The sequence below is a fragment of the Pseudomonas sp. TE6288 genome, assembly GCF_054062095.1.
The window spans coordinates 114,325-217,065 of record NZ_JBSSEW010000012.1; the positions used below are offsets into that span (position 1 = coordinate 114,325).

Annotated in this window: 100 protein-coding genes, 3 pseudogenes and 1 riboswitch (1 of these 104 only partly in view); of the genes and pseudogenes, 45 read left to right on the forward strand and 58 right to left on the reverse strand. The window is 65.0% G+C overall.

Annotated elements, in window-relative coordinates; all coding sequences use genetic code 11:
- Together ACVWY1_RS14325 and ACVWY1_RS14330 are read right to left on the reverse strand one after the other, a co-directional pair.
- A protein-coding gene (locus ACVWY1_RS14325) for a methyl-accepting chemotaxis protein (protein WP_373682090.1) crosses the window boundary here: on the reverse strand, positions 1 to 369 show its start. The gene continues 738 nt to the left of window position 1, outside the view; the window shows 369 of its 1,107 coding nt (coding positions 1–369); its start codon is at positions 367 to 369; its stop codon lies beyond the left edge, outside the window.
- 195 nt (positions 370 to 564) lie between these two features.
- A pseudogene (locus ACVWY1_RS14330) lies at positions 565 to 846 on the reverse strand (PAS domain-containing protein); the annotation flags it as partial.
- A 222-nt stretch (positions 847 to 1,068) separates the two neighbouring features.
- On the opposite strand from ACVWY1_RS14330, the gene ACVWY1_RS14335 reads away from it, so the two are divergent.
- The 6 genes from ACVWY1_RS14335 to ACVWY1_RS14360 all read left to right on the forward strand — a co-directional run bounded on the left by ACVWY1_RS14335 (position 1,069) and on the right by ACVWY1_RS14360 (position 9,325).
- Positions 1,069 to 2,232, forward strand: a complete 1,164-nt coding sequence (locus tag ACVWY1_RS14335; protein WP_457378424.1) for an efflux RND transporter periplasmic adaptor subunit — start codon at positions 1,069 to 1,071, stop codon at positions 2,230 to 2,232.
- Positions 2,229 to 5,321: a multidrug efflux RND transporter permease subunit gene (locus ACVWY1_RS14340; protein ID WP_457378425.1), complete on the forward strand. Its 3,093-nt coding sequence runs from the start codon at positions 2,229 to 2,231 to the stop codon at positions 5,319 to 5,321. The genes ACVWY1_RS14335 and ACVWY1_RS14340 overlap by 4 nt, the downstream gene beginning before the upstream one ends.
- 9 nt (positions 5,322 to 5,330) lie before the next feature.
- Positions 5,331 to 6,002: a heavy metal response regulator transcription factor gene (locus tag ACVWY1_RS14345; RefSeq protein ID WP_139668704.1), complete on the forward strand. Its 672-nt coding sequence runs from the start codon at positions 5,331 to 5,333 to the stop codon at positions 6,000 to 6,002.
- A 48-nt stretch (positions 6,003 to 6,050) separates the two neighbouring features.
- Entirely contained in the window at positions 6,051 to 7,454 is a 1,404-nt protein-coding gene (locus ACVWY1_RS14350; protein ID WP_457378426.1) for a heavy metal sensor histidine kinase, read from the forward strand.
- 130 nt (positions 7,455 to 7,584) lie between these two features.
- On the forward strand, positions 7,585 to 7,809 hold the full coding sequence (locus ACVWY1_RS14355; protein ID WP_023631633.1) for a hypothetical protein: 225 nt from the start codon (positions 7,585 to 7,587) through the stop codon (positions 7,807 to 7,809).
- 205 nt (positions 7,810 to 8,014) lie between these two features.
- The gene (locus ACVWY1_RS14360; protein ID WP_457378427.1) at positions 8,015 to 9,325 is read left to right on the forward strand and encodes an OprD family porin; all 1,311 of its coding nucleotides are present in this window, start codon (positions 8,015 to 8,017) and stop codon (positions 9,323 to 9,325) included.
- A gap of 103 nt (positions 9,326 to 9,428) precedes the next feature.
- Here the strand turns inward: ACVWY1_RS14360 and ACVWY1_RS14365 are convergent, their stop codons facing one another.
- Complete coding sequence (locus ACVWY1_RS14365) at positions 9,429 to 9,632, reverse strand: DUF3077 domain-containing protein (RefSeq protein ID WP_457378447.1); 204 nt, start codon at positions 9,630 to 9,632, stop codon at positions 9,429 to 9,431.
- A 44-nt stretch (positions 9,633 to 9,676) separates the two neighbouring features.
- Complete coding sequence (locus tag ACVWY1_RS14370) at positions 9,677 to 9,916, reverse strand: hypothetical protein (protein ID WP_102682502.1); 240 nt, start codon at positions 9,914 to 9,916, stop codon at positions 9,677 to 9,679.
- A 461-nt stretch (positions 9,917 to 10,377) separates the two neighbouring features.
- Here ACVWY1_RS14370 and ACVWY1_RS14375 point away from each other — a divergent pair, with 461 nt between their 5' ends.
- Complete coding sequence (locus tag ACVWY1_RS14375; RefSeq protein ID WP_110700680.1) at positions 10,378 to 11,874, forward strand: GGDEF domain-containing protein; 1,497 nt, start codon at positions 10,378 to 10,380, stop codon at positions 11,872 to 11,874.
- A gap of 31 nt (positions 11,875 to 11,905) precedes the next feature.
- Here the strand turns inward: ACVWY1_RS14375 and ACVWY1_RS14380 are convergent, their stop codons facing one another.
- Positions 11,906 to 12,382: a ferritin-like domain-containing protein gene (locus tag ACVWY1_RS14380; RefSeq protein WP_094010256.1), complete on the reverse strand. Its 477-nt coding sequence runs from the start codon at positions 12,380 to 12,382 to the stop codon at positions 11,906 to 11,908.
- Between the two features lie 203 nt (positions 12,383 to 12,585).
- On the opposite strand from ACVWY1_RS14380, the gene ACVWY1_RS14385 reads away from it, so the two are divergent.
- Together ACVWY1_RS14385 and lepB are read left to right on the forward strand one after the other, a co-directional pair.
- Complete coding sequence (locus tag ACVWY1_RS14385) at positions 12,586 to 12,810, forward strand: DUF3820 family protein (protein WP_110700583.1); 225 nt, start codon at positions 12,586 to 12,588, stop codon at positions 12,808 to 12,810.
- A 66-nt stretch (positions 12,811 to 12,876) separates the two neighbouring features.
- Positions 12,877 to 13,653, forward strand: a complete 777-nt coding sequence (gene lepB, locus ACVWY1_RS14390) for a signal peptidase I (protein WP_457378428.1) — start codon at positions 12,877 to 12,879, stop codon at positions 13,651 to 13,653.
- Between the two features lie 36 nt (positions 13,654 to 13,689).
- Here lepB and ACVWY1_RS14395 read toward each other — a convergent pair whose 3' ends face one another.
- Genes ACVWY1_RS14395 through ptsP form a run of 3 tightly spaced genes read right to left on the reverse strand, consistent with a single transcriptional unit; the run spans position 13,690 to position 19,201 of the window.
- Positions 13,690 to 15,405 carry a PTS fructose-like transporter subunit IIB gene (locus ACVWY1_RS14395; RefSeq protein WP_277502943.1) on the reverse strand — a complete coding sequence of 572 codons (1,716 nt, stop codon included), beginning with the start codon at positions 15,403 to 15,405 and terminating at the stop codon, positions 13,690 to 13,692.
- Complete coding sequence (gene pfkB / locus ACVWY1_RS14400) at positions 15,405 to 16,352, reverse strand: 1-phosphofructokinase (protein ID WP_457378429.1); 948 nt, start codon at positions 16,350 to 16,352, stop codon at positions 15,405 to 15,407. Before pfkB ends, ACVWY1_RS14395 begins: the two co-directional genes overlap by 1 nt.
- On the reverse strand, positions 16,352 to 19,201 hold the full coding sequence (gene ptsP, locus ACVWY1_RS14405; RefSeq protein WP_457378430.1) for a phosphoenolpyruvate--protein phosphotransferase: 2,850 nt from the start codon (positions 19,199 to 19,201) through the stop codon (positions 16,352 to 16,354). Before ptsP ends, pfkB begins: the two co-directional genes overlap by 1 nt.
- Before the next feature lie 296 nt (positions 19,202 to 19,497).
- Here ptsP and cra point away from each other — a divergent pair, with 296 nt between their 5' ends.
- Together cra and ACVWY1_RS14415 are read left to right on the forward strand one after the other, a co-directional pair.
- Entirely contained in the window at positions 19,498 to 20,493 is a 996-nt protein-coding gene (gene cra / locus ACVWY1_RS14410; protein WP_102682508.1) for a catabolite repressor/activator, read from the forward strand.
- A gap of 2 nt (positions 20,494 to 20,495) precedes the next feature.
- On the forward strand, positions 20,496 to 21,311 hold the full coding sequence (locus ACVWY1_RS14415; protein WP_277502940.1) for a TatD family hydrolase: 816 nt from the start codon (positions 20,496 to 20,498) through the stop codon (positions 21,309 to 21,311).
- Here the strand turns inward: ACVWY1_RS14415 and ACVWY1_RS14420 are convergent.
- The 4 genes from ACVWY1_RS14420 to ACVWY1_RS14435 all read right to left on the reverse strand — a co-directional run bounded on the left by ACVWY1_RS14420 (position 21,301) and on the right by ACVWY1_RS14435 (position 27,167).
- The gene (locus ACVWY1_RS14420; RefSeq protein WP_111531691.1) at positions 21,301 to 23,313 is read right to left on the reverse strand and encodes a methyl-accepting chemotaxis protein; all 2,013 of its coding nucleotides are present in this window, start codon (positions 23,311 to 23,313) and stop codon (positions 21,301 to 21,303) included. The two genes, ACVWY1_RS14415 and ACVWY1_RS14420, sit on opposite strands and share 11 nt — an antisense overlap.
- Before the next feature lie 221 nt (positions 23,314 to 23,534).
- Positions 23,535 to 24,365: a regulatory signaling modulator protein AmpE gene (gene ampE / locus ACVWY1_RS14425; RefSeq protein ID WP_198755211.1), complete on the reverse strand. Its 831-nt coding sequence runs from the start codon at positions 24,363 to 24,365 to the stop codon at positions 23,535 to 23,537.
- Positions 24,362 to 24,928, reverse strand: a complete 567-nt coding sequence (ampD, locus tag ACVWY1_RS14430) for a 1,6-anhydro-N-acetylmuramyl-L-alanine amidase AmpD (RefSeq protein WP_102682512.1) — start codon at positions 24,926 to 24,928, stop codon at positions 24,362 to 24,364. The genes ampE and ampD overlap by 4 nt, the downstream gene beginning before the upstream one ends.
- 88 nt (positions 24,929 to 25,016) lie before the next feature.
- Positions 25,017 to 27,167 carry a DUF1631 domain-containing protein gene (locus ACVWY1_RS14435; protein ID WP_457378431.1) on the reverse strand — a complete coding sequence of 717 codons (2,151 nt, stop codon included), beginning with the start codon at positions 27,165 to 27,167 and terminating at the stop codon, positions 25,017 to 25,019.
- Positions 27,168 to 27,412: 245 nt separating this feature from the next.
- Between ACVWY1_RS14435 and nadC the strand changes: the two genes are divergently transcribed.
- Positions 27,413 to 28,261, forward strand: a complete 849-nt coding sequence (gene nadC / locus ACVWY1_RS14440) for a carboxylating nicotinate-nucleotide diphosphorylase (RefSeq protein WP_277502938.1) — start codon at positions 27,413 to 27,415, stop codon at positions 28,259 to 28,261.
- Positions 28,262 to 28,335: 74 nt separating this feature from the next.
- On the opposite strand, the gene trxB is transcribed toward nadC, so the two are convergent.
- On the reverse strand, positions 28,336 to 29,298 hold the full coding sequence (gene trxB / locus ACVWY1_RS14445; protein WP_028689829.1) for a thioredoxin-disulfide reductase: 963 nt from the start codon (positions 29,296 to 29,298) through the stop codon (positions 28,336 to 28,338).
- 327 nt (positions 29,299 to 29,625) lie between these two features.
- Between trxB and cysZ the strand changes: the two genes are divergently transcribed.
- Entirely contained in the window at positions 29,626 to 30,354 is a 729-nt protein-coding gene (gene cysZ / locus ACVWY1_RS14450; RefSeq protein ID WP_111531689.1) for a sulfate transporter CysZ, read from the forward strand.
- A gap of 113 nt (positions 30,355 to 30,467) precedes the next feature.
- Here cysZ and ACVWY1_RS14455 read toward each other — a convergent pair whose 3' ends face one another.
- A complete protein-coding gene (locus ACVWY1_RS14455; protein ID WP_371918132.1) occupies positions 30,468 to 30,899 on the reverse strand; it encodes a methyl-accepting chemotaxis protein in 432 nt (143 codons plus the stop codon).
- A 162-nt stretch (positions 30,900 to 31,061) separates the two neighbouring features.
- Positions 31,062 to 31,907, reverse strand: a pseudogene (locus ACVWY1_RS14460) (PAS domain-containing protein); the annotation flags it as partial.
- A 56-nt stretch (positions 31,908 to 31,963) separates the two neighbouring features.
- Between ACVWY1_RS14460 and ACVWY1_RS14465 the strand changes: the two are divergent.
- Positions 31,964 to 33,175, forward strand: a complete 1,212-nt coding sequence (locus tag ACVWY1_RS14465; RefSeq protein ID WP_277502937.1) for a glycosyltransferase family 4 protein — start codon at positions 31,964 to 31,966, stop codon at positions 33,173 to 33,175.
- Here ACVWY1_RS14465 and ACVWY1_RS14470 read toward each other — a convergent pair.
- The gene (locus ACVWY1_RS14470) at positions 33,144 to 34,247 is read right to left on the reverse strand and encodes an NADH:flavin oxidoreductase (RefSeq protein ID WP_139668673.1); all 1,104 of its coding nucleotides are present in this window, start codon (positions 34,245 to 34,247) and stop codon (positions 33,144 to 33,146) included. The genes ACVWY1_RS14465 and ACVWY1_RS14470 overlap by 32 nt on opposite strands.
- Before the next feature lie 251 nt (positions 34,248 to 34,498).
- Here ACVWY1_RS14470 and ACVWY1_RS14475 point away from each other — a divergent pair, with 251 nt between their 5' ends.
- Both ACVWY1_RS14475 and ACVWY1_RS14480 read left to right on the forward strand, forming a co-directional pair.
- The gene (locus ACVWY1_RS14475; protein WP_023630676.1) at positions 34,499 to 34,846 is read left to right on the forward strand and encodes an HPF/RaiA family ribosome-associated protein; all 348 of its coding nucleotides are present in this window, start codon (positions 34,499 to 34,501) and stop codon (positions 34,844 to 34,846) included.
- 129 nt (positions 34,847 to 34,975) lie between these two features.
- Entirely contained in the window at positions 34,976 to 35,275 is a 300-nt protein-coding gene (locus ACVWY1_RS14480) for a DUF3509 domain-containing protein (protein WP_110700611.1), read from the forward strand.
- Positions 35,276 to 35,278: 3 nt separating this feature from the next.
- Here ACVWY1_RS14480 and ACVWY1_RS14485 read toward each other — a convergent pair whose 3' ends face one another.
- On the reverse strand, positions 35,279 to 35,749 hold the full coding sequence (locus ACVWY1_RS14485; protein ID WP_031315617.1) for a phosphate-starvation-inducible protein PsiE: 471 nt from the start codon (positions 35,747 to 35,749) through the stop codon (positions 35,279 to 35,281).
- Positions 35,750 to 35,969: 220 nt separating this feature from the next.
- On the opposite strand from ACVWY1_RS14485, the gene ACVWY1_RS14490 reads away from it, so the two are divergent.
- Positions 35,970 to 36,233: a YebG family protein gene (locus ACVWY1_RS14490; RefSeq protein ID WP_023631474.1), complete on the forward strand. Its 264-nt coding sequence runs from the start codon at positions 35,970 to 35,972 to the stop codon at positions 36,231 to 36,233.
- 78 nt (positions 36,234 to 36,311) lie between these two features.
- On the opposite strand, the gene ACVWY1_RS14495 is transcribed toward ACVWY1_RS14490, so the two are convergent.
- Positions 36,312 to 37,331 (reverse strand): Leu/Phe/Val dehydrogenase, encoded by a 1,020-nt coding sequence (locus ACVWY1_RS14495; protein ID WP_139668671.1) that lies wholly within the window; start codon positions 37,329 to 37,331, stop codon positions 36,312 to 36,314.
- 123 nt (positions 37,332 to 37,454) lie between these two features.
- Here ACVWY1_RS14495 and ACVWY1_RS14500 point away from each other — a divergent pair, with 123 nt between their 5' ends.
- A complete protein-coding gene (locus ACVWY1_RS14500) occupies positions 37,455 to 38,261 on the forward strand; it encodes a SirB1 family protein (protein WP_277502936.1) in 807 nt (268 codons plus the stop codon).
- Here the strand turns inward: ACVWY1_RS14500 and ACVWY1_RS14505 are convergent.
- From ACVWY1_RS14505 to hmgA, 4 genes are read right to left on the reverse strand one after another with little or no spacing between them, the layout of a single operon-like run.
- On the reverse strand, positions 38,250 to 39,599 hold the full coding sequence (locus ACVWY1_RS14505) for an MFS transporter (RefSeq protein WP_198755207.1): 1,350 nt from the start codon (positions 39,597 to 39,599) through the stop codon (positions 38,250 to 38,252). The two genes, ACVWY1_RS14500 and ACVWY1_RS14505, sit on opposite strands and share 12 nt — an antisense overlap.
- A 51-nt stretch (positions 39,600 to 39,650) precedes the next feature.
- Positions 39,651 to 40,280 (reverse strand): maleylacetoacetate isomerase, encoded by a 630-nt coding sequence (maiA, locus tag ACVWY1_RS14510; protein WP_139668664.1) that lies wholly within the window; start codon positions 40,278 to 40,280, stop codon positions 39,651 to 39,653.
- 13 nt (positions 40,281 to 40,293) lie between these two features.
- Positions 40,294 to 41,586 carry a fumarylacetoacetase gene (gene fahA, locus ACVWY1_RS14515; RefSeq protein ID WP_277502935.1) on the reverse strand — a complete coding sequence of 431 codons (1,293 nt, stop codon included), beginning with the start codon at positions 41,584 to 41,586 and terminating at the stop codon, positions 40,294 to 40,296.
- A gap of 3 nt (positions 41,587 to 41,589) precedes the next feature.
- Positions 41,590 to 42,891 carry a homogentisate 1,2-dioxygenase gene (gene hmgA, locus ACVWY1_RS14520; RefSeq protein WP_457378432.1) on the reverse strand — a complete coding sequence of 434 codons (1,302 nt, stop codon included), beginning with the start codon at positions 42,889 to 42,891 and terminating at the stop codon, positions 41,590 to 41,592.
- 190 nt (positions 42,892 to 43,081) lie between these two features.
- Here hmgA and ACVWY1_RS14525 point away from each other — a divergent pair, with 190 nt between their 5' ends.
- The gene (locus tag ACVWY1_RS14525; protein WP_094010273.1) at positions 43,082 to 43,861 is read left to right on the forward strand and encodes an IclR family transcriptional regulator; all 780 of its coding nucleotides are present in this window, start codon (positions 43,082 to 43,084) and stop codon (positions 43,859 to 43,861) included.
- A gap of 287 nt (positions 43,862 to 44,148) precedes the next feature.
- On the opposite strand, the gene ACVWY1_RS14530 is transcribed toward ACVWY1_RS14525, so the two are convergent.
- The 4 genes from ACVWY1_RS14530 to ACVWY1_RS14545 all read right to left on the reverse strand — a co-directional run bounded on the left by ACVWY1_RS14530 (position 44,149) and on the right by ACVWY1_RS14545 (position 47,321).
- Positions 44,149 to 45,063 (reverse strand): SDR family oxidoreductase, encoded by a 915-nt coding sequence (locus ACVWY1_RS14530; protein WP_457378433.1) that lies wholly within the window; start codon positions 45,061 to 45,063, stop codon positions 44,149 to 44,151.
- Positions 45,064 to 45,179: 116 nt separating this feature from the next.
- Positions 45,180 to 46,085, reverse strand: coding sequence for an alpha/beta fold hydrolase (locus ACVWY1_RS14535; RefSeq protein WP_102682529.1), 906 nt, complete (start codon positions 46,083 to 46,085; stop codon positions 45,180 to 45,182).
- A 173-nt stretch (positions 46,086 to 46,258) separates the two neighbouring features.
- A complete protein-coding gene (locus tag ACVWY1_RS14540) occupies positions 46,259 to 46,945 on the reverse strand; it encodes an LrgB family protein (RefSeq protein WP_102682530.1) in 687 nt (228 codons plus the stop codon).
- The gene (locus ACVWY1_RS14545; protein ID WP_102682531.1) at positions 46,935 to 47,321 is read right to left on the reverse strand and encodes a CidA/LrgA family protein; all 387 of its coding nucleotides are present in this window, start codon (positions 47,319 to 47,321) and stop codon (positions 46,935 to 46,937) included. Before ACVWY1_RS14545 ends, ACVWY1_RS14540 begins: the two co-directional genes overlap by 11 nt.
- 102 nt (positions 47,322 to 47,423) lie before the next feature.
- On the opposite strand from ACVWY1_RS14545, the gene ACVWY1_RS14550 reads away from it, so the two are divergent.
- Positions 47,424 to 48,311: a LysR substrate-binding domain-containing protein gene (locus tag ACVWY1_RS14550; RefSeq protein WP_457378434.1), complete on the forward strand. Its 888-nt coding sequence runs from the start codon at positions 47,424 to 47,426 to the stop codon at positions 48,309 to 48,311.
- Between the two features lie 113 nt (positions 48,312 to 48,424).
- Here ACVWY1_RS14550 and ACVWY1_RS14555 read toward each other — a convergent pair whose 3' ends face one another.
- The gene (locus ACVWY1_RS14555; protein WP_102682533.1) at positions 48,425 to 48,880 is read right to left on the reverse strand and encodes a flavodoxin; all 456 of its coding nucleotides are present in this window, start codon (positions 48,878 to 48,880) and stop codon (positions 48,425 to 48,427) included.
- Between the two features lie 184 nt (positions 48,881 to 49,064).
- On the opposite strand from ACVWY1_RS14555, the gene ACVWY1_RS14560 reads away from it, so the two are divergent.
- From ACVWY1_RS14560 to ACVWY1_RS14580, 5 genes are all read left to right on the forward strand, one after another.
- Positions 49,065 to 49,688 carry a hypothetical protein gene (locus tag ACVWY1_RS14560; RefSeq protein ID WP_102682534.1) on the forward strand — a complete coding sequence of 208 codons (624 nt, stop codon included), beginning with the start codon at positions 49,065 to 49,067 and terminating at the stop codon, positions 49,686 to 49,688.
- A 147-nt stretch (positions 49,689 to 49,835) separates the two neighbouring features.
- Positions 49,836 to 50,408, forward strand: coding sequence for an antibiotic biosynthesis monooxygenase (locus ACVWY1_RS14565; protein ID WP_102682535.1), 573 nt, complete (start codon positions 49,836 to 49,838; stop codon positions 50,406 to 50,408).
- 76 nt (positions 50,409 to 50,484) lie between these two features.
- Positions 50,485 to 51,177, forward strand: a complete 693-nt coding sequence (gene folM, locus ACVWY1_RS14570; protein WP_139668650.1) for a dihydromonapterin reductase — start codon at positions 50,485 to 50,487, stop codon at positions 51,175 to 51,177.
- 11 nt (positions 51,178 to 51,188) lie between these two features.
- The gene (locus ACVWY1_RS14575) at positions 51,189 to 51,485 is read left to right on the forward strand and encodes a DUF1244 domain-containing protein (protein ID WP_102682537.1); all 297 of its coding nucleotides are present in this window, start codon (positions 51,189 to 51,191) and stop codon (positions 51,483 to 51,485) included.
- Positions 51,478 to 51,819, forward strand: coding sequence for a HopJ type III effector protein (locus ACVWY1_RS14580; RefSeq protein WP_457378435.1), 342 nt, complete (start codon positions 51,478 to 51,480; stop codon positions 51,817 to 51,819). Before ACVWY1_RS14575 ends, ACVWY1_RS14580 begins: the two co-directional genes overlap by 8 nt.
- Positions 51,820 to 51,857: 38 nt before the next feature.
- Here the strand turns inward: ACVWY1_RS14580 and ACVWY1_RS14585 are convergent, their stop codons facing one another.
- From ACVWY1_RS14585 to ACVWY1_RS14600, 4 genes are all read right to left on the reverse strand, one after another.
- Complete coding sequence (locus ACVWY1_RS14585; protein ID WP_457378436.1) at positions 51,858 to 52,766, reverse strand: alpha/beta hydrolase family protein; 909 nt, start codon at positions 52,764 to 52,766, stop codon at positions 51,858 to 51,860.
- Positions 52,767 to 52,956: 190 nt separating this feature from the next.
- Positions 52,957 to 53,643, reverse strand: coding sequence for an N-acetyltransferase family protein (locus ACVWY1_RS14590; protein WP_457378437.1), 687 nt, complete (start codon positions 53,641 to 53,643; stop codon positions 52,957 to 52,959).
- 167 nt (positions 53,644 to 53,810) lie between these two features.
- On the reverse strand, positions 53,811 to 55,010 hold the full coding sequence (fabV, locus tag ACVWY1_RS14595; RefSeq protein ID WP_457378438.1) for an enoyl-ACP reductase FabV: 1,200 nt from the start codon (positions 55,008 to 55,010) through the stop codon (positions 53,811 to 53,813).
- Positions 55,011 to 55,160: 150 nt separating this feature from the next.
- Positions 55,161 to 56,012 (reverse strand): LysR substrate-binding domain-containing protein, encoded by an 852-nt coding sequence (locus tag ACVWY1_RS14600; RefSeq protein ID WP_258599336.1) that lies wholly within the window; start codon positions 56,010 to 56,012, stop codon positions 55,161 to 55,163.
- Positions 56,013 to 56,146: 134 nt separating this feature from the next.
- On the opposite strand from ACVWY1_RS14600, the gene ACVWY1_RS14605 reads away from it, so the two are divergent.
- Genes ACVWY1_RS14605 through ACVWY1_RS14620 form a run of 4 tightly spaced genes read left to right on the forward strand, consistent with a single transcriptional unit; the run spans position 56,147 to position 60,316 of the window.
- Positions 56,147 to 57,196, forward strand: a complete 1,050-nt coding sequence (locus tag ACVWY1_RS14605) for an agmatine deiminase family protein (protein ID WP_457378439.1) — start codon at positions 56,147 to 56,149, stop codon at positions 57,194 to 57,196.
- A complete protein-coding gene (gene aguB / locus ACVWY1_RS14610; protein ID WP_457378440.1) occupies positions 57,193 to 58,089 on the forward strand; it encodes an N-carbamoylputrescine amidase in 897 nt (298 codons plus the stop codon). The genes ACVWY1_RS14605 and aguB overlap by 4 nt, the downstream gene beginning before the upstream one ends.
- Positions 58,090 to 58,092: 3 nt before the next feature.
- On the forward strand, positions 58,093 to 59,187 hold the full coding sequence (locus ACVWY1_RS14615) for an extracellular solute-binding protein (protein ID WP_457378441.1): 1,095 nt from the start codon (positions 58,093 to 58,095) through the stop codon (positions 59,185 to 59,187).
- A gap of 4 nt (positions 59,188 to 59,191) precedes the next feature.
- Positions 59,192 to 60,316, forward strand: coding sequence for an agmatine deiminase family protein (locus ACVWY1_RS14620; protein ID WP_457378442.1), 1,125 nt, complete (start codon positions 59,192 to 59,194; stop codon positions 60,314 to 60,316).
- 48 nt (positions 60,317 to 60,364) lie between these two features.
- Here the strand turns inward: ACVWY1_RS14620 and ACVWY1_RS14625 are convergent, their stop codons facing one another.
- The 10 genes from ACVWY1_RS14625 to ACVWY1_RS14670 all read right to left on the reverse strand — a co-directional run bounded on the left by ACVWY1_RS14625 (position 60,365) and on the right by ACVWY1_RS14670 (position 73,337).
- Positions 60,365 to 61,084, reverse strand: a complete 720-nt coding sequence (locus ACVWY1_RS14625) for an OmpA family protein (RefSeq protein WP_102682547.1) — start codon at positions 61,082 to 61,084, stop codon at positions 60,365 to 60,367.
- Positions 61,085 to 61,179: 95 nt separating this feature from the next.
- Entirely contained in the window at positions 61,180 to 61,824 is a 645-nt protein-coding gene (locus tag ACVWY1_RS14630; protein WP_457378443.1) for an MBL fold metallo-hydrolase, read from the reverse strand.
- 12 nt (positions 61,825 to 61,836) lie between these two features.
- Positions 61,837 to 62,184 (reverse strand): type II toxin-antitoxin system ChpB family toxin, encoded by a 348-nt coding sequence (locus ACVWY1_RS14635; protein ID WP_023631283.1) that lies wholly within the window; start codon positions 62,182 to 62,184, stop codon positions 61,837 to 61,839.
- The gene (locus tag ACVWY1_RS14640; protein ID WP_457378444.1) at positions 62,181 to 62,459 is read right to left on the reverse strand and encodes an AbrB/MazE/SpoVT family DNA-binding domain-containing protein; all 279 of its coding nucleotides are present in this window, start codon (positions 62,457 to 62,459) and stop codon (positions 62,181 to 62,183) included. The genes ACVWY1_RS14635 and ACVWY1_RS14640 overlap by 4 nt, the downstream gene beginning before the upstream one ends.
- Positions 62,460 to 62,615: 156 nt before the next feature.
- The gene (locus tag ACVWY1_RS14645; RefSeq protein ID WP_023631285.1) at positions 62,616 to 63,308 is read right to left on the reverse strand and encodes a sensor histidine kinase; all 693 of its coding nucleotides are present in this window, start codon (positions 63,306 to 63,308) and stop codon (positions 62,616 to 62,618) included.
- Positions 63,305 to 64,912, reverse strand: coding sequence for a tetratricopeptide repeat-containing response regulator (locus ACVWY1_RS14650; protein ID WP_139668632.1), 1,608 nt, complete (start codon positions 64,910 to 64,912; stop codon positions 63,305 to 63,307). The genes ACVWY1_RS14645 and ACVWY1_RS14650 overlap by 4 nt, the downstream gene beginning before the upstream one ends.
- 145 nt (positions 64,913 to 65,057) lie before the next feature.
- A complete protein-coding gene (locus ACVWY1_RS14655) occupies positions 65,058 to 67,775 on the reverse strand; it encodes a LuxR C-terminal-related transcriptional regulator (protein WP_277502921.1) in 2,718 nt (905 codons plus the stop codon).
- A 220-nt stretch (positions 67,776 to 67,995) separates the two neighbouring features.
- Entirely contained in the window at positions 67,996 to 69,360 is a 1,365-nt protein-coding gene (locus tag ACVWY1_RS14660) for a DUF1329 domain-containing protein (RefSeq protein ID WP_277502920.1), read from the reverse strand.
- Positions 69,361 to 69,385: 25 nt separating this feature from the next.
- A complete protein-coding gene (locus ACVWY1_RS14665; protein WP_277502919.1) occupies positions 69,386 to 71,323 on the reverse strand; it encodes a DUF1302 domain-containing protein in 1,938 nt (645 codons plus the stop codon).
- Positions 71,324 to 71,654: 331 nt separating this feature from the next.
- Complete coding sequence (locus ACVWY1_RS14670) at positions 71,655 to 73,337, reverse strand: fatty acid--CoA ligase (RefSeq protein WP_110700664.1); 1,683 nt, start codon at positions 73,335 to 73,337, stop codon at positions 71,655 to 71,657.
- 191 nt (positions 73,338 to 73,528) lie between these two features.
- On the opposite strand from ACVWY1_RS14670, the gene ACVWY1_RS14675 reads away from it, so the two are divergent.
- From ACVWY1_RS14675 to ACVWY1_RS14685, 3 genes are all read left to right on the forward strand, one after another.
- Positions 73,529 to 74,494: a 2-hydroxyacid dehydrogenase gene (locus ACVWY1_RS14675; protein WP_277502917.1), complete on the forward strand. Its 966-nt coding sequence runs from the start codon at positions 73,529 to 73,531 to the stop codon at positions 74,492 to 74,494.
- A gap of 44 nt (positions 74,495 to 74,538) precedes the next feature.
- Complete coding sequence (locus tag ACVWY1_RS14680; protein ID WP_277502916.1) at positions 74,539 to 75,537, forward strand: class I SAM-dependent methyltransferase; 999 nt, start codon at positions 74,539 to 74,541, stop codon at positions 75,535 to 75,537.
- A gap of 38 nt (positions 75,538 to 75,575) precedes the next feature.
- Positions 75,576 to 75,697: riboswitch (yybP-ykoY riboswitch) on the forward strand.
- 90 nt (positions 75,698 to 75,787) lie between these two features.
- Complete coding sequence (locus ACVWY1_RS14685) at positions 75,788 to 76,372, forward strand: TMEM165/GDT1 family protein (protein WP_277505548.1); 585 nt, start codon at positions 75,788 to 75,790, stop codon at positions 76,370 to 76,372.
- A gap of 87 nt (positions 76,373 to 76,459) precedes the next feature.
- Here ACVWY1_RS14685 and ACVWY1_RS14690 read toward each other — a convergent pair whose 3' ends face one another.
- Positions 76,460 to 77,275 carry a M48 family metallopeptidase gene (locus ACVWY1_RS14690; protein WP_023631454.1) on the reverse strand — a complete coding sequence of 272 codons (816 nt, stop codon included), beginning with the start codon at positions 77,273 to 77,275 and terminating at the stop codon, positions 76,460 to 76,462.
- 1,235 nt (positions 77,276 to 78,510) lie between these two features.
- Between ACVWY1_RS14690 and ACVWY1_RS14695 the strand changes: the two are divergent.
- Positions 78,511 to 78,714 (forward strand): annotated as a pseudogene (locus ACVWY1_RS14695) (HAMP domain-containing protein); the annotation flags it as partial.
- A 111-nt stretch (positions 78,715 to 78,825) separates the two neighbouring features.
- The gene (locus ACVWY1_RS14700) at positions 78,826 to 79,569 is read left to right on the forward strand and encodes a methyl-accepting chemotaxis protein (RefSeq protein WP_371041509.1); all 744 of its coding nucleotides are present in this window, start codon (positions 78,826 to 78,828) and stop codon (positions 79,567 to 79,569) included.
- Between the two features lie 107 nt (positions 79,570 to 79,676).
- Here the strand turns inward: ACVWY1_RS14700 and ACVWY1_RS14705 are convergent, their stop codons facing one another.
- Genes ACVWY1_RS14705 through ACVWY1_RS14715 form a run of 3 tightly spaced genes read right to left on the reverse strand, consistent with a single transcriptional unit; the run spans position 79,677 to position 80,755 of the window.
- Complete coding sequence (locus ACVWY1_RS14705) at positions 79,677 to 80,297, reverse strand: SOS response-associated peptidase (RefSeq protein WP_110703091.1); 621 nt, start codon at positions 80,295 to 80,297, stop codon at positions 79,677 to 79,679.
- 15 nt (positions 80,298 to 80,312) lie between these two features.
- On the reverse strand, positions 80,313 to 80,573 hold the full coding sequence (locus ACVWY1_RS14710; protein WP_023630964.1) for a putative signal transducing protein: 261 nt from the start codon (positions 80,571 to 80,573) through the stop codon (positions 80,313 to 80,315).
- Positions 80,573 to 80,755 carry a CPXCG motif-containing cysteine-rich protein gene (locus ACVWY1_RS14715; protein ID WP_102682562.1) on the reverse strand — a complete coding sequence of 61 codons (183 nt, stop codon included), beginning with the start codon at positions 80,753 to 80,755 and terminating at the stop codon, positions 80,573 to 80,575. The genes ACVWY1_RS14710 and ACVWY1_RS14715 overlap by 1 nt, the downstream gene beginning before the upstream one ends.
- 125 nt (positions 80,756 to 80,880) lie before the next feature.
- Here ACVWY1_RS14715 and ACVWY1_RS14720 point away from each other — a divergent pair, with 125 nt between their 5' ends.
- Positions 80,881 to 82,047 (forward strand): 1-acyl-sn-glycerol-3-phosphate acyltransferase, encoded by a 1,167-nt coding sequence (locus ACVWY1_RS14720; RefSeq protein ID WP_102682563.1) that lies wholly within the window; start codon positions 80,881 to 80,883, stop codon positions 82,045 to 82,047.
- A gap of 111 nt (positions 82,048 to 82,158) precedes the next feature.
- Here ACVWY1_RS14720 and ACVWY1_RS14725 read toward each other — a convergent pair whose 3' ends face one another.
- Positions 82,159 to 82,419, reverse strand: a complete 261-nt coding sequence (locus ACVWY1_RS14725) for a hypothetical protein (RefSeq protein ID WP_139668615.1) — start codon at positions 82,417 to 82,419, stop codon at positions 82,159 to 82,161.
- Between the two features lie 314 nt (positions 82,420 to 82,733).
- Here ACVWY1_RS14725 and ACVWY1_RS14730 point away from each other — a divergent pair, with 314 nt between their 5' ends.
- Entirely contained in the window at positions 82,734 to 82,940 is a 207-nt protein-coding gene (locus ACVWY1_RS14730; protein ID WP_046857121.1) for a hypothetical protein, read from the forward strand.
- A 240-nt stretch (positions 82,941 to 83,180) separates the two neighbouring features.
- On the opposite strand, the gene ACVWY1_RS14735 is transcribed toward ACVWY1_RS14730, so the two are convergent.
- On the reverse strand, positions 83,181 to 83,765 hold the full coding sequence (locus ACVWY1_RS14735) for a YajG family lipoprotein (protein WP_023630961.1): 585 nt from the start codon (positions 83,763 to 83,765) through the stop codon (positions 83,181 to 83,183).
- A gap of 143 nt (positions 83,766 to 83,908) precedes the next feature.
- Here ACVWY1_RS14735 and ACVWY1_RS14740 point away from each other — a divergent pair, with 143 nt between their 5' ends.
- Complete coding sequence (locus ACVWY1_RS14740; protein ID WP_102685298.1) at positions 83,909 to 84,142, forward strand: hypothetical protein; 234 nt, start codon at positions 83,909 to 83,911, stop codon at positions 84,140 to 84,142.
- Positions 84,143 to 84,747: 605 nt separating this feature from the next.
- On the forward strand, positions 84,748 to 86,253 hold the full coding sequence (gene mqo, locus ACVWY1_RS14745; protein ID WP_102685299.1) for a malate dehydrogenase (quinone): 1,506 nt from the start codon (positions 84,748 to 84,750) through the stop codon (positions 86,251 to 86,253).
- Positions 86,254 to 86,351: 98 nt separating this feature from the next.
- Here the strand turns inward: mqo and ACVWY1_RS14750 are convergent, their stop codons facing one another.
- The 4 genes from ACVWY1_RS14750 to ACVWY1_RS14765 all read right to left on the reverse strand — a co-directional run bounded on the left by ACVWY1_RS14750 (position 86,352) and on the right by ACVWY1_RS14765 (position 88,317).
- Entirely contained in the window at positions 86,352 to 86,642 is a 291-nt protein-coding gene (locus ACVWY1_RS14750; RefSeq protein ID WP_110703080.1) for a PA4642 family protein, read from the reverse strand.
- Positions 86,643 to 86,712: 70 nt separating this feature from the next.
- Positions 86,713 to 87,183, reverse strand: coding sequence for a hypothetical protein (locus ACVWY1_RS14755; RefSeq protein ID WP_102685301.1), 471 nt, complete (start codon positions 87,181 to 87,183; stop codon positions 86,713 to 86,715).
- Positions 87,184 to 87,283: 100 nt separating this feature from the next.
- Positions 87,284 to 87,757, reverse strand: a complete 474-nt coding sequence (locus ACVWY1_RS14760; protein ID WP_102685302.1) for a WbuC family cupin fold metalloprotein — start codon at positions 87,755 to 87,757, stop codon at positions 87,284 to 87,286.
- Between the two features lie 2 nt (positions 87,758 to 87,759).
- Positions 87,760 to 88,317 carry a hypoxanthine-guanine phosphoribosyltransferase gene (locus ACVWY1_RS14765; protein ID WP_277502904.1) on the reverse strand — a complete coding sequence of 186 codons (558 nt, stop codon included), beginning with the start codon at positions 88,315 to 88,317 and terminating at the stop codon, positions 87,760 to 87,762.
- Positions 88,318 to 88,482: 165 nt separating this feature from the next.
- Here ACVWY1_RS14765 and upp point away from each other — a divergent pair, with 165 nt between their 5' ends.
- Both upp and ACVWY1_RS14775 read left to right on the forward strand, forming a co-directional pair.
- Positions 88,483 to 89,121 (forward strand): uracil phosphoribosyltransferase, encoded by a 639-nt coding sequence (gene upp, locus ACVWY1_RS14770; RefSeq protein ID WP_023630748.1) that lies wholly within the window; start codon positions 88,483 to 88,485, stop codon positions 89,119 to 89,121.
- Between the two features lie 2 nt (positions 89,122 to 89,123).
- The gene (locus tag ACVWY1_RS14775) at positions 89,124 to 90,398 is read left to right on the forward strand and encodes a uracil-xanthine permease family protein (RefSeq protein WP_038707351.1); all 1,275 of its coding nucleotides are present in this window, start codon (positions 89,124 to 89,126) and stop codon (positions 90,396 to 90,398) included.
- Between the two features lie 112 nt (positions 90,399 to 90,510).
- Here ACVWY1_RS14775 and hemH read toward each other — a convergent pair whose 3' ends face one another.
- Positions 90,511 to 91,524 (reverse strand): ferrochelatase, encoded by a 1,014-nt coding sequence (hemH, locus tag ACVWY1_RS14780; RefSeq protein ID WP_258701133.1) that lies wholly within the window; start codon positions 91,522 to 91,524, stop codon positions 90,511 to 90,513.
- Between the two features lie 13 nt (positions 91,525 to 91,537).
- A complete protein-coding gene (locus ACVWY1_RS14785) occupies positions 91,538 to 92,443 on the reverse strand; it encodes a TIGR01777 family oxidoreductase (RefSeq protein ID WP_277502894.1) in 906 nt (301 codons plus the stop codon).
- A 185-nt stretch (positions 92,444 to 92,628) separates the two neighbouring features.
- On the opposite strand from ACVWY1_RS14785, the gene ACVWY1_RS14790 reads away from it, so the two are divergent.
- The 5 genes from ACVWY1_RS14790 (at position 92,629) to ACVWY1_RS14810 (ending at position 97,686) form a co-directional block, all read left to right on the forward strand.
- Positions 92,629 to 93,615 (forward strand): NAD(P)/FAD-dependent oxidoreductase, encoded by a 987-nt coding sequence (locus tag ACVWY1_RS14790; RefSeq protein WP_457378445.1) that lies wholly within the window; start codon positions 92,629 to 92,631, stop codon positions 93,613 to 93,615.
- Between the two features lie 105 nt (positions 93,616 to 93,720).
- Positions 93,721 to 94,686, forward strand: a complete 966-nt coding sequence (locus tag ACVWY1_RS14795) for a YbgA family protein (protein WP_277502890.1) — start codon at positions 93,721 to 93,723, stop codon at positions 94,684 to 94,686.
- On the forward strand, positions 94,676 to 95,545 hold the full coding sequence (locus ACVWY1_RS14800; RefSeq protein ID WP_277502888.1) for a MerR family transcriptional regulator: 870 nt from the start codon (positions 94,676 to 94,678) through the stop codon (positions 95,543 to 95,545). Before ACVWY1_RS14795 ends, ACVWY1_RS14800 begins: the two co-directional genes overlap by 11 nt.
- 20 nt (positions 95,546 to 95,565) lie before the next feature.
- Entirely contained in the window at positions 95,566 to 97,002 is a 1,437-nt protein-coding gene (gene phrB / locus ACVWY1_RS14805; protein WP_277502886.1) for a deoxyribodipyrimidine photo-lyase, read from the forward strand.
- A 3-nt stretch (positions 97,003 to 97,005) separates the two neighbouring features.
- Entirely contained in the window at positions 97,006 to 97,686 is a 681-nt protein-coding gene (locus tag ACVWY1_RS14810; protein WP_198755709.1) for an SDR family NAD(P)-dependent oxidoreductase, read from the forward strand.
- Between the two features lie 41 nt (positions 97,687 to 97,727).
- On the opposite strand, the gene murI is transcribed toward ACVWY1_RS14810, so the two are convergent.
- The 5 genes from murI to hemA are packed head-to-tail and all read right to left on the reverse strand — an operon-like array spanning position 97,728 to position 102,455.
- Positions 97,728 to 98,525: a glutamate racemase gene (gene murI / locus ACVWY1_RS14815; protein WP_139668598.1), complete on the reverse strand. Its 798-nt coding sequence runs from the start codon at positions 98,523 to 98,525 to the stop codon at positions 97,728 to 97,730.
- Positions 98,518 to 99,273, reverse strand: a complete 756-nt coding sequence (locus ACVWY1_RS14820) for a molybdopterin-synthase adenylyltransferase MoeB (protein ID WP_139668596.1) — start codon at positions 99,271 to 99,273, stop codon at positions 98,518 to 98,520. Before ACVWY1_RS14820 ends, murI begins: the two co-directional genes overlap by 8 nt.
- Positions 99,267 to 100,097, reverse strand: a complete 831-nt coding sequence (gene prmC, locus ACVWY1_RS14825) for a peptide chain release factor N(5)-glutamine methyltransferase (protein ID WP_139668595.1) — start codon at positions 100,095 to 100,097, stop codon at positions 99,267 to 99,269. Before prmC ends, ACVWY1_RS14820 begins: the two co-directional genes overlap by 7 nt.
- 1 nt (position 100,098) lies before the next feature.
- Positions 100,099 to 101,181, reverse strand: coding sequence for a peptide chain release factor 1 (gene prfA, locus ACVWY1_RS14830; protein WP_110703042.1), 1,083 nt, complete (start codon positions 101,179 to 101,181; stop codon positions 100,099 to 100,101).
- Entirely contained in the window at positions 101,178 to 102,455 is a 1,278-nt protein-coding gene (gene hemA / locus ACVWY1_RS14835; RefSeq protein ID WP_102685314.1) for a glutamyl-tRNA reductase, read from the reverse strand. Before hemA ends, prfA begins: the two co-directional genes overlap by 4 nt.
- Positions 102,456 to 102,741: the final 286 nt, after the last annotated feature.

The window sequence follows — 102,741 nt, forward strand, 5'->3', positions numbered from 1 at the left end:
GTCGGCCTCGTTCTGCTGCTCCAGGCTGTTGGCGTGGCTGCTGTGCAGTGCCTCGGCCAGGGAGCCCGAATGCCCGGCCAGGCGCGACGAGGTGTCGCCGATACGTCCGACCACCGCGCCCAGCTGCGCCTTGAGCATGCGCATGGCGAACTCGATCTGCCCCAGGCCGTCGCGCCGGCCGGTATACAGCCGCTGGCTGAGTGGGTTGTCGGCAATCGCCTGGGCCTGTCGGCGCAGCCGCTCGTACGGGCGTAACAGCAACCGGATCGCCAGGCTGCTCAAGCCGACCGCCGCCGCCACCTCCAACACGGATTCCAGCAACGGTGCCCCCAGCCACCACTGCCCGGCGCCCAGCACCAGCGCCAGCACGGCGCCGACCGCCAGCGACAAGCGGGCGCCCAACCCGATCACCGGCAGGCGCTCGCGCCAGCCACGCCGGCCCTCGCGCAAGCGCGCATAGGCACGCTCGGCCGCCGCCACCTGTTCAGTGCCAGGCTTGGTCCGCACCGACTGGTACTCCAGCACCTGCCCGCCGCTGCTGATCGGCGAGACAAAAGCGCTCACCCAGTAGTGATCGCCATTCTTGCAGCGGTTCTTCACCAGCCCCATCCACGAGCGCCCGGCCTTGAGCGACTGCCACATCTGGGCGAAGGCCTGGGGCGGCATGTCCGGGTGGCGGACGATGTGGTGGGGATTGCCCAGCAGCTCCTCGCGCAGGAAACCGCTGACCCGCCGGAAATCGTCGTTAGCATAGGTGATGCGGCTGTCCAGGTCGGTGGTGGACAGGATGTTGGCGTCGCCGGGGTAATCCACTTCGCGACCGGTAACAGGCATATTGCACTTCATCGGAGGCACTCGTTGTTGTACGGGAGATCGGCAGGGCGTACGACTCTAGGGGCAAACGCCGACGTAACATTGATCCATGGCAGGATATTGGCACTTGGCCATCAACCCACCGAAACTGACAGCCGTGACAGCCTGGCGTCACGCTGCCGACCCGGTCGGCGCGCTATAACCCTGTAATAGCCGAATCCATTTCCCAGCCCCTTGGCCAAGGTGCCCACCCCGATGCGACGTCCGTCCCGCCTCCTCGTACTCGCCGCCCTGGCCCTGGTCCTGCTGGTCGCCATCGGCGCCTGGCTGGGGCCGCGCCGCGAAGCTCCGGCCAACCGCGCCGCCAGCACGATACCGGTGCGAGTGATAGCCGTGGCCCAGCAGGACGTGCCGCGCTACCTCAGCGCCATCGGCTCGGTGCTGTCGCTGCACAGCGTCGAGGTGCGCCCGCAGGTCGAGGGCGTGCTGACCCAGGTGCTGGTCAAGGAAGGCCAGTGGGTCAAGCAGGGCGACCTGCTGGCCACCCTCGATGACCGGGCGATCCGTGCCAACCTCGACCAGGCCCGTGCCCAGCTCGGCCAGACCCAGGCGCAGTTGCAGGTGGGCAAGGTCAACCTCAAGCGCTACCAGTTGCTGAGCAGCGACGACGGCGTGTCCAAGCAGACCCTCGACCAGCAGCAGGCGCTGGTGAACCAGTTGCAGGCGACGATCAAGGGCAACCAGGCGGCCATCGACAATGCCGCGGTGCAGCTCAGCTACACGCAGATCCGCTCGCCGGTGAGCGGTCGCGTCGGCATTCGCAACGTCGACCCTGGCAACCTGGTCCGCACCAGCGACACCCAGAGCCTGTTCAACGTCACCCAGATCGACCCGATCGCCGTGGAATTCGCCCTGCCCCAACAGCAGCTCCCAGTCCTGCAGGGCCTGTTGAACTCAACCACGCCCGCCGAAGTGGAGACCTACCTGGACGCCGACGGCGAACGCAGCCTGCTCGCCAAGGGGCACTTGATGCTGATCGACAACCAGGTCTCGGCCACCACCGGCACGGTGCGGGTCAAGGCCGAGTTCGCCAACCAGGACGGACGTCTGTGGCCGGGCCAGCTGGTCACCGTGCGCCTGCGCACAGCGGTGGACGAGGACGCCCTGGTGGTGCCGCCACCGGTGGTACAGCGCAGCATCGACGGCCACTTCGTCTACCGTCTGGACGGCGACAAGGTCAGCGCCGTACCGGTCAAGGTGGTGTACCAGGACAGCACGCTGAATGTCATTGCCGGGGTCAAGGCCGGCGATCGCCTGGTGCTGGACGGTCAGTCGCGACTCAAGCCCGGCAGCATCGTGGAGGTCACCCCCGACACCCCTGCCCCGGCGGAAATGGCCGAAAGCAGGAGCCAGCCATGAACACCCGCAACGGGGTCTCGGCCTGGTGCATCGACCACCCCATCGCCACCTTGCTGCTGACCTTCGCCCTGGTCCTGCTCGGTGCCATCGCCTTCCCGCGCCTGCCGGTGGCGCCGCTGCCCGAGGCCGACTTCCCGACCATCCAGGTCACCGCCCAGTTGCCCGGCGCCAGCCCCGAGACCATGGCCTCGTCGGTCGCGACGCCCCTGGAGGTGCAGTTCAGCGCCATCCCCGGCATGACCCAGATGACCAGCAGCAGCGCCCTGGGCTCGACCAACCTGATCCTGCAATTCACCCTGGACAAGAACATCGACACCGCCGCCCAGGAGGTCCAGGCGGCGATCAACACCGCCACCGCGCGCCTCCCCCAGGACCTGCCCAGCCCGCCCACCTGGCGCAAGGTCAACCCCGCCGACAGCCCGGTGCTGATCCTCACCGTCAGCTCGGCGCAGATGCCCGGCAACCAACTGAGCGACTACGCCGAGACCCTGCTGGCCCGCCAGCTCAGCCAGATCGACGGCGTCGGCCTGATCAACATCACCGGGCAACTGCGCCCGGCCATCCGCGTGCAGGCCCAGCCCGAGAAGCTCGCCGCCATCGGCCTGACCCTGGCCGACATCCGCCAGGCCATCCAGCAGACCAGCCTCAACCTGGCCAAGGGCGCGCTGTACGGCGAACACAGCGTGTCGACCCTCGCCGCCAACGACCAGCTGTTCCACCCCGAGGACTACGCGAAGCTGATCGTCAGCTACCGCAATGGCGCCCCGGTGCACCTGGCCGACGTCGCCAAGGTGATCGACGGCGCCGAGAACGCCTACGTCAGGGCCTGGTCCGGCGAACAGCCGGGGTTGAACCTGGTGATCTTCCGCCAACCCGGGGCGAACATCGTCGACACCGTGGACCGGGTGATGGCTGCCCTGCCCCGCCTGCAAGAGATGTTGCCGGCAGCGGTCGAGGTGTCGGTGCTGCAGGACCGCACGCAGACCATTCGCGCCTCGCTGCACGAGGTGGAGCTGACCCTGCTGATCGCCGTGGCCCTGGTGATCGGGGTGATGGCGCTGTTCCTGCGCCAGTGGTCGGCGACCTTCATCGTTTCCAGCGTGCTCGGCGTGTCGCTGATCGCCAGTTGCGCATTGATGTACGTGTTTGGCTTCAGCCTCAACAACCTCACCCTGGTGGCCATCGTCATCGCCGTGGGTTTCGTGGTGGACGATGCCATCGTCGTGGTGGAAAACATCCACCGCCACCTGGAGGCCGGCGACGACAGCCGCACGGCCGCGCTCAAGGGCGCCGGCGAGATCGGCTTCACCGTGGTGTCGATCAGCTTCTCGCTGATCGCCGCGTTCATTCCGCTGCTGTTCATGGGCGGCGTGGTCGGCCGGCTGTTCAAGGAGTTCGCCCTGACTGCCACCGCGACCATCCTGATTTCGGTGGTGGTCTCGCTGACCCTGGCGCCGACCCTCGCCGCGCTGTGCATGCGCCGCCCCGAGGCACAGCATGACGGTTTCGGCCAGCGCCTGGTGCGCTGGTACGAGAAGGGCCTGGACCGGGCCCTGGCGCACCAGCGTGTCACCCTCGGCGTGTTCGGCCTGACCCTGGCACTGGCGGTGGTCGGCTACGTGGCCATCCCCAAGGGCTTCTTCCCGTTGCAGGACACCGGTTTCATCCTCGGCACCAGCGAGGCGGCGGCCGATGTGTCCTACCCCGCGATGATCGAGAAGCACAAGGCCCTGGCGAAGATCATCGAAGCCGACCCGGCGGTGCGCGCCTTCTCCCATTCGGTCGGTGTCACCGGCAGCAACCAGACCATCGCCAACGGGCGCTTCTGGATCTCCCTCAAGCCCCGTGGCGAACGCGATGTGTCGGCCAGCGAATGGATCGACCGCATGCGCCCGAAACTGGCGCAGGTTCCCGGCATCGTCCTGTACCTGCGCGCAGGGCAAGACATCAACCTCAGCTCCGGGCCGTCGCGCACCCAGTACCAGTACGTGCTCAAGAGCAATGACGGCGTCGCGCTGAACCTGTGGACCCAGCGCCTGACCGAACGCCTGCGCGAGAATCCGGCGTTCCGTGACCTGTCCAACGACCTGCAGTTGGGCGCCAGCGTCACCCGCATCGATATCGACCGCCAGGCCGCGGCGCGCTTCGGCCTGACCACCACCGACGTCGACCAGGCGCTGTACGATGCCTTCGGCCAGCGGCAGATCAGCGAGTTCCAGACCGAGACCAACCAGTACAAGGTGATCCTCGAACTGGACGCCCGCCAGCGCGGCAAGGCCGAGAGCCTCAACTTTTTCTACCTGCGCTCGCCGCTGTCGGGCGAGATGGTGCCGCTGTCGGCCCTGGCCCATGTCGCGCCGCCCAGCACCGGGCCGCTGTCGATCAGCCACGACGGCCTGTTCCCGGCGGCCAACCTCTCGTTCAACCTGGCCCCCGGCGTGGCCCTGGGCGATGCGGTACAGATCCTCGAACGCACCCAGCGCGAACTGGGCATGCCCGACGCCATCGCCGGCAACTTCCAGGGCGCCGCCCAGGCCTTCCAGAGTTCACTGTCGAGCCAGCCCTACCTGATCCTCGCCGCGCTGGTGGCGGTGTACATCATCCTTGGCGTGCTCTACGAGAGCTTCGTGCACCCGCTGACCATCATCTCCACCCTGCCCTCGGCGGGCCTGGGCGCGCTGATCCTGCTCTGGGCGATGCGCCAGGACTTCACCATCATGGGGCTGATCGGCGTGGTGCTGCTGATCGGCATCGTCAAGAAAAACGGCATCCTGCTCATCGACTTCGCCCTCGAAGCCCAGCGCAACCACGGCATTACGCCGGAGCAGGCGATCCACCAGGCGTGCCTGGTGCGCTTCCGCCCGATCATCATGACCACCCTGGCCGCGCTGCTCGGCGCACTGCCGCTGATGTTCGGCTTCGGCGCCGGCGCCGAACTGCGCCAGCCACTGGGCATCGCCGTGGTCGGCGGCCTGCTGGTGAGCCAGGCCCTGACGCTGTTCACCACCCCGGTCATATACTTGGCCCTGGAGCGTCTGTTCCACCGCCGCCGCCGGGCCACCGTCGCCCCCGCGCCGACCGCCAGTTGAGACAAGACCATGCGTGTGCTGATCATCGAAGACGAAGAAAAAACCGCCGACTACCTGCATCGCGGCCTCACCGAGCAGGGCTTTACCGTCGACCTGGCACGCGACGGCATCGACGGCCTGCACCTGGCCCTCGAAGGTGACTACGCGGTAATCGTGCTCGACGTGATGCTGCCTGGCCTCGATGGTTACGGGGTGCTGCGTGCGTTGCGGGCGCGCAAGCAGACGCCGGTGATCATGCTCACCGCCCGCGAGCGGGTCGAGGACCGCATCCACGGCCTGCGCGAAGGCGCCGACGACTACCTGGGCAAGCCGTTCTCGTTCCTCGAGTTGGTGGCCAGGTTGCAGGCCCTGACCCGACGTAGCGCGGTTCATGAACCGTTGCAGATCCAGGTCGCCGACCTGTGGATCGACCTGATGGCGCGCAAGGCCAGCCGCGCCGGCCAGCGCCTGGACCTGACCGCCAAGGAGTTTTCGTTGCTCAGCGTGCTGGCCCGGCGCCAGGGCGAGATCCTGTCCAAGACAGCCATCGCCGAACTGGTCTGGGACATCAATTTCGACAGTGACGCCAATGTCGTCGAGGTAGCGATCAAGCGCCTGCGCGCCAAGCTCGACGGGCCGTTCGACAACAAGCTGCTGCATACCATCCGAGGCATGGGCTATGTCCTGGAAAACCGTGGCTGAAGCCTGCGGCAGTACCCGCTCCCACGCGTCGGCCACAGGTGCCGCCCCATGAATCCTTTACGCAACTCCATCGCCCTGCGCCTGTCGGCGCTGTTCGCCATGGTCGCCCTGGCCGTGTTCGTGCTGATCGGCAGCGCGCTGTACCGCCAGGTCGATCGCAGCCTCGACCTGTTGCCTGAAGCCGAGCTCGATGCGCGCTTCAGCGTGCTCGAATCGACCCTCAACCGCTACGGCACCCCCGAGCACTGGGCCAAGATCAACAACAAGCTCAACCTGCTCGGCGAAGAAGACCGGCGCATCCGCTTCTGGGTGGTGAGCGGCAATCCGGCCTTCGAGTATGGCCAGCCCAGCGAACAGGTCCGCGCTTTCGCCGACGGCCCGGAGGGCATGCGCGACCTGCGCCTGAGCGACAGCCCCTATCCCTACAAGGTGCTGGTCAGCGCTCTGCCCGCCCTGGGCGAGCGCCCGCCGCTGCGCTTTCTGATCGGCATCGATACCGAGACGTTCTGGCAGGCCCAGCACAGTCTGCTGGTGGCTATCGTCGGCCTGGCGGCCTTCGGCGTGGTGCTGGCCTCGCTGCTTGGTTACTGGGTCGCGCGCATTGGCCTGCGCCCACTGCTGGCCCTCTCCGACGAGGCCCAGGCCCTGGCGCCGCCACGCCTGGACGGCCGCCTGCAGACCCGCGACCTGCCGCCTGAACTGGCACGCTTCGCCGGCACCTTCAATGCCGCCCTCGACCGCGTCAGCCAGGCCTATTCGCAACTGGAAGCCTTCAACGCCGACGTCGCCCACGAACTGCGTTCGCCGCTGACCAACCTGATCGGCCAGACCCAGGTCGCCCTCACCCGCGGGCGCAGCGCCGAGCACTACTTCGAGGTGCTGCAATCGAACCTCGAAGAACTCGAGCGCCTGCGCAGCATCATCAACGACATGCTGTTCCTGGCCAGCGCCGACCAGGGCAGCAAGGCCACCGCCCTTACCCAGGCCTCACTGGCCGAGGAAGTGGCCACCACCCTCGACTACCTCGACTACATCCTCGAAGACGCCCACGTCAGCGTCACCGTCAGCGGCGATGCCCAGGCCTGCATCGAAAAGGCCCAGTTGCGCCGGGCGCTGATCAACCTGCTGAACAACGCCGTGCAGCACACCGCGCCGCACCAGGCGATCCAGGTACGCATCGAGGCTACTGAGGAGCAGGTCAGCATCGCCGTGAGCAACCCGGGGCCGGCGATCGACGATGAACACCTGCCGATGCTGTTCGAGCGCTTCTATCGGGTGGATGCGGCCCGCGCCAACAGCGGCGGCGGCAACCACGGACTGGGCCTGGCCATCGTCAAGGCAATCGCCCTGATGCACGGCGGCAGTGTTTTCGTGCACAGCGAGGCCGGGGCCAATACCTTCGGTATCAACTTGCCGAGCGCTCAACTACGCGGGTTTGCGGTAAAAGTCTGAGTGTTTTTGCCGCGATCATTACTTTTTGCGCAACAGTGCTTATCTGAACAGCCTCTGTTTCCCCGCTGTTTACAGGACTAACTTTAGCCCTGTCTCCATTAGCACTTGCCCCGCAAGAAGGTTGTTCCAAATGTCCAACAGTATGGGTATTGCCAGCGTCTTCGTCCTGTCTTCCCTGTTGTTGTCGCCCCTGGCCATGGCGGAAGAATCCCCGGCCTTCGTCGCCCGCAACGCCGAACTCGCCGCGGTTCACCAAGAGGCGCGTGACGCCTACGCCGCGCAGCAGTCCGCTGCGGCTAAAGACGCACAGCAGACCGCTTCCAAGGTATCTGTCGATACCGATGCCGATAGTTGACCGACCACGCCAACTGTTTCCAGTTTTCCCTGGGCTACACCATGGGCACTGCCTGTGACGATATGTTAGCCTTTCAAAGCCGCTGCCTTTCAGCGGCTTTTTTTATGCGTCGGAAATCTCAGCCTGGCTGTTACGTCTCTAATAAGAACTTGCAGACACGACAATAAAAAACTGCCCCATCGCTTGACCAAAGGAGTTTGTACCGGTGTCTTTCGCGTTTCGTTTCACCCCGTTGTTCGTTGCATTGGCCGCAACGATGCCCGTGGCCGCACAGGCCGATGAAGACAAGGCTGATGGCTTCATCGAGGGTTCCACGCTGAACCTGCATTTGCGTAATGCCTACTTCAACCGCAACGAGAAAAATGCTTCGATCAAGGACAAGCGCGAGTGGGGCCAGGGCGCCGTGGCGCGCTTCGAGTCCGGCTACACGCCTGGCGTGATCGGCTTCGGCCTCGACGCCCACGCCATGGTCGGCCTGAAGCTCGACGGCGGTGATGGCCGCGCCGGCACCTCGATCCTGCCGAGCGCGCCGGAGGACAAGGCGCGCCATGCCTTCTCCACCGCCGGCGGCGCGATCAAGCTCAAGGGCTTCGACACCGAGTTCAAGGCCGGTGACCTGTTCCTCACCAACCCGGTGATCGCCGGTGGCGAAAGCCGCATGCTGCCGCAGACCTTCCGCGGCGTCGCGCTGACCAACAACAGCATAGACGGGCTGATGCTCGAAGGCGGCAAGGTCAGCTTCACCAAGCCGTACAACCAGAGCGGCCACCGCCGCATCAACACCTACTACAGCAACCAGACGCCCGAGCAGGACAGCCAGAACCTGAGCTGGGCCGGTGCGTCGTGGAGCGGCACCGAGGGCGTCACCGCCAACCTCTACGCCGCCGAGCTGAAGGACATCTGGAACCAGTACTACGCCGACTTCGACTACACCTACCAGGTCAACGACCTGGTCAGCCTGAACCCGGGCGTGCACTTCTACCACACCCAGGACACCGGCCAGTCGAAGCTGGGCAGCATCGACAACAACACCTGGAGCGTGCACTTCACCGTCGCCGCCGGGTACCACAGCGTCACCGCCGCCTACCAGCGGGTCAATGGCGACACGCCGTTCGACTACATCAACCTGGGCGACAGCATCTTCCTCGACAACTCGCGCATGTACTCGGACTTCAACGCGCCGAACGAGCGCTCGTGGAAGCTGCAGTACGACTATGACTTCGCCGGCCTCGGCATGCCGGGCCTGAGCACCTCGCTGTCGTACTCGCGCGGCAAGGCCGACCTGACCAAGGCCAGCCAGGACACCCAGTACTACGCCTTCTATAACGCCGACGGCGAGAATGCCCGGCACTGGGAGCGCGACTTCGACGTGAAGTACGTGTTCCAGCAAGGCCAACTGAAGGACCTGTCGGTGCTGCTGCGCTATGCCACGCACCGGGCCAACGCGGCGTACTCGAACATCCAGGACAACGACGAATTCCGCGTGATCGTGGATTATCCGTTGAACGTGTTCTGATCCATCATCGCGGGCGAGGGCTACGCCCTCGTTTCGCCGGCAAGCCGGCTCCCACAGGTACAGCGCTATTTTGTGGGAGCCGGCTTGCCGGCGATGCTCTGCTTCAACTGTTTCTTTTCAGCCCTGTTTCCAGGTCATTGATCAGCGCCTTGGCCATGGCGCTGAGCATCCGCGCCGCACTCCCCGCTTTCAGGTCCCCTTCCATTTCCGCCTCGGTGGTCAGGTGCAGGATGCAATCCTGCAATACCGACAGCTCATCGAATGCCCGGCTCAAGGGCACACCCGGCAGCACGCGATAACATTCCAGGAAAGTCTAGTCGCCAGCGGTGACGGGCATATCGGGCTGCTCGCTCATGGCTGCTCCTCCAGCGAGCTGGCGTGGGCCATCAGGCAGCTCAGCAGCCGGCTGAGGATGGAAATGTTCTCCACCAGGATCTCCGGACGCTCATCCACGGGAAAGGCCATGTAGACATCGCAGGTGCGGGTCATCATGGTCATCAGGACTGCGGCATGCTCCCAGACTTCGGCGAGGGGCAGATGGTCGATGATGGAGATGTAGGGGATGGGTGGGTCAGGTACTAGCTTTTTCATTCAAAATCGCTCATGTCGATTGAAGAAATTCGCCACTTGAACCTTTCTCACGGGATTAGGTGGCAACCGTGTACGGGGTGAGAAACCGAGGACATGAAACCCGGCCAGACCAGAGGTCTGCCCGAACACGGCTGCCATTGAAATGGCCGAAAGACATATCGTCAGGTTCTCACACCCGGTCACCAAATTTGGCGACCCGACGACGTTAGCCCTGATGCATTTCCCGGCCTATCCAGACCCTTCCGGCAAGCGCGTAGGATAGGTCCCAAGCACAGCCCAACTGAAGCATTTGGTTTCAGATTCGGAAATGTCGTACATCCCATCGCAGGCCCACTGAATCAATTCCGTCGGGCAAAACACCTTTGATCTTGTCCGACAATCGCGCCTTGCCTAAAATACCGCCGCCGCTTTCCGGCCCACTCCCCATGGATCCCGGGGCTTATGCAGTTGCGAGCATGACGTTGCCCACCCGATCACCACGATCCGCCCTGTACAAGTCACACCCCGAGCTGGTCCTCAACCTGGGCAGCTGCCTCGCCGTGCTCGCCATAGTGGCCATCGTCGGCTACCTGCTGGCCCGCGAGCGCGACAGCGTCGAGCAATCGGAAATGCGCTCGTCGAGCAACATCGTGCAGTTGATCGAAAGCGATATCCTGCGCAACGTCGAACTCTACGACCAGTCGCTCAAGGGCCTGATCTGGGCCGTGCAGCACCCCGAGCTGCTCAACGTGCCGACCAAGCTGCGCCAGCAGATCCTGTTCAACCAGGCCTTCTCCGCGCCGGTGCGCGGCGACATTCTCTGGCTCGACGCCAAGGGCGACGTGCTCGGCGACTCCACCAGCGCGGTGCCGCGCCAGGCCAACTTCGCCGACACCGTGGCCTTCCAGGCGCACCGCGACCGCCCGGGCCTGGGCCTGCTGATCAGCCCGCCGTTCAAGGCACGGCTGGGCAACCTGGACTGGTGCATCAGTTTCAGCCGGCGCATCTCCGGCGCCAACGGCGAGTTCCAGGGCCTGGCCGCCGGGGCCTTGCGCCTGTCCTATTTCAACGAACTGTTCCAGCGCCTGGACATCGGCGTGGACAGCAGCATCAACCTGCTCAATACCGATGGCCAGCTGCTGGCGCGCCAGCCGACCCGGCCGCAGGATCCACTGATCGGCACCAGCTTCAGCGAGCGCCCCAACTTCAAGCGCATCCTCAGCGAACGCAGCGGCAGCTTCACCGCCCGCTCGACGGCCTATGAGGGCCAGCGCCTCTACACCTTCGCCCGGGTCGCCGACCTGCCGTTGATCGTGCTGGTGGCCCACTCGGCCGATGAAGTGTTCCAGTCGTGGCGGCGTACCGCGATCGTGGTCAGCGTGGCCACTGGCGTGTTGTGCATTGGCATCCTCTGGCTGACCTTGCTGCTGGGCCGCGAGCTACGTCGGCGCCACGATGCCGAACTGGGCCTGGCCACCCTCGCCGCCACCGACAGCCTCACCGGCCTTGCCAACCGCCGCCGCCTCGACCAGGTGCTGCGCCAGGAATGGGCGCGCGCCCAGCGCAACCGCAAGCCGCTGGCGGTGTTGATGGTGGATGTGGACCACTTCAAGGCCTTCAACCAGCGCCATGGCCATGCCGGTGGCGACCATGTGCTGCGCGAGGTGGCCACCACCATCGAGCTGTGCATCCGCCGCCCTGCGGACCTGGCGGCGCGTTACGGCGGAGAGGAGTTCCAGGTGGTGCTGCCGGAAACCGAGTTGGCCGGCGCCCGGTTGCTGGCCGAGCGGATTCGCGCCAGTGTCGAGGCGATGCCGCCATTCGGCGATGACGAGCGGTCGGTGACGGTCAGTGTGGGGATTGGCCTGCATATCCCCGGTACCCATCAGGACCTGGCGGCGCTGCTGGGCGATGCGGACGAGGCGTTGTATCGAGCCAAGGCCAATGGGCGGAATCGGGTGGAAGGACCCGAGGGGTGAGTCATGGGGCCGTTACACGGCCCCATGCTGATCAGGACCGAGCTCGGGCTGCGTTACGCAGAGCCTTCACCTGGTCATGATTGCGCTGCACGCCCTGCAGTTGTTTCTCTACCAAGGCATACGAAGTGTCATTGGCCGAGCGCCCCAGTTTGACCAGCTTCTCGCGGGCTTCCTTGTAGGCCTTCAGCGCATGGTCTTCACCACGCTCCACTTCATTGAGCACCGCCTCTTCATCCTTGCCGGTGACCATCGACTTGAGGTTGACCCAGCCACGGTGCAGGTCGCCGCTGATGCTGGTGCTGGTTTCCGGATCGCCGCCCAGGCGGCGCACTTCGCCTTGTAGCTCGGCTGCGGCGCTGGCGCACTCGCTGGCGCGTTGCACGAAGAACGCTTTCAGTTCAGGGTTCTTCACATCCTCGGCGGAGGTCTTGAAGCCTTTCTCACCATCCTTGCTGTACTCGATCAGGTCGTTGAGTACGTCGATCGTGTCTTTGTTGGGGTTACTCATGGCAACAACTCCTTGGCAGGTGATAGTCACCTTGATCGGAGCAGGCTTCGTGCCAGGCCCAGCAAATAAAAATAAATCATATAAATCAGTAACTTGAAGATTTCATAAACACACCGTTAAACGGCGTTCTGCATGATCGCCGCTTGGGTCGTCGTGCAGTTTGCAGTAAGGTCGCGCTTCAACCGCCACAGGCCACCGCCCCGATGAGACCCGAAACCCTGCAACTGCTGGTCACCCGCACCATGCCTTTTGGCAAGTACCAGGGGCGGATCATCGCCGACCTGCCCGGGGACTACCTGGCATGGTTTGCCCGTAAAGGTTTCCCACCCGGAGAGCTGGGCGGGTTGCTGGCGCTGATGCACGAGATCGACCACAACGGCCTGGGCGACCTGCTGGTGCCGCTGCGGGCAAAGATGCCGCGCCGCTGAACGATCAAGAGCCCACGCCACCTGCCGAAACAATTACATCGTTAACTCAAGGACGAACCACCGCTCATGCAAGCTCGCCAATCCGCCTCCTCGGCTTTCGTCATCTCGCTGCTCGTCGCCGGGTGGGGGCTTTTCTACGTGGGCCGGCTGCGCTGGGCATTGATACTGCTGGGCCTGATCCTCGCCGACTTTTTGCTGATCGGCCTGTTCGCCACGCCCAGGGCATTGATCGTCGGCCTGGGTGTCGCTCTGGCGCTGAAGTTCGGCTCGGCGTGCCTGGCCGCAGGCCTTGTGTGGCGCGGCCGCGCTAGGGCTGAACCCGTCGGCGCACGCCTGGTTGCCTACGCTGCGGCGGTGATAGGCGTGGCCGCCCTGCTGCTGGTGCTGCGCGGGCCACTGTTTGGTTACCAACTCAGCCAGATCCCTTCAGGTTCGATGGAGCCGACGCTGCAGATCGGCGACCACATCATCAGCGACACGCGCTTGAGCGCAGCGCCCAAGGTGGGGGATATCGTGCTGTACCGCTATCGCAATGGCGAGGCATTCAAGCGTGTGGCGGGGGTTGCCGGCGACCGGCTGGAGATCGTCAATGGCGAAGTGATCGTCAATGGGCGCAACCTGGGGCTGTTTCATGCAGCGCCCGAGCATGTACGCCGTCCCGAGTCGCTGAGCCTGGCACCGACGGTGATTGAGACCGGGCACATCTACCTGCTGGGTGACCGCCGCGACAACAGCAACGACAGTCGCTATGACGGCCAGGTTGCGGTAGCGGACGTGACGGCAAAAATCACCGGGATCTGGTACTCGAAGAACCGCCAGCGTATCGGCACCACCTTCGAATAACCAGCACGGGCCTGCCCCGCGATGGAGTCTGCCGGCCTAGCCCTTGGCCGGCGCCACGACCATCTCCACCTGCTCGCTCTTCTTGATCAGCGCGTACACCACCGCCGTCAGCAGGCTGCCGGCGACGATGGCCAGCAGGTACAACAGCGCATGGTTGATCGCGTTGGGGATCAGCAGCACGAACAGCCCGCCATGGGGCGCCATCAGCTTGCAGCCGAAATACATCGACAAGGCCCCGGTCAGCGCGCCGCCGGCGATGCTCGCCGGAATCACCCGCAGCGGGTCCTTGGCGGCGAACGGGATCGCGCCCTCGGAGATGAAGCACAGGCCCAGCGCCAGCGCCGCCTTGCCGGCCTCGCGCTCACTCTGGGCGAACTTGCGCCGGGCCAGGAAGGTGGCGATGCCCAGGCCGATCGGCGGCACCATGCCGGCGGCCATGGTCGCGGCCATCGGCGCGTAGCTCGACGAAGCCAACAACCCCACCGAGAAGGCATAGGCGGCCTTGTTGATCGGCCCGCCGAGGTCCACGCACATCATGCCGCCGAGCAGCAACCCGAGCAGCACGGCGTTGGTGGTGCCCATGCTGTCGAGGAAGTGGGTCAGTCCCGCGAGCATGGCCGCCACGGGCTGGCCAACCACGTAGATCATCACCAGGCCGGTGAACAGGCTGGCCAGCAGCGGGATGATGAGGATCGGCTTGAGCGCGTCGAGGCTGCTGGGCAGGCGCACCCAGCGGGCAATGGCCTTGGCGCTGTAGCCGGCCAGGAAGCCGGCGACGATGCCGCCGATGAACCCCGCCCCGAGCGTGCTCGCCAACAGGCCGCCGATCATCCCGGGCGCCAGGCCCGGGCGGTCGGCAATGGACCAGGCGATGTAGCCGGCGAGCAGCGGCACCATCAACTTGAACGCCGCCTCGCCGCCGATCTGCATCAAGGCGGCGGGCAGCGTGCCGGGCTCCTTGTAGGCCTCGATGCCGAACACGAACGACAAGGCGATCAGCAAACCGCCAGCCACCACCATCGGCAGCATGAACGAGACTCCGGTCAGCAGGTGCTTGTAGACGCCGGTCTTCTCGGCCGGCGGCATCGCGCCGGTCGCCCCCGCTGCCTCCACCTTGCCCTCGGCCAGTGCCTTGTCCAGCGTGGCGCGGGCCTGCTTGAGGGCGATGCCGGTGCCGCAGCGGTAGATGCGCTTGCCGGCGAAGCGCGCGGCCGGTACTTCGATATCGGCGGCCAGCAACACCACATCGGCTGCGGCGATGGCCTCGGCCGGCAGCGGATTGCGTGCGCCGACCGAGCCCTGGGTTTCCACGGTGAGCTGGTAGCCCATGGCCTGCGCCGCCTGTTGCAGGGCTTCGGCGGCCATGAAGGTGTGGGCCACGCCGGTCGGGCAGGCGGTCACAGCGACAATCTTCGGCGCACCCTGCACCGGGGTTTGCGCCACCTGCACCTGGGCGCCGGCAGCGGCCTCGTCGAGGAAGCCTTCACGGTCGGCCAGGGCCTGGGCCGGCGTGCTCTGGTACAGGCGCTTGCCGGCAAAGCGCGTCAGGTCCACCGGCCCGGTGCTGACCACCAGCACCCAGTCGGCCTCGGCGATCTGCGTTGGCGTCAGGCGCAGCTCCGGGTGTTCGGCGTCGTGCACCTCGACGCAGGTTTTCCAGCCCCGACGCTGGGCCGCGGCGGCCAACAAGCGGGCGCTGAGCACGCTGGACACCTGGCCGTTGGGGCAGGCGGTGACAATGGCAATGTTCATCAGCAGCCCTCTTCTTGTTGTTCTGTAAGGCGCACGGCGGCTTCCAGGCGCTCCAGTTGCTCACGGTCGTGAATGCCGAAGCCGACCTGGGTGACTGCCTGGGCGGCGATGGCGGTGGCGCGACGCAAGGTAGCGGCGGGCGCTTCGGCCTGGAGCAGGCCATGGACCATGCCCGCGACCAGCGAATCACCGGCGCCGACGGTACTGGCGATGCGCACTTTCGACGGTTGCGCATGCAGCGCCAGGCCAGCGGCGAACCAGTTCACGCCCTGCTCGCCCTGGGACACCACCACATGCTCGACGCCAGTGGCGAGCAGCTGTCGTGCGGCCGCGCGTTGCTCGTCCGCGCCCTGCACCGGCAGCCCGAGGACTTCACCCAGCTCCTCGGTGTTGGGCTTGACCAGCCAGGGCGCGGCCTGCAGGCCTGCGCGCAAGGCTTCGCCGCTGGTGTCCAGGGCCACCTTCAGACCCTGCGCCTTGAGCATCAGCAGCAGCTCGCGCAACCACTCGGGGCTGATCCCCCGTGGCAGGCTCCCGGCCACCACCACGGCGTCATGCCCCGGGGCTACGTGGGCCAGACGTTGCAGCAAGGCGTTGCGGGCGGCCTCGTCGACCTGCGGCCCTGGCCCGTTGATATCGGTGACCTGGCCATCGGCCTCGACCAGCTTGATGTTGCTGCGGGTCTCGCCCGGCACGCGGACGAAGCAGTCGGCGAACCCACGCCAGGCAATCAGCGCCTCGAACGGCGCCAGGTTGTCCTGCCCCAGGAAACCGCCGACGGTGACGCTGTGGCCCAGGTCGGCCAGCACCTGGGCGACGTTCAGCCCCTTGCCGGCGGCATGGCTGTGCTGCGCCTGGCTGCGGTTGACCGCGCCGGGTCGCAGGCGGTCGAGGCTGATGGTGATATCCAGCGCCGGGTTGAGGGTGAGGGTGAGGATCTTGGCCATCAATAACGCTCCACCAGCGCCCGGACTGCCTCGGCGCTGTCTTGTTGCAGGGCCTCGCGCGCCAGGGCGCGGGCCGTCGAAAGGTCGGCCTGGCGCACCAGGGCCTTGACTTCAGGAATGCTGCGGGCGGCGACGCTCAGCTCGTCCACCTCCAGGCCCAGCAGCACGGCGACCGCCTGCGGGTCGGCCGCCAGCTCGCCGCACACGCCCACCCACTTGCCCTGGGCATGGGCGGCGCGCACGGTCATGTCGATCAGGTTGAGCACTGCCGGGTGCAGGCCGTCGGCCTGTGCCGACAGGCTCGGGTGACCGCGGTCGATGGCCAGGGTGTACTGGGTCAGGTCGTTGGTGCCGATGCTGAAGAAATCCACTACACGGGCCAGTTGCGGCGCCAGCAAGGCGGCCGACGGCACCTCGACCATGATGCCCACCTGCAGGTCGGCCACCGGGATCTCCTGGCGCAGGCGCTCGACCATGGCCTTGGCGGCGCGCCATTCATGGAGCTGGCCGACCATCGGGAACATGATACGCAGCGGACGGTTGTCCGCAGCACGTAGCAAAGCGCGCAGCTGGTCTTCCATCACCTGCGGGCGTTGCAGGGTCAGGCGCACGCCGCGCACGCCGAGGAAGGGGTTTTCCTCTGCCGCGATCGGCCAGTACGGCAAGGGCTTGTCGCCCCCGACGTCGAGCGTGCGCACCACCAGTGGCCGTCCGTCCAGGCCATCGAGCACCCGGCGGTACTCGGCTTCCTGGGTCGCCACATCGGGCAGTTGCGGGTGGGCCATGAAGATCAGTTCGGTGCGCAACAGGCCGATGCCTTCGGCACCTTGCTCCACCACCTTGTCGATGCCGTTGCTCTGGCCGATGTTGGCGAACACTTCGACCGCATGGCCGTCGCGTGTCCGCGCGGGCTCATGGCGGTTGGCCCAGGCGATCTGCAGCCGACGCTCGCGGGCATCACGCTCTGCCAGGGCTCGTTGCAACTCGGACTCGGCTGGCGCAACCACGACCTGCCCGCGCTGGCCATCAAGCAGCAGCGGCGTGCCGCTCTCCAGCAACAGCACGGCCGCCCCGGCCCCGACCACCGCCGGGATGCCCAGGGCCCGGGCGACGATGGCGCTGTGGGCGGTGGCGCCACCCTGCGCGGTGACGATGCCGGCGACCCGTGCCGGGTCCAGGCGCGCCACGTCCGAAGGGCCGACTTCGACCATCACCAGCACATAGGGCTGCTCTGGCTCGGCGCTGTCCTTGACGCCGCACAGTTGCGCCAGCACCCGACGACCGATATCGCGCAGATCGGCGGCGCGCTCGGCCAGCAGCGCATCGTGCAGGGCCTCCTGCTGACGGGCGGCGGCTTCGATCACCGCCATCCACGCAGCGGCGGCGCTTTCGCCCTGGGCCAGGCGCAGCTCGACGTCGTCGGTCAGGGCCGGGTCGGCGAGCATTTCCTGATGGGTGACAAAAATTTCGCCGATGGCCTTGTCGCTGCGTTGCACCAGGGCCTGAAGATCGGCGTGCACCGTGTCGATGGCCTGGCGCAGCCTGGCCCGCTCCTGGGCAGGCGACTCGCCGCGCAGCGGGTAGTCGATATCGCGCTCGACCTGGACATGGGCCGGACCGCTGGCGATGCCCGGCGCCGCAGCGACGCCTTGCAGCGTGCTGCCTGGCGTCGGGGCCTGCAGGGCGGACATCAGCGCCTCTTCCTGCACCGCTGTGGGCGGCAGTGGGTCCACCTCCTCGCCCAGGCCCTGCTCGATGGCTGCCAGCAGTACCGGCAAGGCATCGGCGGCGATATCGGGCTCGGCGATCAGTTCCAGCACCTGGCCACGGCGAGCGCCGAGGCTGAGCAGCTTGCTCAGGCTCTTGACCGAAACGGCGGGCTGGGCGCTGTCGTGCAGCCGTATGCGGATCTCGCCCTCGAAGCCCTTGGCCAGCTGCGCCAGTACCTTTGCAGGGCGAGCATGCAGGCCATGGGCGTTGGCCAACACTATCCGGGCGCTGGGCCAGTCGGCGGGCGCCTCGCCGCCGAGCACTTCGAGCACGGCGCGGCTGCTGGTGGCCTGGTAGAGCATCTGCCCACGGCCCTCGATCAGCACCTCGCACAGGCGCTCGAGCAGGGCTTGATGCGCCGCTCCAAGGCTGGCCAGGCAGAACAGGCCATTGAGCGGTTGATCGCGGTAGCGCAACGGTTGTTGCGGGGTGACGAAGGCCAACCCCGGTTGGCGCACCTCACGTTCGCTGTGCAGCCACCACAGCCCTTCACCCAGCGGCAGCGGCTCGGTCTGCTGCAGCACGGCGGCAAAGCCGCTGTCGGCACAACCGGCGCGTTGCAACAGACGAGCGCCGCGCCAGGCCAGTTCGTCGAAGTCTTCCGCCGCCAGGTTGAGGCCGACCAACTGGGCATCCAGCGCCAGCTCGCGTGGCGCTCCTTGCAGTAACTTGAGCAGTGCCTCGGCGCTACCGGAGCGACGCAGCGCCTCGGCCAGGTCGGTTTCACCGAGGGCGCGGGTCAGCAGTTGCAGCAGGCGCAGATGTTCATCGGAGCGGGCGGCGATGCCGATGGCCAGGTAGACGATCTGGCCGTCGCCCCAGTCCACGCCGTCGGGAAACTGCAGCAGGCGTACGCCCGTGGCAAACACCAGCTCGCGGGTCTGCGGCGTGCCGTGGGGGATGGCGATGCCCTGGCCGAGGAAGGTCGAGCCCTGTGCCTCCCGGGCTTGCAGCCCCGCCAGGTAACCCTCGGCGACCAGACCATCGGCAACCAGTCGATCGGCCAGCAGCGCCAGTGCCTCGCCTTTGTCGGCGGCACGCTGGCCCATGGCAATCTGCTCAACGGCAAGCTCGAGCATGACCCTCTCCTTTTGCGGCAGCCCCGTCGGCTACCGAGGTATTGTTGTGGAATTCGACGGCAAAAGCCGCCGAAACGATCAGCACAACCGGCGAAGACTGATTTTCAGGCAGGAAAATTCGCCTTGCTGAAACGTTTAATCTGACCAAGCGGCCACGTTACTCGATAATCTGCCAACGAAAAAGCCCCATCCTGTCGGACAATTGCGACAATGGTCGTCTGCGCGCGGGTCCGTCGATGGGTGAAACTAGCCGGTCAAGCCCCGCAGGCAGTCCCGGAAACAACAAGGAAAATTCGGTGAAACTCAGCGATATCGCCCGTCTGGCCGGTGTGTCCGTGACCACCGCCAGCTACGTCATCAATGGCAAGGCCGAACAGCAGCGCATCAGCAGCAGCACCGTCGAGCGCGTGCGTGCGGTGGTCGAGGCCCACGGCTTCACCCCGAACCCCCAGGCCGCCGGCCTGCGCAGCCGCCACACCCGCACCCTGGGCTTCATTCTCCCGGATCTGGAGAACCCCAGCTACGCCCGCATTGCCAAGCAGCTGGAGCAAGGCGCCCGTGCCCGTGGCTACCAACTGCTGATCGCCAGCAGCGACGACCAGCCCGACAGCGAACGCCAATTGCAGCAGCTGTTCCGTGCCCGGCGCTGCGACGCACTGTTCGTCGCCAGTTGCCTGCCGCCGGAAGACGAGAGCTACCGCGAGCTGCAGGCCAAGGGCCTGCCGGTGATCGCCATCGACCGGCGCCTGGACCCGGCGCACTTCTGCTCGGTGATCAGCGATGACCGCGACGCCAGCCGCCAGTTGGCCCAGAGCCTGTTGAAAACCCGCCCGCGCAGCATCGCCCTGATCGGCGCCCGCCCCGAGCTGTCGGTGAGCCAGGCCCGCGCCGGTGGCTTCGACGAAGCCTTGCAAGGTTTCGACGGCGAAGTGCGCCGCTACCAGGGCGAAGCCTTCAGCCGCGAGTGCGGCCAACGCCTGATGCAACAGCTGATCGATGAACTGGGTGGCCTGCCGGATGCATTGGTGACCACTTCGTACGTGCTGCTGCAAGGTGTGTTCGACACGCTGCAGGCGCGCCCCGACGACTCACGCCAGCTGCAGCTGGGCACCTTCGGCGACAATCAGTTGCTCGATTTCCTGCCGCTGCCGGTCAATGCCATGGCCCAGCAGCACGGCCTGATCGCCGCCACCGCGCTGGAACTGGCCTTGGCCGCCATCGAGGACAAGCGCTACGAGCCCGGCGTGCACGCCATCGGTCGCACCTTCAAGCAGCGGATCGCCAAGGCCTGACCATGCGCCTGATCGACACCCACACCCACCTCGACTTCGCCGATTTCGACGCCGACCGCCCGCGCCTGCTGGCCAACGCGGCGGCGCGCGGGGTGGAGCGCATGGTGGTGCTGGGGGTGTACCAGGACAATTTCCAGCGAGTCTGGGACCTGGCCTGCGCCAACGAAGGCGTGTACGCGGCACTGGGGCTGCACCCGATCTACCTCGAGCAGCACCTTCCCGAGCACCTGGCGCAGTTGCGCGACTGGCTCGAACGCCTGCGCGGCAATCCACGTCTGTGCGCGGTGGGTGAGTTCGGCCTGGACTTCTACCTGCCCGAACTGGACCCGACGCGCCAGCAGGCGTTGTTCGAGGCCCAGCTGCAACTGGCCTGCGACTTCGAGCTGCCGTCGCTGCTGCACGTGCGCCGCAGCCACGCCCAGGTGATCGCCACGCTCAAGCGCTACAAGCCGGCGCGGGCGGGGATCATCCATGCCTTTGCCGGCAGCTACGAGGAGGCGCGGGAATACATCAAGCTGGGGTTCAAGCTGGGGTTGGGCGGCGCCGCGACATGGCCGCAGGCACTACGCCTGCGCAAGACCCTGCCCAGGCTGCCGCTGGACAGCGTGGTGCTGGAGACCGACGCGCCGGACATGGCGCCGGCGATGTTCCCGGGGCAGCGCAACAGCCCCGAGCACCTTCCCGAGATTGCCGGGGCGCTGGCCGAAGTCATGGGGATCGAGACAACGCTGCTGGCAGAGGCCAGCAGTCGCAATGCCTGCGGGGTGTTTGGCTGGCAGTCCGACACAGGATCCGCGTCGGCCTCGATCACACCCTGAACGCCCCGATCAACCGCTTGAGCTCCACCACCTGCGCCGACAACGCCCGGCTGGCATCTTCGGTCTGACAAGCGCCTTCGGTGGTGTCCTGCGCCGCACGGTTGATCGCCACAATGTTCTGGTCAATGTCATGGGCCACGGCGGTCTGCTGCTCGACGGCGGCGGCGATCTGCTGGTTCTGTTCGACGATCCCGCCCACCGCGCCAAGGATGTTGCCCAGTGCCTGCTGCACCTGGCGCGCTTCGTCCACGGTGCCAGCGGCCATCTGGTGGCTGCTGCCCATCACCCGCACCGCCGCACCCACGCCTTCGCGCAGGCGCTGGATCATCTGCGCGATCTCCTCGGTGGAGTCCTGGGTGCGCCTGGCCAGGGTGCGCACCTCGTCGGCGACCACGGCAAACCCCCTGCCCTGCTCACCGGCCCGGGCCGCTTCGATGGCAGCGTTGAGGGCCAGCAGGTTGGTCTGCTCGGCGATACTGCGGATCACCTCCAATACCCGGCCGATGGCCTGGCTGTCGCCCGCCAGCTGGTTAACCGCCGCCACGCTCTGGTCGATCTCGCCGGCCAGGCGGGCGATGCTGCCCTGCTGGCTTTCCACCAGGTCGCGGCCCGAGGCACTCTCATGGTTGACCCGCTGCGCGCCTTCGGCGGCCAGCGCCGCGCTGCGGGCGACCTCCAGCGCGGTGGCGCTCATCTGGTTCATGGCCGTGGCCACCTGCTCGATCTGCTCGCGCTGGCCACTGACCGCCTGGTTGCTGCGGCTCGACACCGAAAGCACCTGGCCGGCCTGCTCCTCGACCGTGGACACGGTCTTGCCGACCTGTTCGATCAGCCCGCGAATGCGCCGCACGGTCTCGTTGAAACCACGCCCCAGTTCGCCCAGTTCGTCCCGGCTGCTGGCCTGGAAGCTGATGGTCATGTCGCCGGCGGCCACCTTGTCCATGGCGGTGCCCAGGTTGCCGAGGGTTTCCCGGGTGGAGACGTAGAAGCCGCTGTAGAGGTAGATGATCAATGCGAAGACGCAGGCCAAGGCCGCCACCAGCGCGACCGTGCGCAGGCGGTGCTGGCCGAGGCGCTCTTCCAGTTGCCCGTGCAGATGGGCCAGCACGGCATCGTTCAAGCGGTAAGTCTGCGCCATCAGGTCGCTGGTCTGCTGGTAGAAACCGGCCCACGGCGCGTCCAGGCTCTCGGCCACCACCACCTGGTCCTCGAACAGGGTCGCCGCCTGCTTGACGGTGGCCTGGCTGGCCTGGGCGCTACCGGCGAGCGCGAGCTTGAGCCCGGCATCGGTTGCCAGGGCGTCATCCAGGCGAATGGCGTAATCGGCGGACAAGCGCTCCAGACGCTGCAGCAGGTCTTCGAAACGCGCGCTGCCCGAGGAGTCCATGAAGCCACGGCCCAGGGCCACCGCGCCCATTGCCCGGCCCTCGCCGATGGCCTGGGTCACCTGGGCGGTGGCATTGCCGAGCAGCTCGCTCAACTGACGCACCGAGGCCTGACTGTCCTGGCTGAGCCCCGACTGGCTGGCCACCAGCTTGCCCAGCACCTGGGCCTGGGCCAGCAACTTGTCGAACAGCGCCGCCTTGTTCTGCAGCGAGCTTTCGTCACGGGCACTGGCAAAGGCCTCGGCCAGCTCGGCACGCTTGGCCTCGAACGCAGGGTCGCTACCCTTGAGGCCATCGAGCCGGGCCTGGACCTTGTCCTGCAGCGCCGCGATACGGCTTTCCACATCGCCGGCCTGGCCCGACTGGCCCAGCACGGCGTTGATCTGCAGCAGGTTGCCGAGGGTCTCCAGGTCGCCGCGCAACGTCAGGCTCTCGGACAACGGCGCCAGCCCCTGCAATTCGCCACGGGTGGCCTGGAGCTGGCTGTAGGCGTCGCGTACCAGATAAAAGCTGGTGACCAGCATGGGCAGGAAAAACAGGACGCTGATCAGGCTGAACTTCATGCCGAAGCTCAGCCGATTCATCAGTGCGATGGCCGGATAGAGCAGACGCTTCACAGGTCACCTCCTTGAATTCTTGTTGTTCTGCGGGGTAGCACTAGGCCATCTAGGGCCAGTGGCCTTGTATAGCGCAGATTGGAATCAAGGTTTGTAACTTATGGTTAAGCGCGGCTCGGTAGGAGCGGCTTTAGCCGCGATGCAGGCACCGCGGAGCCTGGCACCCGCTTCGCGGGTGATCGCGGCTGAAGCCGCTCCTACAGGGAGGCACTAGAAGTCTTTCAGACCAGCACGGTCCACAAGGCGAAGCAGGCATACCACAGCACTGCGCAGCGCAGCAGCAGCTCCCACAGGCTATCCAGCCGCTCAAGACCGCGCTGGCGGTCCTCTTCCTCAGGGATGTCGTCGGCCACCCGGCCGACCTTGGCCACCAGGTGCCCGGCGCTGACGTGCCAGTCGAGCAGCTCGTGCAGCATCACGCGGGTCACCGCGACGAAGTTGCCGACCAGGGCGAAACTCACCGTCATCACCCGTACCGGCAGCCAGTCCATGGCGTGGCGCAGTTGCCCGGCCAGGCTCTGCAAGGCGGGCTGACGGCTGTTGTCCATGGTCAGCGCCAGCAGGCGGTAGGCCAGCGCCGCCGCCGGGCCGAGCAGGAAGTACCAGAAGATCACCGCGAAGAAGCTCTGGTAGGCCTGCCACAGCAGGTGGCCCTGAACCCGCTTGATCAAGCTCTGGGCATCGTCGGCGGCCAACCCCAGGTCGCGCTCGGCCACGTGCAGCGCGGCCTGTTCGTCACCCCGGCGCCAGGCGTCGCGAAACGGGCCCAGCGCCGCCTTTACATCGCCGCGCCCCAGGCTGTAGATCAATACCAGCAGGTGCACCGGCAACGCCAGCAAGCCATAGGCCACCGGCTCCAGCACATGCAAAAGCAGCACGAGCAGCGCCACCGGTGCCAGGATCAGGATACTCAGCGTCCACCACGGGTGGACCTTGCCGCTGCGCTCCAGGCGCACCAGCTCGCCCAGATAGAAGCTGTCGCGCTGCAACCGCTGGCGCAGGGCCGAGAACTTCTCGACCCACAATGCCAGCACCAACACCAGAAAACTCATGCCTTGTCCTCGTTGCGTTGCAGGGCAGCCCGGTAGCGCAGCCAGTCGAATGCCGGGCCCGGGTCGGTCTTGCGCTGCGGGGCGATATCGTTGTGGCCACAGATGCGCTGGGCGTCGATCACTGGCCAAGCCGCGCGGATCTCGCGGGTCAGCCGCTCCAGGGTGGCGTACTGGGCATCGGTGTAGGGCAGTTCGTCGGTGCCCTCCAGCTCGATGCCGATGGAAAAATCGTTGCAGCCCTCGCGCTCGCCGAAGCGCGACACGCCGGCATGCCAGGCGCGGTCGAGCAACGAGACGAACTGGGTCACCGCGCCATCGCGCTCGACGAACAGGTGCGCCGAGACGGTCAGGTGGTTGATGGTCGCGAAGTACGGGTGCTCGTCCGGGTCCAGGCGGTTCTGGAAGAACTGTTGCACCTTGCCGGTGCCGAAGCAGGCCGGAGGCAGGCTGATGTTGTGGATGACCAGCAGCGCAATGGCCTCACCTTCGGGGCGGGCGTTGAAGTTCGGCGAGGGGCAGTGGCTGACGCCGGTGAACCAGCCGGTCGCGCGGTCCAATTGCATGGTGCAGATCCTGAAATGACGCCCGAGACAGATGGTCAGTATGCCGTGGGCGGCCAGTGCTTGCATGTAAATGATTGTGCAGGAGGCTTCAGCTTTGCCGTGCCAGCTGCCCACGCAATTGCTCCAGCACCGCCTCCAGCGCCCGCTCGAACAGCAGGCCATCGTCCAGCAGGCGTACCTCGCCACGACGCAGGGCCATGGCCAGGCCCATGCGGTTCCATTCGCGCACCTTCATGCCGGTGCGGTTGCTGAAGACCAACCGGTCATTGCTGTCGATACGCGCCACCAGCTTACAGCGCAGCGGCTCGTCGTCGTCCATCACCTCGACCCAGGTGCCGACCTGCAACCGCTGTACCTGATGAACGGCAGGGTCATGCTCGTCGAGCGGCAGGCCAGCGTCCAACTCGGACTCATCGCTGACGACCAGCACGATATCGTCCTCCACCCAGACCTCGTCCAGCGCGGCATCCGCCTCCGGCGTGCCGCCACAGGCGCGCTGGTGCAGCTTCTCCAGTTGCAGGAAGAAATCACGGGTGGCGGCGGAGTCCAGCGCCACCCCCGCCAGACCGTCGCGCAGCGCCTTGAGCAAGCCCGGCACCTGCTCCAGCAGGCGCTGCGGCTCACGGTACGGGGCAATGCTGACCAGCAGGTCGTCGACCGTCGCCAGGGCCTCGGCCCAGGCTGGCGAAGCCTCACCCTGCTTCAGCCAGGCCAGCAACAGCACCTGGCTCCAGGATTGCACCAGCATCTGCACCACCACCTGCGGCAGCACCCGGCCATGCAGGCGGTCGTTGAGCTCCTGCTGCACACGCTGGCGGGCCAGCAGCGTACGGGCACGGCCCTCCTCGGCGTCACGGGTGCGCTGCTCGAGCAGTTCGTTGCGCCGACGTTCATCCTGGCTGAAAGCGAGAAACTCATCGAGCAGCTCGTCGAACAGGGCGCAATCGTCGGAAAAGTCATTGAGCAGGCGCTGCACGATCCGTTCGACGCGCAGGTGCAGGCTGTCGCGCAGCCCCTCGGCCTCGGTCTCCCAGCCAATGGCCGCGGCGGCGATTTCGTTGAGCAGGCGGCGCGCCGGGTGGCTGCCACGGCTGAACATGCCCTTGTCGATCAATGCCACCTTGAGCACTGGAATATGCAGGCGGACGATCAACGCGCGCAGGCTGGCCGGCAGGTTGTGGTCACCCTGGATGAAGGTGAACAGCAGGTCGACCAGGTTGATCGTGTCTTCGTCGTCGGTGGCAATGCGCCGCCGCGTGCCGCTGCGCACGCTGACCCGCAACAGCAGTTGCTCCAGCTGCTGGCCGAGGTTGAAGTCATCCGGCTCGCCAGGGGCCGGCACATAGTGCTGCAAGTGGGTGAGCAGGCGCAGCAGGTCGCCGGTACTGGTCGGCTGGGCCGCACCGGCCGCCTGCAAACGCGGCGTGACCCGCCCGCGCACCGGCGCCAGCAGCGCCTGCACCGAGGCGAAGAACGCCTGGCCGGCGGAGTCGGGCAGGCCGCCCGGCATGACGCTGGCCGGCACGCGCCTGGCAATGCCGCGCCGGTCCTCGGCACGGCGCCGTGGCGCGGGCAGCAGGTCCGGCAGCACGCCGGCACTGGCGAGCAACTGGCTGGCCTCGCCGTAGAGCAGGTCGAGGTCGCGCAGCACATAACGCTCGTACAGCTTGAGCAGCACCATCTTGACGTTGGCGCCGACCCCCAGGTTGCGCCCGGCATCCAGGAAGTAACCGCAGAGGTTGCCTGGCCCGAGTGGGTTGTGCGCGGTCTCCAGCGGCACTTCCAGCAACGTGGTGAAGCGCAGGTTAAGTTGATCGAGCAGAAACCCGTCACGCGACAGCACCCGATCGACCATGGCCTGCACGGCCACGGTTCGCTCCAGCGCCGACCTGTCCTGGGTCTGTGACCTGACCAGGGCCTCGAGCCCACCGCCCTGGCCGATACGGGCAAAGGCGTCGTAGAAGGTGTCGAGGAACCCGCGCTCGATGCTCTTGCGCTTCAGGCGCAGGTCGCGCATGGCTTCGAAGTACAGGTTCTGGTCGAGTCGGCCACTGGCCTTGTCGGCCATTTCGAAAAGGGTGTCGTCAGCATTGTCGAACAGCGCCTGCAAGCCCTGGCGCAATTGCAGCGCGGCTTTGTCGCGCACCTGCAGGAGCAGGACCGGAAGGCATGGCGAGGGCGCGCGCGCACCCCGGTCGATGGCCGCCGCCAAGGGCACCACCTTGCCTTCATCATGCATCCCGGACTCCTTGCTGGATGTTGCGTTGTTCGACTGGAAGATAAATCGTCAAAGCTATGACGCCAATTACAAGGCGCCATTATCGGTGAAAATTCTGGCAGCTGCCAGCACGCCTTTCGCACGCCTCAACGGACAATGCATTTGCAGAATTGCTCAAACCGCCTGACCAAAGGTCATCGGCACGGCAGCTGTACACGCCGCCCCCCTGCCCTATAATCGCCGGCACCTAGCTTGTGGAGCCGACCATGCCGAACCTACGCCTCGCCGACCTGACCGCCGAAATCGAAGCCAACGTGCGCCGCGCGCTGCTCGAGGACATCGGCGGCGGCGATATCACCGCCCAGTTGATCCCGGCCGAGCGCCTGGCCAAGGCGACCATCATCACCCGCGAGGACTGCGTGATCGCGGGCACCGCCTGGGTCGATGCGGTGTTCCGCCAGCTCGACCCGCGGGTGGCGGTGCACTGGCAGGTGGCCGATGGTGAGCGCGCCACCGCCAACCAGGCGCTGTTCCACCTCGAAGGCCCGGCACGCTCGCTGCTCAGTGGTGAACGCTCGGCGCTGAACTTCCTGCAACTGCTCTCGGGCGTTGCAACCCGCGCGCGCTTCCTGGCCGACCTGGTCGAGGGCACCCAGGTGCGCCTGCTCGATACCCGCAAGACCCTGCCGGGCCTGCGCCTGGCGCAGAAGTACGCGGTTACCTGCGGCGGCTGCCACAACCACCGCATCGGCCTGTACGACGCGTTCCTGATCAAGGAAAACCATATCGCCGCCAGTGGTGGCGTGGCCGAGGCCGTGGTAGCGGCGCACCGTATCGCCCCGGGCAAGCCGGTGGAGATCGAGGTGGAAAGCCTGGACGAGCTGCGCCAGGCGCTGGCGGCGGGCGCCGATATCGTGATGCTCGACGAACTGAGCCTGGATGAAATGCGCGAAGCGGTACGTATCACCGCTGGCAAGGCCAAGCTCGAGGCCAGCGGCGGGGTCAACGAGACCACCCTGCGAGTGATCGCCGAGACCGGTGTCGACTACATCTCGATCGGTGCGATGACCAAGGATGTGAAGGCGGTTGACCTGTCGATGCGACTGAGCCTGTGAGCTGAATCGCAGGTACAAAAAAACCGGCCAGATGGCCGGTTTTTTCATTGCGAGGCAAGCCCGCAGGGGCTGGATCAGTGCGCGGCGTTGGCCAGGCCGTCCAGGTAACGCTCGACGTCCAGGGCCGCCATGCAGCCAGCGCCGGCGGAGGTGATGGCCTGGCGGTAGACGTGGTCGGCCACGTCGCCGGCGGCGAACACGCCCTCGACGTTGGTGGCGGTGGCGTTGCCTTCACGGCCGCCGTGGACCACAAGATAACCGTCCTTCAGGGTCAGCTGGCCTTCGAACAGCGAGGTGTTCGGGGTGTGGCCGATGGCGATGAACACACCGTCGACCTTGATTTCGTCGAAGCTGCCGTCGTTGTTCTTCAGGCGCGCACCGGTCACGCCCATGTTGTCACCCAGCACTTCGTCCAGGGTGGCGTTGAGCTTGAGTTCGATCTTGCCTTCGGCGACACGGGCGTGCAGCTTGTCGATCAGGATCTTCTCGGCGCGGAAGGTGTCGCGACGGTGTACCAAAGTCACCTTGCTGGCGATGTTGGCCAGGTACAGCGCCTCTTCCACGGCGGTGTTGCCGCCGCCGACGACCGCCACCGGCTTGTTGCGGTAGAAGAAGCCGTCGCAAGTGGCGCAGGCCGACACGCCCTTGCCCATGAAGGTTTCTTCCGACGGCAGGCCCAGGTAGCGAGCGCTGGCACCGGTGGCGACGATCAGCGCGTCGCAAGTGTAGGTGCCGCTGTCACCGCGCAGGGTGAACGGCTTGTTGGCCAGGTCGACGGCGTTGATGTGGTCGAAGACGATCTCGGTCTCGAAACGCTCGGCGTGCTCCTGCATGCGCTGCATCAGGGCCGGGCCGGTCAGGCCGTGGGGGTCGCCCGGCCAGTTGTCGACTTCGGTGGTGGTGGTCAGCTGGCCGCCCGCCTGCATGCCGGTGATCAGCAGCGGCTTGAGGTTGGCGCGGGCGGCATACACCGCGGCGCTGTAACCGGCAGGGCCGGAACCGAGAATGATGACGCGCGAATGACGTACTTCGGACATGTCGAACTCCTGTCGAGCGGGCCGCACGGGGCCGGCGTCTGTGCGCCGGTTGCGCCAGCTGGAATTAAAAGGGACCCACGCAGCACTTGGGGAAGGCTACAACGCGTTGGTCCAAAACCAAAAAAGTTGAGCGCACTGTAGCGAGGCCGCAGAGATTAAGGAAATATCCTTCGACAATCCACCTTATAGACAGTCTCTATCCGCAGAGGAAAACGCCAGGCATTGTGCCTGTGCTTTGTTACACGCCGTTTCCCGGAGGCGCGGCGCCTTTCGTCGGCGCGCCAAACTCGGTAAGGTCAGCGCGTTTTCCTCAAGCGGAGCACTCCGATGCAAGCCCCCGTCCTGTCCGGCCCGCAGTACCTGCGCGAAGGCCTGAAACTGGTCCTGAGCCCCAGCCTGCGCCTGTTCGTGCTGCTGCCCCTGGCGGTCAACCTGCTGCTGTTCGGCGGCCTGATCTACTTTGCCGGCCACCAGTTCAGCCTGTGGGTCGATGCGCTGATGCCCACCCTGCCCGACTGGCTGGGCTTTCTCACCTACATCCTGTGGCCGCTGTTCGTCGCCCTGGTGCTGTTGATGGTGTTCTTCACCTTCACCCTGCTGGCCAACGTCATCGCCGCGCCGTTCAACGGTTTCCTGGCGGAAAAGGTCGAAGTGGTGGTGCGCGGCCAGGACAACTTCCCGCCCTTCAGCTGGAGCGAGCTGATGGCCATGGTGCCACGTACCCTGAGCCGCGAGATGCGCAAGCTTGGCTACTTCCTGCCGCGGGCCATCGGCCTGTTCATCCTGTCGTTCATCCCGGTGGTGAACGTGATCGCCGCGCCGCTGTGGCTGGTGTTCGGTATCTGGATGATGGCCATCCAGTACATCGACTACCCGGCGGACAACAACAAGATGAGCTGGCAGGACATGCTCGCCTGGCTGCGCGCCAAGCGCTGGCAATCGATGGGCTTTGGCGGGATCACCTACCTGGCGCTGATGATTCCGGGAGTCAACGTGCTGATGATGCCGGCGGCGGTGGCCGGGGCCACGTTGTTCTGGGTGCGGGAGCGCACTTGAAAGGGCCGGGGGCGCGTTGCGCCCCTTTCGCCGGCAAGCCGGCTCCCACAGGCACAGCGCAACCCTCTGTAGCAGCCGTCTCGCCGCGGCAGCTAAGCAAGACGCTGAACGGATCAGTGGCTTAACTGGCTGGAAAACTGCCCCACTGCATCCACCACCTTCTTCGCTCCTTCCTGGATCTCGACGATCACCCCGCCGGTATCGGCGGCCAGTGCCAGGCCCTGCTCGGCCTGGCGCTTGCTGGTGTCGATGATGTCCACCGCAGCCTGGGCCAGCTGTTCATTCTGCTGCACCACCTTGGCGATTTCCTCGGTGGCGCTACTGGTGCGCGAGGCCAGTTGGCGCACTTCGTCGGCGACCACGGCGAAACCACGGCCCTGTTCGCCGGCCCGGGCGGCTTCGATGGCGGCGTTGAGCGCCAGCAGGTTGGTCTGCCCGGCGATGTCGCTGATGGTCTTGATGATCGCGCCGATCACCTTCGACTGCTTGTCCAGTGCCTGGATGCCCTCGGCGGCTTCCTGCATCGAGCCCTCCAGCCCACGCATCACCTCGACAGTCTGGGTTACCACGTCGGTGGCCTTGCGCGCGCTGTCGTCGGTTTCCAGCGAGGTGGTGTAGGCGATGTCGGCGGCCTGGGCCACGGCCAGTTCCTGGTTGACTTGGTCGGTGATCACGGTGGCGAACTTGACCACCTTGTAGAGCACGTCGTGGGCGTCGATGATCGGGTTGTACGAGGCTTCCAGCCACACCACACGGCCATGGGCATCGACGCGCTTGAAGCGCTCGGCAACGAATTCGCCGCGGCGCAGCCTGTTCCAGAACTCCTGGTAGCCCGGCGAATTGGCTTCTTCCGGCTCGCAGAACATGCGGTGCGACTTGCCGCGGATCTGTTCGAGGGTGTAGCCCATGGTCTGCAGGAAGCGGTCGTTGGCGGTCAGCACCTGGCCTTCGAGGTTGAACTCGATCACCGCGGTGGAGCGCATCAGGGCCTTGATCAGGCTCTCATGCTCACGGGACGTCTCGATGGTGCGGGTCAGGTCGCTGGAATGCAGGGAGAAGTACTTGAGGCGCCCGTCGCTGTCCTTGACCGGTTGCAGGATCGAGCGCAGCCAGGCCTCTTCACCGTTGCCACGCAGCAGGCGGAAGGCGCCGTTGAGATGCTCGCCCCGGGTGATGGCGTGTTTCATGCGCTGGTAGAAATCGAGCTTCTTCACATGGGCCGGGACGATCTCCTCGATATTGCGCCCGATGAGCTGCTCGGCGCGGTAGCCCATTTCGGCCTCGAAGTTGCCGTTGACCGACTCGATGCGCCCCTGGGGATCGAGCTGGAGCACCAGCATCTCGCTGTCGAGGCTGTTCTTGACCTGCTCGATGGACATCAGTTCTTCGCGCAGTTGCTGGATTTCTTTCTTCAGTTTGCTGTTGAACATGGCCGCTCTCCCGGAGCGTATTCCCGTAGTCGAATGCATCTGCATCGGCTGCGTCCCGTGAGTTCTTGAGTGCGTTGCAAGGAAATATTCATACGGATGAAACTGCCGGAAATCAGGCGTCATCCGCACGTCACAAAGGCGTCATATGGCCGCAACGGGGGCGGCGGACACTTTTTGTCATGAACACACCGTCCTTGCGCATCACCCTGGTCAGCGAAACCTTCCCACCCGAGATCAATGGCGTGGCCAACACCCTTGGCCGCCTCAGCGAGGGTCTGCGCCAGCGCGGGCATCAGGTCGAACTGATCCGCCCGCGACAAGCCGCCGACAGCGCAACGGGCAACGATGACGAACTGCTGCTGTGCCGTGGCTGGCCACTGCCCGGTTACCCCGGCCTGCAGTGGGGCGAAGTGTCGATGCACAAGCTATGGCGTCGTTGGCGTCGGCAGCGTCCGGACGTGCTGTACATCGCCACCGAAGGCCCCTTGGGCCTGAGCGCCCTGCGCGCCGCCCGGCGCCTGGGCGTGGCAGTAGTCAGTGGCTTTCACACCAACTTTGCGCAGTATTCGGGGCAGTATGGCCTGGGGCTGCTGTCGCGACTGCTCACCCACTACCTGCGCTGGTTCCATCGGCGTACCGCCATCACCCTGGTGCCCAGCATCAGCCAGCGCCTGGAGCTGGAACGCCGCGGCTTCGAACGCCTCGGCCTGATGGCCCGCGGTGTCGACTCCGGCCTGTTCAACCCGGCACGGCGCAGCCAGGCCCTGCGCGGGCAGTGGGGGCTGGGCGCGGATGACCTGGCCGTGCTGCACGTCGGACGCCTGGCCGCAGAGAAAAACCTGGCCTTGCTGCGCCCTTGCATGGAAGCCCTGCGCAAGGCCTACCCGCACCGGCGGCTGCGCCTGGTGATCGTCGGCGATGGCCCACTGCGCGGCCAGCTCGAACAGCAGTTGCCCGATGCGGTGTTCTGCGGTGCGCAGCGCGGCGAGGTACTGGCCGAGCACTATGCCAGCGGCGATTTATTCCTGTTCCCGAGCCTGACCGAGACCTTTGGCAACGTGGTGCTCGAGGCGCTTGCCTCGGGCCTTGCCGTGGTCGCCTACGATGAAGCCGCCGCCGCCCAGCACATCCGCCACGGCCATAGCGGTGCGTTGGCCATGCCGGGTGACCAGGCGGCATTCATCGACGCCGCTTGCTGGTTGCTGGAGGAAAGCGAAACCCTGCGCCGGGTGCGCCTCAACGCTCGCCAGCACGCCAGCCGCCAGGGCTGGCCGGCGATCATCGAACAGTTCGAGGGTTACCTGTACGGAGCCTGCCGCGAGTTGCAGAGCATCCGCGAACAGACGCCGCCCCTGGTGATCAAGCCAGGGTCGTCAGCGCCTCACGGCTGAACGGCAGCACGTCTCCCTCACGCCCCTCGCGAACCTTGCGCGCCCATTCGGCATCCACCAGCAAGGCGCGGCCCACGGCCACCAGGTCGAACTCCTGGTCCTGCAAGCGTTGCAGCAAGCCTTCGAGGCTGGCCGGCCTGGCCACCTTGTCGGTAGCGACCATGAACTGCAGGAACTCGCCATCCAGGCCGACACTGCCCACGGTGATGGTCGGCTTGCCGGTGAGCTGGCGGGTCCAGCCGGCCAGGTTCAGCTCGCTGCCCTCGAATTCTGGCTCCCAGAAGCGCCGGGTAGAGCAGTGGAAGATATCCACGCCCGCGTCGGACAAGGGCTTGAGGAACGCTGCCAGGGCCTCGGGGGTCTGCACCAGGCGTGCGTTGTAGTCCTGCTGCTTCCATTGCGAGAAGCGCAGGATGATCGGGAAATCCGCGCCCACGGCCTGGCGCACGGCCTGGATCAGTTCGATGGCGAAACGCGAGCGTCCGGCCAGGTCACCGCCGTATTCGTCGTCGCGACGGTTGCTGGCCTCCCAGAAGAACTGGTCGATCAGGTAGCCGTGGGCGCCGTGGATTTCCACACCGTCCATGCCGATGGCCTGGGCATCGCGCGCGGCCTGGGCGAAGGCGGCGATCACCTCGCGAATGTCGTCGTGGCTCATCTCCTGGACCAGTACCTGACCATCCTTCTCCTTGCCGCTCGGGCCATAGCCCGGCACCTCGGCATCCGGCTCGGTGCCCAGGCGGCGCACACTGCCCACGTGCCACAGTTGCGGCACGATGCGCCCGCCTTCGGCATGGACCGCGTCGACTACACGTTTCCAACCGGCCAGGGCATCTTCACCGTGGAAGCGCGGCACGTTGGGGTAGCCATTGGCGGCCTTGTGCCCGACCGTAGTGCCTTCGGTGATGATCAGCCCGACCCCGGCTGCGGCACGACGGCGGTAGTAATCGACCACACCGTCATGGGGCACGCCCCCGGGGCAGAGGGTACGGGTCATCGGCGCCATGACCACGCGGGTCGGCAGGTCAAGGGAGCCTAGGGTGAAAGGCTGGAACAGAGGGTTGCTGGACATGCGGCGCTCCCGACGGGTGAGGAAATGCGCCTGAGCTTAGGGGCCGCCTGGCGGATGGCCCAGCATTATTGATTGCAGTGATCGGCCGTCATCGTTGTGAGCAGAGCGAATTGCAACAGGAAATTTATTTTCAGAAAGGGCTTGAATTCATCCGACAGTTGCCTGACTTTAGAGTCAAGAGGCGCAGGAAAACCAACGCCCTCAGTGGCCTAGGCGCGCCTCTCGCGAGCAAGCTGAATAAGGATTGAATCATGCAAATCCAGGTCAACAGCAGCAACCATATCGAAGGCAACATCCGTCTCGACCAATGGGTCCGCAGTACCCTGCAAAGCAGCCTCGAACGTTACGAGGACGACCTCACCCGCATAGAAGTCCACCTGCGTGACGAAAACGGCGCCAAGCCCGGTCCCCACGACAAACGCTGCCAGATGGAGGCTCGCCCTAAAGGTCACCAGCCGATTTCCGTGACCCACACCGCCACTTCGCTGGAGCACGCCGTCGATGGCGCGGCCAGCAAGCTGAACCACGCCCTGGAGCATTTCTACGGCAAGTTGCGCAGCAAGCGCGGCGCCCTGGAACTGAGTGATCCAGACGCCTGACCGACAATGGTTCAGACAAGAATGCCCGGCCTTGCGCCGGGCGTTTTCGTTGTTCACCGATCAGCGGGCCTGAACCAACCTCGGTCGAGCCCGGTCAACTTCTGCAATCATTCACTGCAGAACCCGACCATGAACAATCCCTTCGATCAGATCAGCGCCGCCTTCGCCCCAGAGTACCGGGTCAACCTGAGCATCGAACGCCTGGACGGCAGCATCATGCTGACCCTCTCCGACGACAGCGGCGTGGTCGCCAAGCGCCTGATCAGCCAGGCCCAGCGCAACGACCCGGTGCGTCTGCAACGAGTCATCGACAGCATTCGCCTGGGCCTGGCCATCGAGCTGGGGCAAAACCCGCTGGAAGTGCTCGCAGCCCTGACCCGCCCGGCGCAGGGCGAGCGCCGCGTCCCTGTCGTCGGCCTGGCAAACTGAGGGTTATTTGCCCTCGTCCACTTCCTTGCCGCTGGCATCCAGCGCCTTGGTCGACGGGTAGCGGTACGACGCATAGCGCACCACCAGGATGGCGAAGGCCAGCAGCAGGATACCGCCGCACACGTACAGCAAGCCGACATCCGGCGCCTTGTGGTGCGAGACATCGCCGATCAGCAGGCGGGTCAGCGCGGTGATTGCCACGTAGAGCAGGAAGCGGATCGGCATGTGGTTGGTCTTGAAGTAGATCCCCACCATCGCCCCCAACTCCAGGTAGATGAACAGCAGCAGGATGTCATCCACGCTCACCCCACCCTTGCCCAGCATGTCCAGGAAGGTCACTACCGCCGCATAGGCGGTGATCGCGCCGATACCGAACAGCGCCAGGTAATGGAAGGCCTCCACACACAGGTTGCCCAGCGAGTCGGCGGAGCCGTGCAGGCCCTTGCGCAGCTTTTCTGCCCATTTGATGTTCACGATGTTCGATTCCTGATACTGAAGGTCTTGGTTGCCATGCAGTTAAAGGGCCATGGCCCCTGTCTTGGAAGGCGGTCGATTGCCGCAAGACACCTGTGGGCTACGCTGATTGTCAGTTTGCCTGGCCATCATTGCGGTTGCAGGGTGATGGCCTGACGATGTACTGTATAAAAACACAGTAATGCGCAATCCAATCAGCAAAAAGGCACAGAGGTGATGAATGGCCGTCGAAGTGGTGTACCGCAGCAGCCGCGACCCGGAGCGCTTGTTCATGGATAAGGCCGAAGCAGACCGTCACGACAAGATGCTCGAGCTGGCCGAACGCCTGGCCGAGGTACTGCACAAGGCCGTGCCTTCGATGAGCGAGCAGCAGGTAGAGGAAGCCGGCATCTACATGGCGAAGAACCGCGATGTGTTCGCCCGAGCGTTCAAGAGCCAGCCCGATGCGCTGGCGGAGCTGCTCGAAGGCGGCGCGGTGGAATGACGCCATCGCGGGGCAAGCCCGCAAGGCTCGCATCCATGGAAAATCTCGTGGGAGCGGGCTTGCCCCGCGAAATGGCTTTCAGCCGTACAACAATCTTTCCGCCAGCATCTGCGCCACCCGTGCCGGCGAACGTTTCTCCGCCTGGGCATGGGCGAACACTTCGGTCAGCCGCGAAGGTATCCGCGCCAGGTGCGCGGTAATGGTCCCCAGCCCCTCGCCCCGATGGGTCAGGGCCACATAGATCAGCCCACCGGCATTGATCACATAGTCCGGCGCATACAGGATTCCCCGGTTCTCCAGCTGGTCGGCCACCTGCAAGGTGGTCAGCTGGTTGTTCGCCGACCCCGCCACCGCCGCGCAGCGCAGTTGCATCACGCTCTGCCCGTTCAGCACCGGCCCAACGCCACACGGCGCAAAGATGTCGCACGGCGTGCTGATCAAGGCTTCATGGGCCACCGGGTGGGCATTGAGCTGCTCCACCGCCAGGCGCACCTTGCCGGCATCGAGGTCGCTGACCAGCAGCTCGGCGCCGGCCGCATGCAGTTGCTCGGCCAGCGCATAGCCAACGTTGCCCAACCCTTGCACCGCCACTCGCAATCCCTCCAGGTTGTCACTGCCCAACCTGGCCATGGAGGTGGCGCGGATGCCGGCGAACACGCCCATCGCCGCATGTGGCGATGGGTCGCCCGAGGCGGTGGTGCTGGTGACGTAGGGAGTGGCCTGGGCGATGCAGTCCATGTCGAGGGTCGAGGTGCCACTGTCCACCGCCGTGATGAAGCGGCCCTGAAGGGTGTCGACGAAGCGCCCGAACGCCTCGAACAGCGCTGCACGGTTCTCCACATGCGGGTTACGCACGATCACCGCCTTGCCGCCGCCCATCGGCAACCCGGCCAGGGCCGCCTTGTAACTCATGCCCTGGGCCAGGCGGATGGCATCGGTCATGGCGCTTTCGTCGTCGGCATAGGGCAGGTAGCGACAACCGCCCATGGCCGGACCCAGTTGTTCGCTGTGAATCGCCACCACGGCCTTCAGCCCCGTAGGCGGGTCGATGAACAAGTGCAGTGACTGCGTGCGAGTGCTTTGCATGAGCGCGAACATCGACGGGCTCCCCAGCGAGGTGCTGCTACCAGTATAAACAGGTCAAGGCAGCACACCGTGCGGGCGGACCACTGGACGAAAAGCCTCGCCAGGGCTACAAGTTAAGCGTGATGGAGAAGTCCGATGAACCCACGCCAAGCCTGCCTGGCCTGCCTGGAACGCGAGCCGGTCGCCCTGCTGGAAGCCGCGCTGTGGATTGCTGCGGAGCATGACCGCACTGTCGAGCTCTCGGCCAGCCTGGCCAGGCTGCATGAGCTGCAACGCGAAGTCAGCACCAGCCTGCCGATGCTGCCGGTCAACGAACTGGCCCAGCCCTTGCTGCGCCAGCTCAACGCACTGGGCTTTCAGCAGGACGAGTACCACCCGTTGCGCCCGCACGTGGCCTTGATGGACAAAGTGCTGCAACGTCGGCGTGGCCAACCTCTGCTGCTGGCAATCCTTGCCCTGGAGCTGGCACGGCGGCTGTCGATCCCCCTGGAAGGCGTGAACTTTCCCGGGCACTTCCTGCTGCGGGTACCCGGTGCCGACCACCTGCTCGACCCTTGTGGTGGCCGCCGCCTGTATCCCAACGACTGCCGCGAACTGCTCGCCCGCCAGTTCGGCCCACAGGTGCCACTGTCCGCCGAGCACCTGCTCAGCGCATCGCCGCGGCAGATGCTCCAGCGCCTGTCGCGCAACCTTCGCCAATTGCATATAAGCAACGACAACGACCTCGCGGCGCTGATCGATGCCGAGCGGGTCATGCAACTGGGCCCGGTGCAGGTCGGCGACTACCTGGCCCGGGCCACGCTGTACCAGCACCTGGACTGTCCCCAGGCAGAGCGCTTCGACCTGGAGCACGCCCTGCTGCTGACCGACGACCCGGTGCAGCGCCTGAAACTCACGGAACGCCTCGGCCAGTTGCCCAACGGCAAACGTTCAATCCATTAATGCCTCGCCCTTGACCGTCGCCTCGCGCGGCTGCGGTGCGCGTACCCGGCTGATGAGCAGCGCGCCGAGCAGCGCTGGCACGGCGCAGAAGAAGAAGATCTGCTCCACTGGCATGTGCAACGTCAGCAGCAGACTGCCGAGCAACGGTCCGAGGATCGAGCCGAAGCGCCCGACACCCAGGGCCCAGCCGGTGCCGGTGGCGCGCACCTGGGCCGGGTAGAAGTTGCTGACGAAGGCATTGAGCGTCAACTGCCCGCCAATGATGCAGAACCCGGCGGCGAACACACTGGGCACCAGCCAGCGCGGATCGTCATGGTTAAGGCCAACCAGCACGCTGAACAGCGCCGCGCCCAGCAGCACGCCGGCCAGCAGGTGAGCCTTGTTGGCCATGCGGTCGGCGCACCAGGCCAGGCACACCGCCCCGAAGGTGCCGGCAAACAGGAACAGCGAAGTCACCAGGTTGGCCTGGTTCAGCGCCAGCCCGCTTTCCTGCAGCAGCGACGGCAGCCAGCTGATCATGAAGTACAACAGGATCAGGCTGACAAAGAAGGTGCTCCACAGCAGCAGCGTGGGCCGGGCGAACCCCTCGCGAAACAACGCCACCACGGTGAGCTTGCTGTCGGCCGACGCATCGGCCGCGACCTGGGCCGCCGGCACCTGCCAGCCCGGCAGCAGGCGGGCGGTCACCCGTTGCAACCGCGCATAGGGAGGGGCGTCGCGCAGCAGGCGCGGCAGCGATTCAGGCAGGAACAGCGCCAGGAACGGGAACAACAGCAGCGGCGCCACGCCACCGGCAAGAAACACCGCCTGCCAACCATGGTGATCGATGAAACCTGCAGCTACGAAGCCACCCGCCGCGCCCCCCAGGGAGAAGCCGCAAGCTGCCAGAGTCACCATCAGGGTACGCAGCCGCGGTGGTGCATAATCGGCCATCAGCGCCATGGCGCTGGGCATCGCGCCGCCCATGCCGATACCGCAGAGAAAGCGCGCCAGCATCAGGCTGTCGAGGGAAGTGGCGAACACCATCAGCAGCGTCAGGCTGGCGTACAGCAGCACGCAGCACAGCAGCACCCGCCGCACGCCGAAGCGGTCGGCCAGTGGCGTCACCGCCAGCGAACCGACCGTCAGCCCCAGCAGGTTGGCGCTGAACACCGGCCCGAAAGCTGCCTTTTCCAGGCCCCAGTCCTGGGCCAGCGCGGGGATCACATAGCCCAGCACCTGGGCGTCATAACCATCGGTGACCAACAGCAGGATCAACAGCAGCAGCAAGCGCCACTGGTAGGGTGACACCGGGCGCGCGTCGAGCGCCGCGCGAAAGCTGGCTATCTGGTTGTGCATCGCAAGGTACCTGTCTTTTGTTGTTATGAGTGCAGGTGCGGGCTGGGTGGGTCAGTTGGGCGTGTCGGGCTGCCTCGAAGGGTGAGCCTTGTGGAAGGCCGGGTGCTGTTCGGCGAGGGCCGCCACCCGGCAAATACGCGGGTAGCCACTGAGGTCGATGTTGAAGCGCTCGGCCGCGTACAACTGCGGGATCAGGTAGACATCGGCCAGGCCCGGCGTCGCACCGAAGCAGAAGCCATCGTCGCCGATCAACTGCTCGATCGCCGCCAGCCCCTGGCCGATCCAGTGGCCGATCCACTGGTTGACCTGTGCCTCGTCGTGCCCCAACTGACGCAGCTGGTTGAGCACGCTGACGTTGTGCAGCGGGTGGACATCACAGCCGATAATCGCCGCCACGCCACGCACCTTGGCCCGGGCCTCGGCTGCGGTCGGCAGTAGCGCCGGCTGCGGGTGCGCCTCTTCGAGGTATTCGATGATCGCCGGCGACTGCACCAGCAACTCGCCATCGTCAGTACGCAGGGCCGGCACCCGCCCCTGCGGATTGAGCGCCAGGTAGTCCGCGCCGCGCTGCTCGCCCTTGAGCAGGTTCACCGGCAGGGCCTGGTAGGCCAGGCCCTTGAGCGCCAGGGCGATGCGCACCCGATACGACGAGGTGGAGCGGTAGTAGGTGAACAGTTCCATCGCCCTGCCCTCCTCAGTTGGCCGCGACGATGGTGCCACGGCATTCGCCGAAGCCGATGCTGGCTACGCCATCGCGCACGCAACGGGCGCGCAGGATGATCTCGTCGCCGTCCTCGAGGAACTTGCGCACTTCGCCGCTGGCCAGTTCCACCGGCTGCTTGCCGCCTTCGGTGATCTCCAGCAGGCTGCCGAACGAGCCTGGCGCCGCGCCCGACAGGGTGCCCGAGCCGAACAGGTCGCCCGGTTGCAGCTGGCAGCCGTTGACGCTGTGGTGGGCAACCATCTGTGCCACGGTCCAGTACATGCTGCGGGTGCTGCTCAACGTGAGGCGATGCGCCGGCAGGTTCTGCTCGCGCATGCGTTCGGTCAGCAGCAGCACTTCCAGTTCGATGTCGAAGGCGCCGGCGGCCTGGTCGCGCTTGTCCAGCAGGTACGACAGCGGCTGCGGGTCACCCTCCGGACGGGCCGGCTGGGCGCAACGGAACGGCTCCAGGGCCTCGGCAGTGACCACCCATGGCGACACCGTGGTGATGAAGCTCTTGGACAGGAACGGGCCCAGCGGCTGGTACTCCCAGGCCTGGATATCGCGCGCCGACCAGTCGTTGAGCAGGCAGAAGCCGGCCACGTGCTCGGCGGCGTCGCCGATCGGGATCGGCTGGCCCATGTCGTTGCCCTGGCCAATCCAGATGCCCAGTTCCAGCTCGTAGTCCAGGCGCGCGCAAGGGCCGAAGCTCGGCTCGGTCTGGCCCGCCAGCAGGGTCTGGCCCTTGGGGCGGCGCACGCCGGTGCCGGACGGCCGGATGGTCGAGGCGCGGCCGTGGTAGCCGATCGGCACGTGCTTGTAGTTGGGCAGCAGCGGATTGTCCGGGCGGAACAGCTTGCCGACGTTCTTGGCGTGCTCGATGCCGACGTAGAAGTCGGTGTAGTCACCGATCTTCGCCGGCAGGTGCAACTGGCATTCGCCGGCCGGGTACAGCGCGGCCTTCAGGGCCGCCTGGTGCTCGCTGCCCTCGCCCAGCAGCGCCAGCAGGCGCTGGCGCAGGGCAACACGGGCCTCGCGGCCAAGGGCGAAGAAGGCATTCAGCGCGCCGCCCACTGTCGCTTCGACGGCGGCCTTGGCCACCCCCTCGAACAACCCGGCGGCCAGCACGGCCTCGAGGTCGAGGATCGCGTCGCCGATGGCCACGCCGCAACGTGGCGTCTGCCCTGGGCGGCTGAAGATGCCCAGGGGCAGGTTCTGCAACGGGAAGTCGCGGTGCCCGTTGGCGTGCTCGACCCAGCTACGGGCAATGGCGGTGTGGTTCATCGGTTATCTCCGGTTCGGGTTGAAGGTGCTCGGCAAGGTGGCCCAGCAACTATCGTAGTCGGCCTGCAACTGCGGGCTTTCGAGGGCCTGGCGGCTCGGGCGCAGCACCTGGCTGGTCTCGAACATGAAGGCCATGGTGTTGTCGATCTTGTGCGGTGCCAGGTCCACCGAGATGGCCTTGTCGGAGGTCTCGGCGTCGGGGCCGTGGGCGCTCATCACCCCATGCAGCGAAGCGCCGCCGGGCAGGAAGCCTTCGGCCTTGGCGTCGTAGGCGCCCTGGATCAGGCCCATGAACTCGTTCATCAGGTTGCGGTGGAACCATGGTGGACGGAAGGTGTTCTCGGCCACCATCCAGCGCGGCGGGAAGATCACGAAGTCCATGTTGGCCATGCCATGCACGCTGGTGGGCGAGGTCAGCACGGTGAAGATCGACGGATCGGGGTGGTCGAAGCTGACCGTACCGATGGTGTTGAAGCGGCGCAGGTCGTATTTGTAAGGCACGTTGCTGCCGTGCCAGGCGACTACGTCCAGGGGCGAGTGCTGCAGCTCGCAGGCCCAGTGTTCGCCGAGGAACTTCTGCACCAATTGCACAGGGCCGGTGCTCTCTTCGTAATGGGCGACCGGGGCGAGGAAGTCACGCGGGTTGGCCAGGCCATTGCTGCCGATCGGGCCAAGGTCCGGGATGCGCAGCGGCGCGCCGTGGTTCTCGGCAATGTAGCCCCGGGCCTGCGCATCCTGCAGTTCGACCCGGAACTTCATGCCGCGCGGGATCACCGCGATCTCCAGCGGCTCGACCTCGAGCACGCCCAGTTCGGTGGCGATGCGCAGGCGGCCTTGCTCGGGCACCAGCAGCAACTCGCCGTCGGCGTTGAAGAACACCCGCTCCATGGAGCGGTTGGCGCGGTAAATGTAGATACTCACGCCGGCCGGTTTCTCCGATGCCGAGTTGGCCACCATCGGCAGCCAACCGTCGATGAAGTCGGTCGGTTCGGACGGGATCGGTTGCGGGCTCCAACGCAGGCGGTTGGGATTGACGCCTCCCAACGGCCCGGTCAGCGGCTGGCGCTCCAGGCGCTCGAAACGCGGGTGCAGGGCCGAGGGGCGAATGCGGTACAACCAGGTGCGTCGCAGTTCGCTGCGGGTCATGGTGAACGCGGTGCCCGACAGCAGCTCGGCATACAGCCCATAGGGAGCCTTCTGCGGCGAGTTCTGCCCGACCGGCAGGGCGCCGGGCAGGGCTTCGCTGGCGAATTCGTTGCCGAAGCCGCTCAGGTACTGGAGCTCAGGGGATGTGTCGCGGGTCATCGGTGCCTCCGGGCTGCTGGGAGCCGTTTCGGGCAGCTGGCTGCGGAGCCCGATCCTGAAACCGGCACCAAGGGCGGCAGCGCGTCTGCATTGTTTTTATCGTAATCAGATTACGAATAACGTAATTTGCCCGAGCGCAGGCGTCAAGCTATAAAGGCGCCACCCCATGAAATCTGCATAGAAGCCCCCCATGGCCAAAGCCAGCAGCACCGACAACGGCAAACAGAAAGTCCGCTCGGCGGAAGTCGGCACCGACATCCTCAAGGCCCTGGCCGAACTTTCCCCCTCCACCTCGCTGTCGCGCCTGGCCGAGCATGTCGACATGCCGGCGAGCAAGGTGCACCGCTACCTGCAGGCGCTGATCGCCAGCGGCTTCGCCGAACAGGACCCGGCTACCAACCACTACGGACTGGGCCGCGAGGCACTGCGGGTAGGCATGGCGGCACTGGGCAGCATCGATGTGCTGAAGGTGGCGGCGTTGCCGCTGTCACAGTTGCGCGACGAGCTCAACGAAAGCTGCTTCATCGCCGTGTGGGGTAACCAGGGCGCGACCGTGGTGAGCATCGAACCGGCGGTACGTGCAGTGACGGTGGTGACGCAGATCGGTTCGGTGCTGCCGTTGCTCAGTTCGTCCACCGGACTGGTGTTCGCCGCGCACCTGCCCGAGCGCGAGACCGTGGAGCTGCGCGACCGGGAACTGGCAGCGCTCGGCCAGACGGCGGATGACTATGCCGCCCTGCTCGAACAGATCCGCCAGCGCGGCCTGCACCATGTGCACGGTTTGCTGATGCCGGGGGTGGACGCGCTGTCCGCGCCGGTGTTCAACGCCATGGGCCAGGTCGCCGCCGTGATGACCGTGGTCGGTCCGACCTCGATCTTCCATGCCGACGAGCACGGCCCGGCCGCCCGGCGCCTGCTCGCCGCCACCCAGGCCACCAGTTGGCGAATGGGATACGGCGCGGATCAGTAAAAGGACTTACAAAGCATTCCGGACTTTTCCTGCGAGAGCGGCCTATAGTCCGCCTCGCACTTTTACTCGAAACGTAAAGGTGAATGTCATAAGCGGGTATTTTTCCCACGGGATCATGCGCTTATTCTGACCTCACTGGCCGGCACGAAGGGCTCTCCCCCCTGCTTTTCGCGCCCGCCCAGGTTCACCGACGTTGATTTTGAAGCTCCTTGATCTAACGTCTCGATTGGCCGCTGCGATTGCAGCGGCCTTTTTTATTTCTGCAAGAATCGCAAGATCGGCGCCAATCAACCCAACGGATACCTCTGCAGGTTCGCCATCATCTGCTGCAACGCCTGCAGGCTGTCCTGCGGGTGCTCCGCGCCCTCGAAATCACCGATCCGCGCCCAATTGTCCGCCACCTGCTCGGGGGTGAACCCTTCACGCGGGTCGAAGCCCACGCCCTGGCTACGCTCCCAGCGCACCTTGCCCACCCAGCCGCCGCCCACCTCGAACAGTTCGCCGCTGTCCTGGCACTGCTCGCTGCCCAGGTACACCACCAACGGACTGATCAACTCGGGCTGCAGACGTTCGAACACCTGCGGCGGGATCAACCCCTCGGTCATTCGCGTGCCGCCGGTCGGGGCGATGGCGTTGACCAGGATGCCGTGCTTGCGGCCCTCGATGGCCAGGGTGCGGGTCAGCCCATAGAGGCCGAGTTTGGCCATGCCATAGTTGGCCTGGCCGAAATTGCCATAGATGCCCGAGGTGGACGAGGTGAAGATCACCCTCCCCCAATTCTGCGCCCGCAGGTGCGGCCAGGCGGCGTGGGTAACCTTGTAGGCGCCCTCGACGTGCACCCGGTAGACCAGCTCCCAGTCGCTGTCTTCCATCTTGTGGAAGGTCTTGTCGCGCAGGATGCCGGCGTTGTTCACCAGCACATCGACCCGGCCGAAGGTATCCAGGGCCTGCTCGACGATGCGCGCGCCATCGGTGACCGAGTCATGGTTGGCGATGGCCGTGCCGCCCGCGGCGCGGATCTCCTCCACCACGCGGTCGGCCGCCGAGGCGTTGGCGCCTTCACCATGTGTAGACCCACCCAAGTCATTGACCACCACGTGAGCGCCGCGCGCGGCGAACAGCAGCGCATGGGCCCGGCCCAGGCCGCCGCCGGCCCCCGTGACGATCACCACTCGATCCTGCAGACGTACCGGCTCGCTCATGCTCAAGGCTCCTGGCAATGAAGGGATGCAACGCAGTTTCCGCCAGCCGCCCGGGCCGGGCAATCAAGCGCACCGTGGCGAATGCCGCCCGATAACGCCCGGCGATGGTCGCCCGGTCAGGACCAGGCGACCTTCAGCGGTACATAGCTCAGCGGTTGTTCACGAAAGGCCAGGTAGTGGCGCAGCACCTGCACCGGCGCTTCGGTGTGCGGGTAATGGCCGATGCCCTGCAACACCACGGTGTCCGGGTCCGGGACGATTTCCCGGTAGCGCTCGACCATGTGCGCGCCGGACAACGGATCGACCGCGCCATTGATGAAGCGCAGCGGCACGCCCGGGCGTTGCAGCGCGGCGACCCAGCGCTCGCGCTGGGCCCGGCGTTCCGGCAGGAAACTGACCAGCTTGTGCAGGATCCGTGGGCCACGGTTGGAGGCGATCAGGCTCCAGTAGTCGTCCAGGGCGCTCTCGCTGGGATGGGTGCACGGGCCATAGACCTGGGTGACGTTGCGCACCAGGTCGTCGCGCCCGAACGAGCGCCCGACCAGCCAGCCCAGGCGGCTGAGCAGCAGCTTCTGGACCAGCAGCACCCGGCAGCTCTCGGGGAACAGCCCGCTGTTGAGGAACACGCAACTGGCCACCTCCAGCCGCCGTTCGTGGTGCCGGGCCAGCAGCTCCTGGGCGACGCTGCCGCCGTAGTCGTGGGCCAGCAGGTGCACCGGCTGGTCGATGTGCAGGTGCGCCAGCAACGCCTGCTGCAGGTCGGCCTGCTCGAGCAGGCTGTAGTCGTGGTCCGCGGGCTTGGCCGAATCGCCGAAGCCGAGCATGTCGCAGGCCACCACACGAAAGCGCTGGGTCAGGGGTGCCCACAGGTAGTGCCAATCCCAGCTGGCCGTGGGGAAACCGTGAAGCAATAGCAGGGGCTCTCCTTGCCCTGCCGTCCAGTAGCGGATGCTCTGGCCCCGGAAAGTGAACCCCTGGCTCCGGGTGCGCCAGACGCACAATGGAATTTCGGCCAGTGGCATCACGGTCGTCTCGGTGGATAAGGGTTGGAAGAGGGCAAGGCTGCGTTCATTGCATGTCACCTCGGCACTTACATGTGCTCTCTATGTCGAGGCTCAGTCTAGAAGCCTATACGAAGGTGATAAGTCGCCTTGGCAGCCAGCCTGATGACCGTGCGAGTCAGTGGCACGAACGGTCAGATCAACCTCATCAGCAACGGCGCGGCCAACAGGTTGAGCAGCCCGGTCAGGACCATGACCAGGCCGGCCACCGAGCCTTCCTCGCGCCCGACTTCCTGGGCGCGGCTGACCCCCGCGCCATGGGCGCCGACACCGAACAGAGCGCCCCGTGCCAGCGGTGTGCGCAAGGGCAGCCAACGCAGGAGAATGCCGCCGAACATCGCCCCGAGCACCCCGGTAAACATCACGAACACCGCCGTCAGCTCCGGCACGCCGCCCAGGTCCTGGGCCACGGGCATGGCGAACGGTGTGGTGATCGAGCGCGGCAGCAACGACAGGCTGACCGCATCGTCCAGCGCGAGCAGGTGCGCCAGCGCCCAGGAGCTGCCGATGGAAGCCACGCTGCCGGCGAGCATGCCGACCAGCAGCGCCGGCCAGTGCCGCGCCAGCAGTGCCCGTTGTTGCCAGATCGGCACCGCGAACGCGACGGTGACCGGGCCCAGCACGCCCATCAGCCAATGCGTGTTGCGGGCGTACTCGGCGTAGGCGGTGTGCAGCGGCACGGCCACCGCCAGCAGCAAGGCCGGCACCAGGATCAGCGGCGACAGCAGGTAGCGCCCGCTGCGCCGGTACAGCCAGCGGCTGCCCAGGTAGGCGCCCAGGGTCAGGGCCAGCCAGAACAGCGGCATAGGTTCAAGGCTCATGGCGCAACCTCCAACGGCACACCAGCTCGACGGTGACCGCGGTGACCACCATCACCAGCAGGGTGCTCAGCGCGATCACCAGCAGGATGCGCCAGCCCTCGCTGCGCAGCAGGCTGCCATAGTCCAGTAGGCTCATCAGCGCCGGAATGAAAAACAGCAGCATCTCGGCCATCAGCCAGCCGGCACCCAATTGCAGCGTGGCAGGTTTGAGCAGCCCGGTGGCGAACAGCGCCAGCAGCAGCGCCAGGCCCATCACCCCACCGGGAATCGGCCAGGCGAGCCAGGCGGCCAGCTGGCCACCGATCAGGAACAGCGCCAGCAACACCGTCAGTTCGGCGAAAAGGCGCAGGGTCTTCTTCAGTAATGCAGGATTCATGGGCGGGAGTTCCTCGACAACGGGCCCATTGTAAAAGTCGGCCACCTAGGCCAGAAGCGAATTGTTAGACTGACAGCCATTCCAAAATAGAATCCGGCATACATGGAATTCAAACAGCTGCGCAGTTTCATCGAAGTCGTCCACAAAGGCGGCTTCACCCAGGCGGCGGGTACCCTGCACGTCAGCCAGTCGGCGGTTAGCAAGCAGGTCGCCCAGCTGGAACAGGACATCGGCCAGCCGCTGCTGGAACGCCAGGGCTCACAGTTGCTGCTGACTGCCGCCGGGCGCATCGTTCTGGAGCGCGGCGAAGCGCTGCTGCGCCAGCGCCAGGAGCTGCTGAGCGAACTCGACGATCTCAGCCAGATGGCCCGCGGCGAATTGCGCCTGGGCCTGCCGCTGCTGGGCAGCGATGCGCTGTTCGCTGGGTTGTTCGCCGAGTATCGGCGGCGCCATCCGAATATCTCGATACAACTGCTCGAAGGTGGCAGCCGCATGGTCGAGCAGGCCGTCAAGAGTGGCGAGTTGGAGCTGGGCGGCAGCCTGACGCCGAACGATCCGGCGTTCGACTACCAGCCGTTCTGCAATGAGCCACTGGAAGCCTTGCTGCCCGCCGGCCATCCGCTGGCCGGGCAGGTCGATGTCGCCCTGGCACAGCTGGCCGACACGCCGTTTCTGCTGTACCAGCGCAGCTTCGTGCTCAACGATCGATTGCTCAGCGCCTGCCAGCAGGAAGGCTATACACCCAAGGAGGGTGGGCGTAGCGGCCAGGCAGACTTTCTTGCCGCGTTGGTGGCGGCCGGGCAAGGCGTGGTACTGCTGCCGGCGATTGTCGCACGGGCACTGGAACGGCCCGGGGTGGTGCGCTTGCCGTTGCGGGCGCCGGATTACCTGAGGTGGGATATCGCCTTTATCTGGCGGCGCGGGGCATATCTGTCACGGGCGGCGCAGGCGTGGCTGGCATTGTTGCGTGAGGATTCAGCCATGCATTGAGGCGACCGGCCCTAACGCGGGGCAAGTCGCAGCGGCGCACCGCCGCTCCCACGAGCATCATGCAGCTTTCGTGGGAGCGGGCTTGCCCCGCGATAGGACCGGCCCAGGCAATATCAGCCTTTCAGCACAGCCGCAAATTCCGCCAGCCACGGCTCGGCATCGGTCTCCGGTGTCACGGTCTCACTGGCATCGAGTCGCAGCATCGGCAGCACTTCGTTCACCCCCAGCTCGGCGAACAGCTCGCGCATCTGCTCGCCACCGCCGCAGTAGGTGTCGCCGTAGCTCGAATCGCCCAGGCCGATCACCGCTCCCGGCAGGCCGCGCCAGGCCGCCGGCAGCACGTCGCGGATCGCGCTGTACAGCGGCATCAGACTGTCGGGCAGCTCGCCCATACCGGTGGTCGAGGTCACCGCCAGCAATGCGTCGGGGCCAAAGCCCTCGATGTCCTGCAGGGTGGCGCGTGCCGCGTGCCAGGCTTCAAGACCGGCGGCCTTGAGCAGCGACTCGGCGTGGCGGGCGACTTCGTCGGCGGTGCCGTACACCGAACCGGAAATAATGGCGACTTTCATCGGGTGAGGATTCCGAAACTGAGTGAAAACGTAGGATACTAGCACTCGACAGTGGCAAAAGGCCGCCTCCGGCTAAAGTCACAGGCTTCAGGATTTTCCGACGAATGACCGGAACGAAGCGGATTGACCACTGTCCACCGCCGTGAAGAAATCGCCGTTACCGATCGCCCCTTCGAGTCAGACCATGCAAGCAGACGCCCTACTCTCCCAGGACGAACTGGATTTCATCCAGGACATGCAGCACTCGCCCCAACTGAACCTGGCCGACCCCATGTCGAGCCTGCTGGTCAATGGCGACCGTCGTCTCAAGGACCTGCTCACCCGCCTGGTGGCCAACGAGCAGGTGACGCTGCAGGCCAGCTTCAACAACCAGCAGTTGAGCTTCCCCCTGCAACTGGTCGAGGATGAATTCCACGCCCTGCACCTGCAACTCGGCTCGCCGGACATCTACGAGGATGGCCCCAGGCTGCGGCCCTGGCGCCTGTCGCTGCAGCCCCCGATCGCGTTGCTGGATGATCATGGCCAGGCTAGTGACCTGTGGGTACGCGACATTTCCTTCAAGGGTGTGCTGCTGGAAGTGCGCGATGGTGCTCAAGCCCCTGCGCAATTCAACCTGCGCTTCGCCGCCGAGGACATCCCGCCGATCGGCCTGCACGGCGCGCTGCGCCGGCGCATCGGCCCGCGACTGGCCGCCTACGACCTGACCCACACGCCGGCCGAAGAGATCGAGCGCCTGCGCGAGTACATCCTCCAGGCCCACCGCAAGGCTCACCCCGAACTGCACGCCCAGGCTCCCTGCACCGCCTGAAGACCGTCCAGCCCCTGAAACTGACTGGTCATGATTGATCGGCGATAATCCGTGCCCGATTCTTGCAAGTCCGCCTGCGCCGCCCATCACCCCGGGCCGCAAGCCAGGGGCCGGCTACCCGCCAGCCCCGTCGCCAGGAGATACACGATGTCTACTCCACCCGTCACCTTGATGGTGTCGCGCCGCGCCGCCTGCGGCCGCTACCAGGACCTGCTGGCCTGGCTGCACGAAGGCGAGCAATTGGCCACCGACTTTCCCGGCTACCTGGGCTCGGGCATCCTCGCCCCGCCGAGCGAGGGCGACGAATTCCAGATCATCTTCCGCTTCGCCTGCGAACAGACCATGCACGCCTGGGAGCATTCCGCATCGCGCAGGGCCTGGCTGGAGCGCGGCAACGGCCTGTTCGAACGCCCCAAAGAGAGGCGCGTGAGCGGTATCGACGACTGGTTCGGCACCAATACCGTGCAAAAACCACCGCGCTGGAAGCAGGCAACGGCCATCTGGCTGGCATTCTTTCCGGTTTCGCTACTGTTCAACCTGCTGTTCGGCCACTGGCTGGCGCCACTCGATCTGTTGCCTCGAGTGCTGCTCAGTACCCTGGCCCTGACGCCATTGATGGTGTACCTGTTCATCCCGCTGTCCACCCGGCTGCTGGCCGGCTGGCTCAACACCACGCCACGCGCCGCCACCGAACGTTCCCAGGGGCTGCGCAGCCGCTGAGGCACGGGCTCGCAAGGCCGCGCAGTTCGGGTATGCTGGGGCATCACGCACGGACAGACGAACAGACCGCCCGAACATGAACAGCCCAATCCTCATCACCGGCGCCAGCCAGCGCGTCGGCCTGGCCCTGGCCCTGGAGCTGGCCCAGGCCGGCCATACGGTGGTCAGCGCCAGCCGTACCTTGCAGGGGCAGGCTGCCCACCCGAACATCCAGCAGTTCCAGGCCGACCTGACCCGCGGCGAAGACCGCCAGGCCCTGATCGACCACCTGCACAGCCACTACGACGGCCTGCGCGCGATCATCCACAACGCCTCGCTGTGGCTCGACGATGGCCTGGACAACCTCGATACCATGTTCCGCCTGCACGTCGAGGCGCCCTACCACCTCAACCTCGCCCTCGGCGAGCTGCTGAACAAGGTGGACAAGGCCGACATCATCCACATCTGCGACGAAACTTCCTCGCGCGGCAGCAAGAGCCACATCGGCTATGCCGCGACCAAGGCCGCGCTGCAGAACATGGTGCTGTCGTTCGCCGAAAAGTACGCGCCGAAGGTACGGGTCAACGGTATCCTGCCCGGCCTGCTGATCCTCAAGGAAGGCGGCGACGAACAGTACCGCCAGCAGACCCTGAAGAAAGCCCTGCTCGAATTCGAGCCCGGCGCCCGCCCACTGATCGACGCCGTGCTGTTCCTGCTGCAAAGCCAGTACAGCACCGGTAGCCAGGTGGTCATCAATGGTGGCCGCCATCTGAAGAACCGCATGACCTGAAGAGACCGCCCATGACCCCGCAACAACAGCTCGAACTCGAAGCCGCCGCGTTCCGGCGCCTGGTCGACCACCTGCAAAAACGTACCGACGTGCAGAACATCGACCTGATGAACCTCTCCGGCTTCTGCCGCAACTGCCTGTCCAAGTGGCTCAAGGCCGCCGCCGATGATCGCCAGATCGAGCTGAGCCTGGACGATGCCCGTGAGCAGGTGTACGGCATGCCCTATGCCGAATGGAAAGCCCAATACCAGAACGAAGCCAGCGCCGAGCAGAAAGCGGCGTTCGAACAAGGAAAACCGCGTGACTGACCTGAATAGCCTGCGCAGCAGCCTCGCCAGCGGCGAACACGTTTTTGCCGACACCCTGGCCTTCATCGCCGCGAACTACAGCTACCAGCCCCAGGCCTTCGACAATGGCGACGTGCACAACGCCGCCGGGCAGAACGAAGGCTCGTGCAAGACCCTGGGCCTGGCGCTGCTCGAAGGGTTGAACGACCAGGAGGCGCTGCTGGCCTTCGGTGAGCATTACCGTAGCGTGGTAGCCACGCCCGAGGGCAGCGACCATGGCAATATCCGGGCGCTGATCAAGCATGGGCTGGCTGGGGTGAAGTTCACCACCCAGCCACTTGCGCGCCTGGGCTGATAGCAGATGGGGCCGCTGTGCGGCCCCAACCGGACACATCAACTGATGAGCCGGCCTGGTGTTCCAGCCTCAAGGCGCCCCTTCTGCAACCACTCCAGCGCAATCGGCCACAGGCTTTCACGAAACCGATCGTGAAAGAACGCGAAGTGCCCGATCTCCCCGACCGAGATATCCACAGGCGCCACCCGCAGATGCCGCCGCTCGCCCGTTCGCAGGTACCCCAACAATCGTTCAGTGGCCGCCACCGTGCCGAACGGATCGTCAGTCAGGCTGATGGCCAGGGTCGCCGCCTGTACCTGGGCAAATGGCGTCCCCGACAGCAGACGCCCACTGGGCCGCTGCTCGTAACGCGGCGTACGGGCAACCCAATCGCGCACCACGCCGGCCGGGGTGTCTTCCAGCCAGCCCAGGCGCTTGCCGGGGAAATAGCCGAACATCCGGGTCAACAGCGGCATCACCACGTGCCATTTGCCGAACAGCTGCCAACGCTGCTCCGGCGCATAGTCGCGCCAATAGGCGAACTGCGCGCCCACCAGCAGCGCATGGCGCACCTGCCCCGCCGACGGCGCCAGCCCGAGCGCCCAGCCGCCGAAGCTGTGGCCGACCACATGCATCGGCTGGCCCGGATGCTCGGCGGCGGCCAGTTGCAACATCGCTTCGAAGTCCAGCCGGCCCCAGTCGCTCCAGGACGCCTGGAAACCGCGCAGCGTGGCCGGGCGTGACTCGCCGATGCCGCGATAATCGTAGGTGAGCACGTCAAAGCCCTGGGCGAACAGGTAGTCGGCGAAACGCGAGTAGTAGCGGCAACGCACCGAGGTGGCGGCGTTGATGATCACCAGTGGACGCAGGGGGTCGGGTTCGGCGTGGCGCCAGCGAAATCCGCCGAGGCCATAGCCGTCGGCGGCGACATGACGAAAGGCACAGGCGGGTTGGGTAAGGCTGCTCATGGCGCACTCCCTGCGGCGTCTCGCCATGCTGGCGGACGGGCTGTTGTCGTGCGCCAACGCTAGCAAAAAAATGCCCGAACAGCTCAAGTTCCTTGTAGGAGCGGCTTCAGCCGCGATCACCAGCGAAGCTGGTGCCATACACCACGTTGGCTTCATCGCGGCTGAAGCCGCTCCTACAGGTCCTGTGCCCTCAGGTAGTGGGCAGCGCCCGCGCCACGCCCGGCTTGCGCAGCACCGCCAGGCGCGAACCGTGGTAGCGGGTTTCGCGGAACAGCTTCCAGCGACCGAACAGGCCATACACATGCATCACCCGGCCCTGCTCGTGGTAGCCCATGCGCAGGTGCAGTTTCATTGCTGGCACGTTGTGGGTCTCCACCACGTCAACCACCTTGTGGCAGCCCTTTTCGCGCATGGTGTTCCACAGCTCGACCTGGGCCGTCACCGACAGCTCGCTGCCAAAGTACGGCCGGGTCATCTCGCCGCCGAACTCGAAGAACTCGCCGGGTTTCACCGGGAAGGTGCAACCGTAGTAATGCTTGTCGTGGTAATCCACCACGCTGGCCCAGATGAATGCTACGGCATCGCCCTGCTCATCCAGGTACATGTGCCCGGTATGGCCCTCGGCGGCCAGCTCGCGCATGGTCTCGACACGGTCGCCGAAATGCCGGGCGAAGGCATCGGCATTGGCCGTGGTGATCGGCACCAGGGTGACCGGCGCATGCGCCTTGAGGCTGTACGGCGGCACAGGGCTGATCAGGTCGCGCTCCATCCACAGCAGTTCCCAATGGAAAAACACGTAGCGCTCGAAAAAAGTCTTGAAGGTGCGCTTGAGGCCCTTCCGGCGGATGCGTTCTTGTAGTTTTTGCAGTACGCCCATTGCTCCCTCCTCGGCGCCAGCGAAATTGCCAGGCCAATAGCTGGGGTATAGATCAGGCGGAGGGTGGCCATGGCAAAGGGCCAGCGAGGGATTTGTTTCAGAATATTAACAAGTCGTCGGCGGGAACCGCGCAACCGCCATCAACGGCTGCGCGGTCAAGGACTTGCTTACAGCTCGATGCAGTCGAACCGTACGTCGGTGGCTACGTCTTCGTCGTAGTTGATGTCAGCGCGCTCGAAACCGAACAGGTTGAGGAACTGTTTCTTGTAACCGGCGTAGTCGGTCAGCTCGAACAGGTTCTCGGTGGTCACCTTCGGCCACATGGCACGGCAGGCGTCCTGCACATCATCACGCAGCTCCCAGTCGTCCAGACGCAGACGGCCTTCGTCGTCCAGTGCAGCCGGCGCACCGTCCGCACGGTACATGCGGTCACGGAACATGCGGTCCAGCTGGTGCTGGGTACCTTCGTGGATACCCTTCTCCTGCATGATCTTGAAGACCATCGACAGGTACAGCGGCATCACCGGGATCGCCGAGCTGGCCTGGGTAACCACCGACTTCAGCACCGCAACGTTGGCACTGCCATCGACTTTTTTGCCCAGGCGCTGGGCGGTTTCGTCCAGGTCCTGCTTGGCCTTGCCCAGCGCGCCGTCCCAGTAGATCGGCCAGGTGATGTCGGAGCCGATGTAGCTGAAGGCCACGGTGCGGGCCTGCGGTGCCAGCACGCCAGCGGCGTTCAGGGCGTCAATCCACAGCTCCCAGTCCTGGCCGCCCATCACGGTGACGGTATCGGCGATTTCCTGCTCGGTAGCCGGCTCGATGCTGGCCTCGATGATGGTGTCCTTGTTGGTGTCGATGGCGGTCGACTTGTACGGCTGGCCGATCGGCTTCAGGGCCGAGCGGATCACTTCACCGGTCTGCGGCAGCTTGCGCACCGGCGAGGCCAGGGAGTAGATGACCAGATCGACCTGGCCGCCCATTTCGTTCTTGATCAGCTCGATGACCTTGGCACGGGCTTCGTCGGAGAAGGCATCACCGTTGATCGACTTGCTGTACAGGCCTTCGGCCTTGGCGAACTTGTCGAAGGCGGCGGCGTTGTACCAACCAGCGGTGCCGGCCTTGGTCTCGGTGCCCGGCTTTTCGAAGAACACGCCGAGGGTGTCGGCCTTGAAGCCGAACGCCGCAGTGATGCGCGCGGCCAGGCCGTAGCCGCTGGAGGCACCGATCACCAGGACTTTCTTCGGACCATCCTCGCGCACGCCCAGCTTGCGGGTGGCTTCGATCTGGTCACGGACGTTGAGCTCGCAGCCCTTGGGGTGAGTCGTGGTGCAGATGAAACCGCGAACCTTGGGATGAATGATGGCCAATGTCTGTACCTCGTCAGGTTTAGGCTGGGGCAGCGCCCGGATTCGGGGTGCTGCCGTTTGATCTAGAGGGTGAGACTACCCTCGCAAGTCATCCGACACATATTACGGGGTGATCGGAGCAATGAAAAATCGCAGCGGCTCTGACAAACGCTAAGCCTGCACCAGCGCCGCCTTCAACCACCCCAGGAACTGCCTCGCCAACGGATCCTCCTGGCTTTCCCAATGCACCAGGCAGCTCCACACCGGCCCGCGCACGCGCTGTACCGACAAGGGCCGCAGACGCCCCTCGTCCACCAGCCGCCGCGCCAGCAACTGGCTGACCAGGGCAATCCCCAGCCCCTCACCCGCCGCATCCAGCAACAAGCCAGGGTCGGAGAAGTTCAGCCCCTTGCCTTGCTGCCCCACGTCCTCACCGCCCTCCAATTGCCAATGGCTCCAGTCCATCTCCCGCTCGCCATGCAGGGTGGTCCGCCCCTGCTCGGGCAGGTCCGGGTGGCATGCCGGGTACAGTTGATCCGGGTGCAGCACGGTGAAGCTGCATTCGGCCTGAGCGCCGATATCGTCGCGGATCGCCAGGTCGATGGTCTCACTGGCCATGTCCGGCACCTCGAAGCTGGTGAACAGCCACAGGTCCACTTCCGGGCAGCGCTGGTGGAAGTCCGCAAGGCGCGGCAACAGCCAGTGGCGGGCGAACGCCGGGGTGGTGTTGACCACCAGTTGGTTGGGCTTGCGGTACTGCTCCAGGCGGCGAATGCCCACCGCCAGTTGCTGCAACAAGGCCTGAGTGGTGCTGAGCAGATCGTGCCCGGCGTCGGTCAGGCTGACGCTACGGCCACTGCGGTGGAACAACGGCTGTTCCAGGTAGCCTTCCAAGCTGCGGATCTGCTGGCTGATTGCCGACTGGGTGAGGTTCAGGGCCTCGGCGGCCTTGTGGAAGCTGCCTAGGCGGGCGGCGGCTTCGAAGCCGCGCAGGGTGTTTAACGGGGGCCAATGCTTGAGCATGCTGATAAGCCTGACTAATCAAAAATACGCTAAATCTATCGTTTGTCGCCCCGGATTCCCAGCCATAACATGGACGACAACACCCGCGACGGCGGGCTTCGTTGATAAAAATCCCTAATAGATCGGAGTTCACTATGAACCTGTCCCTCGACAGCGGCTGGCGCATGCCCGCCGAATGGGCCCGCCACGCCGCCACCTGGATGATCTGGCCGCACAATCAACCGCTGTGGGAGTCGGGCTGGGGCGTGACCCTGGCCGACGTGCAGCGCGACTACGCCCGGGTGGCCGCCGCCATCGCCCGCTTCGAGCCGGTGAAAATGGTGGTCGATCCGTCGGCCATGAGCATCGCCCGCGAACTGTGCGGCGCCGGTATCGAACTGATCGAGCTGGCCATGGACGACAGCTGGTGCCGCGACAGCGGCCCGACCTTCCTGATCCACCCGCAACAGGGCGTGGCGGGCTTGAGCTGGCGCTTCAACGCCTGGGGCGGCAAATCCGAGCACGGCAAGGACCGCAGCCTGGCCCGGCGCATCCTCGACCACCTCGGCCTGGAAGGCCTGAGCACCCCGCTGTGCAACGAAGGCGGCGCCATTCATGTTGACGGCGAAGGCACCCTGATCACCACCGAATCGGTGCTGCTCAACCCCAATCGCAACCCGGGCCTGAGCAAGACGGATTTCGAGGATTGCTTCGCCCGCCTGTTGGGCATCCGCAAGACCATCTGGCTGCCGGGCGACCCACAGTATGTGACCGGCGACATGACTGACGGCCATGTCGATGGCGTGTGCGCCTTCGCCCGCCCCGGCGTGCTGCTGGTCGACGCCACCCACGACCAGGGCTCGGTGTATGCCGAAGTGGCCCGCGAGAACCGCCGTGCGCTGGAACTGGCCACGGACGCCCAGGGCCGTTCGTTTGAACTGCTCGACCTGTTCGAGGCCACGGCGGCCGTGGACAGCGAAGCCGAAGTGTTCTGCGCCTCGTACACCAACTTCTACCTGGTCAACGGCGCGGTGATCATGCCAGCCTATGGCATCGACGCCGACCAGGCGGCCGCGCAGCAACTGGCCCAGGCCTTCCCCGGTCGCGAAGTGGTACCGGTGCGCATCGACCATCTCGCCCACGGCGGTGGCGGAATCCATTGCATCACCCAGCAGCAGCCGGCCTGGCAGGGAGCGCGCTCATGAGCACGCTGCGCATCGCCACCACGCAAATGGCCTGCAGCTGGGACCTGCCGGCCAACCTCGAGCGCGCCGAGCAACTGGTGCGCCAGGCCGCTGCCCAGGGTGCCCAGGTGATCCTGTTGCAGGAGCTGTTCGCCACCCCGTACTTCTGCATCGAGCAGTGCCACAGCCACCAGGCCCTGGCCCAGGACTACCACGACAGCCCGCTGCTCAAGCGCTTCGCCGCGCTGGCCAAGGAACTGGGCGTGGTCCTGCCACTTAGCTGGTACGAACGGGCCGGCAACGCCTTCTTCAACTCGCTGACCGTGGCCGATGCCGACGGCCGCCTGCTGGGCGTGTATCGCAAGACCCACATCCCCAACGCCATCGGCTACCAGGAAAAGGAATACTTCAGCCCCGGCGACACCGGTTTCAAGGTCTGGGACACCGCCTTCGGTCGCCTGGGCATCGGCATCTGCTGGGACCAGTGGTTCCCCGAGACCGCCCGTTGCCTGGCGCTGATGGGCGCCGAAGTGCTGCTGTTCCCCACCGCCATCGGCTCGGAGCCTGGCGCCGCCGAACTGGATTCACGCGACCATTGGCAGATGGCCATGCGTGGCCATGCCGCCGCCAACCTGCTGCCAGTGGTGGCCGCCAACCGCGTCGGTCATGAAGTGGCGCGCAGCGACGACAGCCTGCGCATGCGCTTCTACGGCTCGTCGTTCATCTGCGACCACAAAGGCGCCCTGCTCGCCGAAGCCGATCGCGACAGCAGCGGCGTCTGGCTGCACGACCTGGACCTGGCGCGCATGCGCGAAGACCGCCTGAGCTGGGGCATCTACCGCGACCGCCGCCCCGCCATGTATGCGCCGCTGCTGACCCTTGACGGCCGAACCCCACAGACTGCGAGGGCCTGAACCATGCCAAGCCGTCCATCGAAACTGCTCGCCATCGCCGCGCTGGTGGCCTGCGCCGGTATTGCCCAGGCCGAGCAGGACGCCCTGCGCCTGTACAACTGGGCCGACTACTTTGCCGAGGACACCCTCAAGCGTTTTACCGCCGAAACCGGCATCCCGGTGATCTACGACGTCATGGACGGCAGCGAGGTGCTCGAGGCCAAGCTGATGTCCGGGCGCAGCGGCTACGACCTGGTATTTCCCGGCGACACCGTGGCCGAACGGCTGATGCGCGCCGGCAGCCTGCGGACACTGGATCGCAAGCAGCTGACCGCGCTCGACGATATCGAACCCGGCCTGCGCCAGTTGCACGACCGCTACCCCAAGGCCAGCCAGGCCACCGTGCCCTACACCTGGGGCACCATCGGCCTGACCATGGACGCGAAGAAGATCCGCGAGCGCCTGCCCGACGCCCCGCTCGACAGCCTCGACCTGCTGTTCAAGCCGGAGCTGGCGGCCAAGTTCGCCGACTGCGGCATCTCGATGATCGACTCGCCCGACGAAGTGCTGGCCGTGGTGCTTCACTACCTGGGCCGCGAGCCGCGCAGCGCCAAACGTGAAGACCTGGCCGCCGCCAGCGAGCTGCTCAAGGGCATCCGCCCGTACGTGCGCAAGCTGCAGTCGCAACCGGTGACCGAACTGGTCAATGGCAACACCTGCCTGTCGCTGGGCTACAGCGGCGACGTGATCCAGGCCCAGCGCACCGCCGAAGCCGCGGGCAAGGCCATCGACTTCCAGTACCGCGTGCCTCGCGAAGGCACCACGGTGTGGATGGACACCATGGCCATCCCCGCCGATGCCAAGCACCCGGAGTACGCCTATCGTTTCATCAACTTCGTCATGCGCCCGGAGAATATGGCCGCGATCAGCAACTTCACCGGCTACCCCACCGCCAGTGCCAAAGCCCGGTCGCTGGTGGACGCGCGCCTGCGTGACAACCCGGACATCTACCTCAGCGATGCCACCTTCACCCGCTTGATCCCGGGCAAGGACATCCCCCAGGCCGACATGCGTGCGCGCATGCGTGTCTGGACCCGTTTCAAGACCGCACAGGACTGACCCCATGCCCACCCGCCGCACTTTCCTCCAACACATGAGCGTCGTCGCCGGCCTCGGTGCCGCCGCCAGCTTCGGCCTGCCCTTCGGCAGCGGCAGCGCCCGCGCCAGCGAAGCAGGCCGCTGGTTCATGCCCGACGAGGGTGAGCCGCATCAGCGCGGCTACATCGCCTTCGGCGCCCAGGACGCCATCTGGGAAGACTTCACCGAAGACGTCCAGGCCGCCCTCGGGCGCATCGCCCGCGCCATCGCTGCCTACCAGCCGGTGACAGTGTTCTGCCGCGCCAGTGAACGCGACATTGCCGAGGAGGAATGCGGCAGCCACAACATTACCTATGTCGAGACCGAGCTGGACGACATCTGGATGCGCGATATCGGCGCCAACTTCGTGGTTGATGACGATGGCGCCCTGGGCGCCGTGGACTTCAATTTCAATGGCTGGGGCGGCAAGCAGCAACACCGCCATGACGCCAAGCTCGCAGCCCGCGTCGCCAAGCTGACTGGCGCCCGATACCAGCAGAGCGAGTTGGTGGGCGAAGGCGGCGGTATCGAAGTGGACGGCCATGGCACCGGGATCATGACCGAGAGCAGCTGGATCAACGGTAATCGCAACCCCGGCTGGAGCAAAGCTCAGGTCGAGGCGGAGCTGAAGGAGCGGTTGGGGCTGCGCAAGATCATCTGGCTGCCGGGCATCAAGGGCAAGGACATCACTGATGCCCACGTGGACTTCTATGCCCGCTTTGCCGCGCCCGGCGTGGTGGTGGCAAACCTGGACAACGATCCGGACTCCTACGACCACGAGGTGACACTCAAGCACCTCGAGATCCTGCGCAACGCCACCGATGCCGACGGGCGCAAGCTAAAGGTGCATACGCTGTCGCCGCCCTTGAAACCAAGGCGCAGCAAGTTCAACGAGGACAATCCTGATTTCGCGGCGGGGTATATCAATTACTTCGTGATCAACGGTGCGGTGATCGCCCCGCAGTTCGGGGACCGCAGTGCCGATGAGCAGGCGCGGGCGTTGCTGGTGAAGCTGTACCCAGGGCGCAAGGTGGTGCAATTGGACATCGACGCCATTGCGGCGGGAGGGGGCGGGATTCACTGCGTGACCAACCAGTGCCCGGCGCTTTAGCGCAATTGCCGGGGCTGGCGCGCCGCCCCGGCATCGTCAAGCTGGCGCTTATGGATACTGCTGCACGGTACCTTGCTGGTCATACTGCTGGCCCGGGATCGGCTTCAGGTTGACCTCGACCCGACGGTTCTGCGCACGGCCATTGGCGTCGGCGTTGCTGGCGATCGGCTGGTCCGGGCCCATGCCACGCACGCTGACCCGCGACGGGTCCACCCCCTGCGAGGTCAGGTAGGTGCTGACCGACTGGGCGCGGCGCTGCGACAGATCCATGTTGTGCTGGCGGCTGCCGGTGCTGTCGGTGAAACCGACCACTTCAATGGTGTTCTGGTTGAACTGCTTGAACGAGTTGGCCAGGTTGTTCAGCGGCGAGTAGAAGCTTGGGGCAATGTTCGCCGAATCGGTGGCGAAGGTAATGTTGCCCGGCATGATCAGTTTGATCTGATCACCCTGGCGCTGTACCTCGACGCCGGTATTGGCCATCTGTGCCCGCAGCTCGGCTTCCTGCTTGTCGGCGTAGTAGCCGTAACCGGCAGCGGCGGCACCGACCGCGGCGGCGCCGATCAATGCGCCCTTGCCACGGTTGTTGTGGTCGATGGCGGCACCGGCGATGGCGCCGGCCAGCGCGCCCAGGCCACCATACTTGGCGGTCTTGCTCATCCCTGTGGAGCCCTGCGCCTGGCCCTGGCTGTCATACGGGTTGGGGCTGGCACAACCAGACATCAGTGCGGCGGCGGTAGCGACGATAATCAGACGACGCATGGTGAACATGGACAAGCTCCTACTGAAATTCAAAAGTGCAGCGGATCGACTACGGATCTATGCCAGCCTTGGATTGCAGCGCAGCGGAAAAATTCCATGAAACCTCAGGCGCGCACGAAGGGGTTCTCGCGCATCTCGTCGCCGAGGCGGGTGTCCGGGCCATGGCCGGTCACCACGATGGCGTCCTCATCCAGGCGGTACAGCCGTTCCTTGATGGAACGAACGATAGCCCGCTGATCGCCTCCCCACAAATCGGTGCGCCCGACACCACGGCGGAACAAGGTATCGCCGGCGATCAGCAACTTGTGCTCGGCGAACCAGAAACTCATCGAACCCGGCGTGTGCCCGGGGGTGTGCAACGCCACGCCGCAGCCGCAGGCCAGCGCCTCGTCGTCGCTCAGCCAGCGGTCCGGCGACGGTACCGGCGTATAGGGCACGCCGAACATCTGGCACTGCATTTCCAGGTTTTCCCACAGCGGCTGGTCGGCCTTGTGCAGGTGCAGCGTGGCGCCGGTCAACTCCTTGAGCCTGCCCGAGGCGAGGAAATGGTCGAAGTGCGCGTGAGTGTGGATGATGCTCACCAGGGTCAGGCCATGATGCTGCAGGCGGGCGAGGATCTTCTGCTCGTCCCCGCCCGGGTCGACGACGATGGCGTGCTTGCTGACCGGGTCACCGATCAAGGTGCAGTTGCACTGCAAGGGGCCAACGGGGAAGGTTTCGCGGATGAGGGTTACCACAGGATTTGCCATGAAAACGATCTATTACTCGAATAGTGTTTGAACGCGCGCCAACGCATCCAGGATTACCGCCTCAGGCACAGACTCGATGCGCTTGGCTTGCCTTGCCTCCAGATCAACGACCCGGATCTGATTGCAGAGCAATACGCCTTGCGTCTGGGTACCGGCGCCGCTAAGCGTAACCGCGAATCCCGCATGTCGGGCAAAATCCCCGCCCTGCGATATCGGCGCGATCACTGCAAGCCCGGAAATGTTGAACGTGCTCGGGGTAAGGACCAGTGCTGGTCGTGCCGCACCCTGCTGCTCTCGACCAACGGTAGGGTCCAGGTTGACCCTGACGATGTCTCCCCTCGCGAACTTGGCGCGCCTCACACTTCACGCCCGGTCGGACGTATCATGTTCCAGGCAGCCATGTCCTCCGGCTCCGGAGCATTCAGATCGCACTGCGCCATCAACTCTTCAAGCGTGTACTTGGGCTTCGATCTGACAGGCTTGAGCACCATGCTCTCGCCAGCCGTATCCAGACTCAGGGTTGACCCCACTTCAAGACGCATCTGCTTGAGGACGGTGGAGGGAATTCGAATAGCGGCGCTGTTTCCCCACTGCTGAATCTTGATCTGCATAAGTATCTCCCACGGTAGATACATAGTAGAAACCCTCCCGGCGATAGCAAGTGAAATGTAGAAACCAAGTATCTACATTGCCACTCGTCCAGCGCAGAAAAAAGACCACCTGCAGCGAGAAGGAAATGCCTCACTTTATCTTGGGAAACGAGCCCATGCAGGCAACAATTTCTACCGTCTTCAGGGCAGATACAACCGGAACAACCCGCCCCCCAGCGTCCCGCCATTGGCGATCTCGATCCGCCCGCGCACGCCATTGCGCTCGTGCAACGCGGCAATCCGCGCCGCGAAATACAGCCCCAATCCAGTACTGCCACTCTGCGAATCGATGCCCTGCACGTAGTCATGCTGGCGTTCGAGCATGCGCTGTGGATAACCGGCGCCGTCGTCGTTGACGCTGATCACCAGCTGCTCGCCCTCTTCCTCGATGCTGATCAACAAGGCGTGGCCGGCATAGCGGATAGCGTTGGTAAGGACGTTGGCCACCACCGAGGCGACCAGTTCACGGTCGAAGAAGCCCAATGGGCTTTCGGTCTCGATGCGCCAGGTGGCGAGGATGTCGCGGTGCTTGATCACGTCCTCCTGCGCCGCCAGCTGGGCCTCGATGAAGTCGTCCAGCTCGTGGTAGTCCGGGCAGATGGGCAACTGGTTGACGCCCAGCTTGTACAGCCCCAGCAACTGCACCAGCATGCCGTTCAGGTGGCTGAGCTCGTGCTCCACCACGCCCTGCTCGGTACCCCCGCGCAGCTCTTCGGGCAGGCGCGCCAGCCATTGGCTGTGGGCGTGGGTCAGCGCCGAGAGGGAGTTCTTCAGGTCGTGCACGGTGGAGGCGATCACCGTGGAAAAATCCAGCCCCTGGTTGTCCTGGTTCATGCGCCAAAGACCCGGATGTGCAGTTTGCGGTAACGGTCATAGCGGCTGTCGCTGGCGGGAATCCCGGCCACGCTGGTGAGGCAGTCGCGGCACTCCTGCATCAACCCCGGCGGTGGCGTCTCGCCGCCGATGCGCAGCAGCGCCTGGGCGGTGTTCAGGGCGATACTGATGTTCTTCGGCTGCAGCGACAGCGCCTTGCGGAACATGCCCAGCGCCTCGTTGAGCTGGCCACCCTGGTAGCTGCGCACGCCCTGGCGGTTGAGGTCCACGGCTTCGGTCACCGCCCCCAGCACCAGCGGGTCGTCGGTGAGTTTGGCGACGCTCTGCATGACCTTGGGATCGTCCCCGTAGGTTTCCACGCAGCCCTTGAGGATAGAGGTGCCCGCCGCGTCCTGACCGAGTTGCTGCAACTGCTTGGCCACTGTCAGCGCCGCCTCGACGGAGAAGAACTGATCCATTTTTTCCAGGCGCAGCATCGCCTGCTCGGTGAGCTTGGCGGCGGTATCCGGGTCACCGGCCTGCTGCAGGCTGGCGGCCTTCATCAAGCGGGCGCGCACCTGCAGACCCTGGTCCTCGACGTTCTCCTTGGCCACCTCGCTGAGCACGGTGTTGATTTCCACCCGGGTACGCGCATCGAGACCGTTGCCGGTGTTCTTGCTCATCAGCGCCTGGACTAGGCCGAGATTGCTTTCGGCGTCCTTGTAGCGCGAGCTCTGCCCCTGGTTGACCGCATGCCGATAGGCCTTGGACGCGCTTTCGAAGTCGGCGTTGTCCAGCGCCAGCTTGCCCAGCGCAGCCTGGCGGCGCACGGCGAGCGGCGACAGGCGCACAGCCTCTTCGAGCATGTGCTGGGCGCGCTTGGTTTCGCCCTGGGCCACCAGCACATCGGCCATGCCATCGTACAGGTTGGGCATGATCGGGAAGGCCTTGAGGGCCTGCTCGTAGACGCCCTGGGCCTGGGCGTTCTGGCCACGCTTGTGCAACAGGCTGCCGAGCGCCGCGTAGGCCCAGGGCTGTGGGCGGCTGGCCAGGATGTTCTTGAGGAATTTCTCCAGTTCGTCGAAACGATTGAGGTCGCGCAGGGCATCGGCGCGATAGCGCAGGCACAACGGGGCGAACCGCGGGTCTTTCTTGCACAGCTCGGCGCAGGCGGCGAGCACCTCGGCCGGGCGGCTGCGATCCAGGGCCTGGAGAATAGGCTTGAGCAAGGTCTTGCGCTGGGTCAGCTTCTCCAGACGCTGGGCCAGGCCCACGCGATTGAAGGGCTTGGTCAGGTAGGCGTCGGGCTCGTGCTCGATGGCGCTGAGCACGATGGACTGGCTACTTTCAGCGGTGACCATGATGAACACGCATTCATGGCTGATGAGCTTGTCGAGAATCAGGTCCTCGAGCACCTGCTGGCCATTCTTCTTGCCATCACCCAGGTGGAAATCCTGAAGGATGAAGTCGTAGCGTTTCTGCCCGCACATGCGCAGCGCCTGTTCGCCACTGTCGGCGGTGTCCACGTCGCGTACGCCCAGCTCGCGAAGCATCGAGCGGGTCGAGGTACGGAAGTCGGTAAAGTCGTCGACGATCAGAAAGCTTTTTTGCCCGTACTGCAGCATCAACACGACCTGTATTGGAAGAAGTGGGAAGTGGCGCGGCGATGCGTATCGCCGAAAAGTGTATCGGCAGCGGATCGAGAAAGATGAGCCCGGAACGGCGATAGCCTTGTGCCGCTATGTTAACGGCCGCCCCTGCTGTAGACCACTAGACGAGCAACCCGAGGGACTTGGCCCTGGCCACCGCCTGGGTACGCCGCTCCACGCCCAGCTTGCTGTTGATATGACTGGCGTGGGTCTTGACCGTATGCAGGGAAATGAACAGCCGCTCGCTGATCTGCTGGTTCGAGCAGCCCTGGGCGATAAGCTCCAGGACGGCGAACTCGCGGCCGCTCAGGGCCTCGGTGGCACAGGTCCCGGCGACGAGGGTTTCCGGCAGGTGCGTCAGCAGATCACGCTGCACGGGGCAGGCGGCACGGCCGGCCAACTGCTCACGCAGCCATTGCGGCTGCTCCTCGATCAAGCGCTGGAATGCCTGCAAGGCACCTCCTTGCGCAGCCTCCAGTGCCTGTGCAAGCAGCTTGGCCGCCTCGGGCTCGCGCCCCTGGGCGAACAGCAGCGCGATCAACTGGCATTGCGCGCTGACCACCAGCGTCATGCCTGCGCTGGCCTGCCCGCGCTCTATCAGCCTGCGCAGCCTCGCTTCAGCCTCGTCGACACGGGCCAGCACCCGCTCCAGCAACGCTTGCTGCAACTCGATGTGCAGCGGCAACAAGGGGTGGAACTCCGGCGCCGCGGCAGGCTGCTCGCCTCCGTAGGTCTGCCCCAGGCGCAACAGCCAGGACTCGGCCAAGTCCGTACGGCCCTGGGCAAGCCAGAGCTCGCACTTCACCAGTGTAATCATGGCCAGGTAGAAGATCGGAGGCACATCCCAGATATGCATCAACCGCTCGGCCTCGGCCAGCTCGGAAAATGCCTCGGCGAACCGCCCTTCGCGCCCATCGAGCGAAGCAATCACGCAATGTCCGATCAGGACACTGATGTCGCGACAACTCCGTGCCTCGCTGAGCCCGGCGCGCAAACGCGCACGGCCTGGCGCGCAGTGCAGGCGGGCAGCCAACAGGTACCCCTCGTACAAGGTGAGGCGGGCGCGCACTGCGTACAGGCGCTGGCCCGACAGGCCCTGCAACCGTTGCAACCCCTCGCGCACTTCATCCAGTGCCCGCAGTACTTCGCCTCTAGCGTGCAGCACCCGCGCCCGGTCGTAATGGGCCAAAGCCTCGAACAGCGGATTGCCGACCCGTTGCGCCAGCTCGAGCGCCTCTCGGTTCCAGCCGCGCGCCCGCCAGAAATCGCCATCGGCAATGGCCAGGTTCGACAAGGTCGACAGGCAGACCAGCCGCTGCCCATAACGTTTGCTCGGCAGGCTCTGCAGCGCCTCGCCACAATAGGCGAGGGTTCGCTCGCGATCACCACGGCCGCGAGCGATGACCCCGCTCAAGGCCAGCCACTGGGCCAGCATCGACTTCTGCGCCGTGGCCGAAGGCGCGGGCAGGAAACGGCTCAGGTAGGCCGCCAGTTCCTCGGCGGCGTCCAACTGGCAGGCAAGCCCCAGGGCCCAGCTGTACAGGACTATCAGCCTGGGCGTGCTGATCAGCAGGCTGTCGGGCAAATCCATTTTCCAGCGCAGCAGCATGCCGACATTCTGTTCGGCGAGCAGTTGCTCCTCAGACAGGCTTTGTACCAGGTCCGCCGCCACATCCAGGTGACCGGCCCGCAGGGCCTGCTCCACCGCCTCGTCCAGCAGGCCCTGTCCTTCGAACCAGCGGCAGGCGCGCAAGTGCAACCCCGCCTGGGGGCCACTGGCCTGCCGGCTGCGCAACAGGTCGGAAAACAGATGGTGATAGCGGAACCACAGCCCATGCTCATCCAGCGGTACCAGGAACACCTGGTGGGCCTGCAGGTAGCGCAGGATCTCGGCACTGTCGTGCCGCTCGCGCAGGGCATCGCACAGCTCAGCACAGAAACGCTCCTGGCAGGCGGTGTCGTAGAGAAACGCCTGCACGGGCGCCGGCAGGATTTCAATCACTTCCTCGAGCAGGTAATCGCGAATCAAACCCTCGCCGCCATGCAGTGCCTGGGGCAAGGCGTTGTCATCGCCGGATTCGCTGGCCGCCAGCTGCCAGAAGCGCAGCCCGGCCACCCAGCCGTCGCTGCGCTGGATCAAGTTGTCCAGGGCCTGGCCGCGCAGACCGGTGGGCTGGCGGCCAATGACCGCCAGCGCTTCATCGGCAGTCAGGCGCAAGTCCTGCTCATTGAGCTCGACCAGCTGGCGCGACAGGCGCAGGCGGGCCAGGTGCCAGTCGGGCCGCTGACGGCTGGTGACCAGCAGGACCAGCCCGGCAGGCAGGTGATTGAGGAAGAACTGCAGGCATCGATCGAGCACCGGACCCTGAGCCAGATGGTAGTCATCCAGCACCAGCAACAGGGGGGTGTCCGGCTGCAGGTAGAGCGCGAGCTCATCGAGCAGCCCATCGAGCCACTCCTCGAAGGCGAACGGCTGGTGACGCTGGCGCATCTTCAACAGACCCATGGCCTGCCCGCCGAGCGCCGGGCAGAACTGCTGCAGCCCTTCGAGCAGGCGCTCGAGAAAGCGGCCCGGGTCGGCATCGCGCTGGCTCAACCCTAGCCAGAGGCTGCGCCAATGGCTGTGCAGTTCCTGACAGAACTCGATGGCGAGGGAACTCTTGCCGAACCCCGCAGGCGCGTTCACCAACAGCAGGCGCCCCGACAGGCCCGTTTGCAGGCGCTGGCACAGGCGTGCCCGAGGCACGTGCGCCTCCGGCAGCGGTGGCCGGAAGAAACGCCCGTCCAACAGGCCCAGGGCCTGGCTGGCGACTCCATGCGTACGGGACAAGTCTGTCATGGCCGGCTCGTTCTGATTGGAATATGGCGGCAGTACGGTTTGTTGCGAGACTAGCGGCAAACGTTGCTTATTTGAAGATGATGCGCGCGCTTTGCGCGATAAAGACTACGACAAAAAGAAACAACACTGATAGACAGCAGTAAATCTCCCTCGCGGAAAGAGAAACGCCCCGGCAAGCCGGGGCGTTCTGGGAGATCAAACGGAGGTTGCACTTAATGGCTCAACGGACACCTGACTGACGCAGGGCAGCCGGCTGGAACTCGGCCTTGCTGGCGCTGAAGCCGAAGTTGTAGGCACTTTTCTCTTCGTTCTTCATGCCCAGCGCCAGGTAGCGACCCGATTGCAGGTCGTAGATGGCTTCCAGGGTGTACCACGGCACCTGCACGTTGTAGTACGGCTGGGCGTGGGCCTCGGAAACACGCCACAACTGGTTGCGGCCGTCATACTGGTCGATCACCGCAGCCTGCCAGGTGTCCTCGTCGATATAGAAGTCACGCTTGGCATAGATATGGCGCTGACCTGGCTTGAGCGTGGCAACCACGTGCCAGACGCGACGCAGCTCATAGCGCGACAGGTCCTGGTTGATATGCCCGGCCTTGATGATGTCGCTGTACTTGAGCTTCGGATCGTCCAGCTTGTAGGCGTTGGAGGCGATGTACATCTCCTTCTTGCCTTCGAGCTTCCAGTCGTAACGGTCTGGCGCGCCGTTGTACATGTCCAGGTTGTCGGAGGTGCGCAGGCCATCGGCAGCGGTACCCGGGCCGTCGTACGACACTTGCGGCGCCTGGCGCACGCGGCGCTGGCCGGCGTTGTAGATCCACGCCTTGCGCGGCTCCTTGACCTGGTCGAGGGTTTCGTGGACCAGCAGCACGGTCCCGGCCAGACGTGCCGGAGCGGTCACTTCCTGCTTGAAGTAGAACAGGATGTTGCCGGGGTTGGCAGGATCGTAGTCCTTCATCTTGTCGCGGAAGACGAACTGGTCCTGGAAGTACACCAGGCTGTAAGAGCCGTTCTGCTGCGGGGTGGCCTGGGTGACCAGGCGAGTCACGCTGCCGCCACGGTAGCGGGTGATGTGGTTCCAGATCACCTCCAGGCCATCCTTGGGAATCGGGAACGGCACGGCTGTCTTGAAGTTCTCCAGGCCGTTGCCACCGGCGACCAGGGTGGTCTTGGTGGCGTTTTCCTTGATCGCGGCGAAGACATCGTCCGGCACCGTGGAACTGCGGTGGGTCTTGTACACCGGAATCTTGTAGCTATCCGGGTAGCGTTTGAACATCGCCACCTGGCCAGGCGAAAGCTTGGCCTTGTACTGGTCGACGTTCTGCGCGGTGATGGTGAACAGCGGTTTTTCGCTGGCGTAAGGGTCGGAGAGGAAGCCCTTGGCGTCGGCACTGCCGGCACTCTTGGACAGCGGCTCCCACGGGCCGATGGAACCATCGGCGTTACCGGACTTCTCGGCCCCCATCGGGGTGAGCGACGCGCCCAGCTTGGCGGCCTCGTCAGCGGAAACCGCAGCCATGACGCTGGTTGCCAGCAGGGACATGCCCAGTACACCGGCTTGCAGCAGACGTGTGGTCATTTTCATTCTTTGTCGTCCTGGATCAATGTTCTTAGAAGTTCACGCCGAAGCTGAGGGCGACGAAGTCGCGGTCATCCACGGTGGTGTACTTGCCATCGAAGAAGTTGGTGTACGACAGGCTCGCCGTGTAGGTGTTCTGGTACTCGGCGTCCAGGCCCAGGCTGACGGCCTTGCGCCCTTCCTCGAAGTTGCCGCCAGGGCCCGGGGAGTAGCCGTCGACGTCGTGGGACCAGGCCACGCTCGGGCGCAGGTTCACGCCAGCGAAGACGTTGTTGTAGTCCCAGATGGCACGAACGCGATAACCCCAGGAGTCGGAGGTGGTGAAGCCGTCGTTCTCGCAGTAGCGCGACAGGTTGTTCTGCTCGACACCCGCCAGCGTGGTGGCGTTGAGGCTCTGGCAGCGACCGTTGGGCAGCGGGCCTGGACCATAGACTGGGTCGCGGCCATAGCGGGCCTTGGAGGTGCTTTCCAGACCGCCGACGTGAGTCCAGCCTACCTCGCCGACCATGGTCAGACGCTCGGCGCCCATGACTTGGTCGAAGAAGTGGGTGAACGTGGTTTGCAGCTGGGTGATTTCCTTGCGGCGATAGCCTGGCTGGTCAGTGTTAGGCGTGCCCTTGAGGACGGATGCATTGGGGTCCAGCGGCGTCAGCCCTGAATAGAGGATGTCGGTGGTGTTCAACTGCACCGGCGCATTCGGCCGGTAGCTGATCTCACCGCTCCAGGCCGTGCCGGTGGGCAAGGTGGTGGAGAAGCTCAGGCCGTAGAGGCGGATGTCTTCCGGGTACTCGACGTAGTAGCTGGAGTTACCCGCCACGTACAACGGCATCAGGGCCTGGAGCAGGGCCGGGTTGGTGGCGGCGGCCCCCGGAACACCTGCCCTGACCAGTGCCCCAGCCAGGTTGGCCGGGTTGTAGAAGCCGGCGGCGGCGCCGCGGCCGCTGAAGATTGGCGCCCGGCTGTGGTAGTTCATGAAGTAGCCACCGAACTCGGTGTTCAGCGGCTCGTACATGTAGCGCAGGGCCACACCGAACTGGCCGCTGTCACGGGCATCACGGTCGGGGCCGCGGCGCACGATCACGCCTTCGTCCGGCGAGCCCCAGGACACGCCCTGCCCGGTCAATGCGTTCATGGCAGGCCCGGCAAACGGGCCGATCTGCGCGGCCAGGCTCCTTGACACGTTGGCCTGCTTGGCCAACACCGCCAGGTTGTTGTTGCAGCCGTCGGCGATCACGTCAGGCTGGGAGAAGAAGGTCCCGCAGTTGTCGACGACGGTCTGGTCCCACTCGATCTGGTAGAAGCCTTCGGCGGTGAGGTTGTCGGTCACGCTCTGCGACACGTAGAACATGTTGACGGGGATCAGGCCTTCCTTGATCTCCGCGCCAGGACGGCGGAACGCCGACACGTCGATGGGGTTGATGGCGTTGATACCGCCGCCGATGAAGGTACTCTCACCCCAGCTCACCACCTGCTTGCCCAAGCGTACGTTGCCGGGCAGGTCGCCGATGCTGTAGTTGTGGTAGACGAAAGCGTCGAGCAGTTCCGCGCCCGAAGACTTGGCGCCCTCCTTGCGGTTCGAATCGCTGATGTCCTTGAACTGGCGGTTTTCATCCTTGAGCTCGAAGTCGTACCAGTACTTGCCACGGACGAACACGCCCGTATCGCCGTACTTGAGCTCCAGGTCGTGGATACCCTTGAAGATCTTCGAGAACGTCTCGCCTTTCTTGAAGTTCAGGTGGCCATCGTCGGAGGTCTGCGACAGCCCCCTGCCGCCGTTGTTGGCCCCGATGAGGTTCTTGTTGGGGTTGGCCGTCGACCAGCTGGCGCCAACGGAGAGCGACGAGTCGAACTGGCCTTCGATTTCACCGATGTTGAAGCTGACCGCGAAAGCAGGACTTGCGAGCGTGGAAGCGAGGCTGACGGCCAGAGGCAGTTTCGCCCGGCGCCAGAACGGGTTTGCAGATGTCATCGACGCTACTCCATGTACTTTTTTGTTATGGCAGTGAGTCCTTTCAGAAACGGCTCGAGCGCCTGGTGAAGCAGGCTCCTGCCCGTGACGCCGCGCGTTGCCGTGCGGCGCCCTCCCCCATTCCTGAAAATCCCCTGACCCGACTATAGCCAGCGGTCACAGGTGCTTGATCCCTCTAAAGTGTGATTTGCGCGTCCTGCTTGCGGCCCACCCCGATCGGCCGGCCTGCGCGCTGGCAGTGCTCAAGCATGGCTCAATTCTGTCGTTTGACAAGGCGTCATCCTGTCTAGCTTGCGGGGTCGCGCTTGAGAAAGCGCGACCCGCGCCCGCGTTACAGGGTAGAAAGGAAAGCGCTGTTACTGGCCTGCCACTGGCTGATGTCGACGCGGATGCGCTTCTTGTCGAGCTTGCCGACGCTGGTCTTGGGAATTTCAGTAACAAGGGCGATCTGGCTGGGAATCGCCCACTTGTTGATGTGTCCCTGCTCCACGAAAGGCTTCAGATGTTCCTTGAGCGCACGCGCCTCGATGCTCTGCCCCTCGCGCACCACCAGCAGCGCAAACGGGCGCTCCCCCCACTGCGGGTCAGGCACGCCCACAACAGCCACTTCTCGTACTGCAGGGTGGCGACTGATCAGGTCTTCCAGGTCGAGCGAAGAAATCCACTCGCCACCGGTCTTGATCACGTCCTTGATGCGGTCGCGAATATCGATGAAACCCATGCCATCGAGCGTGGCGACATCGCCGGTGTGCAGCCAGCCACCCTGCCAGAGTTCCTCGCCCTTCTCCGGCTCGCGGAAATAACCCATGGTCAACCAGGGCGCGCGCAGCACCAGTTCGCCCTGGGTTTCGCCATCGGCAGGCAGGAAATTGCCATTGCCATCGACGATGGCGGCCTCGACCAATGGCACCGGCACCCCGGCCTTGATCCGGTAGCTGGTACGCTCATCCTCGCTTCCGGCCTGCAGCTCGTCGTTCAGGTGCGCGGCACTGATCAGCGGGCAGGTTTCGGACATGCCGTAGGCGGCGGTGAGCTGGATACCCCGGGCCAGTGCAGCCTGATACAGCGCGCGGTTGAGCGCGCTGCCGCCGATGATGATCTTCCAGCCACCGAAATCCTGGCCGGCTGCCGACGGGCAGTTGAGCAGCATCTGCAGGATGGTCGGCACGCAGTGGGAGAAGGTCACCTTCTCCTCACGCCACAGCCTGATCAGCATGTCCGGCTCATAGCGCCCCGGGTAGACCTGCTTGATGCCCATCATGGTCGCCGCGTAGGGGATGCCCCAGGCGTGCACATGGAACATCGGCGTGATCGGCATGTAGACATCGTTGCTGCTCAGCAGCCTCACGCTGTCCAGGCTGCCGAGTACCGCGGTTTCGGCCAGCGTGTGCAGCACCAGCTGCCGATGGGTGAAATACACTCCTTTGGGGTTACCCGTGGTGCCGGTGGTATAGAAGGTGGTGGCCACCGAGTTTTCATCGAAATCGGGGAAGTCATAGTGCGGGCTGGCCGCGGCCAGCAACTGCTCGTACTCGCCTTGCAGGCCCGGCAGGTCGGCAGACTTGTCCGGCCCATCGGTCAGCAACACGGTACCTTGCACCGTGGTCAGTTGCCCGGCGATGGCCTGGTAGAGGCCGATGAAATCACTGTTGACCAGCACGAACCGGTCTTCGGCGTGGTTCATGGTGTAGAGGATCTGCTCCGGCGACAGGCGCACGTTGATGGTGTGCACCACGGCGCCGATCATCGGGATGGCGAACATGCATTCCAGATAGCGGTGGCTGTCCCAGTCCATCACCGCCACGGTGTCGCCGGCCTTCACCCCAGCCTCGGTCAGCACGTTGGCGAGGCGGGCGATGCGCTCGTTCAGTTGCGGGTAGGTGAGACGGAGCTGGTCGCGGTAGACGATCTCGCGGGTCTTTTCGTAGCGGCTGCCGGACATCAGCAGGCGCTTGATCAGCAGTGGGTACTGGTAGGCGCCCTCGGCGGGCTTGATGATGCGCGTCTGCAACATGGGTATCCCTTTTTCTTCAAAGCGGGCAGGACAGTTCAGGCAACAACTGTAGTTCGGTGACGCATCGGTCAAATCAGCCGAAGGAATGATTTATGTCCTGCAGGTATGAGCGCAGGCGCGACCGTTGACGAGCGACGGCGCCGGGCCGGACACTGCGCCAACCCCATCCCGCCCTGCCACCGGAGCCCCTGATGTCCAGCCCACGTCGCGCCGTGTTTCTCGATCACCAGTCACTGGACCTGGGTGACCTCGACCTTGCGCCCTTGCGTGCCCAGTTCGACACGTTGCAACTGCATGCCACGACCCGCCCGGAGCAGGTCGCCGAACGCCTGCACGGTGCCGTGGCCGTCATCAGCAACAAAGTGATGCTCGATGCCGCCACGCTGGCCGCCAACCCGCAACTCAGGCTGATCCTGGTGGCCGCCACCGGCACCAACAATGTCGACCTGGCCGCCGCCCGTGCCCAGGGCATCACCGTAAGCAACTGCCAGGGCTACGGCACGCCGTCGGTGGCCCAGCACACCCTGGCCCTGCTGCTGGCCCTGGCCACGCGCCTGTGCGACTACGACCAGGCGGTGAAGGCCGGGCAATGGGCCAAGGCCAGCCAGTTCTGCCTGCTGGACTTCCCCATCGTCGAGCTGGAGGGCAAGACCCTTGGCCTGCTTGGCCACGGCGAACTGGGCGGCGCGGTGGCGCGCCTGGCCGAGGCCTTCGGCATGCGCGTGCTGAGCGGGCAGATCCCCGGCCGCCCGCCCCGGGCCGACCGCCTGCCACTGCATGAGCTGCTGCCGCAGGTCGATGCCCTGACCCTGCACTGCCCGCTCAACGAGCAGACCCGGCACATGATCGGTGCCCGCGAGCTGGCGCTGCTCAAGCCCGGCGCACTGGTGGTCAACACCGCCCGCGGCGGGTTGATCGACGAGCAGGCCCTGGCCGACGCGCTGCGCGGCGGCCACCTGGGTGGCGCAGCTACCGATGTGCTGAGCGTCGAACCGCCGGTCAACGGCAACCCACTGCTGGCGGCGGACATTCCCCGCCTGATCATCACCCCGCACAGCGCCTGGGGCGCGGTAGAGTCGCGCCAGCGCATCGTCGGCCAGCTGGCCGAGAACGCCCAGGCCTACTTCGCCGGTCAGCCGCGACGCGTGGTCGGCTGACCCGCCTCTGGTACACTGCGCCACTTTTTCAGGAGGCGTCGTCCATGGACCCGCGCAGTGAAGTGTTGCTCCGCCAGGCAGAGCTGTTCCAAGGCCCACTGCTGGTCGCTGGCGCCCAGGCCGATGGCCTGCTCGGCCAGTTGCCCGGGGCCCACGGCTGGACCTGGCATGCCGGCGACCAGGCCGTGCTCGAGAGCCGCTTCGCCGGGCGCAGCCATTACGGTGTCGAGGTGCCCGAGGTAGCCTTCGACGCCGCCGTGCTGTTCCTGCCCAAGTCTCGCGAGCTGGCGGCCTACCTGCTCAACGCCCTGGCCTCGCGCCTTGCCGGTCGCACGCTGTACCTGGTGGGGGAGAAACGCGGCGGCGTCGAAGGCGCGGCCAAGCAATTGCAGGCCTTCGGCAGGCCGCGCAAGCTCGACAGCGCCCGCCACTGCCAGCTATGGCAGGTGACCGTGGACAACGCGCCCGAGGCCAAGCCGCTGGAAAGCCTGGCCGAACGCTTCGACCTGTCGCTCGAAGATGGCCCGCTGCAGGTGATCAGCCTCCCCGGCGTGTTCAGCCACGGGCGTCTGGACAAGGGCACCGCGCTGCTCCTGGAGCACCTCGACGGCCTGCCGATCGGCCATGTCCTGGACTTCGGCTGTGGGGCCGGGGTGCTCGGCGCCACCATCAAGCGTCGCTATCCGCAGAGCCAGGTCACCTTGCTCGATGTCGATGCCTTCGCGGTCGCGGCCAGTCGCCTGACCCTCGCCGCCAATGGTCTGGAAGGCGAGGTGATCAGCGGTGACGGGATCGATGCCGCTCCCCGCGGCCTGGACGTTATCCTGAGCAATCCGCCGTTCCATACCGGTGTACACACCGACTATCACGCCTCGGAAAATCTTCTGAAAAAATCCAGGGAACATCTGCGAAAAAGTGGGGAAATCCGTTTGGTAGCCAACAGCTTCCTGCGTTACCAGCCGCTGATCGAAGGCGCCCTGGGCAACTGTGAGATCCGTGCCGAAGCACAAGGTTTTCGCATCTACCGCGCAACACATGGATAAAAACAGGGCTTGCCGAAAGCGATTCGCCTAGGCAGAATCCGCTCCGTCCTAGGGGAGTAGTCTCCCGCGAGCACCCTGCTCGCCCGGTACGCGTCAACACACTTGGCCCACAGGCCATGGCGCGTGCGACCCACGATCTGCGCAGACAGGTCCAGGGTTTGACAAGACCTATGACACGCACACCTTACCCGGGGCGGGGAGGTCGTACGTGTCATAGCCGTGTCGACCCGCCCCCGTAGGAATCCTGATGCTGGAATCATTGCTCGTCCCTACCGCGATCGTCGCGCTTGCCGAAATCGGCGACAAGACGCAATTACTCGCGCTCATCCTCGCCGCCCGTTTCCGCAAGCCCTGGCCGATCATTGCCGGGATCGTCGCCGCGACGCTGGCCAACCATGCCGCCGCTGGCGCGGTCGGTGCCTGGGTCAGCAGCTTCTTCACCGAGTCGGTACTGCACTGGATCCTCGCCGCGAGCTTCACCGCCACCGCGTTGTGGACGCTGGTGCCGGACAAGATGGACGATGACGAAACCAGCAACGCACGACGGTTCGGGCCATTCGTGACCACATTGATCGCCTTCTTCCTCGCCGAAATCGGCGACAAGACGCAGGTGGCCACGGTGATGCTGGCCGCCCAGTATCCGCACCTGATCATGGTGATCATCGGCACCACCCTGGGCATGCTGATCGCCAACGTGCCGGTGGTGCTGGCGGGCAACTTCGCGGCGGAGAAACTGCCGCTGACGCTGATCCGTCGCCTGGCGGCGACCGCGTTCGTGGTGCTGGCCATCGTCGCGGTGTATTCGGCGATGAAGACCAGTGGCTGGATAGGGTGAAGCAGCGGCAAGTGGCAAGCTACAAGCGGCAAGAAAGAGCAGGGGCATCCTTACTTGCCGCTTGAAGCTTGTAGCTTGTAGCTGCTTTTACTTCTTGGCCGCCTGATACAGCGGCATCACCTTCGGAATCGCCGCCTGCAACGAGGCGATACGGCTGCTCGAAGCCGGGTGGGTGCTCATGAACTCTGGCGGCGCGCCTTCGGACGCCTTGCTCATCTTGTTCCACAGGGTGATCGCGGCGTTCGGGTCATAGCCGGCACGGGCCGACAGTTCTAGGCCGATCAGGTCGGCTTCATTCTCGTTGGCACGGCTGTTGGGCAGGGTCATGGCGTAGTTCACCACGGTGTCGGCCATGGCCATGCTGTCCTGCCCCAGGCCAAAGATCGCGCCGGCGCCCTGGCGGGCCATTTCCACGCCGTAGGCCTTGGACATCGCTTCACGGCTGTGCTCGCGCAGGGCGTGGGCGATTTCATGGCCCACCACCGCGGCGATCTCGGCGTCGGTCAGCTGGAGCTGATCGATCAGCCCGGTATAGACGATGATCTTGCCGCCCGGGCCGCAGTTGGCATTGAGCTCGTCGCTCTTGATCACGTTGACTTCCCAGTTCCACTGCGCGGCATCCGGCCGGAACTGCGGTGCCTGGGCGATCAGGCGCTTGGCGATGGCCTGCACGCGCTTGGCATCATTGCTGCTCTTGTCCAGAACGCCCTTGCTCGACGCCTCGCCGAGGGTCTGCTGGTAGGACTGGGCGTACATCTTGTTGACCTCATCGGTCGAAAGCATGCTGAACATGTATTGCTGGCGCTGGACGCCCACGGCACCACCACTGGTGGTATTGACCGCCTGGCAGCCGCCGAGCAGGACGCCGACCGTCAGCATGCTGACAACGAATGACTTACGCATGAAAACACTCCCTTTTTACGTGCCGCGTATCCTAGGCTCAGACGCCCGCCCCTGCCAGAGCCGCAGGTAAGATTTCTGACAAGTTCCTCATGCTTTGGTATTAGCCCGCCGATAACACTCGGTAACAACCTCCTTGCGCGCGGAGCTTTGCCATGAAGTTCAAGTCGATCCAGTTTTCCGTGGCCGCCCTGGCCGGTGCCATCGTGCTGAGCATTGTCGCGGCCCTGGTACTGTACGCCGTCTACTCCGGGCAACGCACCCAGGCGCTGGTGCAACAGCGCACCCAGCAACAGTTCGAGAACGTCATCGAGCAGCGCCTCACCGCCCTGGCACGCACCCAGGTCAGCGAAATCCAGCGCGGCCTCGAAGCCCCGCTGTCGATCGCCCGCAGCCTGGCCACCGGCAACGCCATGCTCGGCATGCAGGCAAGCGACGGACAACCGCTGATGCGGGTCGACCGCGAGCACCTGATCAACCAGCTCAAGCGCACCGTGGAGGTCAACCCAAGCGTGCTCGGCGCTTACCTTGGCTGGGAGCCCAACGCCCTCGACCATGCCGATGCCCGCTACGTCGGCAGTAGCCTGGTGGGTATCGACAGCGCCAACGGCCGCTTCCTGCCCTGGTGGTTCCGCAATGGTGATGGCAGCCTTGGCCAGGACAAGCTGGCCGATGTCGACGACCGCACAGTGCTCGCCACCGGCGTGCGCGCCAGCGAGTACTACCTGTGCCCCAAGGAGTCGAAGAAGGCCTGCGTGATCGACCCCGCGCCTTATAAAGTGGGCGACAAGATGGTCATGCTGGCGTCGTTCGTCGAACCGATCATGGTCGATGGCCAGTTCCAGGGCATGGCCGGCGCCGACCTGTCGGTGAACTTCATCCAGGACCTGCTCAATGCCGCCGATCGCCAGCTGTACGACGGCGCCGGGGAGCTGGCGCTGGTTTCCAGCAACGGCCGCCTGGTGGCCTATACCCGTGACCCGGCGAAATTCGGCGAGAAGGCCAGCGATGTGCTGGACAGCGACGAAGCCGGCACCCTCAAGAACCTGAGCGGCGAAACCCTGCACTACGAAGTGGACGCCGGCAAGGATCGCATCGAGCTGTACCTGCCGTTCAAGGTCGCCAACACCGATGCGCGCTGGACACTGCTGCTGGAACTGCCGCTGAGCGCCGTGATGGCCGAAGTCAACCAACTGCAGCAGGACCTGGCCGAACAGCGTCGTACCGATATCACCGGCATGACCCTCGTCGGCCTCGGCATCGCCGCCCTTGGCCTGCTGGTGATCTGGCTGCTGGCCCTGGGCATCGCCCGCCCGCTCAGGCAGATGGTGGCGATGCTCGACGACATCGCCCAGGGCGAAGGCGACCTGACCCGCCGCCTGCACAGCGACCGGGCCGACGAACTGGGCGCCATCGCCAAGGGCTTCAATACCTTCCTGGCCAAACTGCAGGCCATGATCAGTCAAGTCGTGGGCTCGGTGCAGAAGGTCAGCGACTCCTCCGAGCACACCGCCGACATCGCCATCCGTACCAACCAGGGCGTGCACAAGCAGATGGCCGAGATCGACCAGGTAGCCACCGCCGTGCATGAAATGACCGCGACCGCCCAGGATGTGGCGCGCAACGCCACGCAAGCGGCCCAGGCTGCCAGCGCGGCCGACCGCGCGGCCAACCAGGGCCTGGAAATCGTGCGCGACACCTCCAGCGCCATCAGCGCCCTGGCCAGCGAGATCGGTCGCGCAGTCACCGTGGTCCAGGACCTGGCCCGCGACAGCGAAAACATCAATGCCATCCTCGTGGCCATCCGCGCCATTGCCGAGCAGACCAACCTGCTGGCGCTCAACGCCGCCATCGAGGCCGCTCGCGCTGGCGAGCAGGGTCGCGGCTTTGCCGTGGTCGCCGACGAAGTGCGCAACCTGGCGCAGAAGACCCAGCAGGCGACCGAGGAAATCCAGCAGATGATCCAGCAGTTGCAGCAGGGCACCCGCGAGGTGGTCAAGGTGATGGAGGACAGCCAGGGCAAGACCGACGACAGCGTGCTGCAGGCCAGCCGCGCCGCCGAGGCGCTGGAAAGCATCACCCAGGCGGTGTCGGTAATCAACGACATGAACACCCAGATCGCCAGTGCCGCCGAGGAGCAGAGTGCCGTGGCCGAGGACATCAACCGCAATGTGATCAACATCGGTCAGGTGGCTGGCGAAGTGGCGGGCGGTGCCGACGAGTCGAGCCAGGCCAGCGCCGAGCTGACCAAGCTGGCGGAGCAGCAGCGCCGCCTGATCAATCAATTCAGGGTGTAGGTATCAAAAGGGGCGGGGGTGTGGGAGCGGGCTTGCCCCGCGATACGATCCTCGCCTCACCACCGCCATCGCGGGGCAAGCCCGCTCCCGCCAGAAAAGCTGTTTGCTCAAGCCGGGGTCAGGCACTCCGGCCCATCGAGCTTCGGATCGTTGACGAAATACGCCAGCGCCCGCTCACGCAGCGCCGTCGGCGGCTTGGCCAGCAACTCGTGCAGCTTCGCCATCGGCGTGTCGGGATCCAGCCACAGCGCCTGCTCGGCCTCGTCCAGAATCAGCGGCCGACGCTGGTTCATCGCCGCTTGCGTCACCACCGCACAACTCAACCACTCTTGTTCCTGCACCGGGTAGACCTCCCACACCGCGGCGAAGAACAATGACGCACCCTCCCCCGGTGTCACCCAGTACGGGCGCTTGCGCGCCGTGCCGCGCCATTCGTAGAAGCCGTTGGCGGGCATCAGGCAACGCCGCTGGCGCAGGGGCTCGCGAAACATCGGCTGCTCGGCGAGGGTTTCGGCACGGGCCTGGGCTGGTGTACGGGAAAGGTCGGTGAGCCAGGCCGGGGTCAGCCCCCAGCGAGCGCTGGCCAGCTGCAACTGGCCGTCGACCTGGCGTTGAATCAGGACCGAGGCGCCGGGCGCGATGTTCCATTGGGCCTTCTGGCCCGGGGGGAAGCCCGGCAGGCCGGCGAAGCTCTGGGACCAGCGAAACAGGGCGTAGCGTCCACACATGGGCGAAATCAAAACCTAGCAGATCAGGGTTCCGGGATAACTCTCCGGTTCGTCACCGGCAAGCGGCTGGGCGGCATTGTACTCATCGATCAGTTGCCGTGCGTACCCGGCCTGCTCGTCGGGCACCGCCAGGCCGAGCAAGCCGTGCATCGGCAACTCGCCCACGGCGCCCATCAGGTCGCGCCCGACCAGGTGCACCTCGATGCCTTCGCTGGCCAGCATGCCCACCAGCACCTGGGCCTCCAGCAGGCTTTCCGGTTCATAGATTCGCCGCATCAGTCGTTCTCGCCAAAGACATCCAGCATCCACTCCTCACCATGGACCTGCAGCACGAAGCGAATGGGCTTGCAGCACACCTGGCAGTCCTCGATGTATTGCTGGTCACCGCCGGACAAGTCCACCGTGGTTTCGACTTCCTCGCCACAATAAGGGCAATCGTAGATCGCAGTTTCCAGCATCGCGGCCTCCGGAGTGACTTGTGCGTATAATTGCCGGTCTGTTTACAGGGCCTGTGTGCGTCCGAGCCGTTTTTCGGAGCCCGCCCCTACCTAATTACCCTAGCCGTTTCCAACAAGAGAGCATGATGGGCGAATTCGATGCCATCCGACCGTACGACGACGCTGAGGTCCCTGCCGTGCTGGCACGCCTGCTCAGCGACCCGGCATTCCTCGATATCCTCACCCACTTCCGCTTTCCGCGCGCGGCGGGTGCCTTCGGCTGGCTGCTCAAACCACTGATCGCCCGGCGCCTGCGCAAGGAATTTGCCGGCGTGACCTGCGTGTCCACCCTGCAGGACAAGGTCGAGTACTACGTCGACCGCACCATCGACCGCGCGACCGACGGCGTCACCTACAGCGGTGTCGAACAGCTCAAGTCCGGCACCGCCTACCTGTTCCTGGCCAACCACCGCGACATCGTGATGGACCCGGCCTTCGTCAACTACGCGGTATACCACGCCGGCCTGCCGACACCGCGCATCGCCATCGGCGACAACCTGCTGCAAAAGCCGTTCGTCAGCGACATGATGCGCCTGAACAAGAGTTTCATCGTGCACCGTTCGATCAGCGGCCGCCGCGAGAAACTGGCCGCCTATCAACTGCTCTCGGCCTATATCAACCACTCGATCCGCAACGATGGCGCGTCGATCTGGATCGCCCAGGCCGAAGGCCGCGCCAAGGACGGTGACGACCGCACCGATTCGGCGATCCTGAAAATGTTCCACATGAGCCGCAAGGACGAACCGTTCGGCGCGGTGATCCAGAGCCTGAACCTGATCCCCGTGTCGATCAGCTACGAGTACGACCCCTGCGACCAGGCCAAGGCCCGCGAGCTATACATCCGCGCCACCACCGGCACCTACAAGAAGGCACCCGGCGAGGACGACAACAGCATCGCCCAGGGCATCACCGGCTACAAAGGGCGGGTTCACATCAACTTCGCCCCCCCGGTGACCGAGTACCACGAGGACACCAAGCAGCTGGCGCAGGCCATCGACCGGCAGATCCTCGGCGGCTACCGGCTGTTCCCGGTGCATTACCTGGCCTATGCGATGTGGGCAGAGAAGGATGCGGCACTCGAAGTACCGAGCGCGGAGAAGCTGTTCCCGGCCGATGAACTGGCCAAGGCCAAGGAAGAGTGGCAGCGCCGCCTGGACGCCTGCCCGGTCGAGCAGCAGCCGTACCTGGTGCAGCAGTACGCGACCCCCGTGCGCAATCAGTACCAGGTGAGGCTGCAGCCCACTTCAGCCTGATAACGCACCTGTAGGAGCGGCTTTAGCCGCGAACACCCGCTTTGCGGGTGCCAGGCACCGCGTTGCCTGGATCGCGGCTTAAGCCGCTCCTACAGGGTAGGCATCGGCGATTCAGATCCAGGTGCTGAACCAGGACAGCAGCAACGCCATCGCCAGGCAGCAGAAACCGAGGATGTAGTAATAGCGCGGCACCCGCTGCTCGAGCACGTCCACCACCCCCTCATCCATCGCCAGGCTTTCCTTCGCAAGCGCCTCGCGGCGCCGGGCACCATGCAGCAGCAGCCCGCCGGGGCAGGTGATCAGCAAAGCCAGCAGATTGATCAGCTTGGCCGGATGGGCGGCCAGGAAGCCCCAGAGCACTTGCAACGACATTACGCGACCTCGGTATCTCGTGTGGCAAAGCCCGGCATTCTACCCAAGCCGACTTCAACCACCGCCACTTTGCGACCAGCTGTCATCCAGGCTCTGTACGAAATGTATCTGCACTCGCCCATACTGCGTTGAAACGGGGCTCGGAATGCTCATGTACTCTAGTACAGTCGGGCGCGACCCCGGCCGTTCCTCTCCCCGTTTCGCCTTGTCTGGCCTTCGCGCAGACACATTTCGTACAGAACCTAATTTCATCTGTCACACGCTCGTCATCAAGACAGGCCACCCTGTCGGCCTTCAACTGACCGGAGCTTGTCATGCTGCACGCCGAAAACCAGGACCGCCTCTACCTCGTGGCCCAGAGCGACGAACAACAGGCGCTGATCGACGGCTTCGCGATCAATGTCCAGGACCGTCAGTGGCTGGTGTATTGCGCCCTGGGCGGGCATGCCCACGACGACCTGCCGGAGATCGACCCGCACACTGGCATCAGCCTGCTGGACTTTCACGTCCAGGCCGCCTGACCGGCCCTAGTGTGGTGTTTTGCAAATACGACCAATAACTCGCGAGTGATTTTTGCGCTCAGGCAAGGCGTCGCGACGAGTCGTAGCCCAGCTACGGCGAGGAGCGACAACGCCGCATGAGCGCAAAAAGTACCGCGAGTTATGGTCGTTATTTGTGAAACACCACACTAGATACAGCCATGAAAAAGCCCGCTGCCTGTTTCGCAGGCAGCGGGCTTTTTCATGGCTGTATCGGCGTACTTACTCGCCCAGCACCTGACCGACGGTCGGGTCCTTGAACAGGCGGGTCAGGGCATCGCTGAGCACGTCACTCACCAGCTTGGTGTTGGTTTCCTGGTTCGGCGCCATGCCGAAGCGCTGGTCCAGCGACGCACCGTAACGGCCGCTGTAGCGACGGTTGGCATTCGACACGTCAGCGCGGAAGGTGGCACCGATGGTCGCCTCGGTCACGTACATCTTGTCCTTGGGCGACTGGTACTTGAGCTCGGCCAGGGTCACGGTCAACTGCGGGGCATTGCCGGCATTCGGCGTTGGGGTGAAGCCCAGCAGGCGCACCGCCGCCTCGGCCTGGGCCTGCAGCTTGGGCACCACGTCATTGCCATTGACGGTGATGGTGCTGGTCTCGGGGTACATGCCACCACGGGTGCCGAGCGACTGCGAGGCGCGCCCGTCGACAACCCTGACCACCACCGGCTGGCCGTGGCCGACCGGAGCCAATTGCTGGGTGAGCTTGGGTTGCGGGCTGAGTTGCTGCGGGCTGTGGGCACAACCGGCCAGGCTCAGGCTGGCCACCGCGAACAAACCGACCAACAGACGTTGCAACATGCGCATTTCTCCAGAAAAAGCGGCAAAGGCCCACAGTATACCTAGCGCGCCACACGCCAGCCATCGCCCGGCCCGCTTGTCACAATCGTTTCATGCCCCTGCGTTTATCCTTGCGCCAGCCCTCACTCACAGGACGCCACGTCATGGCCTCGCTCTGGACCCTGCTCTTCCACCGCCCGCGCCACGCCACCTACGCCCGCCTCGACAGCGATGGCACCTGCCTGGCCTTCAAGCACTGCGCCACACCGCCGGGCAACGGCACCTGGGTGCCGGTCAGCGAAGCGCGACTGGCCTGGCTGGGCCACCCGCTACCGGCCAGCGCCCGGGTTTGCGACGGTGCAACGCGCCGTTGGCAGCAACGCACCCTCGCAGCCTGACAAACGCTGCAATAAAAACCCAACAAGTACGCCCTTTCCGCCCGCGACATCGTTATAATCTCCCCCCGATTATAAGGACGTCTCCTGATCGGGCCCCGCATTCGCCGCTTCAACCCGGCACCCTCGACGCTTCGCCCACAGAGAGCCTTCCACTCAGGTCTTGCATTGGCTGTCGTGCCTGCTGTTTCCGGCCGTCCGCTGCGCATGAACCTGCGGGTTGCCATCGCGCAGTCCACTTTTGAGGTTCACGACTCCAAAAGAGCGTGAAAAAACGGTTTTTCACAACTTCACGAGAGTGTGGCGAGCAAATGAACAGTCTGGCATGTGCAAGAGCGGCAGATGTGTACCGAACAGCCCTGAACAGACGGCAAAAGCGCTCATCCCTGATGAATGCCTGAGGCCGGTCCATAACGCACGACGGACCACTTGACCATAAGTCGAATTGCCGCACCCGTGGCAATGGGCGTTCAATAGCCGAACACCCAAGACTGATTGGCGGTGTCCGCGGAAGTTGCAAGAACTGCGAAGAGTCGGACATGGCGATCCTGGCCAACCCAGGGATCCTATGCTGTCAATTAGGTGCTGTAGATTGTGGAGACGCGTTAATGGCGCAGAACGAATCGGTTGATGTGGTACTGGTAGGCGCGGGCATCATGAGTGCCACCCTGGCCGTACTGCTCAAGGAGCTCGACCCGACCCTGAAGCTCGAGGTCGTCGAGGCGATGGACTCCGGAGCCGCGGAGAGTTCCAATCCCTGGAACAACGCCGGTACCGGCCATGCCGGCCTGTGCGAGCTCAATTACACCCCGCAGGCCGCCGATGGCAGCATCGACATCAAGAAGGCCGTGCACATCAACACCCAGTTCGAGGTTTCGCGCCAGTTCTGGGCCTACCTGAGCCGCAAAGGCAACTTCGGCTCGCCGCGCGCCTTCATCAACCCGGTGCCGCACCTGAGCTACGTCGAAGGAGACAAGGGCGTCTCGTTCCTCAAGAAGCGTTTCGAGTTGCTCAAGCAGCACCACGCCTTCGCCGAGATGGAATACACCGAAGACAAGGCCGTGATGAAGGACTGGATGCCGCTGATGATGCCAGGCCGCCCGGCCGACCAGCACATCGCCGCCACCCGCGTGATGAAGGGCACCGACGTCAACTTCGGCGCCCTCACCAACAAGCTCCTCAAGCTGCTTGGCGACTCGCCGGATGCCCAGGTCAAGTACAGCAAGAAGGTCGTCGGCCTGCGCCGCAACGGCAGCGGCTGGACCGTGAGCATCAAGGACGTCAACAGCGGCGGCAGCCGTGAAGTGGACGCCCGCTTCGTCTTCCTCGGTGCCGGTGGCGCCGCCCTGCCACTGCTGCAGGTGTCCGGCATCCCCGAAAGCAAGGGCTTCGGCGGCTTCCCGGTCAGCGGCCAGTGGCTGCGTTGCGACAACCCGGAAATCGTCAAGCAGCACCAGGCCAAGGTCTATAGCCAGGCGGCGGTCGGCGCCCCGCCGATGTCGGTGCCGCACCTGGACACCCGCGTGGTCGACGGCAAGAAATCGCTGCTGTTCGGACCATACGCCGGCTTCACCACCAAGTTCCTCAAGCACGGCTCGTTCATGGACCTGCCGTTGTCGGTGCGCATGGGCAACATCGGCCCGATGCTAGCCGTGGCCCGTGACAACATGGACCTGACCAAGTATCTGGTCAGCGAAGTGATGCAATCCATGGAGCAGCGCCTGGAATCGCTGCGCCGCTTCTATCCGGAGGCGAAAGCCGAGGACTGGCGCCTGGAGGTGGCCGGCCAGCGCGTGCAGATCATCAAGAAGGATCCGAAGAAAGGCGGCATCCTGCAGTTCGGCACCGAGCTGGTCTCGGCCGAGGACGGCAGCCTGGCCGCGCTGCTTGGCGCATCGCCGGGCGCCTCGGTGACCGTGTCGATCATGCTCGAGCTGATCGAGCGCTGCTTCCCCGAGCAGGCCAAGGGCGCCTGGGCGGCCAAGCTCAAGGAAATCTTCCCCGCCCGTGAGAAGACCCTGGCCACCGACGCGGCCCTGTACCACAAGATCAGCGCTGAAAACGATGTGGCGCTGGAGCTGGTGGAAAACAGCCCGGCCAAGCATTACGCCTGATCCGGCTGAAACAAAAAAACGCCCTTCGGGGCGTTTTTTTGTTTGCGGGCAAACCCTCGTGGGAGCGACGGTGCGCCGCTCCCACGCAACGCCACGGATCAAACTCGGGCGTTGTCGATGATCTCGATGTACTCCGGCGCATTGCGCTGGTCGGCGATGGCCTCGACGAAAGTCTTGCCATGTTCGTCCTTGCCATCCAGGTCGTAGCCGGCCGCCACGAAGAAACCGACGTAACGTTCGAAGTCGTCGACGCGCAAGCCGCGGTATCCCTTGATCAGCTTGTGATGCGAAGGCGAAGTCAGGCCATCGGCCGGCTCGAACTGCAGGAACGTCTTGATGTACTCGTCGCTGATCTCGTCACCAATCACTTGTTTCTTGTCTTTACGCATCGCCGACTCCAACTGGACCATCACGGACATTTTCGAAGGCCGGCAGTTTACCCCCCGGCGACGGCGAGCCTCAACGCGTACGTACGGTGCCGGTGTGCAGATCCGCCCAGATATGGCCGTTGGCATAGGTGAGGAACTGAACGTAGAGCGTCTCGTTACGCAGCAGGTCCATGACCACACGGTAGTTGGCCAGCGGGTAGTTGAGCGTCAGGGTGCGGGTCTTGTCGTCGTACACCGGTTTCTTCAGGCTCTTGCCGCCCTCTCCGTCGAAATTGAGCAGGACCTGGCCGATGGTCGAGCCCTTGCTCAGCGGCTTGCCCTTCAGGCGCACCTGCAAGGAAGAGGTGATCGGGATCGGCTGCTGGTCGGACTGGCGCTGGGTACCGACCACCACGCTGTAGTCGGTGACCTGCAGCAGTTGCTGGCTGGCCGGTGCTTCCTGGCGCAGGGAGAGGTCGTCGGGCGGGAGGAACTGGCTGTGCAGCGGCGCGGCGGCAAGCGGCAGGCTCACCGCCAGCAGGAGGGGGACGATCGCACGCATGTGGGGCTCCTTGGCATGAGCAGGCACTCTACGCACAGGCCCTGGCGCGGGGCAAGCCCGGTCCCGAGGTGAGGGAGCGGGCTCAAGATGGGGCGCAAGCTCAATCGAACTGCGCGCGCATCCAGGCGTGGTAATCGCCGACGCCCGCGTCGCCGTCGCGAGGCGCCCACTCAGCCAGCTCACCCTCGCCTACCGGACGATACGGGCCCGCCTTGCATTCGAACATGATGCTGTCATCTTCCAGCACCACCAGGCCATGGAAAACGCCCGGGACCAGGTCGACGCCCAGGCACTCCCCTCCCGCCTCGAGCACACGCTTGCCAATCACTGCGCCCTGGTCATCGAAAATCAGCAAGCCCAGACGCCCCTTCAGCACAATCAGCGTCTCGGCCTTGTCGTCGCTCAAATGACGATGGGGCTGGATATAGGTACGCGGCTGCAGGCCAACGGCCATGCGGTGGCAAGGCTCCTCCATCGCATGAAAGTTGTGGTTCTGCCGACCACGCGGGTTGGAGATGGCTTGATGCGCCAACCCGACGAACAACGACTGATCGAGGAACGCAGGCTGGCGCATGCTCACATCCCCTTGACGGCGAAGAGGCCGTTGGCGTTGCGCCAGTAGCCCTTGTAGTCCATGCCGTAGCCGAAGACGTAGCGATCGACGCACGACAAGCCGGTGTAGGTGGCCTTCAGGTCCGAGCTGGCCTTGCGGTCGTGGTCCTTGTCGATCAGCACTGCGGTGTGCACGGCGCGGGCGCCGGCGTGCTTGCAGAACTCGATGATGGCGCTGAGGGTGTGCCCTTCGTCGAGGATATCGTCGACGATCAGTACGTCACGGTCGATGAACGACACTTCCGGCTTGGCCTTCCAGAACAGCTCGCCACCGCTGGTGGTGTTGCGGTAACGGGTGGCGTGCAGGTACGAGGCCTCCAACGGGAACTGCAGGTGGGTCAGCAGCTTGCCAGAGAAGATCAGGCCACCGTTCATCACGCAGAAGACCACCGGGTTCTTGTCGTGCAGGTCCTTGCAGATCTGTTTACCGACCTCGGCGATGGCGGCCTCGACCTCGGCTTCGTTGTACAGGCAATCAGCCTCGCGCATCACTTGACGGATATGCTCGAGATCGGCGGACATGGCGCTCTCCAGGGGGTGCGTTTTGGAAAAGCGGGCAAAGGTACGCATCCGCTCGTCCCAGATCAAGCCTTTATGGACTAACGTGCACAATGACTGCACGACATCAAGGACTGAATAGATTAATCTAGCGCGGTTTTTTTGCCCGCCTCCCGGAGCCCTCCCCCTATGCCTACTCGTGAGATCCGCCATCCGCTGATCCGCCACAAGCTCGGCCTGATGCGCCGTGCCGATATCAGCACCAAGAATTTTCGCGAACTCGCCCAGGAAGTCGGTGCACTGCTGACCTATGAAGCCACCCAGGACCTGCCGCTCGAAACCTACGAGATCGACGGCTGGTGCGGCAAGGTGCAAGTCGAGAAAATCGCCGGCAAGAAGATCACCGTAGTGCCGATCCTGCGCGCCGGCATCGGCATGCTCGACGGCGTGCTCAGCCTGATCCCCGGCGCCAAGGTCAGCGCCGTGGGCGTGGCCCGCAACGAAGAAACCCTCGAGGCCCATACCTACCTCGAGAAGCTCGCGCCGGATATCAACCAGCGCCTGGCCCTGATCATCGACCCGATGCTGGCCACCGGCAACTCGATGGTCGCCACCATCGACCTGCTGAAAAAAGCCGGCTGCAAGGAAATCCGCGCCATGGTCCTGGTCGCGGCGCCCGAAGGCATCGAAGTGGTGGAAAAAGCCCACCCGGACGTGCAGATCTATACCGCCTCGATCGACCAGCGCCTCAACGAGCACGGCTACATCGTGCCGGGCCTGGGTGATGCCGGCGACAAGATCTTCGGCACCAAGCAGAAGGACGCCTGACCATGCAGGACGGCTTCAACGACCCGCTCTGGCGCCAGGTCGTTTCGGGCGCGCAGATGCTCTTCGTGGCATTCGGCGCGCTGGTGCTGATGCCGCTGATCACCGGCCTCGACCCCAATGTGGCGCTGTTCACCGCCGGCATCGGCACCCTGCTGTTCCAGCTGGTCACGGGCCGTCAGGTTCCGGTGTTCCTGGCCTCGAGCTTCGCTTTCATCACCCCGATCATCCTCGCCAAGGGCCAGTTCGGCCTGGCCGAGACCATGGGCGGCGTCATGGCGGCAGGCTTCGTGTACACCTTCATGGGCCTGATGGTGAAGATCAAGGGCACCGGTTTCATCGACCGCATGCTGCCGCCGGTGGTCATCGGCCCGGTGATCATTTCCATCGGCCTGGCCATGGCGCCGATTGCCGCCAACATGGCGATGGGCAAGGGTGGTGACGGCGCTGCGCTGATGCCGTACAAGACCGCCATGCTGATCTCCATGCCGGCACTGCTGACCACGCTGATCGTGGCCGTGTTCGGCAAAGGCATATTCCGTCTGGTACCGATCATTTCCGGCGTGCTGGTGGGCTTCGCTCTGTCGTTCGCCTTCGGCGTGGTCGACACTGCCAAGATCGCCGCGGCCCCATGGCTGGAACTGCCCAACTTCACCGCGCCAGCCTTCAACTGGCAGGCCATTCTGTTCATCGTGCCCGTGGCCCTGGCCCCGGCGATCGAACACATCGGCGGGGTGATTGCGGTGGGCAGCGTGACCGGCCGCGACTACCTGAAAAAACCCGGCCTGCACCGCACGCTGCTGGGTGACGGCCTGGCCACCACGGCAGCCGGCCTGTTCGGCGGCCCGCCCAACACCACCTACGCCGAAGTGACCGGCGCGGTGATGCTGACCAAGAACTACAACCCGAAGATCATGACCTGGGCGGCGGTATTCGCCATCACCCTGGCCTTCATCGGCAAATTCGGCGCATTGCTGCAGAGCATTCCGGTGCCGGTGATGGGCGGCATTCTCTGCCTGTTGTTCGGCTCGATCGCCGCGGTGGGCATGAACACCATGATCCGCCACAAGATCGACCTGGCCGAAGCCCGCAACCTGGTGATCGTCTCGGTGACCCTGGTATTCGGTATCGGCGGCGTGCTGATCGGCAGCGGTGACGGCCCGGACGACTGGGGCCTGAAGGGCATCGCCCTGTGCGCCGTGGTGGCCATTGCCCTGAACCTGATCCTGCCGGGCAATGATGGCTGGAAGAACAAGAAGCTGGATGATCAGTTGCCTTGAATGACGAAGTAGCTGCACCTATGTGAGAGCGGGCTTGTCCCGCGATGGCGTCAGCCCAGGCCATCGCCATCGCGGGGCAAGCCCGCTCCCACGCAGCACCACGAACTCACGCTCAGGCCTTCTCGCACATCCCCGCCAGCACCCTCACCCACTCCGGGTGATCGTTCAGGCACGGCACCAGCACCAGCTCCTTGCCGCCGGCCTCGATGAACTGCTCACTGCCGCGCATACCGATCTCTTCCAGCGTCTCGATGCAGTCGGCAACAAAAGCCGGGCACATCACCAGCAACTTCTTCACCCCCGCCTTGCCCAGTTCATCCAGCCGCGTTTCGGTGTAGGGCTCGATCCACTTGGCCCGGCCCAGGCGCGATTGGAACGATACTGACCACTTGCCGTCCGGAATGCCCATCTTCGTCGCGAAGGCCCTGGCCGTGGCCAGGCACTGGCCGCGATAACACACCGCGCGCATCTCGGCGCTGGCGTCCTTGCAGCAGTCGGCAGCCTGGAAGTCGTGATTGCCGGTGGGGTCGAGCTTTTTCAGGTGTCGCTCAGGCAAACCATGGAAGCTCAGCAACAGGTGATCGTAGTCCTGCTCGAGGTACGGGCGGGCGCTGGCGACCAATGCCTCGATATAGTCGGGATGCTCGTAGAACGGCTGGAGCACGCGGGTCTGCAGGGGCAGCCGGCGCTCGGCGATGGTCTGCTTCGCCAGTTCCACCACCGTGGTCACGGTACTGTCGGCGAACTGTGGATAAAGCGGTGCCAACGTCACCTTGCGCACACCTTGCGCAGCCAGGCGCTCGAGCACGCCAGGCAGTGCCGGCTCGCCATAGCGCATGGCGATCTCCACCGGGCCATGGGGCCAATGCTCGACCATCGCCTGGCGCAGGCGGCGGGTCAGTACCACCAGGGGCGAGCCTTCGTCCCACCAGATCGACCCATAGGCATGGGCAGACTGCTCCGGCCGCTTGATCAGGATCAGCGACACCAGCAACCGCCGCACCGGCCAGGGCAGATCGATCACGTACGGGTCCATCAGGAACTGGTTGAGGTAGCGGCGCACGTCGGCCACCGAGGTGGAAGCCGGCGAACCGAGGTTGACCAGCAGCAGGGCATGATCGGTCATGCAGCGTCCTATGTCAGAGGCGGCTGGACAGGTTGTCCAACGCCGATTGCAGATCGTTGAAACGGAACGTGAAACCCGCCGCCAGCAGACGCACAGGGCGGGCGCGCTGGCCACCGAGCAGCAGCGTCGACATCTCGCCGAGCCCGGCCTTGAGCAGCAGCGCCGGCATCGGCATCCATGCCGGACGATGCAAGGTGCGCCCCAGGCGCTTGGCGAACTCGCGGTTGCGTACCGGCTCCGGCGCGCAGGCATTATAGGGACCGCTGGCTTCCTTTTGCTGCATGAGAAAATCAATCAAGGCGATTTGATCGTCGATATGCACCCAAGGCATCCACTGCCGACCATCGCCCAATGGCCCGCCAAGGCCCAGTTTGAAGGGCAGGCGCAGGCGCGACAAAAAGCCGCCATCGGCAGCCAGCACCAGGCCGGTACGCACCAGCACGACGCGGATACCCAATGCCTGAGCACGCAGGGCAGTCTCCTCCCAGGCGATGCACAGCTGGCTGGCGAAGTCCTCCTTCACCGGGGCCGAGCTCTCCGTGAGCTCGCGCTCGCCGCCGTCGCCGTACCAGCCCACCGCAGAGCCCGAGATCAGCACCGACGGGCGCTGTTCGCGGCGCTCCAACCAGGCCAGCAGCTGCTCGGTGAGCGCCACCCGGCTGGCCCAGAGCAGGGTGCGGCGCGCCGCAGTCCAGGGCCGATCGGCGATGGGCGCGCCGGCCAGGTTGATGACCGCATCCACTGGGTCGTCGGCGGCGATATCGTCCAGCCGCGCGACGCCACGCACTCCAGTGCCACAGATTTTCGCCACCTGTTCCGGCCGGCGGCTCCAGACCGTCAGCCGATGGCCCTCGGCCTGCCACCGTTGGCAAAGGTGTTGGCCGATAAGGCCGGTACCGCCGGTCAGCAATATATGCATGGCTGTGTCCTCACAGTTGGCGGCCGTGGTCTATTTTTAAGATCAAGGCACTTTTTTGACCGATCGCTCTCGGATAAACATAGGCCACCTGCCTATCGAGCGGAATAACCTTATACAAACATTGTGCATTGTACAGGTTTGCCTGGCAGCGTACGCTGCGTAAAGCTAGGTTCGAAGAGGCCATCATGACAGTACCCATCGCCATCATCGGAGCCGGTATCGCCGGCCTGTCCGCAGCCCAGGCCCTGCAGAAGGCCGGGCAGACCGTCCACCTGTTCGACAAGGGCCATGGCAGCGGAGGCCGCATGGCCAGCAAGCGCAGCGAGGCCGGGGCCCTCGACCTGGGCGCGCAGTACTTCACGGCACGTGACCGGCGCTTCGTCGAACAGGTCCAGCACTGGGTCGCCTCAGGCTGGGCCGAGCAGTGGAAACCGCAGTTGTACAACTACCGCGATGGCGAACTGACGCCCTCCCCCGACGAACAGGTCCGCTGGGTCGGCGTGCCGCGCATGAGCGCCATCACCCGTGGCCTGCTCAAGGATGTCACGGTCAATTTCGGCTGCCGCATCGCCGAAGTGTTCCGTGGCAAGCAGTACTGGCACCTGCAGGACACCGAAGGCTGCAGCCATGGGCCGTTCAGCCGCGTGGTGATCGCCGTGCCGGCCCCTCAGGCCACACCGCTGCTGGCGGCCGCGCCGAAACTCGCGGCGGTTGCCGCCGGTGTACAGATGGAGCCGACCTGGGCCATCGCACTGGGCTTCGAGACACCACTCGACACCCCGATGCAGGGCTGCTTCGTCCAGGACCACCCGCTCGACTGGCTGGCGCGCAACCGCAGCAAGCCAGGCCGTGACGATCACCTCGACACCTGGGTGCTGCATGCCACCTCCAGCTGGAGCAGGCAGCATATCGACCTGGCCAAGGAGGAAGTGATCGAGCAACTGCGGGGTGAGTTCGCCGAACTGGTCGGTTGCGTGATACCCGCGCCAACCTTTGCCCTCGCCCACCGCTGGCTCTACGCCCGCCCCACCAGCAACCATGAGTGGGGCGCGCTGGCCGATGCCGACCTGGGCCTGTACGCCTGTGGCGACTGGTGCCTGTCCGGGCGCGTCGAGGGCGCCTGGCTTAGCGGCCAGGAAGCCGCCAGGCGCTTGTTGGAGCACCTGGAATAGGCGCCCATTAAACTTATACAAAAAATTTGTTTGTATAAGTTTTCATCTGTGCTGAAATTGCCTTGTACAAATTGTGCTGCCTGTACAAGTCATTCGGAGACAGTGATGAACGCTCCCACGCCCAACGGCAAGCCACGCCTGGCCATCAGCGCCTGCCTGACCGGCCTCAACGTGCGCTACAACGCCGGCCACAAGGCCTCCAGCCTGTGTCTTGACCTGCTCGATAAGCACTTTGACTGGGCGCCGCTGTGCCCCGAAGTCGCCATTGGCCTGGGCACCCCGCGCGAACCTATCCGCCTGGTGGGGGACCCTGCACATCCAGCGGTCACCGGCACGCGCAACAGCACCACCGACCTCGCCGGCCCACTGCGCGCCTACGGTGAGCAGATGGCCGGCGAACTGGACGATATCTGCGGCTACATTTTCATGCAAAAGTCACCGTCCTGTGGCCTCGAACGGGTCAAGGTCTATCAGGAAGACGGCCGCCCGCCTCACCATGGCCGCGGTGTCTATGCCGCGGCTTTCTGCGCCCTGCGCCCGGACCTGCCGGTCGAGGAAGAAGGTCGCCTGCACGACCCGGTACTGCGAGAAAACTTCATCGCCCGTGTGTATGCCTACGCCGACTGGCAGCAGCAGCTGCGCCAGGGCATGAGCCGCGGCGCTCTGATTCGCTTCCATGCCCGCTACAAGTACCTGTTGATGGCCCACAACCCCCAGGCGTACCGGACCCTTGGCCGCCTGCTTGGCAACATGCGCCGGGACGACGACCCGTTGCAACTCGGCCCGCAATACTTCAGCCAGTTGATGCAGGCCCTGCGCCGATGCGCCAGCCGCGGCACCCACGGCAATGTGCTGCAGCACCTGAGCGGGTACCTGCGCAACGAACTGGGCCAAAGCGACAAGGCCGAGCTGCAGCAGGTCATCGGCCAGTACCAGAGAGGCGTAGTGCCGCTGGTGGTCCCACTGACCCTGCTCAAGCACCATTTGCGCTGCCATCCCGACCCTTACCTGTTGCAACAGGCCTACCTGCAACCCCACCCGGAAGACCTTGGACTACGCAATGCCATCTGACGAGTTGCTCCCTATCGGCGAGGTAGCACGGCTCACCGGCGTCAACCCGGTCACCTTGCGCGCCTGGGAGCGGCGCTACGGCCTGATCAAGCCTCAGCGCACACCCAAGGGCCATCGCCTCTATCCACAAGACCAGGTGCAACGGGTCCAGGCCGCGCTGCGCTGGCTGGAACGCGGCGCTGCAATCAGCCAGGTGCGCGAGTTGCTGGACAACACGCAGAGCACTCCGCCAACCCTCCAGGGAGAATGGGGCGAGCGTATCGAGCAACTGATCACGGCAATCGCTCGTCTTGCCCAGCGCCCTCTCGACCAGCTATTGAACCAGGTGATGGCCCTCTACCCCGCCGTGACCGTATGCGAGCGCCTGCTCCTCCCCCTGCTGGAGGCCCTCACCCTGCGCTGGCAAACCCATTTCGACGCCCGCCTGGAGCAAGTGTTCTTTCACACCTGGCTGCGCAGCAAGCTGGGCGCGCGGGTCTATCACGACGGCCACTCGCTCACCGGCCCCTGCGTGCTGCTCGCCCGTACGGACGATACAGCCTTCGACCCGGAGTTCTGGCTCTGCGCCTGGCTGCTGAGCAGCAATGGCCACCCTCTGGAGATTCTCGAGTGGTCGGTCGAGCCTCGTCAGCTGCGCCAAGCCGTGGAGCGCTTACAGCCACAAGCGCTGCTGCTGCACCTCGGACGCCGCCCCGACCTCGCCGCACTGGGCCGCATGCTGAAGGAGATCACCGTGAGGAAACTCCTGGGCGGCGGCCGGGTCACTCTCCATGAGGCCGAGCTACGCGCATTGTCGCTATCCGATCTGTACTTGTTCGATAGCCCGCAAGCTGCCTTGCGCGGCCTTCAACAACCCTGACCAACTTGGGCTCGTTTTCCATGCAATTGATATGGCTACGCAATGACCTGCGTGTGGACGATAACACCGCTCTCGCGGCCGCCTGCCAGCGCGGCCCGACCGTGGCCCTGTGGGTCGCCAGTCCTGGCCAGTGGCTGGCCCATGACGACGCACCCTGCAAGGTCGACTTCTGGCTGCGCAACCTGCGGCTGCTGCGCCAGTCACTCGCGGCGCTGAATATTCCGCTGTTGATTCGCCAAGTCGATACCTGGGAAGACGTCCCGCAATGCGTGCTCGATGTCTGCCGCCAGCACAGCATCGAGGCCGTGCACTGGAACGAGGAATACGGCATCAACGAGACCCGGCGCGACGAAGCGACTCGGAACCTGCTGCAACACGCAGGAATTGGCGCTACCGCCCACCTCGACCAGTTGCTGTTCAGGCCCGGTAGCGTGCTGACCCGCGCAGGCCAGTATTTCCAGGTCTTCAGCCAGTTCAAACGGGTCTGCCTGGAACATCTGCACCGCAGCCTCCCCTCTCTCGTTCCACCTGTACGTCGTCAAGAGGCGCTGGGTATTCACAGCGACGCCATACCCGAGCGTATCGACGGCTTCGAGGCACCTTCCGACGCCCTGCGCCAGCACTGGCCCGCCGGTGAGGATGAAGCACGGCAGCGGTTGCAGCGCTTTGTCGACGAAACCGTCGAGGATTACGCGCAACTGCGCGACTTGCCCGCCAAGGCCGGTACCAGCCAGCTTTCGCCTTACCTGGCTGCGGGTGTGGTCTCGCCACGTCAGTGCCTGCACGCGGCCCTTGGGAGCAACCGGGGTGAATTCGACAGTGGCAGCGTCGGTGTGCAGACCTGGGTCAACGAGCTGCTGTGGCGCGAGTTTTACAAACACACCCTGGTGGGTTATCCCCGGGTCTCGCGGCATCGCGCCTTCCGCCCACACACCGAGGCGCTGCCTTGGCGTGATGCACCTGGCGACCTGCAGGCCTGGAAGGAAGGCCGCACCGGCTTCCCTATCATCGATGCCGCCATGCGTCAGTTGCTGGACACCGGCTGGATGCATAACCGGCTGCGCATGATCGTCGCCATGTTCCTCAGCAAGAACCTGCTGATCGACTGGCGATATGGCGAGAGGCATTTCATGCGCCACCTGATAGACGGCGATCTGGCCGCCAACAACGGCGGCTGGCAGTGGAGCGCCTCTACAGGCACTGACGCAGTGCCCTATTTCCGCATTTTCAATCCTGTTACCCAGTCGCAGCGCTTTGACCCGAAGGGCATGTTCATTCGTCGATGGCTGCCGGAATTGAAGGGCAGGGACGATAAATCGATTCACTACCCGGTGAAATCTGCCGATCTATTTGCTACTAATAATTACTCGGGCCCGATAGTCGATCTCGATAGCAGTCGCCAACGCGCATTGGAAGCCTTCAAAAGCTTGTCCAGCTGGCAGGATCAGGGGGCATAGAGCATGACACGTCGCTTCTGGATTACGGGCGCCAGCCACGGACTTGGCCTGGCCTTGGTGGAGCAGTTGCTCGCGCGCGGGCACGAGGTTGCCGCCAGTGGCAGGGATAGCCAGGAACTCGACAACCTGGGCCAACGCTACGGTGGGCACTTGGTGCGCCTTGGGGACCACTTGCCGGACGCCGCCCTGCGCCTCCCGAGCCGCTGGAGCGCGCTGGATTGCCTGATCATCAATGCCGGAACCTGCGATTACCTGCCCGTCGATGTGACGGATGCGCAACTGTTCGAACAGATCGTCAGCAGCAACCTGCGCGCCACCGAACAGAGCCTGGTCGGCGCATTGCCGCATCTGGCCAAAGGTGACCAACCCCAGGTCATGGCCGTTCTCAGCCGTTACTCGGCATTGCAGTTGTACGAGCCGAACCAGCCAGCCAGTGGCAGCAACAGCCTGCCACAGTGGCTTCGTCTGCAGCGTCCCGCCCTGAAGGCGCTGGGTATAGACCTGACCGTGGTGGCGCCACAATCGCTGAAAACCCCGGTGACCTCGGCACAGGTCATTCCGGAGCCCTGGACGGCGCAAAGTGCTGCCCAGGAGTTGCTGGCACGCCTGGGTCAGCGTCAACCCGAACTGGTGCTTGAGGTTCTCGAGCCAGGCGAGTTGTGGCCGCTACCGAAGCACAGCTGATACATGCAGGTGCGGGCTTGCCCGCTCCTGCATGGGTCAGCTCAAGGCAGGAAGCGCTGCACGCTGCCAGGCTGATGCCATAACAACGGCAAGACCTTCTGCAGGCGCTCCGGCTCTCCACTGCTCCAGAATGCAGTCGCCTGCGCCGGGCCCTCGCCGAGGAGCCCGCGCGCCTCCAGCAGCCTTTGCAGTTGGCGCGCCACGGCAGCCCCGGTGTCGATGATCGCCACCTCAGCAGGCACCATTTCGGCCAGCATCGGCCGCAGGAAGGGATAGTGGGTGCAGCCCAGGATCAAAGTGTCACAGCCGGCCGCCAGTAACGGCTTCACATAGCCTGACAGCAATTGGCGCAGCTGCTCACTGAACAGGTCGCCCGCCTCGATACGCTCGACCAGCCCGGGGCAAGGCTGGGTGACCACCCGCACATCATTGGCGAAACGGTCGAGCAAGGCGGCGAACTTGGCGCTCTGCAGGGTACCGGTGGTCGCCAGCACACCGACCACGCCGGAACGGGTCGCCGCCGCCGCCGGCTTGACTGCTGGCTCCATGCCCACCAGCGGCCAGTCCGGGTACAGCTCGCGCAGGTCAGCCACCGCAGCCACGGTGGCGGTGTTGCACGCCAACACCATGGCCTTGGCGCCCTGCTCGTGGAAAAACCCGGCGATGTGCCGCAGGCGCTGGCGAATGTAGTCCGGCGATTTCTCGCCATACGGCACATGGCCGCTGTCGGCCACGTACAACAAGGACTCGCTGGGCAGCAGGCGCTGGATTTCGGCCAGCACCGACAAGCCGCCGACGCCGGAGTCCATCACGCCCACCGGCGCCGTGCGCTCAGCCATGGCGCGTGGCACACACGGCGCAGGCCGGATCGCGCTTGACCCGCAGCTCGCGCATGCGGGTACTCAAGGCGTCGATCAGCAACAGGCGCCCCACCAGTGGCTCGCCAAAACCGGCCAGCAGCTTCAGGGCCTCCAGTGCCTGCAGGCTACCGACCAGCCCCACCAACGGGCCGATCACCCCGGCCTCGCTGCAAGTCAGTTCGGCTTCGCTGCCATGGCCATACAGGCAGTGGTAGCAGGGGCTGGTGTCGCGCCGTGTGTCGAATACCGACAACTGGCCCTCGAGGCGGATCGCCGCGCCGCTGACCAGCGGTTTGCCAGCGGCGACGCAGGCGGCGTTGACCGCCTCGCGAGTGCTGAAGTTGTCGGAGCAATCCAACACCACATCGACTGCCGCCACCGCGGCGGCCAGCGAATCCTCGTCCAGCGCCTGGCGATGGGCAATCAGGCTGACTTGCGGGTTGATCGCCTGCAGACGCCTGATAGCCGAGTCGACCTTGCTCATGCCGACGCTGTCGCTGTCGTGGATCACCTGGCGCTGAAGGTTGGTCAGGTCGACGGTGTCGAAATCGGCCAGGTGTAGCTCACCGACACCCGCCGCGGCGAGGTACAGTGCCACCGGCGAACCCAGCCCGCCCAGGCCGATGACCAAGGCCTTGCCGTGTTTCAGGCGCAACTGGCCGTCGATATCCACCTGCGATAACAAGATCTGCCGGCTGTAGCGCAACAGCTCCTGGTCGCTCAGCATGGCAGGCGCCCCAGGCTGATGCGCTCATGGCCACCCAGGTCAACGCGGCTGACCACCTCGGTGAAGCCGCCGATCACCAGCAATTCACGAACCGCGGCGGATTGATCGTAGCCATGTTCGAGCAGCAGCCAGCCACCAGGCAACAGATGCCCTGGCGCCTGGGCGACGATCACGCGCAGATCGTCCAGCCCGTCTTCACCGGCCACCAGTGCGCTGCTGGGTTCGAAACGCACGTCACCGGCCACCAGGTGCGGGTCGGCGGCGCGGATGTAGGGCGGGTTGCTGAGGATCAAGTCGAAACGCTCACCGGCGAGGGCGTCGAACCAGTGGCTGGCACGCACCTGGACATTGCCCAGGCCCAGGCGCTGGCGGTTGCGCTCAGCCAGGGCCACGGCCTCGTCGATACGGTCCACCGCCGTCACCTGCCAACCAGGACACTCGCTGGCCAGGGCCAGAGCGATGGCCCCGGTGCCGGTGCCCAGGTCGAGCACCCGGGCGGGCTTGGGCGCAACCAGCTCCAGGGCGGTCTCCACCAGCAGCTCGGTGTCCGGGCGCGGGATCAGTGTGTGCGGCGCCACTTCCAGGTCCAGCTTCCAAAACCCTTGCTGGCCGAGGATATAGGCCACCGGTTCACCGGCGCGACGGCGCTCGAGGTAGCCGGCGAAGGCGGCTGCCGCCTCGCTGCTGACGATGCGCTCGGGCCAGGTGTGCAGGTAGCTGCGCGATTTGCCCAGGGCCGCGGCCAGGAGCAGCTCGGCGTCCAGCCGTTCGGTTGGCGAGTCGGGCAGCTGCGCGTTGCGCAACAAGCTGGCGATGATGGTCATCTCAGTCCCCCAGGGCAGCCAGCTGATCGGCCTGGTATTCGGCCAGCAACGGTTCGATCACCGCGTCCACGCCACCGGCGAGAACATCGTCGAGCGAGTACAAGGTGAGGTTGATACGGTGGTCGGTGACCCGGCCCTGCGGGTAATTGTAGGTGCGGATGCGCTCGGAGCGGTCGCCCGAGCCGACCAGCAGCTTGCGCTCGCTGGCAATGGCGTTCTGCGCGGCGCTGGTCTGCATGTCGTTGAGCTTGGCCGACAACCAGGACATGGCGCGGGCACGGTTCTTGTGCTGCGAACGTTCTTCCTGGCACTCGACCACAATGCCGGTGGGCAAGTGGGTAATGCGGATCGCCGAATCGGTCTTGTTGACGTGCTGGCCACCGGCACCGGATGCGCGGTAGGTGTCCACGCGCAGATCGGCCGGGTTGATCTCGATCGCCACCTGCTCATCGGGCTCGGGCAAAACCGCCACGGTGCAGGCGGAGGTATGGATACGGCCTTGCGACTCGGTTTCCGGCACACGCTGCACGCGGTGCGCACCGGACTCGAACTTCAGCTTGCCGTAGACGCTGTCCCCTTCGACCCGGGCAATGATCTCCTTGTAGCCACCGTGCTCGCCTTCGTTCTCAGAGAGGATCTCCAGGCGCCAGCCGCGCTTCTCGGCATAGCGCGAATACATGCGGAACAGGTCGCCGGAGAAGATTGCCGCCTCGTCGCCACCGGTGCCGGCACGGATTTCCAGGAACACGTTGCGCCCATCGTTAGGGTCCTTCGGCAGCAGCATGCGCTGCAGCGTCGACTCAAGGCCCACCAGTTGCTCCTTCGCCTCGCGCACCTCCTCGACCGCCATCTCGCGCAGGTCAGGGTCGGCGTCCTTGAGCAACGCCTGGGCACCTTCGAGGTCGTCCTGGACCTTGCGCCACTCTTTATAGGCCCCGATGACCGGTTCCACTTCGGCATATTCGCGGGAATAGGCGCGAAAGCGCGTCTGGTCGGAAATGACTTCGGCATCACCGAGCAACGCGGTGAGTTCCTCGAAGCGGTCCTGGAGCGTGTCCAGTTTGTTCAGCAGCGACGCTTTCATTGCGGGGATTTGTCCGTCGAGCCCTCGTCGAGGGCGAAGAGTTCCTGGGCCATGGCCAGCGCATCGACGCGGCCTTCGGCGGAGAGCTTTTTCAGTTGCACGCTGGGAGCATGCAACAGCTTGTTGGTCAGGCCCCGGGCCAGCTGCATGAGCACGTCCTCGGGGTTGCCGCCGTTGGCCAGCAGGCGCTGGGCCTTTTGCAGTTCCTCGTCGCGCAGGCGCTCGCTCTGCTGGCGGTAGGCCTTGAGCACGTCCACCGCCGCCAGCTCGCGCAGGCGCACCATGAAGTCGTCCGCTCCCGCCGATACCAGTTCCTCGGCGGCCTGGGCCGCGCCCTGGCGGCTCTTGAGGTTTTCCGCGACCACTTCATGCAAGTCGTCGACGGTATAGAGGTAGACGTCGTCCAGCTCGCCGACCTGCGGTTCGATGTCTCGCGGCACGGCGATGTCGACCATGAAGATCGGCTTGTGCCGGCGCTGTTTCAGCGCACTCTCCACCGCGCCCTTGCCCAGGATCGGCAACTGGCTGGCGGTGGAACTGATGACGATGTCACTGTTGGCCAGCTCCTGCGGGATGTCCGCCAGCAGCACCGCATGGGCACCGAACTGCTCGGCGAGGATACTGGCGCGCTCCAGGGTACGGTTGGCCACGACGATACGCCGCACGCCCTGCTCGTGCAGGTGGCGGGCGACCAGGGTGATGGTCTCGCCGGCGCCGATCAGCAGCGCCTGGCTGCGGCCCAGGTCGGAGAAGATCTGTTTGGCCAGGCTGACCGCGGCAAATGCCACCGACACCGGGTTCTCGCCAATGGCGGTGTCGGTGCGCACCTGCTTGGCGGCACTGAAGGTGGCCTGGAACAGGCGCCCGAGCAGCGGCCCGACGGTGCCCGCCTCGCGCGCCACGGCGTAGGCCGACTTCATCTGGCCGAGGATCTGCGGCTCGCCGAGCACCAGCGAATCGAGGCCGGAGGCCACCCGCATCATGTGCCGGACCGCGTCGTGCTCCTCGTGGACATAGGCGCTGGCGCGCAGCTCGTCGAGGCTCAGCTGGTGATAGTCGGCCAGCCATTGCAGCACAGCATCGGCGGCAAGGTGGTCCTGTTCTATATAGAGTTCGCTACGGTTGCAGGTCGACAGGATCGCCGCTTCGCGGCTGGCGGTCAGTCGGCACAGCTGCTGCAGGGCATCGACCAGCTGCTCGGGCGTAAACGCCACGCGCTCGCGTACGTCTACCGAGGCAGTCTTATGGTTGATACCAAGGGCAAGAAAGGCCATGCAAGATCGCTGGTTGGGACGTGAAGCCGATAATTGTCCTACTTCGCAGGTTTTAGAACAACCACCGTTCGCTATTGTGCTAATGCGGCATGCCTATCACCCAGCACCGCCACCCATCCCTGCCGTTGCCGTTGCCGTTGCCGTTGCCGTTGCCGTTGCCGTTGCCGATCGAGAGTTTATCCCATAGTCCACTAGCGACAGCTGCGTCAGCCCAGGCGCCGCCCGTAACTTCGCGACTTCAGGAGGCCGAACGCAGGTCTTGCGGAGGGAGGTGACGGGCATGGAT

What these genes read in the sequence shown, in the direction of transcription:
- ACVWY1_RS14335 (WP_457378424.1), top strand. Translation starts at nt 1,069, where the DNA reads ATGCGACGTCCGTCCCGCCTCCTCGTACTCGCCGCCCTGGCCCTGGTC.
- ACVWY1_RS14340 (WP_457378425.1), top strand. Translation starts at nt 2,229, where the DNA reads ATGAACACCCGCAACGGGGTCTCGGCCTGGTGCATCGACCACCCCATC.
- ACVWY1_RS14345 (WP_139668704.1), top strand. Translation starts at nt 5,331, where the DNA reads ATGCGTGTGCTGATCATCGAAGACGAAGAAAAAACCGCCGACTACCTG.
- ACVWY1_RS14350 (WP_457378426.1), top strand. Translation starts at nt 6,051, where the DNA reads ATGAATCCTTTACGCAACTCCATCGCCCTGCGCCTGTCGGCGCTGTTC.
- ACVWY1_RS14355 (WP_023631633.1), top strand. Translation starts at nt 7,585, where the DNA reads ATGTCCAACAGTATGGGTATTGCCAGCGTCTTCGTCCTGTCTTCCCTG.
- ACVWY1_RS14370 (WP_102682502.1), bottom strand. Translation starts at nt 9,916, where the DNA reads ATGAAAAAGCTAGTACCTGACCCACCCATCCCCTACATCTCCATCATC.
- ACVWY1_RS14380 (WP_094010256.1), bottom strand. Translation starts at nt 12,382, where the DNA reads ATGAGTAACCCCAACAAAGACACGATCGACGTACTCAACGACCTGATC.
- ACVWY1_RS14385 (WP_110700583.1), top strand. Translation starts at nt 12,586, where the DNA reads ATGAGACCCGAAACCCTGCAACTGCTGGTCACCCGCACCATGCCTTTT.
- lepB (WP_457378428.1), top strand. Translation starts at nt 12,877, where the DNA reads ATGCAAGCTCGCCAATCCGCCTCCTCGGCTTTCGTCATCTCGCTGCTC.
- ACVWY1_RS14395 (WP_277502943.1), bottom strand. Translation starts at nt 15,405, where the DNA reads ATGAACATTGCCATTGTCACCGCCTGCCCCAACGGCCAGGTGTCCAGC.
- pfkB (WP_457378429.1), bottom strand. Translation starts at nt 16,352, where the DNA reads ATGGCCAAGATCCTCACCCTCACCCTCAACCCGGCGCTGGATATCACC.
- ptsP (WP_457378430.1), bottom strand. Translation starts at nt 19,201, where the DNA reads ATGCTCGAGCTTGCCGTTGAGCAGATTGCCATGGGCCAGCGTGCCGCC.
- ACVWY1_RS14415 (WP_277502940.1), top strand. Translation starts at nt 20,496, where the DNA reads ATGCGCCTGATCGACACCCACACCCACCTCGACTTCGCCGATTTCGAC.
- ampE (WP_198755211.1), bottom strand. Translation starts at nt 24,365, where the DNA reads ATGAGTTTTCTGGTGTTGGTGCTGGCATTGTGGGTCGAGAAGTTCTCG.
- ampD (WP_102682512.1), bottom strand. Translation starts at nt 24,928, where the DNA reads ATGCAATTGGACCGCGCGACCGGCTGGTTCACCGGCGTCAGCCACTGC.
- ACVWY1_RS14435 (WP_457378431.1), bottom strand. Translation starts at nt 27,167, where the DNA reads ATGCATGATGAAGGCAAGGTGGTGCCCTTGGCGGCGGCCATCGACCGG.
- nadC (WP_277502938.1), top strand. Translation starts at nt 27,413, where the DNA reads ATGCCGAACCTACGCCTCGCCGACCTGACCGCCGAAATCGAAGCCAAC.
- trxB (WP_028689829.1), bottom strand. Translation starts at nt 29,298, where the DNA reads ATGTCCGAAGTACGTCATTCGCGCGTCATCATTCTCGGTTCCGGCCCT.
- cysZ (WP_111531689.1), top strand. Translation starts at nt 29,626, where the DNA reads ATGCAAGCCCCCGTCCTGTCCGGCCCGCAGTACCTGCGCGAAGGCCTG.
- ACVWY1_RS14455 (WP_371918132.1), bottom strand. Translation starts at nt 30,899, where the DNA reads ATGCGTGGGCTGGAGGGCTCGATGCAGGAAGCCGCCGAGGGCATCCAG.
- ACVWY1_RS14465 (WP_277502937.1), top strand. Translation starts at nt 31,964, where the DNA reads ATGAACACACCGTCCTTGCGCATCACCCTGGTCAGCGAAACCTTCCCA.
- ACVWY1_RS14470 (WP_139668673.1), bottom strand. Translation starts at nt 34,247, where the DNA reads ATGTCCAGCAACCCTCTGTTCCAGCCTTTCACCCTAGGCTCCCTTGAC.
- ACVWY1_RS14475 (WP_023630676.1), top strand. Translation starts at nt 34,499, where the DNA reads ATGCAAATCCAGGTCAACAGCAGCAACCATATCGAAGGCAACATCCGT.
- ACVWY1_RS14480 (WP_110700611.1), top strand. Translation starts at nt 34,976, where the DNA reads ATGAACAATCCCTTCGATCAGATCAGCGCCGCCTTCGCCCCAGAGTAC.
- ACVWY1_RS14490 (WP_023631474.1), top strand. Translation starts at nt 35,970, where the DNA reads ATGGCCGTCGAAGTGGTGTACCGCAGCAGCCGCGACCCGGAGCGCTTG.
- ACVWY1_RS14495 (WP_139668671.1), bottom strand. Translation starts at nt 37,331, where the DNA reads ATGTTCGCGCTCATGCAAAGCACTCGCACGCAGTCACTGCACTTGTTC.
- ACVWY1_RS14500 (WP_277502936.1), top strand. Translation starts at nt 37,455, where the DNA reads ATGAACCCACGCCAAGCCTGCCTGGCCTGCCTGGAACGCGAGCCGGTC.
- ACVWY1_RS14505 (WP_198755207.1), bottom strand. Translation starts at nt 39,599, where the DNA reads ATGCACAACCAGATAGCCAGCTTTCGCGCGGCGCTCGACGCGCGCCCG.
- maiA (WP_139668664.1), bottom strand. Translation starts at nt 40,280, where the DNA reads ATGGAACTGTTCACCTACTACCGCTCCACCTCGTCGTATCGGGTGCGC.
- fahA (WP_277502935.1), bottom strand. Translation starts at nt 41,586, where the DNA reads ATGAACCACACCGCCATTGCCCGTAGCTGGGTCGAGCACGCCAACGGG.
- hmgA (WP_457378432.1), bottom strand. Translation starts at nt 42,891, where the DNA reads ATGACCCGCGACACATCCCCTGAGCTCCAGTACCTGAGCGGCTTCGGC.
- ACVWY1_RS14525 (WP_094010273.1), top strand. Translation starts at nt 43,082, where the DNA reads ATGGCCAAAGCCAGCAGCACCGACAACGGCAAACAGAAAGTCCGCTCG.
- ACVWY1_RS14530 (WP_457378433.1), bottom strand. Translation starts at nt 45,063, where the DNA reads ATGAGCGAGCCGGTACGTCTGCAGGATCGAGTGGTGATCGTCACGGGG.
- ACVWY1_RS14535 (WP_102682529.1), bottom strand. Translation starts at nt 46,085, where the DNA reads ATGCCACTGGCCGAAATTCCATTGTGCGTCTGGCGCACCCGGAGCCAG.
- ACVWY1_RS14540 (WP_102682530.1), bottom strand. Translation starts at nt 46,945, where the DNA reads ATGAGCCTTGAACCTATGCCGCTGTTCTGGCTGGCCCTGACCCTGGGC.
- ACVWY1_RS14545 (WP_102682531.1), bottom strand. Translation starts at nt 47,321, where the DNA reads ATGAATCCTGCATTACTGAAGAAGACCCTGCGCCTTTTCGCCGAACTG.
- ACVWY1_RS14550 (WP_457378434.1), top strand. Translation starts at nt 47,424, where the DNA reads ATGGAATTCAAACAGCTGCGCAGTTTCATCGAAGTCGTCCACAAAGGC.
- ACVWY1_RS14555 (WP_102682533.1), bottom strand. Translation starts at nt 48,880, where the DNA reads ATGAAAGTCGCCATTATTTCCGGTTCGGTGTACGGCACCGCCGACGAA.
- ACVWY1_RS14560 (WP_102682534.1), top strand. Translation starts at nt 49,065, where the DNA reads ATGCAAGCAGACGCCCTACTCTCCCAGGACGAACTGGATTTCATCCAG.
- ACVWY1_RS14565 (WP_102682535.1), top strand. Translation starts at nt 49,836, where the DNA reads ATGTCTACTCCACCCGTCACCTTGATGGTGTCGCGCCGCGCCGCCTGC.
- folM (WP_139668650.1), top strand. Translation starts at nt 50,485, where the DNA reads ATGAACAGCCCAATCCTCATCACCGGCGCCAGCCAGCGCGTCGGCCTG.
- ACVWY1_RS14575 (WP_102682537.1), top strand. Translation starts at nt 51,189, where the DNA reads ATGACCCCGCAACAACAGCTCGAACTCGAAGCCGCCGCGTTCCGGCGC.
- ACVWY1_RS14585 (WP_457378436.1), bottom strand. Translation starts at nt 52,766, where the DNA reads ATGAGCAGCCTTACCCAACCCGCCTGTGCCTTTCGTCATGTCGCCGCC.
- ACVWY1_RS14590 (WP_457378437.1), bottom strand. Translation starts at nt 53,643, where the DNA reads ATGGGCGTACTGCAAAAACTACAAGAACGCATCCGCCGGAAGGGCCTC.
- ACVWY1_RS14600 (WP_258599336.1), bottom strand. Translation starts at nt 56,012, where the DNA reads ATGCTCAAGCATTGGCCCCCGTTAAACACCCTGCGCGGCTTCGAAGCC.
- ACVWY1_RS14605 (WP_457378439.1), top strand. Translation starts at nt 56,147, where the DNA reads ATGAACCTGTCCCTCGACAGCGGCTGGCGCATGCCCGCCGAATGGGCC.
- aguB (WP_457378440.1), top strand. Translation starts at nt 57,193, where the DNA reads ATGAGCACGCTGCGCATCGCCACCACGCAAATGGCCTGCAGCTGGGAC.
- ACVWY1_RS14615 (WP_457378441.1), top strand. Translation starts at nt 58,093, where the DNA reads ATGCCAAGCCGTCCATCGAAACTGCTCGCCATCGCCGCGCTGGTGGCC.
- ACVWY1_RS14620 (WP_457378442.1), top strand. Translation starts at nt 59,192, where the DNA reads ATGCCCACCCGCCGCACTTTCCTCCAACACATGAGCGTCGTCGCCGGC.
- ACVWY1_RS14625 (WP_102682547.1), bottom strand. Translation starts at nt 61,084, where the DNA reads ATGTTCACCATGCGTCGTCTGATTATCGTCGCTACCGCCGCCGCACTG.
- ACVWY1_RS14630 (WP_457378443.1), bottom strand. Translation starts at nt 61,824, where the DNA reads ATGGCAAATCCTGTGGTAACCCTCATCCGCGAAACCTTCCCCGTTGGC.
- ACVWY1_RS14640 (WP_457378444.1), bottom strand. Translation starts at nt 62,459, where the DNA reads ATGTATCTACCGTGGGAGATACTTATGCAGATCAAGATTCAGCAGTGG.
- ACVWY1_RS14645 (WP_023631285.1), bottom strand. Translation starts at nt 63,308, where the DNA reads ATGAACCAGGACAACCAGGGGCTGGATTTTTCCACGGTGATCGCCTCC.
- ACVWY1_RS14650 (WP_139668632.1), bottom strand. Translation starts at nt 64,912, where the DNA reads ATGCTGCAGTACGGGCAAAAAAGCTTTCTGATCGTCGACGACTTTACC.
- ACVWY1_RS14655 (WP_277502921.1), bottom strand. Translation starts at nt 67,775, where the DNA reads ATGACAGACTTGTCCCGTACGCATGGAGTCGCCAGCCAGGCCCTGGGC.
- ACVWY1_RS14660 (WP_277502920.1), bottom strand. Translation starts at nt 69,360, where the DNA reads ATGAAAATGACCACACGTCTGCTGCAAGCCGGTGTACTGGGCATGTCC.
- ACVWY1_RS14665 (WP_277502919.1), bottom strand. Translation starts at nt 71,323, where the DNA reads ATGACATCTGCAAACCCGTTCTGGCGCCGGGCGAAACTGCCTCTGGCC.
- ACVWY1_RS14670 (WP_110700664.1), bottom strand. Translation starts at nt 73,337, where the DNA reads ATGTTGCAGACGCGCATCATCAAGCCCGCCGAGGGCGCCTACCAGTAC.
- ACVWY1_RS14675 (WP_277502917.1), top strand. Translation starts at nt 73,529, where the DNA reads ATGTCCAGCCCACGTCGCGCCGTGTTTCTCGATCACCAGTCACTGGAC.
- ACVWY1_RS14680 (WP_277502916.1), top strand. Translation starts at nt 74,539, where the DNA reads ATGGACCCGCGCAGTGAAGTGTTGCTCCGCCAGGCAGAGCTGTTCCAA.
- ACVWY1_RS14690 (WP_023631454.1), bottom strand. Translation starts at nt 77,275, where the DNA reads ATGCGTAAGTCATTCGTTGTCAGCATGCTGACGGTCGGCGTCCTGCTC.
- ACVWY1_RS14700 (WP_371041509.1), top strand. Translation starts at nt 78,826, where the DNA reads ATGGCCGAGATCGACCAGGTAGCCACCGCCGTGCATGAAATGACCGCG.
- ACVWY1_RS14705 (WP_110703091.1), bottom strand. Translation starts at nt 80,297, where the DNA reads ATGTGTGGACGCTACGCCCTGTTTCGCTGGTCCCAGAGCTTCGCCGGC.
- ACVWY1_RS14710 (WP_023630964.1), bottom strand. Translation starts at nt 80,573, where the DNA reads ATGCGGCGAATCTATGAACCGGAAAGCCTGCTGGAGGCCCAGGTGCTG.
- ACVWY1_RS14715 (WP_102682562.1), bottom strand. Translation starts at nt 80,755, where the DNA reads ATGCTGGAAACTGCGATCTACGATTGCCCTTATTGTGGCGAGGAAGTC.
- ACVWY1_RS14720 (WP_102682563.1), top strand. Translation starts at nt 80,881, where the DNA reads ATGGGCGAATTCGATGCCATCCGACCGTACGACGACGCTGAGGTCCCT.
- ACVWY1_RS14725 (WP_139668615.1), bottom strand. Translation starts at nt 82,419, where the DNA reads ATGTCGTTGCAAGTGCTCTGGGGCTTCCTGGCCGCCCATCCGGCCAAG.
- ACVWY1_RS14730 (WP_046857121.1), top strand. Translation starts at nt 82,734, where the DNA reads ATGCTGCACGCCGAAAACCAGGACCGCCTCTACCTCGTGGCCCAGAGC.
- ACVWY1_RS14735 (WP_023630961.1), bottom strand. Translation starts at nt 83,765, where the DNA reads ATGTTGCAACGTCTGTTGGTCGGTTTGTTCGCGGTGGCCAGCCTGAGC.
- ACVWY1_RS14740 (WP_102685298.1), top strand. Translation starts at nt 83,909, where the DNA reads ATGGCCTCGCTCTGGACCCTGCTCTTCCACCGCCCGCGCCACGCCACC.
- mqo (WP_102685299.1), top strand. Translation starts at nt 84,748, where the DNA reads ATGGCGCAGAACGAATCGGTTGATGTGGTACTGGTAGGCGCGGGCATC.
- ACVWY1_RS14750 (WP_110703080.1), bottom strand. Translation starts at nt 86,642, where the DNA reads ATGCGTAAAGACAAGAAACAAGTGATTGGTGACGAGATCAGCGACGAG.
- ACVWY1_RS14755 (WP_102685301.1), bottom strand. Translation starts at nt 87,183, where the DNA reads ATGCGTGCGATCGTCCCCCTCCTGCTGGCGGTGAGCCTGCCGCTTGCC.
- ACVWY1_RS14760 (WP_102685302.1), bottom strand. Translation starts at nt 87,757, where the DNA reads ATGCGCCAGCCTGCGTTCCTCGATCAGTCGTTGTTCGTCGGGTTGGCG.
- ACVWY1_RS14765 (WP_277502904.1), bottom strand. Translation starts at nt 88,317, where the DNA reads ATGTCCGCCGATCTCGAGCATATCCGTCAAGTGATGCGCGAGGCTGAT.
- upp (WP_023630748.1), top strand. Translation starts at nt 88,483, where the DNA reads ATGCCTACTCGTGAGATCCGCCATCCGCTGATCCGCCACAAGCTCGGC.
- ACVWY1_RS14775 (WP_038707351.1), top strand. Translation starts at nt 89,124, where the DNA reads ATGCAGGACGGCTTCAACGACCCGCTCTGGCGCCAGGTCGTTTCGGGC.
- hemH (WP_258701133.1), bottom strand. Translation starts at nt 91,524, where the DNA reads ATGACCGATCATGCCCTGCTGCTGGTCAACCTCGGTTCGCCGGCTTCC.
- ACVWY1_RS14785 (WP_277502894.1), bottom strand. Translation starts at nt 92,443, where the DNA reads ATGCATATATTGCTGACCGGCGGTACCGGCCTTATCGGCCAACACCTT.
- ACVWY1_RS14790 (WP_457378445.1), top strand. Translation starts at nt 92,629, where the DNA reads ATGACAGTACCCATCGCCATCATCGGAGCCGGTATCGCCGGCCTGTCC.
- ACVWY1_RS14795 (WP_277502890.1), top strand. Translation starts at nt 93,721, where the DNA reads ATGAACGCTCCCACGCCCAACGGCAAGCCACGCCTGGCCATCAGCGCC.
- ACVWY1_RS14800 (WP_277502888.1), top strand. Translation starts at nt 94,676, where the DNA reads ATGCCATCTGACGAGTTGCTCCCTATCGGCGAGGTAGCACGGCTCACC.
- phrB (WP_277502886.1), top strand. Translation starts at nt 95,566, where the DNA reads ATGCAATTGATATGGCTACGCAATGACCTGCGTGTGGACGATAACACC.
- ACVWY1_RS14810 (WP_198755709.1), top strand. Translation starts at nt 97,006, where the DNA reads ATGACACGTCGCTTCTGGATTACGGGCGCCAGCCACGGACTTGGCCTG.
- murI (WP_139668598.1), bottom strand. Translation starts at nt 98,525, where the DNA reads ATGGCTGAGCGCACGGCGCCGGTGGGCGTGATGGACTCCGGCGTCGGC.
- ACVWY1_RS14820 (WP_139668596.1), bottom strand. Translation starts at nt 99,273, where the DNA reads ATGCTGAGCGACCAGGAGCTGTTGCGCTACAGCCGGCAGATCTTGTTA.
- prmC (WP_139668595.1), bottom strand. Translation starts at nt 100,097, where the DNA reads ATGACCATCATCGCCAGCTTGTTGCGCAACGCGCAGCTGCCCGACTCG.
- prfA (WP_110703042.1), bottom strand. Translation starts at nt 101,181, where the DNA reads ATGAAAGCGTCGCTGCTGAACAAACTGGACACGCTCCAGGACCGCTTC.
- hemA (WP_102685314.1), bottom strand. Translation starts at nt 102,455, where the DNA reads ATGGCCTTTCTTGCCCTTGGTATCAACCATAAGACTGCCTCGGTAGAC.